This window comes from Ruegeria sp. YTSC003, assembly GCF_059609785.1.
The window spans coordinates 338,201-452,540 of the sequence record NZ_JBXWMK010000001.1; the positions used below are offsets into that span (position 1 = coordinate 338,201).

The window sequence follows — 114,340 nt, forward strand, 5'->3', positions numbered from 1 at the left end:
AAATCTCGGCGCAGACGTCGTCGTGGCTGTCCAATCCGCCAACAACAAAACCGCCACCATGAAAATAGATGACGGTTCGTGTCGGGTGACCAGCATTGTAAACGCGGACAGGCACACCATCGGCCTGCCTGTCCTGTGTTTCGACCCCTTGTGGGCGGGGTTGGCGAAAGTCGCGACACATCGTGTCGTAGACCCGGCGCTGATCCTCGATCGTAAGGTCGACCGCATCATCCGGATAGCTTTCAGCCGTTCGTTTTATGAACGCCCAAGTCTCTTCATCAATCAGACGTTCATAATCCATGTTTCCTCCCGGTCAGGCAGCCCACTCCCACGGCCGGGTGAACGATCCCAGCACTTTGCTGACATCGTCCTCTGCGGAACCCTTCGCGTCAAGCTGCGCAACGAGTCCGCGTTTCTTATCGTCGATGACCGAAATGACCCGTGCCTCAAGACCGGCCTCTTCCAGCGCGCCGTTATAGATACGCGTGATCGCCTGTTTGCGAAGTTCGGGCTTAAAGACCTTACCGACGGCAGTTTTGGGCAGCTCGTCCAGAATGGTCATGTGCTTGGGTTGGGCCGCGCGTTCATGGACATGCACATTGCAATACTCCATCAGCTCTTTCTCGGTGACCGAGGCTCCATCGACCAGTTCGACAAAGGCGCAAGGCACCTCGCCCGAATAGGCGTCAGGCTGCCCGATGGCACCGGCAAACGCGACAGCATCGTGCCCCAGCAGAGCTTCTTCGATCTCGGCCGGGTCAATGTTGTGACCGCCGCGAATGATCAGGTCCTTGGCACGACCTGTGATCCAAAGGTAGCCATCCCCGTCAAAGCGTCCCAGATCACCTGTGCGCAGGTATTTGTCGAAGTGGTACAGATCTACGTTCTTGTCCGCCTCGGTATAGGTGTTACCGGCGAAAACGCCCGGATTCGAAATGCAAATCTCTCCAATTTCATCTGCGGCGCATTCCTTTGGTCCGTCCGGACCATCCTGCAGGATTTTCACATCCGTATAAGGGAACGGAATACCGATCGAGCCGATCTTCTTTTCCCCGTCCACCGGGTTGCAGGACACCAGACAGGTGGCTTCGGTCAGACCATAGCCTTCCACGATGGTCACGCCGGTTGCCTCTTCAAAGCGCCGGAACAATTCGACCGGTAGAGGGGCCGAGCCCGAAAATGCCGTTTTCACGCTTGAGATGTCCGCATCCACTGGGCGCTGCATTTTCGCGGCAATTGCAGTTGGGACGGTGATGATGAAGGTCACTTTCCAGCGTTCGATTAGTTTCCAGAAATTGTCGAACACGCCGTCGCCGCGATATCCAGCAGGCGTCGGGAAAACCACATGCGCGCCAGATGAGACGGCAGCCATCATGATCACATGCACGGCAAAAACGTGGAACATGGGCAGTGGGCACATGATCACGTCTTCTTCGGAAAACAGCAGCGTATTCCCAAGCCAACCGTTGTAGATCAGGCCCGAGTATTTGTGCTGTGCAACCTTCGGCATACCGGTCGTGCCGCCAGTGTGGAAATAGCAGGCAACGCGATCTTCCTTGCTGTCTTCAAAGGTCAGTGTCGTCGGTTGCTTGGACAGTTCCTTGTTGAAGTTCTTATAGTCCGCATGCGCCAATTTTTCCTTGTCGCCCATTTTGGGACGCAGGAACGGCACCAGCCAGGATTTCGGCGGCGTCAGATAACGGTTGAGGTCAATCTCAAGAATGGTCTTGACGTTGGGCGCATGGCGCACCGCCTCTTCGACTTTCTGCGCCACATCCGTTTTGGGGAAGGATTTCAGCGTCACAACCACTTTGGCATCAGTTTCGCGCAGGATTGCTGCGATCTGCTCAGGCTCTAGCAGCGGGTTGATCGGGTTCACGATCCCTGCGACCGCGCCGCCCATCATGGTGACCAGCGTTTCGTTACAGTTGGGCAGCACATAGGCCACCACGTCTTTCTCACCGACGCCCAAAGACCGGAACAGGTTTGCCGCCTGATTGACTTTGCCAAGCAGTTGCGACCACGTCAGTGTCTCGGCCTTGTCTGTCGGGCCGGACATGAGCTGAAAGCTGACCGCATCACTGTTTGGGTATTTGCCTGCCGTGCGCGACAGTAACTGGTGGAACGTGACCGGAACATCCCGATCCTCCCACGACATTTCCTGCTCGATCCTCGCCTTGTCTTCCAAACCCACAAATGCCATGTGGCTCCTCCCTGTTCTTCTCCCACGTCTTGCGCGGCTTTTTTCCATGACAAGATGGAAGCAAAACCACGCGGGTGCAAGCGAGGGGTAGAGAGGCCGCGCCCAAAATTATAGAATTACGCAGCGGCGCAAAATTGATTGCCCTGACGTCAGGCTATTCTGCTGCAACGCCGTCGGTGAATTGCAGGCGCGCCAGACGGGCATACAGGCCATCCTGAACGACCAGATCCGCATGCGTGCCTTGTGCAACGATTTGACCGGCCTCCATCACCACGATCCGATCCGCTTTTTTAACTGTCGCTAGACGGTGGGCCACAATCAGTGTGGTGCGCCCGGCGCGCATCTGGTCAACGGCGCCCTGAACCGCGCGTTCGCTTTCAGCATCCAGGGCCGAGGTCGCCTCGTCCAGCAGCAGAACTGGGGCATCCCGCAGGATCGCACGGGCAATCGCAATGCGCTGTTTCTGACCGCCTGACAGCATAACGCCGCGCTCACCAACAAAGCTGTCATAACCTTCGGGCAGTTTCGAGATGAACTCATGCGCCGCGGCTGCGCGCGCGGCCGCCTCAACCTCGGCATCCGTGGCGTCCAGACGCCCGAACCGAATATTCTCGCGGGCCGAGGCTGCAAAGATGATCGGGTCCTGTGGCACCAAAGCCATGTGCTGCCGGAAATCGGACCGGTCGAGATCACGTAGGTCAACGCCGTCCAGACTGACATGACCTGCGTCCGGATCGTAGAACCGCTGGATCATCTGGATCACTGTGGTTTTGCCTGCACCCGATGGACCAACGAAAGCCACGGTTTCACCCGGTTTGATCGAAAGGGTCAGATGGTCCAGTGCCACCACATCCGGACGGGCCGGGTAGCGGAAGGTGACATCATCGAACCGAAGCTCACCGCGCACAGGTGCTGACAGGGGTTTGGCCTTGGCTGGATCGATCACGGTATCCTGCGCGTTCAGCAATTCCGCCAGACGCTCGGTCGCGCCGGCTGCACGTTGCAGCTCGCTCCAAATCTCAGAGAGGGCGGCGACAGAGCCGGCCATGATGATTGAGTAGATCACGAACTGGATCAGAACACCTTCGGTCATCACGCCGTTGCGAACGTCGTTTGCCCCCATCCACAACACGCCGACGATGCCCGAAAATACAAGGAAGATAACGATTACCGTCATCACGGCGCGCGTTTGTATACGTCGAAGAGAAACCGCATAAGAGGTTTCGGTCATATCGCCGAACTGCTGCCGACTGGCTTTTTCATGCGTAAAGGCCTGAACGGTTTGAACCGCGCTCAGCGCCTCGCCTGCGTTGCCCGACGAGGCCGCGATCCAGTCCTGATTTTCGCGGCTGAGGACCCGCAGACGACGCCCCAGAACAAGTATCGGCACCACCACCACCGGGATCAGCAAAAGCACCAAACCCGTTAGCTTGGCCGAGGTCAGCAGCATCAGGACCAAACCACCCGCGAACAAAAGCATATTGCGCAAGGCAATGGATACGGACGATCCCAGCACAGACTGAATCAGGGTCGTGTCCGTGGTGATACGGCTGAGTACCTCTCCGGTCATGACCCGTTCGTAGAACTCGGGGCTCATTCCTATGACGCGGTTAAATACGGCCTTGCGGATATCGGCCACGACGCGCTCACCCAACCGGGTGACCAGCGCATATCGGATGCCAGTTCCCACCGCCAAAATCGCGGCAATGCCCAGTGCCGCCAGAAAGTACCAATCCAGCAGCTCGCCATCTTCAATTCGGAAATTGTCGACTACGCGGCGTACCGCAAGTGGCAGGGTTAGCGTCATGCTGGCCGTCAACACCAGCGCCAGTACCGCACCCGTCATCAGGGCCCGATACGGCTTCATAAATGGCCAAAGAGACGACAGAACGCCTATCTTCCGCGATCCAGCACGCTCCTCCGTGGCACCGGGTGCAGGTTTGCCCTTGGGCGTGGCTGAGGCAGAGTTTGCCATAATTGGCCCTTACGTCTTTTTCGCACTTAAGTGTTCGCTTCTTGGCGGCCACGGCAAGCCGGGTCAAGAACCACAATATATGACCCAACATAAAAGGGCTATTTGACGCAGAATTTTAGGGCTGATTTGGAGCGGGCGGCGGGAATCGAACCCGCTTCATCAGCTTGGAAGGCAAGCATCTTAATCACTGCTTTAACAACTATTTCAATGCACTATTAGAATAAATATAGTCGTTTTGCAGGTTATATGTCGGAGAAAAATTCTTGGAGCGGGCGGCGGGAATCGAACCCGCTTCATCAGCTTGGAAGGCTGAGGTAATAGCCAGTATACGACGCCCGCTCAGCTCGAGCGGGTCTATTTCATCCCGAATTTGCGGTCAATAGAGGATTTGTTTTTTTTCAGACAACTGATCTTTGTTGAACAAAAAACCTGCAGCTGAATCGCAGGCAAGTTATGGAGTTTGGCCAAAAAGTAAGCTGTCAATTTTTTAATAGAACCAACGGAACAATCAAAGTGTCCCTGTTCCCATCGGAACTGTTCGAATGTCCCCATTGCGTACAGAACGGGCATTCGTCTTATTGGCGGCAAGGACTGCACTGAGCCCATTATGTGATTTTGATTTTTCGCTGCGCACGCTCGCTGCGGATATTTTGCCGCATGGGAATCGGCCGTTGTACCGCGGCGCGGCGAGAAAACCGGGCGTTCACACCTCGGGCGGCATTGTTGACCTGCCCAATTAGGGTTGGAGCTGACATTTAGAATGTTGAACTCCAATATCTGCTGCAACAACCCATAGCGGTATGCGCGGACACAAACGTCACAGGAAAGCCCTTTTTAAAAAGCGACGCATTCACTGGTTTGAGATAAACCGAGCTGTTGCGATGAGACTCATACAGCGCAAAGCAACGCTAAAGACCTTTCGTGAATTTTGTTCACCAACTGAGCCGGTTTATTGAATTCTCAACACAAGACAATTGCGCTTTATTGGTGTCGTTGAGGGGCGTAGATGGTTAGACGCACGCGAAGACAAGAGACATCAGAAACCGGATTGGAACCGGGCGCACTGCCTGCATTTCAGATTGGGGGTGCTTTGAGGCCGCTGTCGTCCTTGGAATTGGCAGCCATCGAAGCGCATGCCTATGACATTCTTTCGACAGTGGGTATGGTCGGCTTGCCGGCAGAGGCAACCGAACGGGCGATTGCTGCAGGGGCGTGGCGTCGCCCTGACGGACGCCTTTGTTTTTCAAATGAGATGATCAGAAATGCACTGTCTCGCGCTCCAAGAAAGATCACGTTACCGGGGTTCACTGCAGACAGGGATTTGCAGATCGGCGGCAGCCGGGTTCACATCGGGACCGGCGGAGCGGCGGTTCAGACTCTGGATGCCGCAACCGGCGCCTACAAGGACAGCTCACTAAGCGACCTCTACGATCTAATGCGCGTATTGGATGCATCGTCGAACATCCACTATGGTGTACGGCCCGTTGTTACCAGGGATTTGACCGACCCGTTCGAGCTGGACATCAACACCGCATTTGCCTGCCTCAAAGCCACTTCGAAACCAATTGGCATCAGCTTTTGCGAGCCTGACCACATCGACCCGATAGTTGAGTTGTTCGATATAGCGCTCGGCCACAAACATGCATTCCGGGAAAGACCGTTTTGTATGGCAGTGATTGTCCATGTGGTTCCCCCGCTGACCTATAGCGCCGAAGGAATACTGATGCTGGAGAAGGCCGTGAGAGCAGGCATGATCCCGCAGATTTGTTCGGCTGGCCAGGCAGGTGCGACAAGTCCGGTCACCTTGGCCGGCGCATTGGCACAGGGCTTGGCAGAGTCGCTCGCTGGCCTAGTGGTGGTTGACGGTATCCAGGCGGGTAGCCCGTGCATTTATGCGCTGATGCCCTTCATTTCCGACTTGCGCACCGGAGCCATGAGCGGTGGCAGCGGTGAAGCAGCGATCGCCAATGCTGCCGCGGCCCAGCTTCTGGCCCATATCGGCCTACCATCCACAGTCTCGGCGGGTATGACGGATTCCAAGATGGTGGATGCCCAAGCGGGCTATGAAAAAGGCTACACCGTCGCCCTGGCCGGACATGGCGGCGCCGACATGATCAACCTTTCCGTGGGGATGCTGGGCTCGATCATGGTGGCCAGCCCCGAAGCGATGGTGATCGACGACGACATGTGCGGGGCAATCCTGCGCAGCATCAGGGGAATTGAAGTGAGTGTGGAGACACTCGATCTGGACGCGGTGGAACGCGTCGTCACCCAGGACGGTCATTATCTGGGGGAACTCGAAACGCTCAAGCGCATGAAGTCAGACTATCACTATCCGGCTCTTGCCAATCGCCAAAGTGTCGATGACTGGGTTGCTGCAGGCCGTCTTTCGATCTGGGATCAGGCACGGACCCGCGTGACCGAGATACTGGCAGCACCGCATTCGGCACATCTTGATGCAGAGGCTGAAGCACGTATTCGAGCCAACTATCCCATCCATCTTCAGCCCTAAAGAGGAGCCGACATGCACGTCTTCAGAAGTATGGTCATCGACAGTGACATAAACAGAGTCTGGGCGGCCGTTCGCGCCTTTGACGGTGTAGTGCATTGGAATCCGGGCGTGGTAGGTGTTGGCCTGGAGAACGGATCACCGACCGCCACCGGCACCATCCGCAAACTGGACATCGCCGATGGCACAGTGTTCCGGGAAACCTTGTTGGCCCATTCTGATACCGATCATTCCTATACCTATGACATCCTCGAAAGTGCGCTTCCCGTGACCGGGTACGTGTCCACGCATCGATTCATTCCGATCACCCATACACGCCAAACTCTGGGCATCTGGGAAAGCCATTTCGACTGTGCCCCCGGGGTCGCTGATGAAATGGAAAAAACCGTCGGCGACGTGATCTATATCGGCGGCATGATCGGACTGAAGCAATTCCTGAAGGAGACTGAGAATGGCTGACACCCTTGCCCCTCGCGCCGTGATTGGCGTCATGACGCCTGCGATGAATACTGTCGTCCAGCCGGAGTTGGAATTGCTTCGACCGAAGGGTGTGACCAACCAGATGCAGCGCTTTCGTTTGGGGGGCGATGCGGTGTCGGATGACCTGCCCGACGAAGCGGCAAAGTTGATGGACTGTGCGCCGTCGGCAATCGCCGTCGGTCTGACAACCGACGCAGGGCTCGGTGGGCCGGACAAACTGAAGGCGCGGTGCGAAGATATCGCACAGCAGGTCGGCGTGCCGGTGATTGGCGCTTCGCAAGCCGATTATGTGGGGTTGCGCGCCCTTGGGGCGACGCGTGTTGGCATTGTCACGCCGTTCAACGCTGAAGTCGATGCTGTGGTGAAAGCAAACACTGAAAACGCCGGGTTCGAGGTGGTCGCGATCAAGGGCACCGAAGCGCCCACGCTTCCTGCCATCTGTGAAACTCCGTTGGAGGATATCCGGTCCGTCTTTGCTGAGGTCGCTTCCTCGGATTGCGACGTTATCCTTCAGGTCGGGACCGCGCTGCCCGTGGTGGCCATGATCGGCGCGTTGGAAGACACCCACGGCAAGCCAATCGTGGCCTGCAATGCGGCGGTCTATTGGCATGCGCTGCGCGCCCTCGGCATAACCGATCCGATCACTGGTTTTGGAAGACTGTTGGAGTCGCACTGAATGCAAAGCCATGCAGAGGTTGTTGTCATTGGCGGAGGCGCAGTTGGTGCTTCCATCCTGTACCATCTGGCTAAGGCAGGCATCACCGATGCCGTTTTGCTTGAAAAGAATGAACTGACTGCGGGGTCGACGTGGCATGCCGCGGGCAATATTCCCACCTACGCTAACTCGTGGTTGGGCATGCGCGCCGGAAACTATGCCTGGCAGCTTTACAAGGAGCTTGCCAAAGACCCGGTCACGCCGATCACCTATCGGCATACATCCGCTATCTGGCCTGCTCACACGCCTGAGCGGATGCAACTATTCCAACACCTGTGCGGTGTGTCTCGATCGGCGGGGTTTGAACTGTCGATGCTGACGCCGTCGCAGATTGAAGAGATGCATCCTTATTGGCAGGCGGATGATACAATCCATGGTGGGATATTTGATCCCTATGAGGGCGACATCGATCCCAGTCAGTTGACCCAGGCACTGGCCAAACACGCCCGTGACTTGGGTGCAAAGGTTTATCGGTTCACGCCGGTCACAGGATTGCGACAGCATGCGTCGGGGGAATGGGTGGTTGAAACATCGACTGGCGCCATTGCCGCGGGAACCGTGATAAATGCGGCGGGTTCAAGCGGCGGACGGATTGCGGCAATGGCAGGGTTGCACGTGCCCGTCGTCACCCTTGAACACCAATATATGGTGACATCGCCTTTGGCGGTTCTCGAGAAGGACACCGACACGTTTCCTTTGATCCGAGACCCCGACATGCGCTTTTACCTCAGGCGCGAACGAAACGCCTTGTTGCTCGGGTCCTATGCCCACGAAGGCCGCCCGGTCTGGCAAGACGGGGTTCCCCAGGACTTTGACCATCAGTTGTTTGCAGATGATATCGACGGGATGATGGCGGTGTTCGAAGCGGCCTCAGCCCATGTGCCTCAGCTTGCCGAAGCGGGTGCCCAGCGTTTCGTTAATGGCCCGATCCCCTATTCGCCTGACGCACTTCCCCTTGTAGGGCCCGCCGCAGGTGTTCGAAACTTCTACCATGCGACCGGCGTTCAGATTGGCATCACGCATTCAGCGGCCATTGGCAAAGCCATGGCCGAATGGCTGACGACAGGCGAAACCGAATGGGATCTGTCCGCCTGGGATCCCCGCCGGTTCGGGTCTTGGGCCACGCAAGACTATGCAGCGGCACGCGCGTCCGAGCATTATGACCTGCAATATGCGATCCCCTATCCTCATCGTCTTATGGATTCTGGGCGACCGCTCAACAAGACCCCGCTCTATAAGCAACTTGTCGAACAGGGCGCGGTCATGGGACAAATCGGCGGCTGGGAACGGGCATTCTGGTTCGATCTGGGCAAGACAAACGATCCAAGCGCTTTGAGCTTCGGACACGAGCCTTGGCAGAATGCCGTGCGGATTGAATGCGAAACGGTTCGTGATCGAGTCGGGATCATGGACCATGGCGGCTTCACAAAATTCACCCTGGATGGGCCCGACGCGGCCAAGGTGCTTGATAAAGTAGTCTGCGGAACGCTGCCGCCCGTCGGTCGGGTGCGTCTGTCCTATATGCTGACACCCAAGGGACACATATGGTCAGAAGCGACAATTGCCCGTTTGGCCGACGACAGATTTCTGCTGTGTGGCCCTACCCTGGCTGTTGATCGAGACTTCGACTGGATTGCGACCGCTTGCGGCGATGCCGACGTTCGTTTGACCAAGGGTTGCACTCGCGATGGCGCGCTTTTGGTGATGGGTCCGAAATCCCGCGATCTGTTGCAGGGCCTCACTGCCGATGACCTGAGCGCGGCCAATGCACCCTGGATGAGCCTGGCCGAAATCGAGATCGCAGGTATGCCGGTCACGGCCATGCGGGTCAGCTTCGTGGGCGAGTTGGGTTGGGAGCTACATGTCGCCTCGTCAGATCTGGTGGCCCTTTACGATGCGATCTGGACGGCGGGCAAGCCGCATGGCATCTGCAATTTCGGTTCTTACGCGCTTAATGCCATGCGCGTCGAAAAGGGGTATCACGGCTGGGGCGCGGACTTTGGCGTTGAATACACGCTGTTCGATGTTGGTCTTTCCAGGTTCGCGAACATGTCCAAGCCTTTCACCGGTCGACAGGCCGTTGAAGAACAGGCAATGCAGGAAGCTGCATGGGCCTTTATCGGGTTGGAGATCACCGATCTCGGGCCAGAGCCATTGCCATCCGACCCGATCATCCGAGAGGGGCGGGTCATCGGTTACTTGACGTCGGTCTCGATGGGCTATCGAACCGGCAAGTTGTTGGCGCTCGGCTATGTTGAAAATGGTTCGCTCGAGATGGGAGAGGACTGTTTGGTTCAGGCTTTCGGCGAGATGCGCGCGGCAACGCGTCATTCTCACCATGTGTACGATCCAAAAAACGAGAGGCTCCGGTCCTAACCGAACCCGCCGTTTGCCGAAGACCACCGCGCAAGAGCTTGGGCGACTTCCAGAATGGGGCCTGTGCCCCTGTCTTCGGATCGTATCATTGCGACCCAAGGCACCTCGATTCCGTCCTTGCCGACGCGCAGGCCGATTATACGTCCAGCTTCGATGGCCGGGCGCACGGCCCAGCCAGCAAGCACGCTGCTGCCCTGACCGGCGGCCACAAGCTCGACGATGGCTTCGGGCATCTCGACCGTTGTGGTCCAGCGTGGATAGCGCCCGGACGGGCGAAACAGCCGGGCAAATTCACGATCCGGCTCAGGGGTCAGGGCGTAAGTGATGAAGTCTTCCCCTTCGATGTCCTTGCCTTCGATATGAGTTTTTGCGGCAAGCGGGTGATCTGGTGCGAAGATGAACAGCAACTCGTCCCTGAACAGTGGAATACAATGCGTTCCAATGGGCGTTGCCTCCTCTGACGTCACAATGATGTCGGCGTGCCTGTTTGCAAGTGCGCCAACAGGTTTGCGCGTCACGCTTGCCATGACCTGAAGCTCAATTCCCGGTAGCCGCGTTTGCAGATATCGGATGAAATCGGGCAACCAATACGACGCGCTGTAGGTTTCGACCGCGATGCGCACGACATGCTCCACACCGCGGTCCATTCGCCGAACATCGCGCTCGGCCCGGTCCATTTCGGTCAGAACGCGATCCGCGACATCGGCAAGATATTCCGCCGCCGGGGTCATGCGCAGGCGCTTGTGGATGCGTGTAAATAGAACCAGATCCAACCGTCGTTCGGCTTCTTTGATGCGATGCGAAAGAGCCGACGAAGTGACCCCTAAAGCCTCGGCCGCATCGTTGACACGCCCGTGTTCGGCAATCGCGCGGATCATCTTCAGATGACGCAAATCAAGAAAGGGGCCTTCTGCCATTTGAACCTGAGCAGATTTCACATAACGGGTGATTTTCTTTATCGCTATTCATCATAGGTCAAGTCGAAACTTTGATCGAGTGAGACCGTCCGTTTTAAGCCTCGGACGAACATTCCAGCATCAACATGCTTGCGCCCTTTTCTCGGGCTGCGTGCGTGGCACAAAGATCCGTGCTACCAGCGTCGATGATGATGGAGCACAGGCGCTTATTCCTCTGCCCCATTCTGCGGTGCCCTGAACAGGTCTTTGCGCAGCGTCATCAGCGCGCCCGGATCGATCTTGGCTTGAATAATTGTTGTTTGTTCCGATGTAATGGCCTCTTGTAGGGCGGGGCCCATACCGCCGGGGCCGTCAACCCAGATGCCTTTGCCACCGCAGAGTTCGGCGAATTTGTCAAAGCGGGGGCTTTCAATTTCCGCGCCCAGAAGACGCCCGTCGTAAAACTCTTGCTGATAGGCTTTCTCAGCGCCCCATGCCTCGTTGTCGAGCACTACGATGGTGATCGGGAGCTTATGCGAAATGGCGGTTTGAATCTCGATCATAGTGTAGCCAACAGCACCGTCGCCCATGATCGCAACAACCGGGCGCTCAGGGGCGGCGGCTTTGGCGCCGATTGCGGCGGCAAGACCAAAGCCAACAAGACCAAAATCCAGCGGTGTGATCAGTGACATTGGTTCGTAATGGGCCAGGCGATCCGCAGCCTGCAGGCAGGTGTTGCCGGTATCAAGTGTAACAATGGCGTCTTCAGGCAAGGCATTGCGCAGCTCTGCCAAAGCGCGGCGGGGGTGCAAGGGCAGCGTTTCGATTACGGCCTCTTTGGCCCGTTCAGCCCAAAGACTGTCCATATCCGCCTTGAAGCTCTCGCGCCATGCGTCGCATTTTGGCTTCCGGCCTGCCTCGGTCAGCGCTTCGGCCGTAAGGCGCGCGTCACCTTGAGCCGCGATTTCAGCAGGGAAATAGCGACCAACGGCAGAGCCTTCGACATCAACATGCGCGATGCGAGTATCTGCACCGACGTAGTCGTTGGAATGGAAGGTGGAATTGAAGCCAAGGCGAGCGCCGATCACGACCATCACATCTGCTTCTCTCGTCAGACGGCTGGCCACGCGGTTGCCGCGCGGTCCGGCTTGTCCGGCAAACCAGGGGTGGCCATGGCGCATCACATCTGCATGGCCCGTCGAGGCCACAACGGGCACTTCAAGTGTTTCTACCAGCGCGGTCAGCGCGTCACGACCCGCGCCCCATTTGAAGCCACCTCCGGCAAAGATCACTGGGCGTTCTGCCCCGGCCAGCAACGCGGCAATGGTGGTGACGTCAGCAGGCGCGGCCGGACCCGGGCGCGCAATCCGTAGCGGTCTGGGATCAATGGCGGGGATTTCTTCAGCAAAAAGGTCGCGTGGGACATGCAGCACAACGGGGCCTCGGCGACCAGTGTTGGCCAGACGAATGGCATCCTCAAGCATCGGAGCCAGCCTCGAAGGATCAGTTACCATCACCGACCGCTTGCAGATCGGCGCAAAGACGGCGACCTGATCGACCTCTTGAAACGTGTCCTTGCATTGATCTGCACGGGTGATCGCACCCGCAATGACAACCATCGGAGAATAGGCTAGATGCGCCTCGGCCACGGCAGTCACGATATTCACCACGCCGGGACCGGCCTGCGCGCCTAAAACCATGCCTGGCTTGCCGGTCATACGCGCCCAAGCATCGGCCATGTGACCCGCCGCGCGTTCATCGCGCGCACCGACATAGGCAATCTCTCCGCCCTGATATATCGCGTCATAAAGTTCCAGCATTGATCCACCCAAGAGGCCGAACACAGTGTCGATCCCATTGGCCTTCAAAACGCGATAGACGGCCTCGCCGCCGGATATATTAGTCATCTCTCAGTCCTCGGCTCTTGGGCGCAGGTTGTCGGCATCAAACAGCGGGGCGTCATGTATCGTCACCGGATAAGCTTCATTCAAAATCTGAATCGTAAGATTTGCGCGCGGCGTCCCTTTCTTTACAAAGAGCCACCCGAGCGATTTGCCCACCGTGTAGCCGTAGCCACCCGACGTGGTCAGACCTACGATCCGGTCTTTCAACAAGACCGGCTCTCCGCCATGAACATCGAGACCGTCAGCATGAAGCTCTGCATAAAGCAGCTCCCATTCCGGATTACGGGCCAGCATCGCGTCCTTGCCGATGAATTCACGATCCTTGGCCACGATGAACCGTTCAAGCCCAACATCCAGCGGTCCGACATCAGTCGTCATTTCACCGCTGGCGCGATAAGCTTTTTCCATCCGCAATCCGTTGAAAGCATAGGACCCCAGATCGGCCAGTCCAAACTTGGCACCTGCCTCGAACAGAGCGTCATAGATGTCTGCAATGCGCTCCAGTGGGGCGTGAAGTTCCCAGCCCAATTCGCCCACGAATGAAACGCGCAACGCATAGCAGGGCGCTTGGGCGACCGTGATTTCCTGCCCTGAAAGCCATGGGAAAGCTGCATTGGACAGATCGGCCTCTGTCAGTTCAGACAAAATGCGCCGCGAAGCAGGGCCTGACATAGCCAGCATTCCCCAATCGGCGCTGTGATCAACAATCTGCACGTCTTCACCCGGCTGGATATGGCTTTGTATCCAGGCGAAATCCGGGTTAGCGCGAGTAATGGGGGAGCCTGTGAAATAGCGATCCTTATCAATACGCCAAATGGTGATCTCAGTCTCGAAACGGCCCTTCTCGGTCAACAAATGGTTGAGGCTCATCCGCCCGTCTTTGCGGGGGATACGGTTGGCAGACAAGCGATCCAGCAGTTTGCCCGCATCCTTGCCGGTGATCTCGAATTGGGCGAATGCGCAAAGGTCGATCACACTAGCGGCTTCTCGGGTAGCTTTTGCCTCGGCCAGCGCATTCTCATGCCAGGGCTGACGGCCCCAACCGATTTGCTCAACTTCACCGAGATCCCCGAAGTAACGCGGACGCTCCCAGCCTGCAATCTCACCAAACACCGCCCCTTTGGCAGCCAGCCGATCATAGAGAGGATGCCGGTTCACCGGGCGCAAGCTATTGAACTGTTTTCCGGGGCACGGCGTGTCATGACGGCGCATGAATTCGTCTTTGGTGCGCTCAACGATGTAATGATCCGATGCAAAATCTCCGTAACGGCGGGGATCAAGGCTGCGTGTGTTGATCGAGGTTTCGCCGTGCACCATCCAGTCGGCCAGTACTTTGCCAGCACCGCCACCCCACGCAAGACCAATGGATGAGCCACAAGACAGCCAGACATTGGGCGCACCAGAAGGCCCGACCAGCATTCCTCCATCCGGCGTATGGGTGATCGCGCCGCGCACAACGCGTTTGATCCCAAGCTCGGCCAGGATCGGCATCTTTTCGAAAGCAACCATCAGGAAATCGCCAATTGAGTCGTAATCCGCAGCAAACAGCTCGTTCTCGGCAGCCCATGGCGCGCCTTCAGGCATTTCCCAAACGGTCGGGCACACATGGCCCTCGTAAATACCAATCAACCCGGATTTCTGTTCCTGCCGGATATAGCCACCATAAGAGTTGTCGCGCATCACCGGCAATTCCGGGCGGCCTTCGAATTCGGGCACTGTGTCGGTGACAAGGTAGTGATGTAGGCAAGAGACCGAAGGTATCTTGAACCCGAACCATTCGCCGACCTGATTGGCGTAGGATCCGGCGGCAATCACGATATGCTCGGCCGATACGTCGCCCTTTTGGGTCTTGAGTAGCCACATATCGCCCCTGCGACTGGCGCCCAGAACCTGATTGTGCCGCTCGATCTTTGCCCCTCGTGCACGGGTAGCAGCGGCCAGTGCCATGGTCACTCCAGACGGGTCTATATGCCCATCCTCATAGGTTTGTACGGCAGCTTTTACATTATCTACATTGTAGAACGGGTTGCCTTTCGCAACCTCATCCGGCCCCACCAAATCCATCGGCAGATCCAGCAATCTGCCGACGCCCATGATCGACTTCATCCAGTCGACTTCATCATCGGTTGTGGCAATGCGGAACCCACCGACCTCATGCCAGCCGATGCTTTGCCCCGTTTCCAGCTCGACACGCTTGTAGGTCTCGATCGATGTCTTGTTGATCCAGCCTGCAACACGGCTGCCCACGGCATGGGCAATTTGCCCTGCTGCGTGCCATGTGGACCCGCTGGTCAGTTCAGCCTTTTCAAACAGGATCGTGTCGGTCCAGCCATTTTCAGCGAGTTGGAACTGAGCCGCAACGCCCATAATACCGCCGCCAATGATCGCAACGCGGGTCGTGCGTGTCGTCTGCGACATCAAAACGCCTCCTTGGCGGGTTGTAGCGAACATTTTGCGGAATAGCGGGTACAGGCGATTTCCACCTCGAACCCCGTCACAACGTCTTGCCCCGCAATCAGGTCCAACGGCGCGTTTATCATCGCCAGCGCAGCAGAGCGGTCAAAACGATAGCTCCACGCCGCAGAAGTTATCTGTCCAACGACGCGGCCATCATAGTAAATCGGTTCATCATGAATCGGGATCGCGTTCGGGTCATCGAACATAAGCGAAACGATCCGACGCTTGGGTTGACCCGCTTTAACCAACGCCTCCTCACCTACGAAGCCGGTGCCAAAAGCACAGAACGCACCCAACCCGGCCTCTTGCGGCGTTGTGCCCGGTGTCAATTCATGGCCGAAGGCACGAAACCCACTTTCGATCCGCAAGCTGCCGCTGGCAAAGAGGCCCGCATGAGAGGCACCTGCTGCGACAAGCGCCTCATGCGCGGCCATGGCCATGTCAGCGGGAACATAAAGTTCATACCCTTCTTCACCGGTAAAGCTCAGGCGACCGGCCCAACCGCTCGCCAACCCGATCTCGACCGGCGCAAAACCAAAGCGTTTGAGGTCAGGTACTTGCGCATTGCTGGTGGCCTGCAATACGTCGCGCGCTTTAGCCCCGGCAAGGCCAATCACGGCATAGCCGCTTGTCACATCGGTAAACTCGACACGGAAGTCACCTTTGGTGTCGCGCATACGTTTCGTGACTCGCACAACTTCGCCCGCGCCGACAATCATCAGATAGGTCTCCGGGCCATGACGTTGCACGGTCAGATCGCTTTCAACACCACCTCGCGTATTCAGGATTTGGGTATATGCGATGCGCCCTTCGGCGATGTCCATCTGCGCGGCACATAGCCGGTTGAGAAAGGCGCAGGCGTCCGGCCCCTGTATCATGATCTTGCTAAAGGCGGATTGATCCAGAATGGTTGCGCCATTGCGGCAGGCGTCTACTTCCCGCTTCACCTGACCGCGCCATTTCGGTGCGGCGAAGGTGAGTGGCAGGTGCGTTGCATCTCCACCAAAATGCACGGCGCGTTCCCAGCCCCCTCGCGCCTCAAAACGCGCGCCCGCGGCCATCAGCCCCTGGTGAATTGGCGAGCGGCGCTGACCGCGCGCAGTGTCCATTGACCGGCCCGGATAGGGATTGTCGTAGTGCCGACCCAGCACCTCGGGAATGCGGGCTTCTAGCGCGCCCAACACGTTCATTTCGGGACTGAAACGGCGTATATCAGCTTCGTTCAGTTCCATCGTCGGCTCACCCGCGATGATCCATTCTGCCATCGCCTTGCCCGCGCCACCAGCCAAAGCGATCCCCGTAGAGTTCATGCCCCCCAACAAGAACAGGCGCGACACCTCTGGGCTTTCTCCCAGCATGAACTGGCTGTCGAGTGTGAAGCTTTCGGGGCCGTTCAGCAGCATCCGCACTTCGGCGGTTTCCAGAGCGGGAATGCGGCGCAGCGCATTCTCCATCATCGGCATGAAGTGGTCCCAATCCTCATTCAGCAGATCGAATGAAAAATCCGCAGGCAGATCACGCGTAGAAATGCCCTTGGCATGGGGCTCAAACGAGCCGACCAGCAAGCCTTCAACATCATCGCGGGCATAAAGATAAGCGTCCTGATCGTTCAGCGTTGGCAGATGCATACCTTTGCCAAGCGCCTGTACCTCGGCCAGCGGCTTCGTCAGAATGTAGAAATGCTCGCAGGCATAAAGCGGCATATGCGCACCAGCCATTTCGGCCACTTCGCGCGACCAGAGACCGCTGGCGATCACGACCTCTTCGGCCTCAATCACGTACTCACCGATTTCGACGCCCGAGATGCGACCATCTTTCTTTTGCAACCCGGTCACACGGGTGTCTTCGAAAAATTTCACACCGCGCGCCTTGGCTCCTTTGGACAACGCAAGCGCCACATCAGACGGGTTCACGCGCCCATCAGCAGGCGACCAAACGGCACCGATCACGTCGTCCACTTCGATCAACGGCCAAAGTTCTTGTGCGCGGACGGCATCGACCACCTCGGCCTTCAGCCCAAAAGCACGACCAAGCGATACCTGCCGTTTGATGTTGGTCAGCCGGTCCTCATTGGTTGCCAGCGTCAGCGATCCCGTTTGTGTCCAGCCAGTGGCTTGTCCGGTCTCAACTTCCAACTCGCCGTAAAGGTCAATCGAGTAGTTGATCAATTTCGTCAGTGTCGCCGACGGGCGCAAACGCCGAACCAGACCGGCGGCATGCCATGTGGTGCCTGACGTCAGTTTCGAACGTTCCAGCACCACGATATCTTTCCGCCCTTCGCGGGCAAGGTGATAGGCGATCGAACATCCTATGACGCCACCGCCGATGATGACGGTGCGGGCGGAGGACGGGAGGGTCATAGCAATGCTCCGTCGCGGATCATGTCCGACAAAGTGTCGTCAAAGGCCAAGAGCGCTTCATCAACCAGTTCGGGTGTATGCGCGGCTGAGGTCAAACCAGAAGTATAGGCCATCATATCCACGCCGCGCGTCAGCATGCCGTCGCGATAGGCTTTGACCAAGGGTTTCGGTAGCCCCCTAATTTCAGCAGGGCTAAGTCCATCTAGACTGCTACGGCCGAAAAACACGTGGAAAACCGAACTGTCGCCATAGGCAGTGCCCGCGATGCCCCGCCTCTTCATGGCGGCATTCATACCATCGCGCATGCGTGCGGCCATTGTATCGGCATGCGCCTGCGCCTCGCCGCTGGCCAAGAGCGAAATCGCGGCACAGGCAGCAGCCGCAATCAGGGGCGAGCCGTTAAAAGTGCCCTTGTGGCTGACCGCAGGCCCAAACCCGCCTCGCACGGTTGCATTGTTCAAAAGCTCCATGATTTCGGCGCGACCACAAATCACGCCACCGGGCAAACCGCCTGTCGCGATTTTTGCCAAAGTGGTGAGGTCAGGTACGATCCCGTCGCGTGCCTGACGCCCACCAGGCGACCAGCGAAATCCGGTGATGATCTCATCAAAGATCAGCACAACACCAGCGGCACGCGCAACGTCGTGCAGCGCCATCAAGGTATCGGTGGCCAAGGGGACGCAGCCATAATTCGCGCCCGAGGCTTCAATGATTACCGTGCCAATACGGTCATCCCGTAGCGCGTCTTCCATAGCCTGAGGATCGGCTGCACAGATATGGATCAGATCGTTGATGGCATCCGGGATACCCAAAGACGGCGCCTGATCGCTGCCCGGCCTTGCCCCTTTCAATGCGTGATCATGCCAGCCATGGAAATGTCCCTCAACACGCAGCACGTGATCCTTGCCCGAATATGCCCTCCCAAGTCGCAGTGCCAGCATCGTGGATTCCGTACCCGATGCGGTGAAACGTGTGCGTTCGGCAGAAGGAATTAGCCGGTTGACCCACTCGGCCCACTCAATCTCCTGGGTGTGGCAGTCCGCGCTGAAAATCGAACGTTCGGCCTGTCTCTGCACCGCTTCGACAATTGCCGGGTGACAATGTCCTAACATCTGACTGGCGCTGCCCATTTTGAAATCAATATAGCGGCGTCCTTCAACGTCCCACTTTTCGGCACCTAGCGCGCGATCAATGAATATTGGGTGCGGATCACGAAATCGTAGCTCATGGCTGACACCACCTGGCAGGCTCGCGCGCGCGCGGGTGCTAAGATCTTGGTTCATCATTCCGGCCGTCCGATTTGTGCCCGTGTCAGGCGGATATCAAAATTCATCCTAAGCGTGCGATCCACTTCGTCCGGCAGGTGGCTGGGAAAATACGTACTCAGGATCTCTCTCGCCTTCTCCCGCGCAACGTCGCCAATCCGCTGAGCACCATCATCTTGCCAGTCGCGAGGCGCGCGCCGATCGCCGATCTCGGGATAGAAGTAATCTGACTTCATTCGGCCGAATGTGTGTTGCTCACCCAAATAATGCCCTTCACCCCGACAGACATCTGCGATGACATCAGCGGCGATATTTTCGGGTGTTGCTTCGACGCCGCGTACAGTGCGCAGGATGTTACCCAAAAGGTCATTGTCGCTGACATAGGCCGCGTGGCTCACCCCCAAAAGGCTCGACATCATACCGGCAGCCTGGGTAATGATATTTGACCCGGCATGCGCCGCCATTGTCACCGCCAGCGATTTTTCGGCCCCGTATTGGGCATCCAGCCGTTTTGCATCTGTGATCCCGGCAATCGAAGAGGTCGGCAAATCCCAACGCCGTCCCATCTGCGCCGCACCAGCCATCAGGATGGCCTGTTCGCCTCCGCCGCCGCTCATCGACCCGGTGCGCAGGTCGGCCACAAGGGGTTTAGGGGCAAAAATCGCCTTGACCTTTGGATCGACCAAACGCGCAAAGACCAGCCCAGCCAGCGTTTCCGCTACCGCCTGCACCAGCGATCCGGCAATCGTTGCCGGGCTGGTGGCCCCGGCCTGTCCGGCGCTGATCAGCTGCACCGTGAACCCGGCCTTGATCGCCAACTCCAGAACCTCACAGGCTTCTTCGGCAAAACGCATGGGCGGAACCACATGGCACACCATGATCGTTAGGAAGGGACGGGCACGAAATGCCTCTTCGCCACCGGCGATTTCATAGCAAAGCTTTGCAATATCGGCGACGTTCTGCGGCTCGGTAACCGAAATCGAAACGTGCTTGGACGTGCCCGTAAGACAGGCGTAAGCGGTGTTCAGATCCATCGACGCGTTGTCTTCGACATCGCGTGCCACAACCGATCGGCTAAAGTGGTGAATATTGTCCATCCGGTCCACGATCCGCGCTGCATCGTAGAGGTCCTGCAATGTCGAATCTCGATATTCATGAGTGTCGAGATCAAACACGCCAGGCGCCGCGCCGCCGGTAGACATATGCACGCGGGCGGCTTCAATCTTCAGGTCGTTCTCGGGACGCTGGCCACATAAGGTGAACCCCCGCTGCGCTCCGTCCATCGCCCATTTCACCAGCGCGCGCGGGAACAACAGCCGACCATCATCCGTCATGGCCCCGCCAGCAGCAGTGACTTTTTCGATCATCGAGGGAATGGCCTGACTAAGCCCCAGATCTTCAAGAAGCTTATATGCGGCTTCCTCGACCATACTTTCTTCGTCAGGCAAGAGCGGTTTAAGACGCCCACCAATCACCCCTGGCCATACCGGTGGCTGCGGGCCAGTCTCCGAGACTTGCTTTAAGCGGTCTTTACGACCGCGCCGACGGTTTGCCATGGTCATCGATTCATGAGCTCAGGTTTATGCAGCCCTATCCTGCACCGGAAATAGCAGAGTTTACAAAAGCAACATTCTCAGCAATGAATGAGAAAAACTCATCTATTGGATTGCCGTGACAGCTTCTCTTACAGCTTTACGTGCCTTTGACGCCGCCGCCCGGAACGGCAGTTTTCGGGCAGCCGCGGCGGACCTAACTGTGACCCCGACTGCGATCAGTCATCATATTCGCGGATTGGAGGATCAGTTTGGCGTCAAGCTATTCAGGCGGGAGGGTCGTGATGTCACCCTGACAGCTGAAGGCAGGCGCTTGGCCCATGCGACCAGTCAGGCCTTTGGCCTGTTGGACAGTGCAGTTCAATCCATGCATCGAAGCGCACTCAAAGCGGTGCGAGTTTCGGCGGGACCGATCTTTATGGCGCGCTGGCTCATGCCACGGATTAGTGATTTTTGGGAAGCCCATCCCGAGATCGAATTGGAAGTGGTGCCAGCCCTTTATCCCGGCGCGCATGAACGCGAGAATGTCGATATCATAATCCGCTGGGACCGCATCGCCGACACGGCAGAAGATGCAATCAAGCTGCTTGAGCTTAGCCCGGTCGCCATAGCATCCGAAGAATTTGTTATTACACGAGGACCTATCGATCACCCAAAGGATCTATTGACCTTGCCCCTTTTGCATCAAAGAAATCACTGGGGATGGCGGGACTGGTTTGAGGCAATGGGCGTTTCAATAGCCGACCTGCTCTATGGGCCGATCTTCGAGGACGCAAACGTGCTGCTGCGCGGCGCTGCCGAAGGCCAGGGAGCAATCATTGGCTGGCTTCCACTGATCGACCAGGATCTGGCGGAAAATAGAGTGGTTCGGATTTTTGATGAGCGTATCAACCCAACCCATGGCTACTTTATCGATGTCCAGCATACCAGCAGAACCCGTTCTGAGGTTCGAGAAGTTGAGGATTGGCTTGTCACACAATCATAATTGACAAATGCATCAGTTGTTGAGTGAGAGGCAAGCTTGTTTTCATGAAGCTGTCGATCTGCACTTGAGCGCGACATCGAATGACAGAATTGGTGATTATGGCCACAACGCAACGATGAGTGTGCTGCCTTTTCGAACAGATGCTGCGCCAGCAAACACCCTGAAGGACAACGGCAACATTGTCTGCAAGGCGGACATTCAGCGGAATTAACCGAATGTCTGCTTCGAGCCCGGCCCGGTCATCGGTTTGGAAGTCTCGCTTGATGGCGCAGCAAATGACCGATTTCAGCCTGAGAAGATCTCTTCCTGATACGCGACTAATGCACTAGCAATACCAAAAAGGGGGCACGTGATTGAAAAAAAGCCGGCGCAAACGCGCCGGCCAGTCCAACAGGGAGAAGGCAGAGTTGACCTCTGCATTGTGCAGTTCACCACAGGGATTTGGCGTTAGTTGGACCCCATTTTGGATTATTGTACGGTTGTGGCTTCTTTGCCGACACATCAAAAAACTAATCTTCAAACGGTTGCAGCTCTGTCCGCAAGCCGGTCGTAGCCACGATCTAGGAGAGCGACCGTTTTTAGTGAGAGCGGTTGTTCCTGTTTGAAACCCCGAGTTTTCGGGGGTGAACGTCCGCTCAAATCCGCTAATCGGTCATCTGAGTAAATCCGTCAGGTGACTGCGTTGAGCCCAAGGTTCCGAATGCGGCAACCAGCACCAATGTCGGCAACGCGCAGAAAGCTGACTTTGCAAAGTTGCCGTTCAACGTTTCGCTTGCCCGACCTGACCGTCCCAGATGGTCGGAGGCTCTTCTTGGAAGTGCGGCACTTTAGATTGTTGTCCTAATTGAGGCAAATTTAGGTACAGAGCATTTTTGGGCTACGTCAGCCAACGTAAACGCCAGGGAATATGGGCAATACGAAATCCAATTATCCAGATGACAATTGACGAACTATTGGTCGACTAATCTCATTGTCCGAGCAAAACCTACCATGCGAGCTTCAGCGCTGCTTTCGTTTGACCGAAATAATGCATCCAGAATGTTTTGGATGCCTTGCAGGCACATCCCGTGCCATTGCGTCCACGTTTCCCAGGTGCCGTAACGCTCCGTTGTTCAGCAACACGCCTCGCCCAGCATCATAACGGCGCTGTCCAAATCCGCTGGCAACGCATTCCCAGTCTTCCTTGGCCGCCGCGTTGCGGAATCTCGGTAGGTCGTGCGGGTCATGTCGTCCAGGTGTTGCTGCGACGTGATCGTGTTTCTTCGCATTGCTTTGGTGCGTTAGATGGTGGGTCACTTGTGTTGTGCCAGGTTGCTGGACAGTACCGGTTGTCGGCCTCGGCTTAGGGCGCATGATTGTCACGACGCCTTGTGGCTTCGGATGCCCTGGGACTGCCACGTGAGTTGCCGTCGGTTTTGGTGTCAACTGTGGAACCTGGCCAGGAACCGCCGTGGGAACCTGATTGGGGGTTGCGGTTGGGACAAGCGGTGGTGTCGCCGTAGTACCGCTGTGTTGCGGAACACGGCCGGGCACTGCGACCGGAATCTGGTTTGGTGTTGCAGTTGGGACGAGCGGTGGCACAGCAGTTTGTCCAGTGGGCTGAGGTGGGACCTGACCAGGAACTGCGACTGGTATTTGGTTTGGTGTTGCGGTGGGCACAAGTGGCGGCACCGCTGTTGGGCCGGTGGGTTGAGGCGGAACCTGGCCAGGGGTAGCGACCGGAACTTGATTGGGAGTTGCAGTCGGAACTTGCGACGGCACCGCGGTAGGACCGGCGACCAATGGTGGAACCTGATTGGGAACGGCTGTCGGAACCCGGTTTGGTGTCGCGTTTGGTGCCAAAGGCGGAGCTAGAGTTGGCGCTACTACCGGCGTGGGAACCTGACCAGGAACCGCTATCGGTGTCGCAATAGGAACCTGACCGGGAATTGCGTTCGGGACCGCGCCCGGCGCAAGGACTGGAACAGTAACGGACGTGGGCGTTTGCTGCGTTCCCTTAGGCGGCAACTGATTTGCCACCGGCTGAGTTGGGCCAGTAACTTGATTACCTGCCCCTTGCCCACCAGCCTGCCCGCACCCTTGGCTCGACTGGTGTGGGTTCCCTACACCTCGGCACCACCCGTAGTGATTTCCGCGGGCAAAGACCTGAGTAACGGCCAGTTCTGTAATTAGACAAGTTGCGGTAAGTACAGCAATTCGGTTCAGTTTCATAACATTCTCACCAACTTGTTGTCAGAGCAAGATACGCGCCAGGATCGCCAGAGTCGGTCAAAGGGCCGTCTCTCAAAGGGACACCGACATATCCGGACAGAAATAGATTTTTCTTAAACTCAATGTCCAAACCCAGACCTGTCGACGCCAGTGTAGCATTATCAACTTCGAAACTCGCAGGGTCATTGTTCGAGATGTAACCCACGTCGAAAAAGGCAAAGGGCGTTAAGCGATGTATGCTCTGGGAACTGGGGAAGTAGGAATGAGACACTTCGAAAATCGCGGAAATCCCGGAATCGCCATCCACTTCGTCAAAACGATATCCGCGCAAAGCATAACGATCACCAAGGAAGTACTCTTCGACCGAGGGCAGCCGGTCTGTTGTGTACTGCCCCCAGATCTCGGTTCGCCAAGCTGTGTTGGGAGACAAGCCCGTTAGCGGGCTTTCGTATCCGACGCCGCCTCGTAGATGCCAGAACGAAGAGTCCCCGTCGTCAAAATTCGCGTCTGTCGTGTCGTTGTCATTGTCACCAAAAGATAAGGTTAGCCCCGCTTCCAGAGCTTGTCCCTTTGGATAGTTTTGCCCGTAAAGATATGTAAGGCCAACGACACTCGCGTCACTGGATAGTGGAACGCCACCACTGACTGAGTCCGCTTTTGAAAGGCGATAGTCCAACAGAAGATACCCATAACGGGCCACATCGCGGATCACGGGGTAACCCATCGCGACTGTGAAGTTCTCGCCGTCAATATCTGTTCTCGCAAAGTCCCCCGAGAGGTCACGTTTTGCGTTTATGTTCCCGTAGAAGATCTCACCGTACAGACCATTGCTGTTCAGCGGCGTGCGATAGGTAAGAGCGCCCCATAAAGAGTGTTCATCGTCTTTGTCCCAATTGTAATTGCCTGATCCCTCAAATCGCAGCAAATCCCCGACGGTCAGCGTTGAATAAAACTCTTGTACGACATAGAAGCTGAGCGCTTCTCCAAGCTCACGCGGAGGGTTGTCGAGTGTCGCACTACCGGCTTGTTTGCGCAGAGGTTCTCCCAATACCCTCAGCCGAGCACCAGCCTGATCCGGGTAATCAAGTTCGGTCGACACGTCCAAATCGGGTATGTCCTCGGCTAGCATAACCGCCCGCTCAAATCGTTTGAGAGTTATTGGATATGCGGTGGTGAGGGGCTGAAAAATCTTCTCTAGTGTTTTGAACGTGCGAGTATCTACGCCTTCAATTTCGATGGTTTGAATGCGCCCTTCATCAACAACTATGCTCTGCCCATCGGGACCAGGCCACGCCTCAGCCAAGAAGTAGCCGTCTTCTCGGTAGATCTGAGTGATCGTTGATGCGACCTCCACCGCTGTAATGCGCCCTGATCGATCAAAGGCCAACTGACCGGCAAAAGTTAACAGCTCATCCGCATCATACACCGTTACGCCGCTGACCGAGTGCTGGGATGCGATGTCCCAGGTTTGGGCAATGCTACTTCTTGGAACTGATGCAGTGGCCACAAGAGTGCAAATGATCGCAAAAACAACTGATCTGAATACGCGCATTTTTGACAACCTTAAAGTGACTGAGCATGTTGAAGTCCAATGTTATTATGTGGTTCGCATGTGTGAACCTGACGCTACTCGAATGTATTGATGGGTGATGTTTTTAAGAAACACAGTGAACAGAACGCAGATTTACTTATTACGCCGCACATACGACGGCGCTGAATTACACAAACCGGCTTTTCAACAAGTTAGAGTAGAGAACTAGTAGGACAGTCCTCACAATTCCGGTTGCTCAAAAACATAAAGCCGCGATTTCTTGGCATCGTCTGTTAGGACATAGAGAAGCCCTTTGGTCTCATCGAGAGCGATTCCTTCGGGATGTTTAACTTCCTTTTGTTTGCCATCTTCTGTGAACGTCAAACTGATAGACTTTACGGACTTGGACTCTGGATTGTAGACGAAGATTTGACGGCCTTTGTCACTTACAATCCAAAGAGAACGTGAGGACGGGGACCATGCTAGGCCGCTCAAATCCAGTTCATCATCATCTACACGCTCGGAGATAAAACCTGCATCGCGGGCTAAAGGAATGATCTCAACAATTTCGTCTAGCGCTGGTGATACGACCATTAACAACCTTGGTTGTCCTTCAATGCCAATGAAGACCCGCCCCGATTCCGGGTCAACAGCGATACCTTCGGGTCCCTTGTTTAATGGGTTGCCAACGAGTAATTCAGCGGCGGCCGAGTAACCTTTAAGAGATGTGAGAGGTATTGTTGTCAATTGAATGGGTTCGGTTGGGTGAACGACTAGAATTGATCGGTCAGTTTCCTGAAGCACCAAAACAGACCCATCCTTTCGAGGTGCAACACCCTCCAAATCTGATCCTGCCAATGCTGGCAACTTGAAAGAGTTTCCTAATACCCCGTCGACTCTGAGTAGGTGCAGTTTAGGTTCGGCATCACTTACAGACCACAAGAAGCCTTCAGCGTTAGACATTGCCAAACCGGAAGGCTCTGAAAATTCCTCTGATTTGTCTGCCACCTTGAATTTATCGACCAGAACCAAACCAGCACTTTCGGCGTAGGCAAAATTGGTCCAAGGCAAGAAGGCTGCCGCAACCGAGCTAGCCGTAAAAGCGAGTCGTCTAAGTTTGCAGAAACACCGTGAAATTTCAGCTTTTGACGAAAACACTCTGTTTTCTGTCATTGGATTCTCTCGCGCTTGGACCACATCCCTGTATCAGCGTTCGTATCACAGTCCGGATACGATGTCCGAAGAATGCACTGTAATCTCTTTACCTGATCCCGCCTGTTGCGATTGAATTGAATAGGGCACGATGTGCCTTTGGTTAAGCGTAAGCCTTTGGCGTGAGCAGGGAGGAAGACAAGTTGAATACGACCCTCACATTTGTGACCGTGTTGTTGATGCTGCTGTTGCCAGGTGCTGCGGTGTCACAAGTCGACCCTGCGACGATGCTGGCCGGGGCTTCGGGGTCGGAAATCGTTATCGAACGCCGGTGGACGCAGTTTCGTGGCAAACAGGAACTGTATTTCTTTACTCTCGATGTGATCGTCACGATCATTCTGGCTGGCTTGATCGTATATCATCCGGTGAGACGTAAAGCCCGTAGAAGCGTCCGCGACATAGTTATGCCAAGGCTTTTCTTCCTGTATGCGCTTATCGGCATGGCGGTTGGTTTCCTGGTGGTTCAGCACGGGTCAATGATCGGTTTCGTTATCTTTGGTATCGGAGCGTTGCTCAGGTTCCGCTCCAATCTCGATGATCCGGTGGACACTGTCGAAATGATAATCGTGACTGTTCTTGGTCTTGCGGTCGGTTTGGGCTTGCCGCTGATGGCCACACTAGTGGCGGTTGTTTGTTGGTGTTTCATTTGGCTCGGAGGGCGAAACAAGGGTGTGGAAATTTCGCTCAAAGCTTCGGACGAAGAGCACTCATTGAAAGTCACCGGAGCCATTGAAGCCATGGCCACAGAGGCTGGCTGGAAGCTGGTCAGAAAACACCACGTCCCCGGAAAATCTCGGGTTTCATTGCTTTTCATCACCTCGGGTGGACTGACGGAAGCCCGGATCGAAGAGATGATAAATGATCTGGTCCCTGAAAAAGTCGAACTGAAACTCAACCTCTAGTCATTTCACAAGGTCTAAGCGTTTCAACACCGCATTCGGGGATCTGATCTCTTTCGGGAGCGACTTGAAGTTTACCGACCTTTCGAAGTCAGGGCCTCGATATACGGCTATCTCAAACTCTCCGTTCGGCTGGAACGTAACATGAGTGAAGCTGTGAGGTGATCTGGCGCTATCGCCAATAAGCCGCCGCGGACCACCTCCCAAACAAGCTTGAGAGACATAAGCCACACCGTCTTTCCAACCGGGGTAGAAGGCATGATGGTGGCCTGAAAGATGCAGAACAACACCGCTTTCCAGATAGATTTTTTCAAGTGTTGGGTCACCGATGATTTCGCGTTCGCGCTGGATCGCGAACGGCCAAAGTGGGAGGTGACTGAAAGTGACAATCGGGTCTCCGTCTGCACCCAATTCCTGTAACCGGTCCTGCTGGTCACCGGATAGGGGTCCTAGGGTCGTTGCATCCAAAGACGCAAACGTAATGCCCTGCATCTCAAATGCGTAGAAGAACGGGTAGTCATCTGAAACCAGGAAGTCGACGCCTGGTTTTCTCGGCGTCCATTCCTCTGCGTATATTTTCCTTTCACGCTCGAACCCTCGGTAGGCGGAGGCATCATGGTTTCCAGGTGTGACCGCAAATGGAATGCCGGCAGCCTCTAATGGATCTGATACGACCTCGTGAAACGCATTCCACATATCCCTGACCTGTTTGTCGGACAAGTTGGGAATGCGCTGTCCCGCAACCATATCTCCGGTCGAAATAACCAGATCTGGATCAAACTCGATTATGCGCTCAATCGCCTTGTCGACGCGGGCATCGTATCTTACCGAACCATAGCTTCCATTCAGATCCGATATGACGATGACATCCAATGCCGCCGCTTTGCAGGCGAGCAGAGCGGTCCAAATACACACCGCAATAAGAGCAGAACACCTACGGTACATAACAGTCCACAGCCTCTACCTCGGTGCCGTTTCTCAAAAAGAATGCGACAGGATCCAAGTCGAACATCAAATCGCCATTTGAGCAATTGCTCTGGAGAATGGACGTTGCCAGCGCAGTATTTTTGACAACTTGTGCAATCTGACTGTCTGACAAACCAAAGCTTTGCGATAGCCAGTCATAGACTGGGCCTTGGGATTGAAGGTCACTATTCAATGCAACCAAGCGCCGATACGTGCTTGGAGAGAAGTGGCGAATTTTCTCCAGCATTTGAGTAGATTTCGCGAAGTTGGCGTATTCGACACGCCCACCAGCATCGTTGTCGTTTAGATTGCTGCGACGGATCAATAATGCGTCGTCGGGAACGTCTCCATCGTTTGGCTCATGGTGCTTGGCTTTCTTATGCTTCAGCTTTCCGTCTTCGACCCAATACCAATAGGGTGTGAAGTCTATGTTTCCTACGCGGTCCTGCTGGCTAAAGATGAAATCGAGGAGTACAATCTCGGTAAGTTCTTGCATCCAAAATGCCATCTGTTGGTCGCTGACATCGGGACCGAGATCCTTGTTGATCATCCGGTCTCTTCGACCTTCTCCAACGCCCTCTACAATGGCCTCTGGCAAGGGTTTTGAAGAACGCAAAGCCAAGAAAGCAGGAGTTTCCTGAAAATCGCGGTTCTGACCTTTCCCCCAACCAGATTTACGGGTGCCGTTGATTTCCGAGCCGTATCGATGCCCAGGGCTATCAAGCAGCGCACCGTATATTTGCGTTCGATCTCCGGTGAACAGATCGTCGGTTGGCTGGTACGAGTTCGGGTCGGCATCCGCAGCCGCGAAGACCCGCCAGCCTTCGTGGTTCATGCGCCCACCATGAGAGCCGCCAGAAATCGCAAGGCCGGGCTCTGCGACCTCGGAAAAGTGCGCCTGGGCGTCCATGCTACGCCAAACGGCGACTGGAACTTTTACAGTCGTGTCGAAATATCTGGAGAAATGATAGTAAAGCAGCGACGAGGTGGAAAAGGTTCCACTGGTGCCCTTTTGGTTCATGGTGGATTTGAATTTGGCCACCCTGTCCTTGGCCAGATCTTTCGCCGCCTTCCCCTCTTTGCAAGCGTTTCTCTCGAACTCAGTACGGTTCCCTGTGTAGGGTCCTTCCGAAATATCGTACACGGCCATTCCTGGGCTGGTACTCCAGGTTTTTGGGCAAATAGCAATTTCGGAGGCATAGAAATCGATCTCGCAATAGGCCGTTTCTTCCTCAAGATCGCTTTTCTTATACTCGCCCGTTGAAACTTTTTCGATCCGAATACAGCGTTCAGTAACGCCGTTGGGACTATCAAATGTCGTGGCTTCACCGAGGACATCGTCGTTCGCCCACAAGACGGTGGGTGCAATGAAAGCAAGTGACCCCAGAAGAATGAACTTCATTTGGATAGTTCTCCCAATATCATTTGGGGCAAATCGCTGCCTGTTGTTCGGTAGAGATCTTCAAATTGGGGTCGACACTGAAGTTGGAGAACTTTGAGTCAATCCACTGGTCACACCCGCCTGAACATGGGGCCCCGTTTCGGGCCTCATTCCAATATTCCTTGGCCCTTTCTTCTGTCCAACCGCAAAACTGAACGAGCGCCATCGCCGACAATGCACCTGAGGAATGAACGCCCCACATGCAGTGCACCAGAACAGGGCCCTTTCCAGGGTTTTGAATCACCTCGTGTATGGACGCCATGACAGCACTGGGTCGGGAGGATCTGGCGCTTTGATAGTCGAAAGATCCGTTTCCGCAACTTGTGCGGCCGTATTCGGTGTTCTTGCCGAAGTCTGCGTAAAACCCGGTTGAAAACCCTTCATCGCAAAGGGTCTCGCGTTGAACTTTACTCAGACCCGTTCGATCCTTGTCGCCGCCTTTGAAACCAGAGCGATACAATACTCCGCTTAAGACTGGGCGAAAGAAAGCGACGCCATCAACACCTCCGTCGCCACCCTTTGAAAGCATTTGACTGTTGCTTGGGCCACCGTTTCGACTGGTTACGTCAGAATTCGCCGCGGTTGCCAGAGCACCAATGAATATGAGGGACGTCAAAAACCGCATGCCAGCTCCTTTCTATTTTTCAGCCTGTTATGCTCAAACTCTTCCTACTTGGTAATCTATTGGAGCGGCTCATTCTCAACAGCCGTATCAAGTGCGGGTTAGACTTTCCGACCTGAAGCTTTAAATCGGCCACACCAGATTGATGATAAAGACGACCACGAAGTAGGCCAGAAAAACTTTCCAGTTCCATTGGTGTTTGCTTTCTTCGTTGATCACGCCGGACGACTTCAATGCCAGGTTTGTGACAATCAGAGCGACAACGATGACCGCCGCATGTGCCAGATCAAAATGCAAACTTAAGCTCCCTTTTGCAGATGTTTGATTTATGAAAAATGTGTCAGCAGTCACCTGATGGCAGCATAGCTACATCTGAGTACCTTCCCTCAGATGTCGTGATCCGAGCACATGTACCAGTATCCGTGTTAAACCAGTACGAGGTGAGCCCTTCGCTTCGGATGAGTTCAAATCCGAGACTCTGGATGCCCATTTCAGCCTGTCCCGCTCTTGCCCCTTCAAATGACGAAAGATCGCTAGAGCTGCCCTCAGTTGGTGCACTTGCATCCACTGATCCGCCACTCTCGTCGCATGCTGCAAGCGCAGTAATACACGTCGTGCCGATCACCAATAGGACCTTGGGATTCATCTGTGTTTCCCTCGCTTTTTTGGACTTGCGTTCCAGGGTTTCTGATTGATCACCTATTCAATTCCGAAAATTACGTTGTAGTCGACGGAAGAGTTGCTGCGATTGATAACTTCCACAACATGATCACCGGATTGCCAAAGCTGTCCTCGATACTCCTTGTCCGCCGACATCAATCCCAACAGTTCAGAACCATCGGGGTTACGAATGACGTAGTCCAAGGAGCCATTTCGCGGAGCAACGCGGACGTAAAGGAACTGTTCGTTCTTTGCACCGAGAAGGTATTGCTGCGACGCTCCGGGCGCGAGTTGGCCGACAAGTTCGGCGCCAGTGGAACCGACATCGAATTTGACACGCTGGCTACCGGTAGAACCGGCGACGCCTGCAATGGCTCCACCGCCATCATCCATCGCCTCGACAACCGACATCTCTCCAATGCTTCCATCCTTGTACGCGATGCAGCGCCAAAGTGTTCCACCTGCATCTCGTAGCATGACGAGCGTACCTGCTTCCGAGAACTCTGAGCTTTCTATCGTACCTGATTGACCGTCTGGTCCTCCAACCTGCCGTAATTGGTCGATACACGCGTCATCGGCTTCTGACATTGCAAAAGCAGCAGTGCCCGCGATTGCGAACATGGGAGTGAGGAGTTTGAGTAAAACGAGTTTCATCAGATGGTTCCCTGTTGGCTTGTCCTTACAGTTTTGTTCCGTACTAAGCGGAACCTCACTTTGCATCCCTCAACTTTGATAGAAACTCATCGCATGCCTGTGCGCTGCCGACGACCTCGTCTGTCGTTTCAATTCCTTGCAGTGATGCCATCTCGGAATTTACGCGATTGAGGATCTGATCCGCTTGCTCGGGGGTGATCAGGTTCTCTGCTTGTGCTCCTTTCAATGTGGTGCAGACACCGGCGGACAAGCCTGTCGCAACGCCGACACCCACTGCGGCCCCGCCACCTAAGGTCATCGCCCCAACCACGCCGAGGACGAGCCCGATCACAATACCCAAGATCACTTTTCCCATGTTTTCCTCCCTTTTGGTGAGAATAAGCGCGGCTTTCACTACCGGCGCAAACCATGTGCCCATCTGCAAATCAAGACCAGCGCTAACAGGTTGAGCACCGGTGCGAGCGCCGCGAACCACGGTTTGGCCGACTCTGAGATCGAGTCCGCTACAAGTATCCAAGGTAGTCCCAACGGCAGAAGGAACACCCCGGACAAAGGGTCTCTTTCCTGTCCCAACCAGCCAAATGTGCCCGTCAAGAATGCAATCAACGCCAACAGGTAAAGGATCGCGAATACAATGATAGTGGTTCTACAAACCAAGTCGAGCCTCAGCAAATCAAGCCAGTGCTACGCAGCCGTTTTCGGCTACGCAGCAGACTGGTCACAATGCGCCTTCGTCGCCCAGGAACTCGATACCAGCTGTCGTGCCATCACTGTAAGCAATGCAATTCCAAGGAGCACGATCCTCGCCAACGCCTACAGTGACCTGTGTCCCCGCCTCGCTAAACGCGGATGAGAGCACCACGACTTGCGAATTGTTCGTTGTGCTGGCTACATCTCGCAAACACGCCTGCTGAGCGGGTGTGAGTTCGGCGGACGCACTGGATGTACTCGTATCGTCGCAGGCCGCAAGCAGTGCGAAACAAGTTGCGCCCGCAATCATCACCATCTTTTTAGACATTTTCTTCTCCCTCTGGTTCCGTTGAAATTGGTGAAATTGGATGGCTTGTTTGAAGTTCTCGCGTCGGAGCAGGCTATGAAACATACTTCGGCCCTGTAACTTCCCTTCCCAACAACTTGTCGCGGGGGGTGGCGGGCGGAGCTATATTACTTTGACAACCGAGACCGCCGACAACGTGTGAAGGCTGAATGACGACAATGGCAGAAGCTCGAGCGAATTCTGGAGGTAGGCCGAGTACACTAAGTATAAGCATCGCGTCCTCCCAACGCTCAATCATTGTAAAGTGCCTTCCGACCGCCAGCACTCACTCCAGCGGCCGGTAGGGCCCGACAAGTCGGGCGACAGCGATCACAACGGAGGTAAAATGAAAGTTGTGTCAAATTCACATGTTTGAATCTAATTTTTAATAAATCAACATTTTTTCCGCGCGTAAACTTCATTACGCTCTCGTACGATAGGCGTCTGCCCTCAAACAAAAAGGTAGGTGGGAGCACCCATGAGGGCGAATGTGTTCTTTTGGGTCGGCGAGGCGTTCTGAGGTCGCGCAGAAACCAAGAAAGGATTGAAAATGGGTTTTGTTGAAGCCGTCAAAACGTGTTTCTCGAAATACTTCCAGTTCTCCGGTCGGGCTATGCGCTCAGAATACTGGTGGTTCTTCTTGTTTGTGGTTCTCGTGAGTGCTGCCTTAGCTGTGGTGGATGCGATCATATTCGGGACCAACCCAGAAACAGGGCAAGGATCTCGAGTTCTGTCCTCTGTTTTCCAACTGGCCGTTATCATCCCTATGCTGGCCGCCGGTTGGCGGAGGTTGCATGATACAGGGCGACCTGGCTGGTACTTGCTGCTGCCGATGGCGCTCAGCATTACAACGCTTTTTGTTATGCTGGGTGGCGTGGCGTTCTTCTCGGCATTGGAGCAAGGGGCCGAAAACCCCGATGCATTGCGAGGACCCGCGGCAGTTTTGGGCGTGACCGGTATTGTTGTTGTCTCAATTCTTCAATTGGTTCTGTCCATCCTGATGATCTGGTGGCTGACGCGACCTTCTCAAGAAGGCGCAAACGAATACGGCGCACCTGTTTCCTGACCTGGTTGCGCAGGCAGCGGGTCAGAATCTCTGCTGAATGACAGTTCGATTCTTAATACCAGAGAGAGAGAAAATGAGTTTCAAGCTGATTCCCATTGGAACGCTACTGATGGCTATGGCGACCACAGCATCAGCAGAATGGTCGTTCAGTTCCGGGCCTAATCCCAATGCATTTATTCAGACTGGAAACATGACATTGGAACTTCAGTGTGACCGTATCCGCTTTGCTCCGGCTGGATACGAGGACAGCCAGGACATTGTGGACAAACAAGGGCTTTCCATTCGTTTTTTGAAGAACGGCACCACCGAAGTTGGGGCATTTCAGGTTGGCGCAGAAAACGCTGCCGTGCAGATCGTCGACAACTATCCCGTCGAGGTCAGTTTCAATAGTCAAGAGGACTATGGTTTTGTACAGGACCAGCTTGCAGCCAATGCATCCGTTAATCTGTCCATGATTGATCAAGATGTTAGCTACGGAATCTTTGACTTGAAAGGTTCCAGCGCGGCAATTCAGTCCCTTCGTTCCGCCTGCGATTCAGGTGCTAGCCAGGGAGCCTCCTACGAACCCCCCGAAGGCATCGTCTATTGTGGTGGCGGAGCGGTGGAGCGAGTCATCGAACCTGTAATTTTGGACAATCCGGAAGGAGAGTGGGACGCGCGAGTAACGGTCAACGGCGAGTCGATCAGAGCCATGACAGCCTACAGCTTTTTCGGAAACTCTGAGCCGCCGACCGGATTTGTTGTCGCCCTGCTTGGGGAAGACAGGTCCGAGTTTCTAATTTTTAGCGAAGGTTCGGCAAACTGGCTGGAATACGGGGACTACAGGTATGATCAGTGCAATTGATGCCACCCTCCAACCGGCTTCCCAATTAGTGGGCCTGTTGAAAGGGTTGGTTTCCGGGATTGTGCTGGTTTCGAGCCCAGTATGGACCTCACCAGCTGTCGCGGCTGATGTTTCGCAACTTCCAACTGGTTTGCGGGCTAAGGTTGATCTGGCAGAACAAGCCTGCGCAGAGTTCAACGACGGTCAGTTTGACTTAGATTGGGGTGCGGTTGAGAGGGTCGATCTCGACGGAGATCTACAACCCGACTGGGTTCTGAATGAATCTGGATTCGCGTGTTCGAGTGCTGCATCTCTTTATTGCGGAACTGGTGGATGCATGTCGCACTTCTTGATTGAAGAGGAAGTTCACTCCTTGCTCAATCGAGGCTGGACGGTCGTCGAATTCGGGCGTCAACGCATTGTCCTTGCAGATGTCCACGGAACTAATTGTGACGGAATAAACCCGACGCCTTGCGCAACAGCCAGTGTTTGGGATGCGGAAGCAAAGACGTGGCGCTCGTCTGCTGGTGATTGGGAGTAAACTGTAATTGGGCACCGCAGATAAGCCTGAGAGCCTGTATGTTCGGGTTCCTCAGTGGCATGCAAACCTGTTGGCAAACTTCCAAGCTTTTCTTTTATGAAATCAATGTCAGAAACGCAGCGTTATGAGCGTACCCACATCCGGTCTCGGAAATTGCAACGTCTTGTTACGAAGGTCCGCTTTGGGCTGCCTGCGGTATTTGATTCCGAACAGGCGAAAGGCGGAAAAGTTCGCACAGCAGACACTTGTCGCGATTTAGCGAACGACGGCTTAGAGCCCAAACTGGACACTGGTTCGCTACGCAGCATTGATCAATTTGGACGGCAACCGGACATTCTCTGCAGGCGCAAATTGGAGAGCCTTCCTATCGCTAAGCGATCATTCGGCTCCAACACGGTGCTGTTTGTCGGATCAACCCCAACATCTTTCTGGCCTAAGCGCTGTCGCCAACAACCTGAAAACCGCTAAAATGAATTTTCCTCACAGTTCATAAAGCGATGTGGTGCTCACCACACCACCCCAGATCATGTTTGGCCAGTTCAAAGATTGGAGACACGTTGCCATCTGCTACGACAGTAACCTAATGGCCTTCCGTTCTGCCCTAGCACTCCAGCAACCGTTATTTATTGGCTATTCGGCCTAAAACTATCTTGGATAGTACTACCCCAAACCCATCGCAACCAAGGGCAATAATACACCCGACATGGCTATCGATACACCCATCGGATAGCTGGCTTTTGGTCGCAATGCGAGCCAGCGGCATTCCGGAAATCCAATTATCGAGCGGCTTGTGATCACAAACAGCATGCCCACGGCCATGGACAGGGTGAAAGTGTAAAAGAACAGCAAAAGAAAGTAGCTGGGCACAAACAATGTCAGCGCGGCGATTGCCTTTACGTCCCCTCCACCCCACAGGCGTAGCGTGAAACCAAGAAAACCAACGACAAAAACGCCAACGCCGAAGACCGCGCGGTACACCGTCTCGTGCAACGATAGAAACACGGGCGCGGAGAGGACAAAAGCGGCGAGCATCATCAGCACCAGCTTATTGGATATCCTGAGGTTCTTCAGGTCATTCCATGCCATTGCGGCCAAAAGCGGAGTAATGACGATCAAAGGGGCGAGCTGCGCGACTTCAGGCGACATTTTCGCTACCTGCAGTCGGCGATTGGCGCTTGACCATCGGGGTCAGCAAATCATGAATCAATTCGGGTTGAGATGACGTTTCTGTTTTCACGTAGATATTGCGAAGATGTGTACGCAGTGTCGAAATTGAAATCGACAACTCGGACAACAAGGCATTGTTGTTTAATCCCCGCGCCAATAACAGGCAAACCCGATATTCCGAGCGACTCAGCCGACAAGGGTTGTCCAAAGACAAAATGCTTTTTGGTTCTTTCTTGATAAGCTTTCGGCGCGTGTTTTTCAGCTTCGCTTCGGAAAACCGACCAAGAGATCTTTTCTTCCAGCAATCCGACAGAACATGGCCCAGAACGCTCAGAATATCTACCACGGCCGAAGAGATGGGGTGGCTGAAATGCAATTCCAGAAAGTCGGCGACACCATTTTGCCTTTCCAGCAAAATGGAAACGGACTCGTAAAATCTGCGGAACGCATAGAACTCTGACAGATGTTCATATTCGGAAAGGTCATCGAGGTCGCCGAACCAAGCCGACCCCAGTTTGGCCCGGCTCATGTTGTTGCCGCAGATGGCAGGCGCGATGCAGAAGTCGAAACCGCTGAAACTGTCCGGCGTCTTGTGATTGGCGTCGTAGCTCACCACTTTTGCCGAATTCTGATTGCCTTGCAGGTCGACCCGGCTGATTGCAACCACTTCCGCGTCAATTGCGCGAGCCGTTTCACGCAGTGCGTTTAGCAGTGGAACTTTCCCCTGAGAGGCCTGGCAAAGGACCGCCACGACCCTAAGAAGTTCTGAAGTCGGTGCCATTGCATCTGGCGCGAAACGATGCGCCGAAAACATACCATTCATACCGTTTAATACTGACCGAAACCCGATCAACCCTTTCGACAAACGCCCCCACCCGTCGATTGTGTCTCGATTTTTTTTGCGTGGCCGGACTCCACTTAACTGCATATAAGCTTAGTCATACTTCCCTAAAGCGGGCAAAAAGGTTCGCAACAAGTATTCTGTTTGTTCTCCTTTTGGAAACACGGCCTGTTTGAACACGTTATTGATGTGGAACCGGGCACAAATTCACGCCCCAAAGCCCCGGAAGTATCGAATCATCGAAGGTGCGGCGGTGATGATGATCAGCGTCGGCAGCATCAGCGCAGCCAGAACGGCGGACATCTTTACCGGTAACTGATTTGCCAGTTCCTGCGCCCTGGTTTCGCGGGAATCCCGCATTTCAGATGCATAGGTGGTCAGGGCTTCGGACATGCTCGTTCCATAACGAATGGATTGCTGGACGACTGTGGCAAATGACTGGATTTCATCAACCCCTGTACGCCGCGCCATGTCAGACAGCGCGGTTGCGCGGGGACGCCCAGCCTGAATCTCGTGTTGTGTGTTCAGAAACTCAAAGGCCAGATCAGGGGAGGCCAGCGCCAGTTCGTTTCCGACCCGGGTCATAGCTGCATCGAAGCCTAAACCGGCGTGAAGCGAAATCTGCAACAGGTCGAGGGCATTTGGAAACGCGTCGCGGATACGTTGCTGACGCTCCTTACGGCGACGCTTCAGCCAGGCTGCGGGTAGAAAATATCCGACGGCCGTCAGCAAACCGATAAGCTGTATGGCGTTGGCTTTGCTGATGGATTCAAAAATGTCCGTAATCGCGCTGGGAACTGGAATGCCAGGAGTTCTTGAGGCAACAATGAGCAGACCCACAATCATCGGCACGAAAATCCCAAACCAAACCCGCGTCAGCGTATAGATCCGCAGGGCATTCCGGCCGGTCAACCCGGCTTGAATAAGCTGATCCTCAATCTTGCGCCGCTCAGACTCTTTGCTGGGTAGCGCTGCTCTAAAAAGGCCTTTTGGTGTAGCAATGGTTTCCCGCAACAGTCCACGGTCGTTGCGGGCCCCATATCTTTGGGCGCGCAGTTTGGCGATGCGGACGGCCGCAGGATGGCGGCGGCTTAACGCCGAGGTTACAGCAACGAACACCAGCAAAACGCCGAGGCCAAAGATGGTCAGCAGAATTGTTTCGGCTGGCAGACCGAAACGAAGCGACATGATTTCCAGCATATATTCCATGAAACTGCCCTCAGATACGGAAATTGACGAGTTTGTGCAGGATGATGACGTTCGAGACCATCAGAACGACAACCAGCACTGCAAGTTTGATGAATGCGGGATCGTCACTGATATCGGTGTAATATCCCGGTGCGTTGATCGACATTACCCCCATGATCACCAGCGGAATGATCGACAAAAGAAACCCGGACAGGCGCCCTTCTGCGGAAATGGCCTTGATCCGCGCACGCAATGCAATGCGCCGTCTGACCACGGTAGCCAGAACGGACACGATCCGCTCCAGATCGCCACCAGTGCCGTGTTGGATTGCCATGCTTGCCGCCAGGTACTGTGCATCTTCCGAACCGACCCGGTCAGCAAAGTCCTGAACCGCGTCGGGCAATTCGTCGCCAAAACTGATCTGGTCGAAAATGATGCCGAACTCGGACCCGATAGGGTCTTGCATCTCGTCCGCGACGGCTTTGATCGAGGTGTTGACCGGGTGGCCAATTTTCAGGCCACGCGCCATCAACTCTAGCGCATCGGGCAACTGGCTGGTCAAAGCTTTTTGGCGTTCAGCCTGCCGCGATTTCACCACCAAAGCCGGCATGACCACACCCAGGACGAGTGCGATCGGGGCCGTCTGCCAAGGCGGCAGAAACATCATACCGGCGGTTGCGATCGCCAAGGTACCAAACAGGCAAAGCAGCACAAAATTCTTCGCTGAAACATGCAGCCCCGCCTGAACTAGCGTATCCGGCAAGTTCCCAAAAAAAGGGATCTTCGCAAAAAAACCTGTCTGGGTCTCGGGAAGCAGCAAGGCGAGCCGATCTTCATCGGTAACGCCTTGCCGGACCATGCGCATTCGGCGGTTGCGGGCCTCGGAGTGGTTTTCACTGCGACGGGCAAAGTGGAACACACCGGTAACCAGCATGAAAATTCCGACGAAGACGCAAGCGAGCGTCAGATAGTTAAGAAGTTCGGCTGTGTTAATACTGGTCATGCCTCAGCCTCCTGATACTCGGAAGGTCTCGGGTTCGAGATCGACGCCAGCGGCTGTGAGCATGTCATAGCATTTCGGGCGAATCCCAGTGGGAACAAACTTACCAAGCACCTCGCCGCTTTCCGCGCGGCCTTTCTTCTGGAACACGAAGATGTCTTGCATGGTGATGATCTCACCTTCCATCCCGGTTATTTCCGAAATGCTGGTGACGCGGCGCGACCCATCCGCCAACCGCGACAGATGCACAATAAAGTGTAGCCCCGACGCGATCTGGGATCGAATGGCTGCGGCGGGAAATTCGATACCCGTCATCGTGACCATCTGCTCCAGACGGCCCAATGAATCGCGCGCCGAGTTTGCATGTACAGTCGTCATCGAGCCATCATGACCCGTATTCATGGCTTGAAGCATGTCGAAGGTCTCCGCTCCGCGAACCTCACCGACAATGATCCTGTCGGGGCGCATACGCAGCGCGTTTCGCACCAGATCACGCTGAATTACCTGGCCGTCGCCGGACGGGGATGGCGGGCGTGTTTCCAGTCGCACAACATGCTCCTGCTGGAGTTGCAGTTCGGCTGCGTCTTCAATGGTGACGACACGCTCGCCATGGTTGATATACGAAGACAGGGCGTTCAACATCGTTGTCTTACCCGACCCCGTCCCGCCTGCAATCAGGACATTCAGGCGCGCAAATACCAGCGATTGCAAGAACCGTGCGGCGGCATCGTTCAGAGCGCCATTTGCAACCAGCTTTTTCATTGTCAGTTTCGACTGGGCGAATTTTCGAATTGAAACACTGGGGCCGTCAATCGAACACGGGCGGATGATTGCGTTTACACGGCTGCCATCTTCCAGCCGGGCATCCACCCAAGGCTGGCGCTCATCCACGCGTCGGCCGATCTTGCTGACGATCTTGTCGATAACACGCAACAGGTGCTTTTCATCCCGGAACCGCACCGGCACGCGTTCCAGCAGGCCAGAGCGTTCGACATAGACCGTCTGATAACCGTTAACCAGAATGTCATTGATAGTTGGATCAGCCAGCAATGGCTCCAACGGGCCAAGCCCCAGAATTTCGTCCAGAAGTTCTTCGACGATGCGGTTGAAGTCTTCGGTATTCAGTGGCTTGCCCGCTTGGGATAAAGCGCTGCCGACAACCCCGGCGACTTCGCGCCGCAGCACGTCTTTTTCAACCTTTTCGATCACTGCAAGGTTCAAGCGTTCCAGCAAAGCCTCGTGCAAAGTGCTTTTGAGCTCAAGCCAATCTGCCAGTTCTGTATCTTCGGCGGCAGTGTCTGGCTGAATGTCCTGGGCCTGCGGTTCGGCACGTTGATTCAGCTGGATAACTTCGGCCTCATTGGTTCGCCCGGCGCGCGTAAACTTTTCAAACATCCCTTAGACTCCAATTAGGCTGCGTTGTTTCTCAGGTCGGCTTTTCCGACCATCGTTTCATTTATGATTTTTCGACCCACCGAGCGGATCGCCTTGGACAGGGCACAACTGCCTGAGGCCTGCGACAGCAACTGACCCCGATCCAGCGCCTGCTTTGCGTGTCGCGCGTCGCTGGGAAGCCAGAACCGCAATTCGCGTTCCAGCACCTTTTGGGCTTCAACATGTTGGCTTGACCGGAATGTCGGTTTCGTTTCTTGGCTGATGACGATCTCAACCGGAGGTTCGAGCCGCTCTTTTGTGAAGAATTCGATCAAACGGCAGGACTGGCGCACTGAAGAAACCGAGCTGTCGCCCACCATGAGCATCCGGTCCGACGCGGTAACAACCGCACCCAGCCAATCGACCAGTACGCGTGGAAGATCAATGACGACAAAGTCGAATTCCAGACGCAGGTTCTCGATCAGCGCGCTGATCTGTTCGCGTGTCAGAACATCCAGAGGAATTAATTCTTCGGGAGCGCTCAGGACTTCCAAGCCGGATGCATGTTGCACCAGAGATTGTTGAAGGAACGTCCGGTCCGGCATGACCCCGTTCTGAGCCATTCTCAGAAGCCCCGAGGAAGGCTGCAAGTCCAAGGACGTTGCCACGGTGCCAAATTGCAAATCCAGATCGACGACAGCGACCTTGTTTTGTGTCTTTTTCCGAAAGATACCGGAATATCCCTGCAACTGGTCGGCCAGATTAATAGACAGCGTTGACGCACCGATGCCACCGCGGGCCGGACATACGCTGATGATCTGTCCCAATCGCTGCGGTTGCGGCGCATAAATGGTGGGCAACAAAGATTTGTCGACCGTCAGACGTTGGATCTGCTCAGCCAGTTCGTCCTGCCCGATGGGATAGGGCAAAATCTCATCGACACCCGAATTGTTCATCGCGCGCACCTCGGTCAATGAGATGTCACGGTCGCTAAGTGCCAGCAGGGTGCCGCGGGGACCGGCGTTACGACGAAGATCGCTGACAGTCTCCAGATCCAATTCACCTGAAAAGCTGAACACCAGCAGGTCATTTTCACTCATCAGATCACAGGCGCGGCCGTTTACCGAAGACAATGTTCCGGAGTGCGTCTCGAGCGAAAGATCGTCGAGCCGGTCGACGGCCTGGGCGACTGAATTCTTAATCGCCTCATTATCAGAGATAAGGGCTAATGATTTTTGAGTCATTTTGCAGCTCCCATGGTTAGAAATTCAACCGTTGACTCCGCTGGCGAGGTCTTCGCCAGGAAGGGTTGCGCTAAAGTCGGAAAATATCTTGAAGCCCGTTGTCGCGGTGGTCAGCGCATCGGTTTGCGGCGTGGAACCGCCCAAAACCAGCGCTGCGATCGAACCCAACGGAGAGACAAACCGGAACGGAAGCTCTTCGATTGTCACTGTGACCATCGGTACATAGGGGCCACCCAGGAAATTCATTTCCGGGTCGAAGTTGTAAGTGAACGTGATGTTGCTTTCGTCAAAAGTTGCGGTGGGATCGTTGGGAACGGCAAACTGAAGCATGTTCCAGATGTCGGTCACGGTGGTCTGGGCAGCTGCATTCGCGGGGGCCGCACCGGTGCATATGGTGGTGGCCGGTTCGACACAGACGCCAGCAGCGAAACTGCAATTGGTTCCGAACCGCGGGCCGGTGATATCGGTATAGGTGCCTCGGCTGTTGGTTGTCGGAACACCGCCACATGCGGGTGGCATCACTGCAGCCATCCGAGCGGCGACCTGTGCTGTTTTTTCAGCAGCCACATAGTGGAAGGCCAATCTGCCGAAATCTATCAAGCCCAGGAAAATCAAAAGGAACAACGGCAGGACAAAGGCAAGCTCAGTGACCGTCGACCCATCTTCCTGACGGCCAAGTCGCGACATTTCGCGGGTTATCTTTTGAATGCGGCGGATCATGGTCCAAACACCCGGCTGCGATCTGTGATCGTGGTTTGGATCTGCGCCGTTGCCGAGCCTCCAACCAATTGGAACACGGGCGTAAATGGCAGATTTGAAATTGTCAGTGACGCGGTCAGTACGGCAACCGGTGTGGGCGAAACGCGGTATTCACCTGCGTTGCCAACGCATTCGAGGGACAGAGAGTCTAGACCAACAGCAATGTCAGTGGTCGAAAGCGACGTCAGTGTATTTGATACAGCGGTTTGAAAATCGCCGATAGCAGCGCTTGGCGAGGCAGTGCACAGGTCCGACGGGGCGATCCGGCCAACATAACGGGCAGTGTCCCGAACCCCCGTGATCGCATTTTGATAGGACCAGAAAATCCGCCCCCCTTCGACGATCAGGGCAAATGTCACCAACAGGATCGGTAAAAGGATCGCGAATTCGACCAACGCCGCGCCGAACTGGTCATTGCGGAACCGGATGAGGGTCTTTCTGATATGACGGGATGCACCAAACATGATCATTACTCGTACAGCTGAACCAGATCGTGAACGATACCGCCGACTCCGGCGCCGCCAATGCCGTCCGAAACGGTCTGAATGACTTCACCGTAGATGACCGCGTTGGCACCGGTGCTGCCGGATTCAGAGGGGCGGATCAGAAACATCTCGATAAAACTGGTGACCGGAATGGTGCCCGATCCGCCGTTAAGCTCGTCCGCAAAAGTTGCGCAATCGATACCGGCGACGGTGATGACACGGCGCGTAGGATCTGCACGACCGGCTGAAGCGGGTTGGCACGAAGGCATGCTGCTTTCAGCTTTACCACCTGCGGTCAGGATAGCTTCCAGAGCGGCCTGGTTGGTGATTTCAGCATTGTAGATGTCGTAGCGGGTGCCACCAGTCGGGAACCATGGCGGAATACCGGTTGGGAGAGGGCCGCTGAAATCTGCGCCATAGTTGATGGTCAGATATTCGGTAAGACCAGCAGTGAATACGCCATTGCCAATACGAGGCGTCGGGCAAGTGCCACTGGCAAAACAATCGTCAAGCGGCAAACCAACGGTCGCGGCCGGATCAAGGGCACCGTTTGAATCATAGCTAGGCGACGGCTGGCTGGTACAGTTGTTTCCATTGCCCGAAGTGATCCAACCGTCCAAGACATGCGGAGAAGAGGCAAAATTGTCGACGTCGTAGCGCGAACCGTTACTGAACTGTTTGGCGCTGGATTCAAACCGGTCGAAGCGTGTGTTAAAGCCCGCGATCATGTTACCCACGCTCAGACCCGGTCTGGTTTCAACGCCTCTTTGGCTGAAGCACATGGAAACAGCGCGCGACGCGGCCAGAGCACAAGAATCTTCCTGACCGTTTGGTGCAGGTTCGCAGGCACCAGACGCGTCGATGGCCAGATTCTGATTAGAAGACAGAAAACCAAAGTTTCCGGGACCCCAATGGCCATTGCCGCCCTGACTTACCATCCTAATCAATTGGCCCTCGGTCAGATCGAGGCTAGGTTGCGGCAGGCAGATGAACATGGGGGTAATGTCGCAGGCCATCAGGGTGAACCCTGCCACAGCCTCGGCATTGACGCTGGAGAAGGGCTGCGCATTGCCCAACAAAGCCGCCGCTGCCGCTGCGAGCGGAGTACCAACCTCGTGCGTATCGACAGTCACCCGAACGAATGCAGCATTCGGTCCGCTGACCGGATCGGTCGAATCCAGCAGTTGCGCGGGTTGAGCTGGATCAGTCGCAGTGGTCGGCGGGTTTTCATAAAACCGCAACTGGTAATCCGTTGCGCCGGACAACAGCTGATCCTTGTTCCGAACGCCAAAGCTTTGACGGTCGCGGATCATTTTTGCAGCCGCATTTGTGGCGCGGGTGATTGAATCCGGACGACCATCAAGCTCCCCCGCAGCCGCAAGGGCAACATTGTCCGCAAAGCTCTGCAATTCCGACTGTGTGGTGGTCACCCGACCAATGTCGAATGCAAGGGCGGCCATACCGACCATGACCGACAGGGCCACCGCAACAAAGACCAGGATCGCGCCGTCTTCGGAGCTGCGGAATGGACGTATGAATTGAGCGAGGGACACGGTCAAAACCTTCATTGGTCGATTCAGTTGATGATGGATTCTGTCACTTCGGTGCCGCGGCGGACCCGAATAATCGTTTTGCGAACCGGTTCTTTGATGTCCCGCGCGACGGCTGGCTCATCAATCAGAAGATCGTTCAGTCGAGTCATGGTCAGCGTCTTGTCCTCGGTGTCATCAATGGACCGCAAGGTCAGGCTCAGCCGACCGGCACGTTGCGCCAGAGCAAGGCGCTGAACTTGATCCGGGGTAACGGCGACGGTGACCGTGCGAGCAACAACGGGTTGGTCGGTCTGTTCATCAGATTCCTGATCAACACCGATGACCCTGATATTTTGCAAAATGGTGACGGCGTGCATGTCTCTTTTTTCGCCAGTGGTCATCACCACATCGACCCGATCACCCGGGGTAACAAAACCCCCAACGGCGGTTTCAGCGTCAACCTCAATGGCCATGGCGCGATGATCTGCGCCCAGCGTCTGAACGATGGTGACCTTTTCACCAAAGTCGGAAACCTTGCTGTTCAGGATCAGTTCACCCTGAGTAATTGCGCGACGAGCGCGACGGGACGGCATGCTAGCCGCCGCAATCAGGTCGTCATAATCTGTAAAGACTCCCACGGGTACAGCACCGCGGGGCCAGTCAATGGTCGTCAGCGCGCCTGGCTCGATTTCTTCGCCAAACGAAATATCGCGCGACGCAACGACCACGCTCACCATCTCGCTCTCGGCCTCGACATTTGCGGACTGAGTATCGAATTGAATGTAATCCCGAGCGACGTAAACCGACCCTCCGGCTACGACCAGGCCCGTCAATGCTGTGAAAATGGCAGAGAGTCTCATCTGGTGCTCCTTCAGCTTTTTTTGGCGTTTATCGAATGAACCGATCTGAGTGGTTGCACTTTGCCAGCGGATCAAGAAAATATTCCGGGACGATAAGCACGCGGGGCTGAGCGCACCGCGTGCTTTGTCTTCCGTCAGGTCATTACATCAGGGTTTCAGCGTCTGTGAACTGACCGTTAACGTCGTTGCCCAACGCTGTCAGGGTAGCAACTGCAATCGCCGTGACGATTGTCAGGGCAACGCCATATTCCACGATGGTCGCGCCGTTTTCGTCACGTGCCATGGTCTTCATCATTACATAAAGCTTCAACATCTTACTCTCCTAGTTAACTCACTAGCTACTCATGGATGCCGCCCAAATTCGCGGCGTTCTAACCCCCTCCATACCGACGGAGCCTTCCACAAGCTTACGTCCCGCCATCAGGGCACCGCATCCTCCAAACCACGGAGAAATACACGCCAGGATTGTAAAATTTGGCAGCTTGGTCGATTCTTTGTCGCAAATTTGACTGATTCCTTACCGGAATCCGAATGGCCAGGTTCCTGATTCTTTCCCAACTGACAGGCCGCCAATTCCGGTGCCAAGCTGCTTTGCTGCACAAATGGACTGAAGGATTCACTTCATGAATCCAGAATGATAGCTGAGAGGTACGACCAGTTGGGCCCGGACGAAGCACAAAGCCGGGAAAAGCCTTCGTACAATACCGCATTGAAAGAACGAGGATCGCTCTCGATCTGGTTTGATCCTGAGATGTATTGGAAATCGCCAACTTCAGGCAAGCGCGGCCGTCACCAGAGTTTCAGCGACTCCGCAATCCAAGCGTGTCTGACCCTGAAGGTTTTGTCGAGATGACGATGAGGCAAACCACGGGCTTCGTAGGCGGTCTCCTGCGGCTGGGTGGCTTGGACAGTGCCGTGCCTGATTTCAGTACCCTGTGCCGCTGTAAAAAGAACGCTGAACGTGAGCCTTCCGTATCGTGGTGGGAAGCGGCCCGCTGCATCTGCTGATCGACATTACCGGCATCAAATCCGAGGACGAAGGAGAATAGAATGCCCGCAAGCATGGTAGCCCCAAGCGGTCCATTTGGCGTAGAATACGCATAGGCATCGACGAGGAAACGCTGGAAGTGTGCGTCGTTGAAGTTACCACAGGCAACGTCGGAGACCCGCCAATGCTGCCGAGTTGCTTGATCATATCCCTCCAGGTCACAACATTGGGGCAGTGACCGCAGACGAGGCATGCGACACGCGCAAATGCCACGACGCGCTTGCCGCCCGCAATGGCCACGCCATCATCCCGCCACGCAAGAACGCCAAGGCATGGAATCCCGCAATTGCCGGTGCCATTGCCCGAAATGAGACGATCAATGCATCTCGATACCTTGGCCGCGCTATCTGGCAACGGTGGAGCGAGTATCACCGCCTAAGCCGCGTTGAGAGAGAGGTGCACTGTAAGAAACTGATGGGCCAATCGCTGATGGCGCGAGACATTGATCGGCAGGTAGCGGAAATCCAATTCCGCGTCGCCGTCCTCAACCGTTACACCGCCCTTTGCATACCTGCCACAGAGCTCGTGGGATAAGTCCGCAGGATAAAGGGGGTCTGTCGACCTCAACCGATTTGTGCTACAAAGCCGTCTGCAATTGGTGTGCCCTTCCGACGGCTATTAAGTTGTGATACAAGCTTGTTTTTTCCATTGAAAGCTAGCGGAAGCATGCATTCGCGTACGTGGAGTAAGCGGTCGGAAAGTCCGCGGCGCGAACGTTCAGCGATAGTTTAATGTCTGTTCTGCTCCCCTTTTCGGAGCTCTATGAACGGTGCAGAAAAAGTCTGTTTACAGCCCTAAGTGCACAATTCGTCGTACCCCCCCTTAAAAGTTTCACGCGAACAAATCTGACTACCCCCACCGGTCCCTAGCTTTTAGCCCTAAGACTTTTGATGCCCCCCAAGGAGACCTTCATCGAGTTGGCGACGGTGCAGTACCAATGCTCTGTCCTTTGCTGAGAACGACTTCGCCAAAGCACCGAACATACCGATCTGCTTCTTCAGATTTTGGAAAACGTGCCGGCAAAGCAATAGAACCATCCTTTCTCAGCAATTGCGCCAACGCCTCAAAATTGAAGGCGGTCTTGGCAGCTACGAACGCTTCCCATTCACGAAGGGCAGATGCGTCACTTTCGTCGAACCAATGATATGCACCACGACCTGTCGCACTGAGCTTGATTTCTATGTTCTTTCCTATGTTCTTATTGTGCGCGACAATGTTGTCGCCTTTCCAGTACAGGTCTGTCGCCCTTTGGCGTATATCAATGTCAGGTTCAGTGTCGCGTTCGGCATCACGTGGCACGCTGATCTGAAATGTGCGACGAACACCGCGCCGACGAACACGCGTGATCCAACCGCACCCTTCGAGTTCCCGAAGATAACGCTGAATGCTGCGCTCATGAACGCCAAACGCGCTGGCGAGCGTTGTATTTCTGGCCCAGAAGCAACCATTCGCTTTTGACACAAACTGATCGCAGACGAACATTGCAAAGTGCTTGGTTCGTGGTGCCAGATAAGCTGAACTTTGAATTCGCCTCTTCCAATGGTAACGAAGTTTCGTAAATGGAGCCGTTCGAGCCATTAGCCCTCTCCCCCGACACCTTCGCTTCGCGAAGTCATCCACGCGTCGAGTTCAGAGCGCTTGTACCGGATGGATCGTAAACCGATCCGAATAAACCTCGGTCCCGCAACGCTACCGATACCCATGCGCAGTTTTGCGAGATAGCTTTGGCTTATTCCGGTGTATCGAGCAGCTTCTTGTGTTGTCAGATAGTGCGCCTGCATCGCCTTGCTCCTTTAAGTATGTCTAGGAACAAAAAAGGCGTAGGTGGCGCTTTCGTCATGGGTCGTCAGAAAGAAAGAACCCTTCTAACGACCCACATGTTTTTTCCAGCCTCTAAATGCCGACGTTGGAAGCTCTTCAATACCAAACACCTCGAACATATCGCACAGGAATCGATAGAACGGACCCGCTTCATTCATCGCTTTAGGAACTCGGATTGTGTCTGGGTGACGCTCACAAAGCCCGACACAAGCCGAGACTAAGCGCCAAGCTTCAATTGCCTTCTTCCCGGCCGGCTCGCCCTGAGCAGCAGCAGTTTCAGCATCTTTAATCAATTCAATATAGTAGCGAAGTCTTTTGAAGAACTCTACTTTGGCCATCATTGCCTTCCAATGTGGTGTTTCTTCAATTGCATCGTTAAACCAGACGTTACGAATATCAGCCACTTTGTTTTGATTGCGCAAACCACTCCTGTTAAATGCGCCGATGCGAAACGCATCACTGACGGGCGCAGGAAGCCGATCTAAGATTTCTCCTGCTTCGTTTAAGCGTGTTTTGAGCCTAGCGAGGTCTTCCAGCACCTCTTTAGATGACCAGAACACGTCTAGTTCATGAGCTTGGTCGAAATTTAGGTAATGGGCCACCCAGCTATAGCTTTCGTCATCAACGCGTTCGTACTTGTCAAAGTGCTTTCTCAGGAGGCGAATTAACTCCATATTGAATTCGCTGGGCCCACTATCAAACTCCTCTGGATCTGGCATATCCAATTCAGGTAAGTCGGAATCGACAGGCCAAATCCAATCCCGCTTAGACATTACAATCCACCGCGTTCCACCTTGTTCTGCGGGCCAATTCCCGACACACAGTATCCATCGCTGGTGTGAGGGCTTTCAGCGACGGCTTCACGTAGCGCTGACCGGTGATTGATAGCGGCGTGTGATTGAGAAGGCGTCCTACAATCTCTTCCAATATTCCAGCCTCCATGGCGACCGTCGCGAATGTCCGACGATGGGATTGAATGGACCATTGCATACGCTGGGGCCCCTTCAAATGGCCACTCGGTGACTTCGGAGAGGGGAAGACCCATTGGCGATGAAGGCCCCGTAAAGGAGCAAGTATCTCGTGATGCACTTGCGATATGGGGAGATCAAAACTGCGCCCGTTCTTGGTCATCGGCAAATGTATGTGATCTTCCTGCACGTTCTTCCATTCGAGCGTCAGTGCCTCAGTTTTGCGAAAGCCTGTGAACAAGAGTAATTTGTAGAATACCCTATGGATCGGGTTGTAGAGCTCATCAACGGCCTCGCGCCATGCGTTCAAATCCTCAATTGTCGAGCCATTTGGTTGTTCCGCATACCACTCTATGGCCATCGTTGGGCTTTCCGGCAGATCATGTACCCGCCGCGCATGGTTCCAGACTGTCCGAAAGTACTTCAAAGTGTGATTTGCGGAGGACGGTGTCGCGGCCATTGACCCATGGCGCTGAACCACCATGGATTTTGTGATCTCATCCAGCGGCAGGCGTAGCCAATCTTTCAAATGAAGCTCGAACTGCTGTCGCAACCCGGACCGGTGGGCCTCAGACCGAAGCTTTGGACGTGCCAGATAAGTCTCCATAGCTGTCTCAAGAGTGGGAGCTCCAATCTGCAGCTGCCTGCCTGCTCCCCTGCCCCAGTCCAACGCAAAACCCAATGCAGTTTGTCGTGCGACGTCCGCAGAGATCAGTGGGCACCGCCCGATCAAAACCCGCCGGGTTTGCCCTCCAACATCTTTCTGGAAGTACCAGGTTTTGGACTGCTTGCCGACGAACAGAACGAGCCCTTTGACCTCGTTATCCCAGTGCTTGGCAGTGCCCTTTTTTGTCTGTGGAACCTTGCGGGCGAAGGTCTCTGTGAGTTTTGGCATTTTGTCAGTTTTTTGTCGGAAATGAATTAAAACTCAGGGAAACTCAAGGAAGGAGCAGAAATCAAATAAATACATATTATGAATAGTTTGGCAGCTGCAGGAATGCCTGGGAAACATATAACATCTGCTTGGAAGGCTGAGGTAATAGCCAGTATACGACGCCCGCTCAGCGCTAGTCGATTTAAGCGATGCGTCAGATGTCGTCAAGCGCAGTTCGAAGCCCGATTTCAAATTCGTCGACAAAAATTGACAGGCGATAGTCTGCATCCAGAAGACAGTCGTTCTGGCAGTTAAAGACAAACTCAAGACTGCGGGGGCAGCCATTCGCAACGGCTGAAATCGGCAGATATCCGGATCACCGAACCGTATTCAAAGACCGTTGGCGGGGCCAATCCGATCAGCTGAGCCGGATAAGAAGTGGCCGCCGCCAATGCGTCCTGCAACGGCACGCCGACTTGCTTGACCAGCACGCCTACGGCGGTGGTCAGGTCCAGGTCTGCGCCAGCCAGCGTTCCGTCCGCCAGTGTCAACCTGCCGTCGGTTCGCGTGATTTTGCGGCCTTCAAGGGTGAATTCCGTTTGATCAGTACCCGCCACAGCCATCGCATCGCTGACCAGAAAGATTTGACCTGGCGCAGTTTTCGCAGCCCAGGCTGCGCGCATCGCGGCGGGGTGCACATGGACACCGTCGGCAATTAGCCCTGCAGACAGCGTTCCGCTGGCCAGCGCTGCGCCGACGAGGCCGGGTTCACGATTGCCCAACTGGCTCATCGCATTGAACAGATGGGTTACGCAACGCGCACCGGCGGCGGTATAGCTCTGGCAGGTCGCAAAATTTGCATCGCTGTGCCCGAGCGAGACAAGGATGCCAGCGTCGCTCATGGCGCGGACCTGCTGCTCGGAAACACCCTCCGGCGCGACAGTTACCTTGAGGCAAGGAAGTGCATTAGCCGCTTCTATCAGCGTGTCCAGATCCGATCGTTCCATCGGCCGTATCAAATTACCGTCGTGCGCCCCTTTCCGCGCGACCGACAAATGCGGTCCTTCCAAATGCAATCCGGTAACGCCCGGCACCTGTGCACGTACCGCGTCGATCGTCGCATCTATTGCCGCACGGGTTTTGGCGGGTTCGTCGGTGATCAGCGTAGGCAGTAGCGAAACCACACCCAATCGGCGATGGGCACCGGCAATTCTGCGGATCGTTTCGACCGACGGATCATCGTTGAACATAACACCATCACCGCCATTGACCTGCAGATCCACGTAACCGGGGCTGAGTATGTCGCCGTTCAGATCGACAACGTCCTTTTCCCGGGCGACCTCGGCGTCGGGCAAAACTTCCCCCGAACGCCCCTCGCGAAAAACAAGCGCGTGGTCGTGTAACAACCGGCTGCCGTCAAAGATTGGCCCGTTTCGAAAGATCACCTTGCGCTCTGTCATACCGTCTCGGTCACTTTCTTAAGGTGCCGCGGTGCGTCCGGGTCGATTCCCCGCGCACTGGCGACGGCCTCTACCATGCTGTAAAAAGACGTAATCGCCGTTATCGGGTCCGTGATCCAATGATCCGTTCGAACCACAGATAGCGCCTGCGCGCGTGATACTTTGTTGGTCGTTGCAAAGACCGCAGCCCCTTTTTCCGCCAAGGCATCAGCCGCATCGGCAGTCGCCTGTTCGGCTGCATCATTGGCCGCGAAGCAAATCACAGGAAATCCTTCTTCGACAATCGAAACCGGACCATGCAGCACTTCGGCCGCTGAATAGCTTTCGGCGTGAATTTGGCAGGTCTCTTTGATCTTCAATGCAGCTTCGTCAGAGATCGCACAAGAAGGACCGCGGCCAAGTGTAAACAACGAGCGCCCGGTGATTGTTTCGGCTGCAGCCGACCAATCACAATGTGCCGCCCGCGCCAGATATTCGGGCAAGGATTGGATCGCCCCGATCAATTCAGCATCCTCTTTGACCTCGGCCAGCAGCCATAGACCGGACACCAACGAAGTCACAAATGTCTTGGTTGCTGCGACGCTCAGTTCCGGTCCCGCGTGCAGTGGCAGAACCGCATCCGCCACTTCGGCCAGGCGCGATTCCGAGTTGTTGGTCACCGCAATTGTCAGTGCGCCAGAGTTTCGCAAAGACCCTGTGAGGCCAACGATATCCGGGCTTTGGCCGGATTGTGAGATGGACAGGCAGACAGATCCTTTTGCGCTAAGGTCCACCCCGTAAATTGAACTGACGGAGGGCCCTACTGAGGCAACCGGCAACCCCAAAAGCAGTTCGCTGGCGTATTTCAAATAGCTGCAGGCATGGTCGGATGATCCTCGCGCGACCGAGATCAAAAACCGCGGATCCGTATCCCTTACACTTTGCGCAGCTGCTCGGATATTGTCTGCCCCCGTGCTGAGCAATCTGTCGACGGCATCAGGGATTTCCAGGATTTCCTGACGCATTTTCGAGTTCTTTTCGGACATTTGATCCCGGTCCTTCCGGCTATAGGCGCAATTCAGCGACAAAGTCATAAGCGTCGCCGCGATAGAGCGACCGCGTCATCTCTGCGACCCGCCCGTTTTTCAAAAATGAGATACGCTCGATGTTCAGCCCCGCCGCACCTTCGGGCACCTCCAGCAGGTCTGCCTCTCGCGCACCAAGATTGAGAGCTGATATCTTTTGCACCGCGCGCACCGGGCGGCGCCCCAGACCTTCAAGAACTTCGTACAGAGACGTGGTGACTTCGATTGGGTTCGGCAGGATATCCAACGGCAGCGCAGCACGTTCCAGCGCCAACGGACGCCCGTCCGCCTCGCGCAAGCGGTAAATACGAGATATCTGCTCACCCTCTGACAGATTCAGCGCAGTGACCTCTTCCGGGGTTGGCGCAAATACTCCGCGCTCCAACCACTTTGAGGTCGTCTCCATTCCTCGGCTCGACATATCTTCGGTGAACGAGGTCAGGTGTTTCAGCGATTGTTCAACCCTTTGAACACGTTCCCGAATGAAGGACCCAGACCCTTGGCGCTGCTCGATCACACCTTCCTGCACCAGCTCCTGAATCGCCTTGCGCACGGTCACGCGGGATAGTTCTGTGATTTCAACCAGTTCCCGCTCCGATGGCAGCGATGAGTTCGGCGCAAGGACGCCCGTATCGATCCCCTCTTGCAACCTGCGCCGCAATTGCACGTAGCGGGGGCCATTTTCAGGGGTCAGCCAAAGATCAGAGCGCAGGAATTCAGCAATACTCATGCGAGACCTCCTTCGCCAAAGCCAACGCCCCGGTCAACGGCTCGCCCGATGGAGGGCGTATCTCTGACTGCAAGGCAGCAGGCAGATAGTCCGCATAATGCGGAGAGATGCCGCCGGTCAGGCAGATCGCGACTTCTGGCTGCCATCCGAGACGTGCCGCCAAATCGGCAATGTAAGTAGCACCGGCCTGCATAATTTTTTTGGCGACCTCGTCTCCGGACACTGCTGCAGTGGTAACCATCGGGGCCAACGCGCCGAACTCTGTCGGCGTCGCCCGTCCGGCAAACTCGACTATTCCGGCGGCACCGCGAAGTTCGTTCAGCAACTGCTGTGTCAGATCGCTAGAGGCCTGAACGCCATCCACGGAATTCAATGCTTCTGCCAATGCAAAACGACCAACCCATTGCGCGGACGCTTCATCCCCCAATATCGGCCCCCAGCCCCCTGCAAACCGCATCACCCGATCCTTCTGCGAAGCAACAAACGACCCCGTACCACAATGCGCGATCAGTCCATCCTGAGACCCAAGCGCACCGCGAAGCGCGGCGGGTCGGTCATCTGAAACGCGCGCCCGCGTTAGGCCCAGCGCGCTCTGCACGCGACTGGCAATATGGTCATCTGTGACGCCAGCCAATCCGACAAAGGCGGGCAACTGGGTCAGGTCCTGAACATCTACAGCAAGCGTTTGCGCAATCTGCGTAATCCCCGATTTCATCTGCTGGACGGACGCATCGAAATCTGTCGAGACATTGGCAGCCCCGGTCTCAACAGAATGGACAATACCAGCGACTTCACATGCAACCCTGCATCGGGTTCCGCCACCATCTATGGCCAGTACAGCGTTGCTCAGAGACTCAGTCATGACAATACCATTATAATACCTATTTGAATTTAGGAAGGCCAAAATAGGCCGATTTCTGCAGCTTTTCTTTGTTTAATACAGAATACGTTGATTTCCGCTGAAAAAATAAATTTATGGACAAGTGGTATTGAATAGGTATTGTATTGGGAACCGCAAAGGGGGATTCTTTTGACGCTGCCGCCGACCGAACAACTGCATCCAGACGCCATCAAGCTGGACCCACAAGACCCTGTCGCTTCTGCTCGGGCGCTGGTTGAGGGTCAGATTGAAGCCGCGACCTCGGCACGGGGCGCATTGGACGCGATCGCGCGGGGCGGCAACGCCATGGCGCAGACCATCCGCGCGGGCGGCGTTTTACACTATGTGGCGGCTGGCTCATCTGGGTTGATGGCTGCTGCCGACGCGCAAGAGCTGGGCGGCACCTTTTCAATCCCCGCGAACCAGCTCCGTATACATATGGCAGGCGGCCTGCCGACCGGTGTCGAAATGCCCGGAGGCGCAGAAGACGAAGCCGACGGATTAGCAGACGCGCTTTCGACATTGCAACCGACGGATACAATCATCGCAGTGTCCGCAAGCGGATCGACGCCATACACCCTGACCGCCAGCAATATCGCACAGTCATTTGGCGCAACCGTTATCGGAATTGCCAATAACGCAGACAGCCCTTTGCTGGAAAGCGCAGATATCCCAATTCTTTTGGCGACGCCGCCGGAATTGATCTCGGGTTCGACGCGTATGGGTGCCGGAACAGCTCAAAAAATCGCTCTGAACATGCTGTCGTCACTTATGGCACTGCAACTTGGCCATGTTCACGGCGGCATGATGGTCAACCTGCGCGCCGACAACGACAAGTTGCGCGCGCGGGCGACGGGGATCGTCGCGCGGATCGCCAATGTTGATACGGAAAAAGCAAAACTCGCGCTGGACGCCGCGAACGGAGACGTGAAGCCGGCGGTGCTAATCGCTGCACGTGGCATATCACCCAAGGATGCCTCTGCTGTTCTTAACGCAAGCAACGGGGTTCTGAAATCCGCACTGGAACAAGATAAATAACTGCTAACCAACTGGGAGAACACGAATGAAACGCAATAGCCTGAAACTGGCCTTACTGGGCACGACCCTGATGGCTTCAAGCGCCTATGCCGAGGACGTCACGCTGATCATCGAAAGCTGGCGCAATGACGACCTGACCTTGTGGCAGAAGCAGATCATCCCGGCCTTCGAAGCCAAACACCCTGGGATCAAACTGCAGTTCACCCCGTCAGCTCCGGCGGAATACAACGCTGTGCTGAACTCGAAACTGGATGCAGGTTCGGCCGGTGATCTTATCACGTGCCGTCCGTTTGATGCGTCGCTGGCACTTTATGAGGCCGGGCACCTGACCGATCTGTCCTCGGTCGACGCTATGAGCAACTTCTCGGACGTGGCAAAATCGGCATGGCAGACGGATGACGGCTCGGCCAGTTTCTGCGTTCCGATGGCGTCGGTGATCCACGGCTTCATCTACAACAAAGATGCATTTGCCGAGCTTGGCATTGAAGTGCCGACCACCGAAGACCAGTTCTTTGCTGCCCTCGACAAGATCAAGGAAGACGGCACTTACATCCCAATGGCGATGGGCACCAACGATCAGTGGGAAGCCGCCACAATGGGCTACAACAACATCGGCCCGAACTATTGGAAAGGTGAAGAAGGTCGCCAGGCTCTGATCGCTGGCGAACAGAAACTGACGGACGAAGCCTGGACCGCCCCCTACGCAACGTTGGCACGTTGGGGACAGTATCTTGGTGACGGGTACGAGGCGCAGACCTATCCCGACAGCCAGAACATCTTCACTCTGGGGCGGGCCGCTATCTACCCTGCCGGATCGTGGGAAATCGCTGGCTTCAACACACAAGCCGACTTTGAAATGGGCGCATTCAAGCCGCCAGTCCAAAGCGCAGGCGACACCTGCTATATCTCTGACCACACAGATATCGGCATCGGCATGAACGCCGCCACCGAACATCCCGAAGCGGCCGAAACATTTCTAGCGTGGGTCGCAAGCCCCGAGTTTGCCGAAATCTTTGGCAACGCCGTTCCGGGCTTCTTCCCGCTGTCCAACACACCAGTCGAACTGCAGGACCCGCTGGCCAAGGAGTTCGTCGGTTGGCGTGATGAGTGTGAATCGACCATCCGTTCGACATACCAGATCCTGTCGCGCGGCACGCCGAACTTAGAGAACGAGACCTGGGGCGCGTCGGTTGCTGCAATCAAAGGCGCAAACAGCCCTGAGGAATTGGGCGCAGACCTGCAAAAAGGCCTGTCCTCCTGGTACGCTCCGCACCAGTAAGCGCTGATCTGACACATACCCGGGCGGCGGTGATCGCCCGGGTATCCCCGACACCCCATTGAAAGCAGTCCCATGAACCGCCCCCGCTTCCGCTGGCATATCCTTGTGTTTCTTGCACCGGCCGTTCTTGTCTACACGGCAGTCATGATCTTCCCGCTGTTCAACACATTGCGACTGGCGCTTTACTCCGAAGTCGATCAGAGCCGCGTCTTCGTTGGATTGCAGAACTTTCAAACCCTGTTCTTTGATCCGATCTGGTCGGAACAGTTTTGGAATGCGTTAGGCAACAACTTCTGGTTCTTCCTGATCCACATGCTGGTTCAAAACCCAATTGGGATTGCTCTGGCCGCCCTGCTCAGCCACCCGCGCCTGCGGTTTGCGGCCTTGTATCGGTCGGCGATCTTCATTCCCACCATCCTGAGCTTTGTGATTGTCGGGTTTGCCTGGAAGCTGATCCTCTCGCCGATCTGGGGCATTGCGCCGTCTATGCTGGATGCCGTCGGGCTCAAGTCGCTGTTCGCCCCGTGGCTGGGAAAAGAGGAATATGCACTGACCACACTGGCGCTGATTTCGGTCTGGCAGTTTGTCGGCATCCCGATGATGTTGATCTACGCCGCCTTGTTGACCATTCCGGAAGAAATCCTTGAGGCTGGAGAGATCGACGGGATCACCGGAACTGCGGCCTTCTGGAAGATCAAACTGCCGCTGATCCTGCCCTCGATCGGGATCATCTCGATCTTGACCTTCGTGGGGAATTTCAACGCTTTCGATCTGATCTACGCGTCACAAGGCGCGCTGGCGGGGCCGGATTTCTCGACCGATATTCTTGGTACCTTCATGTACCGCACATTCTTTGGCTTCCAGCTGCAACTGGGTGACCCGCATATGGGTTCGGCTATCGCCGGGGCGATGTTCGCCATCATCCTTGTGGGTGTCTGTATCTACCTGTTCGGCATCCAGACCCGGATGCGCCGGTATCAATTGTGAGGGCCACGCGATGAACAAAGCACGTCATAACCCCCTCAACATGGTCGCGATGCACGGCGCGCTGATCCTGTACACACTGATCGCGCTGTTTCCGGTCTTTGTGATTCTGATTAACAGCTTCAAATCCCGCCGCGCGATCTTTCGTGAACCACTGGCCCTGCCCAATGCGGACAGCTTCTCGATGATCGGCTATGAGACGGTGATGAAGCAGGGGGATTTCTTCCTCTATTTCCAGAACTCGATGATTGTCACCGTGGCATCTCTGTCCTTTATCTTGTTGTTCGGCGCGATGGCCGCCTATGCGTTGTCGGAATACCAGTTCAAGGGCAACCTGATCATGGGGCTGTATCTGGCGCTGGGGATCATGATCCCAATCCGCATCGGCACCGTGGCAATCCTTGAGATGATGGTGGCGACCGGGCTGGTAAACTCGCTCTGGGCGCTGATCCTAGTATATACGGCTCAAGGGTTACCACTGGCCGTATTCATCCTGTCCGAATTCATGCGACAAGTCAGCGATGACCTGAAGAATGCCGGGCGCATCGACGGTTTGTCCGAATACACGATATTCTTCCGCCTTGTTCTGCCTCTGGTCCGGCCCGCGATGGCGACCGTGGCCGTGTTCAACATGATCCCGATCTGGAACGACCTTTGGTTCCCGTTGATCCTGGCCCCAGCCGAAGAAACCAAGACCCTGACGCTGGGAAGCCAAGTGTTCATCGGCCAGTTCGTGACCGATTGGAACGCAGTTCTGTCGGCCCTGTCGATGGCTATTCTGCCGGTGCTTGTCCTGTACGTAATCTTCTCGCGACAGCTGATCCGCGGCATCACATCCGGAGCAGTCAAATGACCCGCGTTCTGGTTGCAGGTCTCGGCAATATGGGTTTGAGCCACGCGCTGGCGCACCATCACCGCCCCGACGCGCAGATCGTTGGTTTGGTGAACCGGTCTGGCCGTGTGGATCACCCACATCTCACCGATTATCCGGCCTATTCCGATTTCGACACCGCGCTGGCTGAAACGAAACCCGATCTGGTCGTGGTCGCCACCTACTCTGATAGCCACGCGGATTTCGCCTGCGCGGCTATGGAGGCTGGCGCACATGTGTTTGTTGAAAAACCGCTGGCCACTAATGTCGCCGACGCCCGGCGTGTGATCGAAACAGCAACCCGGCTGAATCGTAAGTTGGTGGTTGGATATATCCTGCGCCATCACCCCTCTTGGATGCGGCTGATCGATGAGGCGCGCAATCTTGGCGGGCCCTATGTGTTCCGGTTGAACCTGAACCAGCAGTCGTCGGGCGCGGAATGGGAAACGCATAAGGCATTGATGCAGACCACTTCGCCCATTGTCGATTGCGGCGTGCACTATGTCGACGTGATGTGCCAGATCACCGACGCGCTGCCCGTCCGGGTGCATGGTATGGGCCTGCGCCTGTCGGATGAAATTGCACCGGACATGTACAATTACGGCCAGTTTCAGGTGGTCTTCGACGACGGTTCGGTCGGCTGGTACGAGGCTGGATGGGGCCCGATGATGTCGGAAACCGCGTTCTTTGTGAAAGATATCGTGTCGCCCAACGGGTCGGTCTCGATCACCGACGGAAACAAGGGTGCGTCTGCCGACATCGACGGCCATACCAAAGTCGGCGGCTTGCTGGTCCATACACCGCAAGGCGACCACACGATCGAGATGCCGGACGAACCCGGCCATCAAGACCTTTGTGATGCTGAGCAGGCTTATATGCTGCGCGCCATCGCCGAAGATATCGACCTGACCCGTCATATGAATGACGCCGTCCAATCGCTCGCCATTTGTCTGGCTGCGGATCAAAGTATCCGAACCGGCCAGCCCGTTTCCCTTGAGGAGCCCGCATCATGACCGCCCTGACGCTGAACAATGTGAACAAGTCCTTTGGCAACGTGCATGTCCTGAAAGACATCACCCTGGAGGTCGAAGAAGGCGAATTCGTCGTCTTTGTCGGACCGTCGGGCTGTGGCAAGTCCACCTTGCTGCGCGTGATTGCAGGGCTAGAGGATGCATCGTCAGGTGAGATCAACATTGGCGGGCAGCAAGTCAATCTGGTGCCACCATCCAAGCGTGGGATCGCGATGGTTTTCCAAAGCTATGCGCTCTACCCTCACCTCAGCGTTCGGGGCAATATGACCCTTGCGCTGAAGCAGGAAAAGCAGCCCAAATCGGAAATCGAAGGCCGTGTCGCCAAAGCCAGCCGGATGCTGAACCTTGAACCCTATTTGGACCGTTACCCGTCCGAGCTGTCAGGTGGCCAGCGCCAGCGCGTCGCCATCGGGCGCGCCATTGTGCGTGAACCTAAACTGTTCCTGTTTGATGAGCCGCTGTCCAATCTGGACGCCGCCCTGCGAATGAACACTCGGATCGAGATCGCCAATCTGCACCGTGCTTTGGATGCATCGATGATCTACGTCACCCATGACCAGACCGAAGCCATGACGTTGGCCGACAAGATCGTTGTTTTGCGCGATGGTCGGGTCGAGCAGATCGGTAGCCCGATGGAACTGTACAACAACCCCGCAAATCAATTCGTCGCCGGGTTCCTGGGCTCACCTTCCATGAACTTCCTGCCTGAAGCGTTAGTTCAAGAAAGCGGTCAGAACACGATCGGAATTCGCCCCGAGGACCTGTTCCTGTCAGATGACGGCCCGCTTGCCGCGCGTGTCAGCCATGTGGAAAAGTTGGGCGGGGACACCAATGTGATAGCCAAAGTTCAGGACCACGACGTCACAGCCCGTTTGTTTGGCCAACATGCCATCGCAGAAGGTCAAGAATTGCGATTCGGATATGCATCCGAGAAAGCTTATCGCTTTGATGAAGCAGGGCAGCGGCTGGCTTAAACCGGCATACTGTTGGGATCACACAACCTGATCGTCACAACAACATTTTACCAAGATAACAAGCGCGGCTGGCAGAAAGCTTTGGTATGCTTTCGCCAGCCGATTGCTTTTTCTTGAGGGCCAAATGAAGTCATTAATAATGTTGTTAAGAACATGTCACAAAGTCGCCCTACATGCCTTTCATCGACTACTCTAAGACAGCCAGGAGCCATTCATGAAAGACGTTGATACCACCACCCTGTCCGCCGACGATTGGGACGAGCTGCATTTCCCCCGCCCCGAGGAAAACGATTTTGATCACGTCGTCGAAAACGCCATCTCGCGCCGTGGGTTTCTGGCTGGCGTAGTGGCCTTTGGCTCGGGTGCCGCCGCAATGGGCACGGGCCTGCTGGGCTCAACTGCCGCACACGCTGTTACGGCCTCGCGCTTTGCCTTCACGCCGATCGCTGCCCAGACTGACGGCACCGTTCACGTGCCGGAAGGCTATGAGTGGAAGGTTATGACCCGCTGGGGCGACCCGCTGTTTTCCGATGCCGACGGCTATGACATCACCGATGGTGGCCCGATTGAGAAATCGGATCGCATCTTCGGCGAAAACACCGACGGGATGGAGACCTTCTCGTTCCAGGGTCACGAGCTGATCGCGATCAACCACGAATATCCGAACCGCAAGATCAACATGCCCGCCGCTCAGGAAGGTGTTCCGGCCAGCGCCGAGGACGTTTTGAAACTGCAGAACATTCAGGGCGTGACCGTAATGGAAATCACCGAAAGCCCCGATGGCTGGTCAGTTGTCAAAGACAGCCCATTCAACCGCCGTATCCACCACAATACGCCAATGAAGATCGTAGGCCCCGCCGCTGGTCACGACCTGCTGAAAACTGAAGCTGATCCGACCGGAACTACGTCGCTAGGTACGATGAACAACTGTGGTGCGGGTAAAACTCCGTGGGGTACCTACCTGACCTGCGAAGAAAACTTTAACGGCTACTTTGGGTCCAGCGATGAAAACGCCAGCTACGACCAGACGGTCACGGACGGCTTCAAACGCTATGGCATCAAGGCCGAAAGCTGGAACGGGTACGAACTGTTCGATCCGCGTTTCGATACATCAAAAAACCCGAACGAGCCGCACCGTGCGGGCTGGATCGTTGAAATCGACCCAACCAACCCGGACAGCACGCCGGTCAAGCACACCGGTCTGGGCCGTTTCAAGCACGAGAATGCCGAGGTCACTCTGGCCGCAGATGGTCGTGTTGTTGTCTACATGGGCGACGATGAGCGGGGCGAGTACCTGTACAAGTTTGTGTCGAACGGCACCTACCAACCGGGAGGTGAAACCGAGGGCCTGCTGAACGTCGGCACGCTCTACGTCGCCAAGTTCAACGACGACATGAAGGGCGAATGGCTGGCTCTGACACCGGAAACCACCGGGATGGACGAAGCCGATATCGCAGTCTTTACCCGTATGGCCGCGTCCAAGGCCGGCGGCACGACCATGGACCGCCCTGAATGGGTCGCATCCAGCCCTGTTGCGGTAGAAGCGTATTGCTGTCTGACCAACAACAAGAACCGCGGCGTGAAGGCTAACGCCGGTGGAGATGACACCTCGGTCAACGCCCCCAACCCGCGCGAGGCCAACAAGTACGGTCAGATCGTGCGCTGGCGCCCCGCAAATGACGACCACGCCGCCGAAGGGTTCGATTGGGACCTGTACGTCATGGCGGGCAATCCGACGGTTCACTCGGACGATCGCGCCGGTTCGGCAAACGTGAATGAAGGGAACCTGTTCAACTCGCCCGATGGCATGGTGATAGACTCGACCGGGTTGATCTGGATCCAGACGGACGGCAATGACGACAATGAAGGAGACTTCGCAGGCAACGGCAACAACCAGATGCTGGTTGGGGACCCGATCACCGGCGAGATCGCGCGTTTCATGACCGGCCCGAACGGCTGTGAGGTCACCGGTCTGGCCTGGTCCAGCGATCTGCGCACCATGTTCGTTGGCATTCAGCACCCCGGTAGCAACTGGCCGGACGGCGGCACGCCACGGTCGTCGGTTATCGCGATCAAGCGCACCGATAACGGTCTGGTCGGCTAAAATCTTAATAATCAAAACGCCCCCGACCCTGCGGCTCGGGGGCGTTTTTTTCAGATATCCTCACCCGGCAGGGCCAGCGGTCCTGCCGGAGCCATGAGATGACGTTCCGATAGCCAAGGGTTCAGTTCCAATGCCTGAGACAACGCCTCGCGGGCTTCATCAACGCGTTGAAGCCCCAACAAAGTCAACGCACGGCCACTGATCGCGGCAACATGGTTGGGTGACAACTCGATTGCCCTGTCCAAGTCGGGCAGCGCGGATTGAAAATCCTGACGCAGGTAGTGGGCGAATGCGCGTTGGTTGTACCCTTCGGCGTAGGACGGGCAATACGCAACCAACTTGTCAAAGTCTTCAATCGCGCCCAGCAGGTCCCACGCATTTCGGCGTGTCATGCCACGATCCAGAACAGCCTGCGCGCTTTCGTCCGGGGCATCGGTCCAGAACTCCCATAACTGACCGGACAGTGCACGAGCGGACTGTTCGGTTTCAGCGCTCTGTATCTGTTCCAGAACCGCCGATACATCCGCGGAATGGTCTGGCGCGACAGGGCAGTCCTGAGCATTGGCCGCAAAAACGGTCGCAGCATAGAAAATTGAGGCGTAAGCAAAGCGTTTCATGCGCCAATGGTGACGCGTGCAACGTGTTCGTCAACCCTTCGCATCCAAGGCCCCAGACATCCCGGTCTCTTTCACAGCCTCCATCGCAACAAAGGTTGAGGTGCTGGCGACATGCGGCAATGATGAGATCTTTTCGGCCAAAACCGCGCGGTATTCCGACATAGATCCGGTGCGAATTTTCAGAAGATAGTCAAAATTCGACGCAATCATATGGGCTTGTTCGATCTCAGGCACTTTACGAACGGCCGCGTTGAAATCGGCTAAAGCTCTCTCGCGCGTGTCAGTCAATCGGACTTCGACAAAGGCTACGTGGTCCAAACCAAGGCGAATGGGGTCCAGCAAGGCACGGTACCCGGTAATGATGCCATCAGCCTCAAGTCTCTTCACACGTGCTTGAGTTGGGGATTTCGAAAGCCCGATACGCCGCGCGAGATCGGCGATGGGGATCCGGCCGTCCTCGGCCAGAATCGCCAGAATTGATCTGTCGAACCTATCCAGCCCCGGAAAGTCTTTTTGCATCGCTCAAACCCCTGAAATCAGGCCAATCGCCTAGCCGTAGATAAAACTAAGGCAATCGTCCCGGAAAATCGACACTATATTACTCAAAAGACCGGAGGACACATGTCACACAGCCTGCGCGCACGCATTGATGCCAAAACCTATGCCGATCCGTCGGAAATTCTTGACGCGTTGATCGCAAATGCTGATCTGAGCGAAGCCGACCGCACCGCGATCTGCGCGGCTGCGGCGCAATTGGTGCGTGACATCCGATCCAGCACCTCACCCGGTATGATGGAAGTGTTCCTGGCCGAATACGGCCTGTCCACCGACGAAGGCATCGCGCTGATGTGTCTGGCCGAGGCGCTGCTGCGCGTACCCGATGCCGACACCATCGACGCGCTGATCGAGGACAAGATCGCCCCATCGGATTGGGGCAAGCATCTGGGTCGGTCTTCTTCGTCGCTGGTCAACGCGTCCACGTGGGCCCTGATGTTGACGGGCAAGGTTCTGGACGAAGACAGGACCTCTCCGGTCGGTGTCTTGCGCGGTGCGATAAAACGTCTGGGCGAACCCGTGATCCGCACGGCAGTCGGGCGCGCAATGAAGGAAATGGGCCGCCAGTTTGTGCTGGGCGAGACGATCAAATCCGCCATGGATCGCGCCAGCGGTATGGAGGCAAAACGCTACACCTATTCCTACGACATGCTGGGCGAAGCGGCACGAACCGAGGCCGATGCCGCCCGCTATCACCTGTCCTACTCACGGGCGATTGCTGCAATCGCCGAAGCCTGTATTCACGACGATATCCGGGCCAATCCGGGGATGTCTGTTAAGCTGTCGGCGCTCCATCCACGCTACGAGTTGGCGCAAGAAGCAGAAGTCATGGAAGAACTGGTGCCCCGTTTGCGGGCTTTGGCCCTTTTGGCTAAGGCGGCAGGCATGGGCCTGAATGTGGACGCCGAAGAAGCAGACCGCCTTTCCTTGTCTCTGCAGGTGATCGAGGCGGTGATGGCCGAACCGGCCCTGGATCGTTGGGACGGCCTGGGTATCGTCGTTCAGGCTTATGGCCCGCGCGCCGGGATCGTGCTGGACACACTGTATGACATGGCCGGGCGTCACGAACGAAAGCTGATGGTTCGTTTGGTCAAAGGGGCCTACTGGGATACCGAGGTCAAAAGAGCTCAGGTTGAAGGCATCGATGGCTTTCCCGTGTTCACCCGCAAGGCGGCCACGGACATTTCCTACATCTCAAATGCGCGCAAACTGCTGGGTATGACCGATCGAATTTACCCGCAATTTGCCACCCACAACGCCCATACGGTCAGTGCGATCCTTCATATGGCCGATGACCAGCCATTCGAATTCCAGCGCCTGCATGGGATGGGCGAAACCCTGCACCAGCTTGTCAAAGACCAAAACGACACACGGTGCCGGATCTATGCGCCGGTCGGGGCGCATCGCGATCTGCTGGCCTATCTGGTGCGGCGTCTGCTGGAAAACGGTGCGAACTCGTCATTCGTAAACCAAATCGTGGACGAGAACGTTCCGCCGGAAGAGGTCGCCGCTGATCCGTTCCTGACCATTGTGGATCAGGCACGACCGCTGCCAACCGGACCGAACCTGTTCCAACCGGAACGCGTCAATTCGAAGGGTTTCGACCTTCACCACACCCCGACATTGGACAAGATCGACGCCGCGAGGGATGCTTTCCGGGCGCACCACTGGTATGCCCAGCCGCTGCTGTCCGGCGATGCAAGCCCGGAACAGGATCAACCGGTCACCAATCCGGCCCAACCACAGGATCGCCCCGGAGCAATCGCCCCTGCCAGCGCCGAGGATGTCGAGCTTGCCCTGAATTCCGCGGCACCGTGGCAGGCACCACCAGCAGAACGGTCGCGTATCTTGAATACTGCTGCCGATCTATATGAGGCTCATTTTGGCGAGCTTTTCGCCTTGCTCGCGCGCGAGGCAGGTAAGTCCTTGCCCGATGCCGTTGCCGAACTGCGTGAGGCGGTCGATTTCCTGCGCTACTACGCTGCGAACATTCCCGATGCGGAACCGGCAGGCGTTTTCACCTGCATCAGCCCGTGGAACTTCCCCTTGGCGATCTTCACAGGCCAAATTTCAGCGGCCTTGGCCACTGGCAATGCGGTCCTGGCCAAGCCCGCACCTCAAACGCCGCTGATCTCGCATCGGGCCGTTCAATTGCTGCACGAGGCCGGAGTTCCCCGCGATGTGCTGCAATTATTGCCCGGCGGCCCATCCGTTGGTGCGGCGTTGACTTCTGACCCGCGCGTATCCGGCGTGGCGTTTACCGGATCGACGGCGACCGCGTTGAAAATACGCGCAGCCATGGCCGACAACCTGCGCCCCGGCACGCCTCTGATCGCCGAGACCGGCGGGTTGAACGCGATGATCGTGGACAGTACCGCCCTACCTGAACAGGCCGTTCAGTCTATCATCGAAAGCGCGTTTCAATCCGCCGGGCAGCGGTGTTCTGCCTTGCGGTGCCTCTATGTCCAGGAAGATATCGCCGACGATTTGCTGACAATGCTGTCCGGTGCAATGGAGGTCCTGCAGGTTGGTGATCCGTGGTTAATCTCGACCGATTGCGGACCGGTTATTGACGAGGCGGCGCGCCAGGGCATTTCAGATCACGTCGCCAATGCCCGCACCGAAGGCCGCGTTCTGAAAGAAATGCCCGTACCGCCAGAGGGCACGTTCATCGCACCGACACTGATTGAAATCCCGGATATTGCCGCGCTGAAACGTGAGATCTTTGGCCCTGTCCTTCACGTTGCGCGTTTCAAGGCATCCGAGATCGATCAGGTCATAGCCGACATTAACGCAACCGGATACGGGCTGACTTTTGGCTTGCATACACGCATCGACGACCGCGTACAGCACATCACCGAAGCAGTGCATGCCGGTAATATCTACGTCAACCGCAACCAGATTGGTGCCATCGTTGGATCTCAGCCATTTGGAGGTGAGGGGCTTTCGGGAACAGGCCCCAAGGCGGGTGGGCCGAATTACATGACGCGGTTCTGCGCCCCGGACCGGCAGCAGTCCGTCGAGCAATGGGATAGCCCATTGAGCGAGCTTCCCGATGTTCAGGGTACGCCCGCGTCGGTGCAGACCCAATCCCTGCCCGGCCCGACGGGCGAATCCAACCGGTTAAGCGAATTCCCACGCGCGCCATTGCTGTGCATGGGTCCCGGAGCCGAGGCCGCGCGCGCGCAAGCCGACGCCGTTCAGGCGCTGGGGGGAACGGCCATTCAGGCGACCGGTTCGCTAGACTTGCATCGGTTGGAGAACGTGACCGGGATATCGGGCGTTCTTTGGTGGGGCGATGACGACACAGCGCGTGGGATCGAACGTCACCTCGCCCGCCGGGACGGTCCGATCCTGCCGCTGATCCCCGGTCTTCCGGACCGCGCACGAGTCCTGGCCGAGCGCCACCTGTGCGTTGATACAACAGCCGCGGGCGGCAATGCCGCATTGCTTGGGGGTGCGGCGTAAGCATGCCTTGACGCTGGGCCGGGAAAAGCCCAGCGTCGCCTCATGTTTCCAATCCGCGACCATAACCCTTCGGGGCGAACACCCTATGTCGTCTATCTGCTGATGGCGGCCAATATCCTGATATTCCTCAGCTATGTGGGCATCATGAACGATGCTCGGCTGATCAATCAGCTGTACTACGACTATGCGATTATCCCGGCGCGGATCACTGACGGTTTTGCGTTTGAGACACTGGTGACCTCGATGTTCCTGCACGGAGGTTGGATGCATCTGGCCGGAAACATGCTGTTCCTGTGGATTTTCGGCGACAACCTCGAAGATGAAATGGGCCACCTGCCCTTTCTGTTGTTCTATACTGCAGCCGGGATCGGCGCGGGTCTGATCCATGTCTTCACAGCGCCGGGCTCGGTCGTGCCGACCATTGGGGCATCCGGTGCGATTGCGGGGGTTATGGGCGGTTACCTGCTGCTGTTCCCCAAGGCCCGCGTGGATATCCTGCTGATCCTCATTGTCTATTTCCGCATATTCACGATACCTGCCTTTGTCATGCTGGGGGTCTGGTTGGCTATGCAGTTCTTTGGCAGTCTGGCCAGCAACCCGGATGAAGGCGGGGTGGCCTATTGGGCGCATACGGGTGGGTTTTTCGTGGGTCTGATTTTGTGCATCCCAATCTGGCTGCGGCGCGGTGGCACTGATTTTTGGGGCCGCACGCACGGCCATCCGCCGCATCCTGAACACAAGTACAAGCTAACTCAGTCCCGTATTCCCCGCGTACCACGCAAGTAGCAGGGACATCAGGGTTTCGGTATCTGGCCGCCGCTTAGGTGGGTGATTTCCCGCGCTGCGGCCAGAACCAATTCACCCAGCGCATGCGCTCGATCCACGCCAAACCGAGCGGTCGGACCCGATACCGAGATCCCTGCACATGGCTCTCCCCGGTCATTGAAAATCGCCGAGCCGATACAGGACATGCCCTGATATCTTTCTTCCCGGTCATGCGACCAGCCGCGTGCGCGGGTCTTGGCAAGATCCTGTTGTAGTCCGTCGCCCGGTATCTGCGTGTTCGCGGTGAATTCCACCGGATCAATCGCCCCAAGCGTTTTGGCCAACCCCATTTCGGTCATCGCGGCAAGGATCGCCTTGCCAGTGCCAGAGGCATACATCGGCGTTCGTGCCCCGGGCGGGAAAAAGGCGCGAATGGGGTTCGGAGTTTCGACCTGACCGACAAAGACTACTTCGGACCCATCCGGTACCGCTAGGTTGGCGGTCTCACCGCTGTCCTGCATAAGACGTCTCAGGATTGGCCGCCCGATTTCAAGCACACTGTTGCGGCGCAGGAACGTGGCGCCGGTCCGGTATGCCTCGATCCCGATCATCCATTCCTGACGCTCGTCATCAAAGGAAACAAAGCCGTGTTTCTGCAAGGTTACCAGGATCCGGTGCGTCGTGGCCGTCGGCACATCAATTTCGCGCGACAGATCGCTGAGCGCTGCGCGTTCCAACCGGGCAACCGTGGTCAGAACGCCCAACGCCCGATCCAGCGATTGCATGGTCCCGGCCGAACTTTCCTTGAACAGGGATTTGGGCCTGCCACGCGGTCTTTTCTGATTGTCCATCGCCCTACTCCTTTGCACAACGCCAGATTAATTCTGAACCGTTCATTTTTGAGATCCAAAAATGAAAAACGAAAAACCGCATAAATACAGCGCGTTAAATATTTAATCGCAAAAATGAAAATATTTTTCAAGAAAATTGCACATCGTGAGGTTTTCCCGGACACTTACATCCAAAGCGGAGGAATAACAGATGTCCAACCAAAACCCGGTTTTCATACCCGGCCCAACCAACATCCCAGACCGGTTGCGTCTTGCCATGCAGGTTCAAACGCAGGATCACCGCGCACCGGATTTTGTCGAAACTTTTGCACCCGTTCTTGAGGACACGAAAAAGGTGTTCGGTACTACGACCGGCCAGATCGTGACCTTCCCTGCCAGCGGCACCGGTGGATGGGAAGCGGCCGTTACCAACACACTCAGCCCCGGCGACAAGGTTCTGGTCGCGCGCTACGGCGTGTTCAGCCATCGCTGGATAGACCTGTGCGAGCGTCACGGGCTGGACGTTCAGATCGTCGAATGTCCTTGGGGCACCGGCGCACCCGCTGATCAGTTTCAGGCCGCTTTGGCCGATGACAGCGCGCATGAAATCCGCGCTGTTCTGGTGACCCACAACGAAACAGCCACCGGGGTGCGTTCGGACATCGCAGCGGTTCGCCAAGCGATGGATTCGGAAAACCATCCCGCGATGCTGTTTGTCGACTGCGTCAGCTCTCTGGCTTCGATGCCGTTCGACTTTGACGCTTGGGGCGTCGATATCGCCGTGTCGGGGTCGCAAAAGGGATTCATGCTGGCGACCGGCATGGCAATTCTGTGCGTCAGCCCCAAGGCACAGGACGCGATGAAAAGCGCCAAGCTGCCGCGCACTTTCTTTGACTTCGACGATATGATGGCAGCCAATGCATCGGGCGGGTTTCCCTATACGCCGCCGCTGCAATTGATCTACGGCATGCGCGAAAGCCTCAAGATGCTGTTTGAAGAAGGGCTTGAGAATGTTTATGCCCGGCATTTCCGACTGGCCGAAGGTGTGCGCCGCGCCGTCGACGCCTGGGGGCTGAAACTTGTCGCGCAATCGCCCGATCTGTATTCTGACACTGTCAGCGCGATCTACGTGCCAGACGGGTATGATAGCAACACACTCACTGACCACGCGTTCAACGCTTATGGCGTGTCCTTTGGTATTGGACTGGGTCAACTGAATGGTAAGGCGTTCCGCATCGGCCATCTGGGCAGCCTGACGGATGTGATGGTTCTGTCCGGCCTCAGCACAATCGAGATGGCGATGGCCGATCTGAACTATCCGATCACTTTGGGCAGCGGGGTCGCGGCGGCGCAGGATTATTATCGCACCGGCCCATCTGACCGCGCCCAGGCCGCAGCCTGAGGAGGATGGCAATGCTGGATCACATCCCCGCAGCGGATCTGACGATCGACGATATGCGCGCTGCGCATGAACGGATCAAACCCTTCATCCGGCGCACCCCGATCATGGTGTCGGACTACTTGAACGATCTGACCGGAGCGCAGCTGTTCTTCAAATGCGAGAACTTCCAAGAGGCCGGCGCGTTCAAAGTACGCGGTGCGAGCAACGCCGTGTTTGGCCTGAGTGATGATATGGCGACCAAGGGTGTTTGCACACACTCCAGTGGCAACCACGCTTTGTCCCTGTCTTATGCCGCCGGACGGCGGGGTATTCCCTGCAACGTGGTTATGCCGCGTACCGCGCCGCAAGCCAAGAAGGACGCCGTGCGCCGTTATGGCGGGACGATCACAGAGTGCGAGCCGTCAACCTCATCCCGCGAGGCGACCTTTGCCGAAGTTCAGGCCAGAACGGGCGGAGAGTTCGTGCACCCTTATAATGATCCGCGCGTCATTGCGGGTCAGGCCACTTGCTCGGCCGAAATGTTGGAACAGACAGACGGAATGGATGCAGTCGTCGCCCCGATCGGAGGCGGGGGCATGGTCTCGGGCACGTGCCTGACGGTTTCGAACCTGGCACCCGACACCGCAATCTATGCCGCCGAGCCAGAACAGGCGGACGACGCATACCGGTCCTTCAAAGCAGGTCACATCATCGCCGATGATGCGCCAAAAACCATCGCCGACGGGCTACTCGTGCCGCTGAAAGAGAACACGTGGCACTTCGTGTCCCGAAATGTGACCGACATTTTCACCGCCTCTGACGACGAGATCATTGAAGCGATGAAGCTGACGTGGAAATACCTGCGCGTCGTGATGGAGCCGTCATCGGCCGTGCCTCTGGCAACCATACTCAAGAACCCGGACGTATTCCGCGGCAAGCGCGTCGGTGTGATCATCACCGGCGGCAACGTGGATCTGGACAAACTGCCCTGGCTGAAAGGGTAAGGAGGAACGACATGAACAAACCTGTGAACATCAAAGAACTGGAAGTCGGGTTCGACATCCCCGCTGCAATCGGCATGGATGAAAGCGAAATCCAGACCCCTTGCCTGATCCTGGACCTTGATGCGCTGGAGCGGAACATCAAGAAGATGGGCGATTATGCCAAGGCTCATGGTATGCGCCACCGCGTGCACGGCAAGATGCACAAGTCCGTCGACGTCGCCAAGCTACAGGAACAGCTCGGCGGTGCGGTTGGCGTCTGCTGTCAAAAGGTATCTGAGGCTGAGGTTTTCGCGCGGGGCGGCATCAAGGACGTTCTCGTGTCGAACCAAGTCCGTGATCCGGCCAAGATCGACCGGTTGGCGCAACTGCCCAAATTGGGCGCGCGCATTATTGTGTGCGTAGACGACATCGACAATGTCGCCGACCTGTCCAAAGCCGCTGTCGATCACGGCACGGAACTTGAAGTCTTTGTCGAAATTGACTGCGGTGCAGGTCGGTGCGGCGTGACCACGACCCAAGCTGTTGTCGATATCGCAAAGGCAGTCAACGCAGCACCCAACCTGAAATTTACCGGCATTCAGGCCTATCAGGGCGCGATGCAGCACCTCGACACCTATGAGGCGCGCAAAGAGAAGCTGGATACAGCCATCGCCATGGTCAAAGACGCGGTTGACGGTTTGAAAGCCGAAGGCATCGACTGCGAGCTGGTTTCGGGCGGTGGAACAGGATCATACTACTTCGAGAGCAATTCAGGCGTTTACAACGAGTTGCAGTGCGGATCCTACGCTTTCATGGATGCGGATTATGGGCGCATTCTGGACGAGAACGGCAAACGGATCGATCAGGGCGAATGGGAAAACGCGCTGTTCATTCTGACCAGCGTTATGAGCCATGCCAAGACTGACAAGGCCATCTGCGACGCCGGCCTCAAGGCGCAATCGGTCGATAGCGGCCTGCCTTTCATCTTTGGGCGCGACGATGTGCAATACCTCAAATGTTCGGACGAGCACGGTGTCATCGGCGACCCCGACGGCGTTTTGAAGGTGAACGACAAGCTGAGGCTGGTGCCTGGGCATTGTGATCCCACCTGCAACGTCCACGATTGGTATGTCGGTGTGCGCAACGGCAAGGTCGAGGCTCTGTGGCCCGTGTCGGCCCGCGGAAAGGCTTATTGATGAGGGATGCTATGACCACGCAAGATGGCCTGCTGATAGTAGGCGAAGACCTGTGCGAACAGCTGGTGGGCCGCCAACAGGCCTTTGATGCGGTCCAATCCGTGTTTGGTGCAATGGCCAGCGGTGGGGCGCGGAACTTTCCGGTCGTTCGCGAGGCACTGGGCTACGCTGATGCGCTGTATGGTTTCAAATCCGGTTTTGATCGGGACGGACAGGTGTTGGGCGTTAAGTCCGGCGGCTATTGGCCGGGCAATGCCGAACAAGGATTGACCAATCACCAATCCACGGTGTTTCTGTTCGATCCTGATACCGGGCGGCTATCTGCGCTGGTAGGCGGAAACTACCTGACGGCCGTGCGAACAGCAGCTTCATCAGCGGTTTCGATCGCACATCTTGCTCGGAAAGATGCCAAAGTGCTGGGCATGGTTGGCGCAGGTCACCAATCGACCTTCCAACTGCGTGCGGCAGCAGAACAGCGTGCATTTGAAAAGGTTGTCGCCTGGAATCCGCACCCCGACATGCTGCCCCGTTTGGCGGCTGTCGCCGAGGAAATCGGACTGGAATTCGAAGCCGTCAGTCAACAAGAGCTTGGTGCCCAATCGGATGTGATCATCACAATCACCTCGGCATTCGAGCCGCTATTGATGAAAGACTGGATCAAACCGGGCACGCATCTGGCCTGTATGGGCACAGACACGAAAGGCAAGATGGAGGTCGACCCGGCGCTGGTCGCCTCGGCCACCGTTTTCACCGACGAGGTCGCCCAATCCGCGACGATCGGTGAGGCGCAGCACGCTATAGGAAGCGGTACTTTGACCGAAACACAAATCACCTCAATTGGTGCAGTCATCAACGGCGATCATCCCGGGCGGACCAGTGCTGACGAGATCACCCTGTTCGACGGAACTGGCGTGGGTCTGCAGGACCTCGCTGTTGCATCCGTCGCCGCGCGGCTGGCGGACGAAGCAGGTCTGGCGCAACGCGCGACCCTCTGAAAACAAAAAAAGCGCGCCTCAATCGGGGCGCGCTTACGGAATTGCTATGTGGCTGATTAGCCTCGGATCACCTTGGAAAACTGATCGAAAATCGGCTCGTTCGAACAGATCACTTCACCGTCTTCCAAAACGTTGCCTTCAGGGTTTAGCGCCTGAACAAATCCGCCCGCTTCTTGGACGATGATGATCCCTGCGGCCACATCCCAGGAATTCAGGCGACGCTCCCAAAAGCCTTCGTAACGCCCCGCTGCCACATAAGCCATGTCCAGCGCGGCGGCACCCCAGCGGCGCACACCGGCACAAGCAGGCATTAGACGCGCCAAATCCTGCAGGGTCGCAGGCAGGTCCGAACGGCCACCAAAAGGCAGGCCCGTCGAGAAAATCGACTCGATCATCCGATGACGGCCCGAAACGCGGATACGCATGTCGTTCATCCAAGCGCCTTCGCCTTTTTCGGCAAAGAACATCTCATCCTTGGCGGCGTCATAGATAACACCGGCGACGATCTTGCCCTTATGTTCCAGCGCGATTGAGATCGCCCAGTGCGGCAGGCCGTGCAAGAAGTTCGTGGTGCCGTCCAGCGGGTCGACGATCCAGCGGCGGGTCGGGTCTTCGCCGTCAATGGCGCCACCCTCTTCGGCCAGCCAGCCGTAGGTCGGACGTGCGCCCAGCAGTTCCTCTTTCAGGATCGCCTCGGCAGCAATGTCAGCTTTGGACACAAAGTCGCCAGCGCCTTTCATCGACACCTGAAGGTTCTCGACTTCACGGAAATCCTTGACCAAAGAACGCCCCGCCTTACGCGCGGCTTTGATCATGATGTTTAGGTTTGCGCTGCCAACCATTGTCCAAAGGCTCCTGTCCGGTCAAACCGCGCGTATACTGATGCAAAGCGCCCTTGCCAAGAGGAATGATGCGCATAGCAGACCCTCGTTTTTTGCCTATTGCTCTTGCAGCTTGCGCGCCTCGGTCCCGGCCAGCTTGATCAGCTCTTGAACAAAGGGTTTTTCCAGGTCCTCGCTGCGCACTGCCGCATATAGCCTGCGGGTGATGCCGTCCTTGGTCAGGGGGCGGGTGACGTAGTCGGAATTGTACTTCACTTCGCGCACAACCCAATCAGGCAGCACCGATACACCGCGGTTCGACGCAACGAGCAAAAGGATCACTGCAGTCAATTCGACCTGCCGGATTGCGGCCGGCTCGACCCGCGCGGGTATCAGCAACTGGCTGAACACATCCAGCCGGGTGCGCTCGACCGGATAGGTAATCAGGGTCTGACCACGGAAATCCTCGGCCTCGATGAACTCTTTCTGCGCCAGCGGGTGGGATGAGGCAGCAACAAAAACAGCGTCATAGTCAAACAGTTCAATGAATTCGATGCCTGGCAGGTCCTCTGGATCGGACGAAACGACCAAATCGACTTCTTCTTTTTGCAGCGCAGGCAGGGCGTCAAATGCCAAACCCGGGCGGATATCGACGTCCACGTCACCCCAGGATTTCCGGAAAGATTCAAGCACCGGGAACAGCCATTCGAAACAGGCGTGACATTCGATCGCGATATGCATCCGCCCCGTGCGCCCATCCCGAAGCGACGAGAATTCCTGTTGTGTGGCCTGAACTTGCGGCAAAATCTGTTCGGCCAAACGCAGCAGACGCAGTCCGGCCGCTGACAGTTTCATCGGCTTGGACCGGCGCAGGAACAATTCAACCCCCGCCTGATCTTCCAGCCCTTTGATCTGATGGCTCAACGCCGATTGCGTGATGTTAAGTTGATCCGCCGCACGGGCAAGCCCACCGCATTCGTGGATCGCCTTGATCGTGCGCAGGTGGCGGAATTCGATATGCATTGCAGTGATACTCATGTTGTTCTTGAATAATATGAGTTTGTCTCACATTGCCCAAACTGGCACAAGATCCTTGTACCAATCAAATGAGGCCGTGATGACCAAGCCAGAAATTTCATTCGAGTTCTTTCCGCCCAAGACGCTCGAAGCCTCGTTTCGTCTTTGGGACACGGTTCAGACTCTGGCCCCGTTAGAGCCGCGATTTGTCTCGGTCACCTATGGTGCGGGTGGCACAACGCGGGAACTGACCCGCGATGCGGTGGCGACCCTGCACAAATCCTCGGGGCTGCCTGTTGCTGCGCATTTGACATGTGTTGATGCCTCGCGGCAGGAAACGCTGGAAATCGCGGATACTTTCGCGCGGGCGGGCGTACAGGATATCGTAGCCCTGCGCGGTGATCCGCCAAGCGGTCAGGATCGTTTTGAGCCACACCCCGAAGGTTTTGCAAATTCGGTTGAACTGATTTCGGCCCTGGCTGAGACCGAGATATTCAACATTCGAGTCGGCGCCTACCCCGACATTCACCCCGAGGCACAAAATGCCCGCACCGATATTGAGTGGCTCAAGGCCAAACTGGATGCAGGCGCAGATGAGGCCCTGACCCAGTTCTTTTTTGAGGCCGAGACGTTTTTCCGGTTCCGGGACGCCTGCGAAAAAGCCGGCATCGACAAGCCTATCGTGCCCGGCATCCTGCCGATCGAGAACTGGAAAGGTGCACGCAATTTCGCCAAACGATGCGGCACGCGCATTCCCCAATGGGTCGAACAGGCGTTTGAAAAGGCCGTGCGCGACGATCGTGAGGATTTGCTGGCTACAGCATTGTGCACCGAGCTGTGCTCGGACCTGATCGACGGGGGCGTGGACAAACTGCATTTCTACACGCTGAACCGGCCGGAATTGACGCGTGATGTGTGTTTTGCCCTTGGCATAACGCCGAAAGCAGATCTGCAAAACGTGGCCTGAATGGGGCTCGGGAAAAGGGCGCCTTCACTGGCAGGAATAAAACTGAGAACAATTGCTGCGCACTGCCGCAATTGTTCCTGCAGGCACTTCAATTTTATGTGAAATTTGACAAGTTCGCAGTCCTGTTCAAACTGGGACAGTAACATTTTTTGTAATGAGTATTTTGGGTTATGGAACCTGCTGACAAGATCAATGCCCGCACAGAGGCACTGTATGCGCTAGGGTTAAATCAAAGCGCTACCTCTGATGAAATCAGAAACGCCTGGCGAAACATTGCGTTTCATGGGCACCCTGACCAAGCCGAAGGCGATAGTTCTGGATTTACCCGCGCCAAAGAAGCCTATGACCTTCTGCGCAAGGAAGGGCTGGCCGGGAAAGGCACCGGGCCGAGGAAACCGCTCCGTCCGAAGCTGCGGCGACGCATTGTTACGCTGGAAACAGCCGACATTAACGCATGCCGCGCTTTATTAAACACTGCATTGCCGGACCGATCGGACGAGATCGTAACACCCGAACCCGAGCTTGCCTGCAAATCAGACCATGTTCCGGATGCGGTCGGGTTTTTCGGGCGCCATTTAACGTTCTTTGTCCCGACGCCAGTCTACGAAGGGGCAAATCGCGTTGCTCTGCCAACGTCAGTTCTGGCCGGGTCGCGCCGAACGGAAACAGAGGTTTTGAATTTCCAATCGAACGATTCCGGCGGCGGCGAAGTTGTTGTCCCCGACGCGATCATTGCCCGGACCTTCCCCGGTGCCAAAAGCGTTCGTATTCGGTTCGAGGCCGATCAGCAGATGCGGGACAAATTCTCGTTTGCGCATTGACGAAAAAGCCCGGCTGGAATGAGCCGGGCTTTGGTTTGGCGAGTGGCCACCTAGTTTGAAATCGGGCCTTCCGAAGTGAATTTCGGGATCACGCTGGAGGATGCGCCATCGGGTTCGATCCCCGGCCAGTTGCCTTCGGCGAGGTTGATATTGCCGGGCACGTCTTCTTCCCAGAAACCGACGACGACATCGGTGATGTTCAGATAAAGCTTGTCATCGACGATCCGCCACAGGTTCGGGTTCGCAGGGACTTTGCCGCCCTTCGAAACACCGTATGCGCAATGTCCGTCATATTGCGGTGCGTAGAAGGCTGGATTCTCCTGAAATTTGTCGCGGTTCTCTTCAGACGAAAATGCCCAGGTGGCACCATTGTATTCCGCAGTGATGTCTGCACGGCCGCGTACAGGTGCTGGCTGAGATTGGCCAACCGCAACCTGATCTAGGCCACGGTAGGCGACGACATCGTAGCCGGACACGGCGAACCCGGTGCCGTCAATATACTGGTCACCAGCAAAGGCCGGAGCGGCAAGGGTCAGTGCCGCGGCTACAGTCAGGGCAAAACGTTTCATGGTGGTAAGTCCTTTTGTCCTCGGGGTTGTTGATTTGCCCGAACTTGCGGGTCTGAATATACAATAGGCAATTCAGATCGCTTGCGAAGTCCCCCTCGCGTCGCTGTGACGTTGAATGAGAATTCGTGAGATGTCGGGTGAGGATTGTTACAAAAACGCTGCGCTCTGGGGGGTTGGACTCGGTGCTTTGCAACATTAGCTGTTGTGATGGACGGACAATTCACGTGCACTTTGCGAAGAAAGGCAAGAAATGAGCGAGCAACCGACCTATACGCCCCCAAAGGTCTGGACATGGGACAGCCAGAATGGCGGCCAATTTGCCAACATCAATCGCCCAATCGCTGGCGCCACTCACGACAAGGATCTGCCGGTTGGACGGCACCCGCTGCAACTATATTCGCTGGCCACCCCCAATGGCGTCAAAGTGACCGTGATGCTGGAGGAACTGCTGGCGCTGGGTCACGAAGGTGCCGAATACAACGCATGGCTGGTCAATATCGGCGAAGGCGATCAGTTCAGCTCGGGCTTTGTCGGGGCCAACCCTAATTCGAAAATCCCCGCTCTTTGGGATCGCTCAGGCGACAAGCCGACACGCGTGTTCGAAAGCGCGTCGATCCTGTTTCATCTGGCCGAAAAGTTTGGTGCGTTTTTGCCAGAGTCCGGACCGGAACGTGCGGAAGTCATGAACTGGGTCTTCTGGCAAATGGGCAGTGCACCCTATTTGGGCGGCGGATTTGGCCATTTCTACGCCTACGCGCCGGAAAAGTTCGAATACCCGATTAACCGCTTCACGATGGAAACCAAGCGTCAGTTGGACGTTCTCGATCGTGAACTGGCCAACAAGACGTATATCGCAGGCGAGGATTACACCATCGCGGACATGGCGATCTGGCCCTGGTATGGTCAACTGGTTCTGGGTCGCCTGTACAGCGCCGCGGAATTCCTGGATGTCGAATCGTACAAAAACGTCATGCGGTGGGCCAAGGCCATCGACGCGCGCCCTGCCGTACAGCGTGGCCGCATGGTCAACCGCCCATTCGGTGAGCCACATACCCAGCTGCACGAACGCCACGAGGCCAGCGATTTCGAAACCCGCACCCAGGACAAACTGGAAGCTGCTGCGGAATAATCCCCAAAGCCCCGCAGATCCTTCGTGCGCGGGGCTTTTTTCCTATTTTAGAATGGGTGGCTTATCCGGGTTGCTGCCAGGTATCGTCTGCGCGACAACACGAGCCTCTGGCTGCGGCAGATCGAACCGCAAACCAACCCGCGCCAATGAGGCAGCTGCTTGATCGTGCGCACCGAAGAACCCGACATCCATTGCCCCTGCCTCAATCCCGGAAAACGTCAACGCCTCGGACGTGGCTTTAGCGAGTGCGGGCTCGGCGCCTTCGACAGCACCTATGAACCCAAGCAGGTGCCCGGAACCGCCGCCTTCGGACTTCGTTCCCACCAGATATGCGGCTTCAGCCAATCCAACGGCCGTGGCAAGTTTCGCATCCAGTGCGGTCAACAAATCGTCGGGCAGACCCGCAGGGGGCAAGAACTCTGCCAACCGTTGCTGAACCTCCTCTGGTCCATGCTGCAGAGTTTCCGCCAGCCAACCCAGCGCCTCGGACGGGATCAGCATAGAGGACGGCGCAACTTCGAGGTTGAGGCCCAGCCCGATCCCCTGCCCCGCCAGCATGGAGGACAACACCCGGCCCGACAACGCCACATAAGGAACAGGACGTTCGGCAAACCGCGCTAACCGGTCCTCTCGGTCAAAGGCCAGCACGAAGCGTCCATCAGCGACGTCAAACAACTCGGGCGAGATATTTTCGCCCTTCGCCTCTTCCGTCAGCATCAGAAACAGCTCGCTGTCGGCAAGCCGTTCGAAGAAACGCAATCGCGCTGAATCATCGTTTGGGGCGGCAGCCATTGCGGTGTGGGCAGTGTCCAAAGCGGTGGTTTCAGTCATTCAGAACCTCTTGCACCCGCGCACGCAGAACCGGCAGAAGGTCGGTCTGGAACCACGGGTTTTTCTTCATCCATGCCGTATTCCGCCACGAGGGATGAGGCAAGGCAAAGACGCGCGGCGCATGGTCCCGCCAGTTGCGAACCGTTTCCGTCACCGAGCTGCGCACATTCAGGTGGTATTTATGAGCATGCCCACCCACCAAAATAGTCAGGGGCATCTCCCCCAGCGTTTGCATGACTTTGTTGTGCCAGGTTTTGCCGCACACAGGGGGGGGCGGCAAATCCGCCTTGCGCGCATCATAACCCGGAAAACAAAAAGCCATCGGCACGATTGAAACCCGTGACCGGTCGTAGAACACGGCTTCATCCACCCCAAGCCAATCCCGCAAGCGATCTCCGGACGGATCGGTAAACGGCCGACCCGATTCATGCACCCGTGCACCCGGAGCCTGACCGGCGACCAAAATCGGCGTTCCCGGCTGAAACCAGACCACCGGGCGGGGCTGATGGGCGGTCTCTGTCGCGGCAAATCTATCCGCGCAGATTCGGCAGGCCGAGATTTCTTTCTGTAGCGAATTCATCAGATGGCAAGGTTTCCTGCATCAAATTGGTTGACGGTCATCTTGAAAGATAGTCAACGCAATGCGTGGGTCCAACCGATGGAAAAGTCACAATACTAACAGCACACGTGCCAGTGGATTGATCATTGCCACCAAAACTCGACATAATATGGCCCACATAAAACGTAGGATAACAACCCGATTACCGACACATCCGGTAAGATTAACAAGGTGCAAGCAGCAGGCCCTCAATGCTTGAGTTTGAGAATGTTAGTAAGTCCTTCTGGACCGGGACACGCCGCAAGGTGATCCTGGACAGTGTCTCGTTTCGGGTCCAACTGGGCCGTTCGATTGGCATTCTTGCACCTAACGGAACCGGCAAGACCACCTTGATCAACATGATGGCAGGTCTGGAAAAGCCCGATGAAGGCGTGATTCGAAAGTCCTGCCGGGTATCTTTTCCTATGGGTTTCACCGGAGGTGTCGCAAACAAACTGTCCGCCCTGGAAAACGCGCGCTACGTCGCCAACATCTACGGGATGGACCCCGATTATGTCGAAGCCTACTGCAAATGGCTATGCGGATTGGGGGAGTATTTCGACCAACCCCTGGCCACTTATTCCAGCGGTATGAAGGGGCGCTTTACGTTTGCTTTGATGTTAGCTCTGGATTTCGACATGTACCTGATTGACGAAGGCATGCCGGCGTCGACTGATGTCGAATTCAACAGGAAGGCCGGCGACATCCTTCGGGAAAAACTACGCACGACAACATTGGTGATCGTGTCACACAGTCCCGCCGTGCTGGAGAAATTTGCGCAAGAGGCTGCCGTTTTGATGGATGGCCAGCTTTATATGTTCGACACCTTGGAAGAGGCAAAGCAGCTATATGACTACCAAACCCAAGGCTAGCATCTACAACTGGCGCCGCAAACGCCGCAATGCGGGAACGGAAGAAGACCGCGCTGACGCCATTTCGCGCATTCGCAACGCGACGCGGCCACCCGCTGCGGCCAATGACTCAGAGTCCAATACCGAGATTGACGCCATCAAAAACGAAGGGCTGACCGGGCGTCAATTGCGGATGGCACGCAGACTGGCGCAGAAGAACGGGCTGGAGGCGACTTCGGACTATGATGCGGTGCGTTTGCTGCGCCAAAAGGGCATCGATCCGTTTCATCGCGCCAATTTGCTGGGGATGGCGGGTGAAACGGCACAGACCGAGGATCAGACCAAGGACAAGGTCACGATTCATTTGCCGCAAACGGTCAGCGAAGGTGGAAGGACCCTGCCCGGACCGGAGATGTCCCCTACGCAACGGCGCGAGTTTGAAATTGGCGAGATACAGAAAGACATCGCCCGCCGCCGCCGTCGCAAACTGCTTGCCCTGTTTGCCCGCCTTGCGGTTTTCGTCTTCCTGCCCACCTTTATTGTCGGGTTCTATTTCTACCGAGTGGCGACGCCCATGTATGCCAGCGACTCGGCCTTCTCGATCCTTCAGGCGGACGGCGGCGGGGCATCGTTTGGCGGGTTTTTGGCGGGCACACAATATGCCACCGCGCAGGATTCTGTCGCCACACAGGAATTTCTGGAGTCCAAGGATGCCTTGCTGAGGCTTGAACGTGACATGGGCTTTGAAGAAATTTTCAAGCAGGAGTGGATCGATCCTATTCAACGGCTTTCGCCGGACGCCACGCTGGAAGAGGCCTACAAGCTCTTCCGACGCATGATCACCATCGGGTACGACCCGAGCGACGGCATTATCCGGATGGAAGTCGCGGCCCCTGATCCGCAGATTTCGGTGGCCATCTCTGACCGTCTTCTGTCCTACGCCGAAGAAACCATAAACGGGCTTACAGAACTTAAGCGCGAAGACCAGATGCGCGATGCGCTGGATGGTTTTGAAATGGCCCAGCAGGAACGCAGAAAAGCGCAGGAAGATCTGATCGAACTTCAGATTCAAGGCGCGTTGCTGGACCCTCAGAACGTCATCGCCAGCTTGCGTGGCCGCATAGACGCCATGGAAACGCAGATTCAGGACAAAGAACTACAATTGGCCGCATTGCTGGACAATCGTCGTCCGAACCAGGCCAAGGTGGATGGTGCCCGTGCGGACATCGCGCGATTTGAGGCTGTGTTGGCAGAACTCAACGCGGAAATGCTGGATGTGTCTGCAGGCGAAAATTCGCTTGCCCGGCTCAGTGTACGAATTCAAATGGCGCAGGCCGATCTTGTTGCCAGGGACATGATACTGCAGACAGCTATGCAGCAAATGGAAACCACACGGACTGAAGCAAACCGCAAAGTGCGCTATCTGACGGTGTCCGTAAGGCCGGTGCCAAGTCAGGAACCCACCTATCCGCGCAAGTTCGAAAATACGATTTTGGCTTTTCTGTTGTTTGCTGGTATCTACCTGTTGATCTCGCTTACCGCGTCGGTCCTTCGTGAACAGGTATCCTCGTAAGACACATGAAACATGTAAAAATCTCCGACCTCACGGTCGGCAATGATCTGCCTCTGACGGTCATTGCCGGCCCCTGTCAGCTTGAAAGCGCGGATCATGCGCAGATGATCGCAGGCAAAATGAAAGAAGCCTGTGATGCCGCCGGTGCGCAGTACGTTTTTAAGGCCTCGTATGACAAGGCGAACCGCACCTCAATTTCAGGTGTCCGTGGACCCGGAATTGCCAAAGGTCTGTACATTCTGGATGATGTGAAAAAACAAACTGGGGTGCCTGTCCTGACTGACGTACATACGCCAGAGCAATGCGCGGACGCTGCCAATGTTTGTGATGTTTTGCAGATTCCCGCGTTATTGTGCCGTCAAACCGACTTGGTGTTGGCCGCAGCCCAAACAGGCGCGGCGATCAATGTTAAAAAAGGGCAATTTCTGGCACCATGGGATATGGCGAACATTGTCACCAAGATAGAGAGTGTTGGTAACTCGAATATTCTGCTGACAGAACGTGGCACCTCGTTTGGGTACAACACCTTGGTGACAGATATGCGCTCGCTCCCGCAGATGGCGGCGACAGGCTATCCGGTTGTGATGGACGCAACCCACTCGGTTCAGCAGCCTGCAGGGCTTGGAGGTTCGACCGGTGGTCAGCGTGAATTTGCTCCGGTGATGGCGCGCGCAGCTGCCGCCATAGGCGTCGGTGCTGTGTTTATTGAAACACACGAAGACCCGGACAAGTCTCCGTCAGACGGTCCGAACATGATCTATCTGGACCAAATGCCTCAATTGATTGACACTTTGATGCGCTTTGATGCATTGGCCAAAGCCAATCCTATACAGATTTGAGTAAGAGCAATAGCATGACCAAACCCATCCCCGAGGTGACCCCGAACACCTGGAGTTTTCTGCGCGATCCGATGATCAAGCCAACCGGCTTTCGCGAATATGACGCGCGCTGGAAATACCCGGAAGAGATCAACCTGCCCGGCATGACCGCGCTTGGCTTGGGTCTGGGCACACAGATGCGCAAGCGTGGGATCGAACCGGTGATCGCGGTGGGCAACGACTATCGCGACTACTCGCTGGCGATCAAGAATGCGCTGATCCTGGGGCTGATGCAGGCTGGCATTCAGGTCAAAGATATTGGCCCTGCGCTTAGCCCGATGGCCTATTTCGCGCAATTCCATCTGGATGTGCCCGCCGTAGCCATGGTCACAGCCAGCCACAATCCGAACGGCTGGACCGGGGTGAAGATGGGCTTTGACCGCCCGCTGACCCACGGCCCCGATGAGATGTCAGAATTGCGTGACATTGTCCTGAACGGCGAAGGCGTCACCCACGACGGTGGGTCCTACGAATTCGTCGAGGGCGTAAAAGAAGCCTATATCGACGATCTGGTCGGTGATTTCAAAATGTCCCGTCCCCTGAAAGTCGTATGCGCAACCGGAAACGGAACAGCTGCGGCCTTTGCGCCTGAGATTTTCGAGCGCATTGGCGTCGAAATGGTGCCCAGCCACACCCAATTGGATTACACTTTCCCCCACTATAACCCCAACCCCGAGGCTATGGAGATGTTGCACGACATGTCCGCCTCTGTGAAAGCCAGCGGTGCTGATCTGGCTCTGGGCTTTGACGGCGACGGCGACCGCTGCGGTGTTGTGGATGATGAGGGGGAAGAGATCTTCGCCGACAAGGTCGGTGTGATCATGGCCCGTGATCTGGCCAAATTGTATCCGAACTCGACCTTTGTGGCAGATGTGAAATCCACTGGTCTGTTTGCCAGTGACCCCGAATTGCAGGCCCTTGGTGTCAAAGCGGATTACTGGAAAACCGGCCACAGCCACATGAAGCGTCGGGTCAAAGAGATCAACGCGCTCGCCGGTTTTGAAAAGTCTGGTCACTACTTTCTGGCTGAACCGATCGGGCGCGGCTACGACTGCGGGATGCGGGTTGCCGTTGAAATCTGCAAGCTGATGGATCGCAATCCTGACCAAAGCATGTCGGACCTGCGTAAAGCGCTGCCGAAAACCTGGTCGACGCCGACCATGTCGCCCTATGCCGCCGATACCGAGAAGTATGACATTCTTCAGCGGTTGGTCGACAAGCTGGTTGCCAAGGCAGATGCCGGAGATACCTTTGCCGGTCGCGCGATCAAAGAGGTCGTCACTGTCAATGGCGCTCGTGTCATTCTGGACAATGGCAGCTGGGGTCTGGTGCGCGCATCCTCGAACACTCCGAACCTTGTTGTGGTCTGCGAAAGCAGCCAGAGCGAGGACGAAATGCGCGCAATCTTTGCCGATATCGACGCGGTCATTCGCACCGAACCCGGCGTGGGCGACTACGATCAGACCATCTAAGCACTACTGCGTTTCGGGGCATCTTCTGCCCCGAAACCTTTGCGTATTGGCGCTGATTAGTTACCGCCAAATAGCTTCAGCAGCCCCTTGTTCACTTCGTCTTCCAGTTTGTTCTTGATCGCATCTTCGATCTGATCACTGTCCGTAATCGTCGTGTTCAGCTCGTCCCCGACTTTGTCTAAGACTTTCTGCTTGGCCTCATCTTCAAGCTCTTTGGCTTTTCCTTCAGCAACAGCTTCAATGACTTTGGTCAGATCCGGCTTGATCGACGGGTTGCTCCACGGCCCGACGATTTTCACTGGTACCGCGATGCCGTTTCCCGAATTCGCGCGCAGCGCAACAGGTGTGAAAAGATAGTCGATATCGCGGTTGCCGATTCCGACCCGACCGGAACCGTCGGCTCGGAAGTTATCCAGCGCCATCAATAGGTCGTTGTTCCACAATACCCCTTGATCCATGGTGAAGCTGGCGGACAGGCTGTTGAATACGGTTGTGCCGCCCTCACCCCCGCTGCGGCCCATCAGGCGGTCCAGATCAAACCCCGAGATCACGCCCTTGCCCACGTCCACACGACCCTTGCCGCTGAGTGAGCGCATGATCTGATCCTCGGTCTGTCCAACTCCCAGAAACTCAAACGATCCTGATCCGGTGCCGGACAACCGCTCGATCCCGCCAAGGGCGGACAGAGCTTGCTGTACGTCCATACCATCCGCGGTCAGATTGCCGCCGACCGATAAACCGTTCCGGTTGTTGGCAACCACTTGCCCGTTCAGATGCCCTGAAAACAATGTGGCAGGATTCATCTGAAGAACCGCCCTGGATCGATCAAGGTTAAGCGTCAGATCGCTGGGTCCCAGCGTCAGGCCCGGTACGGCAATGGAATTGGCTTTGAGGCGGATTTTGCCATTCGCCAAGGCCAGCGCAGACGCATCAATCGGGGTGGTCGACCACCCTTGGTCAGGCGACGGCGCCGACCCTCCGCCAGCGCCACCAGGCGTATAATTGAATTGAGTAAGATCCAGGTCACCGCCTTCCAGCCGTGCGGTAATCTGCGGCGGGTCCGAGATAACGATATCTGCCTCGCCGGTCAGGCGATTATTATCCAGCAACGCCACCAAATTGCGCAGTGAAATCCGACCATCGCTGGTATAGGTCATTTGCCCGGCCACGTCAGCCTCGCGCCCAAGACCCAATGGCTCCCCAACACCGGCCTGACCAAAAGCAGCCAGCATACGTTCCGTGTTCGTCGTTTTGGCCAGCAATCTGCCATCCATTTCACCAGCCAGATTGACCCGGCCTGCAAAACCGAACTCTCCTCCGGGCGCGGTCATGGTCAAATCCAGCGGCGTTACCGCGCCGGACGCGTAAGCTGGCAGATCTTGAATCTTGAGGTCGACATCGACCGCCCCCCCGGGCACTGCCATCTGAGCCTGAACCTGCAGAGGCGCCGAAACGTCCGGCCAACTGGCCGCCAGATTGACATTGGCAAAATCGAATTTAGTTGCGCCGTTTTCGATATAGACCAAACGTGCATTCGTCAGCTTCAGATGATCCAGCGTCACCTCGCCCTGCTGCCCTTGCGGTGCCGCGCCGCTTGCAGCCCCCGCCGAGGTTGTGTTTGCGGGTGCCGAAAGTTCCCAATTCCCACGCCCATCCGAAAGTTCCAACCGCAGAACCGGATTGTCGGCAATCACCCGTTTGATGCGTAGGTCTCCGGAGATCAGCGCTGCAGCATCAACCCCCACGGCCAGGCTTTCGGCGCTCAGCATTGGTTCAGGACCGGCCCATTGTGCATTTCCAAAAGTCACCGGACCGGTTTCCAGCCCCAGCACGGGCCAGAAAGACAGGTTCACATCACCCGTAAGCTTCAGGTCACGCCCGGTTTGGGTGCGGACCTGCTCGGCCAATATGGTGGCCAGCTTGTCGCCGGGCATCAGCAGCAAGGCCCCGATGACCAATCCAAAAACCGCCACCAACAGGAAAACTATGCGCAACAGCCACTTCATATTCTGCTCTCCGCCTTTTTTCATGCGTTAAAAAGATCATCCAAAGCCTGCGCCGCATTTGCAAGGGGAAGCGTTCCCCACTATATGCCGCGCAATGACAACGAACCCGCCAAACCTCCGCCCCGACCTGGCGCCTACCGCCCGGATGCCCGAGACGCCACGTTCGAACCAGCCGACCATCGGTATGGTATCCTTGGGCTGCCCCAAGGCCCTGGTCGATAGTGAGCGCATTCTGACGCGCCTGCGTGCCGAAGGATACGGCATCTCGCCCGACTATTCAGGCGCGGATGCCGTGATCGTGAATACCTGCGGGTTTCTCGACAGTGCCAAGGCCGAGTCGCTGGACGCGATCGGCGAGGCGCTGGTCGAGAATGGCAAGGTCATCGTGACCGGCTGTCTGGGCGCGGAACCGGATTACATCCGCGAACATCACCCGCGCATCATGGCTGTTACCGGCCCGCATCAATACGAGCAGGTACTGGATGCGGTGCATTCGGCAGTGCCGCCCGATCCTGATCCGTTTGTGGACCTGCTGCCTGCTGCAAGCGTACAGTTGACCCCCCGACATTACAGCTATCTCAAGATTTCCGAGGGCTGTAACCACAAATGCAAGTTCTGCATCATCCCTGACATGCGCGGCAAGCTCGCCAGCCGCCCGGCCCACGCGGTGCTGCGCGAAGCCGAAAAGCTGGTCGACAATGGCGTGCGTGAATTGCTGGTGATCTCGCAGGACACATCCGCCTATGGGTTGGACCGGAAGTATGACTTAAACCCGTGGAAGGACCGCGAGGTGCGCAGCCACATCACCGATCTGGCGCGTGAGCTGGGGCAGTTGGATGCATGGGTTCGGCTCCACTATGTCTACCCCTACCCGCATGTGCGCGAGTTGATCCCCCTGATGGCCGACGCCGGATGCAACATCCTGCCCTATCTGGACATCCCGTTCCAGCATGCCCATCCGGACGTTCTGAAACGCATGGCACGCCCGGCAGCGGGAGCCAAGACTTTGGATGAGATCGCCGCATGGCGCGCAACCTGCCCGGACATCACGCTGCGGTCGACCTTTATCGTCGGTTATCCGGGCGAGACCGAGGCCGAGTTCCAGACCCTTCTGGATTGGATGGACGAGGCGCAACTGGATCGTGTTGGCTGCTTCCAATACGAAAACGTCGATGGCGCGCGATCAAACGACCTGCCAGATCACGTTCCAGCCGAGGTCAAACAAGAGCGTTGGGAACGCTTCATGGAAAAAGCGCAGGCCATCTCCGAGGCTAAGCTGGCCGCCAAGGTCGGCCAGACCATCGACGTGATCGTGGACGAGGTTGATGACGAAGCCGCCACGTGCCGCACCAAGGCGGACGCGCCCGAGATCGACGGGAACCTGTTCATCGATGAGGGTTTCGATGATCTGAAGCCTGGTGACATCGTATCGGTCGAGATCGATGAGGCCGGCGAATACGATTTATGGGGCAAACGCACCTGACCCTAATATGCCCGTTCACCCCAGATGGGCAGAGCGTGATTTAAGTTTATTGGCTTGAGCCGGGATTTTCCCGGACCATGAATGAAAACCTCAACTTGCTGGAAGGAGGGTTTTCATGGCGTACTTTCGTGCAATCTCATTCAATTGCTTGGCCGCGATACTTGCGTCCCAACTTTTTTCTGGCCCGGCAACTGCAGGCAGCATCACCGTTGGAACGAGCGGCCAAGTTGTTGTTGGGTCAAAATCGCAACATGTTCATAACAGCAATAAAATCCGCATTCACCGGCACTATTACTCTCCGAATGTCTACACACCAAAAGTCTACCACGCAAAACCGGCCCCTAAGAACGCGCCCTACGTTCAGCAAAAGCAAAAAAAGAAATCCTATCGCTACCTTTATGCACCACGGTACGAGTCAAGGCGTCAACACTATCACCGCAAGTCGTTTGGGCACGGATATTGACGGCTGGCGAGGCGATGATTGCCCATTTTCGACGCATTCTGATCTGACCCGCGCCGGCCTAAAGCGGGCACAAAAAAACCGCCCAACAAGGGCGGTCGGATGCGTTGAGTAAGCGGGCGGCCAAAACAAGACCGCCCGCAGAATTCTTACTGAGCGACCGGGTTACAGATGGTCTGTCCCGCTTCAGTCGTGGCCAGCTCGGTTCCAGCCGGGCAGCTCGGTGTGCCGAACTTGTCGTATTCAGGCGTGATGTAAACCGGCGTCGGCTCTTCCTGCTGCGAGCATGCAGCCAGAACCAGGGCAATTGCACTAACGGCAGCAAATTTAAGTTTCATGTCCGTCATTCCTCTAAAAATTTTCTCATATTGCCCTATTATCTGGGGCCAGTCTCAAAATACGACCTCGTTGATATTATTGCAACAAAATCAATCACAGTTTTGTGAGAACGGCAAAACCATGCTGCTTGCATAAAGAAACATAAGCGCTCTACACGCCCCCGCGATGGCCTTATAGTTGTTTCACGACATTAGCCAAAAGCGGAGCAGCCACATGTCAGATGAGCCGAAACCTGCCCAAAAAGCCCCCTACCCGGTCGAAGTGACCGAAGGGAAAACCTATTTCTGGTGTGCCTGTGGCAAGTCAGAGCGTCAGCCCTTCTGCGATGGTTCACACAAGGGAACCCAGTTTGAACCAGTGAAGTTTACTGCCGAAACCAGCAAGAAAGTATTCTTTTGCGGGTGCAAACAAACGGCCAATCCGCCGCTGTGCGACGGTTCGCATTCCAAGCTCTGACTAAGTCTTCAAAGCGTTCAGCGTTTCTGCATTCACGCAGAATTCAGGGGCCGAATCGGCTTTGACCTGTTGTTTCGACAACCACAATTCGCATTGGTCGCTGCATTCAGAGGCACGACAGCGTGTCACGATCTCCGCATAACCATTGGTGGTCAACCGCCCCTCGGCCATCGCTTCGGTCAACGAAACATCCATACATCTGGCTACCGACCGGGTTAGCCAAAAGTGTTTCTCCACGTCGCCCAGAGTATCTCGGGTCATTGGCAGATCTGCCTTTTGTTTACACAAAGCGCCGTCAAACACAGCAATGGCGCGGCATGATTTTTCTTATCCGTCGCGCTTGCTTTCCGACAGCGAAGTGAGGCGGTCAAACAGGGACGTATTCCTGCAGTATTCCGGGGTTTTCTGGCCTTGGGTAGATTGTGCCAGAAATTGCGCACAATGATCTGGGTTCGAACAATTACTGCAACGCAGGACCGCATCAGAGATCTGGTCAATCGAGACGTCACCGCCTATGGCCGCATCTTCCAGATCGACCCCGACGTGGGTTGCCATCTGGTCGACCAGTTCCGCATGTCGTTTCAGAGTATTTTTGCCAAGCATTGCGCTGTCTCCCTGTCGCACGGTTCTGACAGGATAGCGCAGCGGCCCGAACAGGCATTTGACTCAGGTCAAGACCCGGCACCGATATGGTCCAGATAGGCGCGGGTCGCATCCTGCACCCTGCGAAACCGGTCACCGCCCAGTTTTTTGCCCCCGTACCAGCGGGTGACAATGATGACGTGGCCCTCCAGTCCGGCCCTTTCGAGCATGCGCAGGATGACCATTCCGGCACCGCTTTCTCCATCGTCCGCCTTGAGAGCCCCTGTCGGCAAGATCGCCGCCCAGGTATTGTGCGTTGCCTTGGCATAGGCTTTGTCGGACTTGAGGTCTTGCAGAACGGCATCCACGCCCTCGCGCGTTTGCACCGCAGCTCCCGACACCGCGTATTTTGACCCACGATCCGTCAGGATTACACCCAGCCTTGTTATTTGGGTCATTGCGTCAGCCCAAGTTTTCGGGCCGTGTTCTGAACCATCTGCACACGCTGCGCATTCGGCGGGTGTGACGCCAGAAAACTGTCCTCCGGGTCCGGGATGCGGTCGAAGTACTTTGCACCGATCAACGGGTTATATCCGGCATTGTGGGTAATAATTGTGCCCAACTGGTCAGCCTCAAGCTCGAAGGCCTTGACGTTCAATTGAACACCCACTTCCGCCCCAATTTTTTGTGTGCGCTCCAGGTCTTCGCCCTCTTCTCCAAAGAGCTTGCCCAGATTGTTGAATATTGCAGCGCTTTCTTGCGCGTTTTCCGACTGACGAGGGATATGGCGCAGAAGGTGATGGGCCGCTTCATGCCCAAGGACAAAAGCCAGTTCATTTGGGTTTTGTGCTGACTGAATCATGGAACGGGTCATAATGATCACCGGCTGACCCCGGTTATCCAAGGTCTGAAACGCATTCGCTTCCGCTTGTGGATTGAGATCAACAAGAACCGTGAAATCGCAATTTTTGACTTTGGCCCGCTTCAGACACTCAGCCCGGGCTTCTTTGCCGATAGAGCGGCTGACATCTCGAACTGCGGCCGCCTCTACCTGATACTCGCCCAAGGTCCCCGACCATTGGGTCGCGGGTTGCAATCGCATCTCGCCAGCACTACAGGCCGCCAGAAAAAGAGGAAGAAACAAACAGATCAGACGATACATTCATAATCCTTTGAAACGGTCGGCCCGTTTTCACGACCATAGCGCGGAGCTGCGCCAATCACCACAGCCCGATTGGTAAGGTACGGGTTGCATTGCACTCGGCTGACCTGCACTCTGCTTTCATGTTTTCGATTGAGCATGAATTCGACTCGACAGTCATTACTCTGGTGGACGAAGGCCCAAAGCCTTTGCAAGAGGATGTCGTCATCAACAGCTTCGCCGAATGTGTGACGCTTGAACAATTGGACCCGCGCACGGATCAGATTCAGAGGATCACGTTGTCCCCTGAACAGGTGCGCGATCTGGCGGCGGCTTTGGACTTGCCGGAAGGCGTGTACCAAGTCCGGGAAACACCGGATCAGGGTGAATAGACAAACACCTCGTCGCGCGACGTCTGCCCCGCTTTAGGATCAGAGTGGACGGTGCCACCCCCATGGCCACGGCCAAAATGTTGCGCACCGCCTCGTTTGCCTTGCCATTTTCGGGCGGCGCGGTGACGGTGATGCGAATGTTTCCCTGATCGGTTAAAATCCCATCCTTCGCAGCTTTCGGCGTGACCCGGACCTCGATCCCTTCATCGGGTACGGCGTGCGCGCTCAGATCCGGTACATTTCGCAGCTTTGGTTTGGCCATCTTCCCTCTCTTCTTCTTGAACATCCTTGCACGAACGCTCAGGGAGTGAAATTGATCTCCTGCATCCAGCCACTTGCCCTTGAAACCCGCCAGATGTTCAACCACATACACAACCGCCTATGTAAAGAAAGTTAACATATGTCCTTGAAGAATCCGGCCGCCCTGGAGTTTCTGCAATCGCGCCGGTCGCGCCCTGCAAAAACGCTGGTTGAACCCGCACCGACGCGGGAACAGCTGTTGCCCCTGCTGACAGCCGCCGCACGCAGCCCGGATCATGGCAAGCTGGAACCCTGGCGTTTCATCGTGCTTGAGAAAGGTGCCATGCCGCGTCTGGCGCAGCTGACCGAAGATTGTGGCGCGGCCCTGGGCAAGTCTGCTGAGGATATCGCCAAAGCCCGCAGTCAGTTCGACATGGGCCATCTGGCGGTCGCCGTGATCGAGGTTCAAAAACCCTCCGCGAAAATCCCTGCAATCGAACAGACCTATTCCGCTGGCGCAGTGTGCCTGGCTTTGCTGAACGCGGCGCTTGCTGCGGGTTGGGGCGCGAACTGGCTGTCCGGTTGGCAGACCCACAACCGGGACTTTTGCAAAAAGGCGTTCGGGCTACAAGATAATGAACGCGTCGCGGGTCTGGTCCATATCGCGACCGAGGGCAAAGCACCGCCCGAAAGACCCCGCCCTGACGTGGATGGGTTGACGCAGTGGGTTTCGGAATGACCATTCTCAACGCCTTTTTTGCAGCGCTGGGACAGATCGGCGACCCAAAGTTCCGGGCTGTCCTGTTGCGCGGCGTTGGTCTGACGATTGTTTTGCTGATCGCCGCATGTGCTTTGGCGATCTGGCTGATAAACAGGCTGTCGGGGAACGAGATCTCTCTGCCCTTTATCGGTGCCGTGCCGTGGTTGAACGACGTGCTGAATTATTCCGGCATCTTTGTCGTCCTGATCCTGCCCGTATTTCTGATGGTCCCGGTGGCCTCGGCGATTACGTCGATGTTTCTGGAAGACGTCGCGCAAGCGGTCGAAGACAAGCATTACCCGTCTTTGCCTGCTGTACCAGCCATTCCATTCAGCGAAAGCCTGCGCGACGGGCTGAGCTTCATGGGAGTTCTGATCGTTGCCAACCTGCTGGCCCTGATTCTCTATGCAATCTTTACCCCACTCGCTCCCTTAATCTTCTGGGGCATGAACGGTTTCTTGTTGGGGCGGGAATACTTTACGCTGGCGGCCATGCGCAGGTTGGGTCGCGAAGGTGCACGTAAGCTGCGCGCCAAACACGCAACGACCATCTGGATGGCAGGCATTTTGATGGCGATCCCGCTATCCGTGCCCCTGGTGAACCTTGTGATCCCAATCCTTGGGGTCGCAACGTTCACCCATATCTACCACAAGCTATCAGGGTCTATGGCTTAAAGATCAGCGCTGCGGCTCCAGCTGGTTCAGCCAGTCGAAGTCTCGCACGGAAATCATGCCGGACAGGATGATGCCTGCGATAATGGCCCAGATCACCACCGTGATACCGGTGGTGATCCACATCTTTTTCTTCAGGTGATGCTCTTCAGGTGCGCCCGCGTGGGTGCCCGGAACGATATCACCCAGATCGCCCTGTGTCTTGATGCGAATTGGCAGCACCACCAGCAAGGTCATGAACCAGATCACAGCGAACAGAACGGCCGCACCAGTAATCGACATCTTATCCCCTCCGCGGTTAGGTTACACCTGTTCCAGCTCGACCAGGCAGCCGTTAAAATCTTTGGGGTGCAGGAACAGCACCGGTTTACCATGCGCACCGATCTTGGGCTCACCCGAACCCAGCACGCGCGCGCCGGTTTCTTTCAGGTGATCGCGGGCAGCGATGATATCCTCGACCTCATAGCAGACATGGTGGATGCCGCCAGCGGGGTTCTTTTCCAGAAACCCGTTGATCGGGCTGTCATCGCCCATCGGATAAAGCAGTTCGATCTTGGTATTGGGCAGTTCGATGAACACAACTGTGACGCCGTGATCCGGCTCATCCTGCGGCGCGCCGACTTTCGCGCCCAGCGCGTTGCGATACTGCTCCGAGGCGGCCTCAAGATCGGGTACGGCAATGGCTACGTGGTTCAGGCGACCAATCATGGAACTCTCCTCTGTTCTGCGTTGCAGCGGTTATGGGGGCTGATTGAACAAAGAACAAGTGCGCCAAATTGCCGTTAACGCCCTGTTAGCCAGAAGTTCCTAGCGTGAGGTATCTGCTGATTAGGAGTTCCGCCATGGACGATTCGAGCCCCTTCGCCTCTCCCGCGCAGCCGACGGCCACGCGGCCCCTGCTGGGACAAACTATTTTGGTTGTGGAAGACAGCCGCTATGCCTGCGACGCCATTCGGCTGATGTGCCTGCACAGCGGCGCACGCATCAGGCGGGCGGATTGCCTGCAATCGGCACGGCGTCACCTGCAGATCTACCGCCCGTCTGTCATCATCGTAGACATGGGTCTGCCGGACGGGTCCGGCGCGGATCTAATCGCTGATCTGTCTGAGGCTGCGCCCCGCATTGGGGCCATTCTTGGCATGTCCGGGGATGACCACATGAAACGCACCGCAATGCGGGCCGGTGCTGATGGGTTTCTGGCGAAACCCTTAAAATCGCTGGCTTATTTTCAGACATCCGTTCTGGAACGTTTGCCCGAAGATCGCCGCCCCAGCAGCCTGCATGCCGTCCGGGATGAGATCATTAACGCCGATCCGTTGGCCTATCAGGATGACATGGCCCATATCGCCGACGTTCTGGCCGGTCCGAATGATCAGCGCACGCTAGATTACGCGGCACAGTTTCTGCGCGGGGTCGCCCGCGATGCCGACGATACAGTTCTGGCGGACGCGGCGCAGCGGCTTGCCGAGTCCCGGGCAGGCGGGACCCCAATAACGGCCGTGGCCGCTCAGGTCGCCGGGATTGTGCAGACCCGTTTGAAACAGCGTGAGGCGATTTGAGATGATGACCGCTTACTTCATAACCGCAACGATCTTGTGTCTTTGGGTCTACTGGCAAGCCCGCGCTACCGCCCGCGATATTCGCTCCAGCAGGAAGTCCTTTAGGGACCCATGGGAATAGGTCGCCAACAAACAGGCCACGCAGACCTGTGACCAAGCTATGAATACCGGTCCATGGCCATGACCTTTGCACAAGCGCAAGCCATGAGAAAACCCGCTGCAGGGTAAGCAGCGGGTTTTGTTATTCTCAGTCCTGAGGGATGATCCGCAAGCCCAGCTCCATCATCTGATCCGAGGTCGGATCGGATGGTGCGTCCATCATCAGGTCCTCGGCACGCTGGTTCATGGGGAACATCATGACCTCGCGGATGTTGGCTTCATCGGCCAGCAGCATCACGATACGGTCGATACCAGCGGCGCAGCCACCGTGCGGCGGGGCACCATAATGGAAGGCGTTGAACAGCGCACCAAAGCGGCTTTTGACTTCATCCTCGCCATAGCCTGCCAGCTCAAAGGCCTTAAGCATGATCTCGGGCTTGTGGTTTCGGATTGCACCCGACACCAGCTCATACCCATTGCAAGCCAAGTCGTATTGATAGCCTCGCACATCCAGAGGATTGCCTTCCAGAGCCTCCATTCCGCCCTGCGGCATCGAGAACGGGTTGTGTTCAAAGTCAATGGCACCGGATTCTTCGTCCTGTTCGTAGATCGGAAAATCCACGATCCAGGCAAAGGCGAAGCGGTCTTTCTCGGTCAGGTTCAGTTCCTCACCGATAACATCACGCGCTTTACCAGCGACCTTTTCAAAGGCTTTGGGCTTGCCACCCAGGAAGAATGCCGCATCACCGACACCCAGACCCAGTTGCTGACGGATGGCCTCGGTGCGTTCGGGGCCGATGTTTTTAGCCAGCGGACCTGCGGCCTCCATCCCTTCGCCCTGATCGCGCCAGAAAATGTAGCCCATACCGGGCAGACCCTCTTTCTGAGCGAATGCGTTCATGCGGTCACAGAACTTGCGGCTACCACCGGTAGGCGCGGGGATGGCGCGGATTTCGGTGCCTTCCTGCTCCAGCAGCTTCGCGAAAATCGCGAAGCCAGACCCGCGGAAGTGGTCAGAGACCACTTGCATTTTGATAGGGTTCCGCAGATCGGGCTTGTCGGAACCGTACCACAATGCAGCATCCTTGTAGGAAATCTGCGGCCAGTCCTGATCGACTTTACGGCCACCGCCGAACTCTTCAAACACGCCGGTCAGAACGGGCTGGATCGTGTCGAACACGTCCTGCTGTTCGACAAACGACATCTCAAGGTCAAGCTGGTAGAAATCGGTGGGCGAGCGGTCGGCACGCGGGTCTTCGTCACGGAAGCACGGCGCGATCTGAAAATACTTGTCGAAGCCCGACACCATGATCAGCTGTTTGAACTGCTGCGGGGCCTGCGGCAGCGCGTAGAACTTGCCCGGGTGCAAACGCGACGGCACAAGGAAGTCGCGCGCGCCTTCAGGCGAAGATGCGGTGATGATCGGCGTCTGATACTCGCGGAAGCCCTGATCCCACATGCGTTTGCGCATCGAGGCGACAACGTCCGAGCGCAGGGTCATGTTCTGCTGCATCGCCTCGCGGCGCAGGTCCAGGTAACGGTAACGCAGACGCGTTTCCTCGGGGTATTCCTGATCTCCGAACACCATCAGCGGCAGTTCGTCAGCCGCGCCCAGAACCTCAAGCTCCCGCACGTAAACTTCAATCTCACCAGTCGGCAGTTTCGAGTTCACCAGCTCCGGGTCACGTGCTTTGACGGTGCCGTCGATGCGGATACACCATTCCGAACGTACTTTCTCAAGCTCGGCAAAAGCTGCACTGTCACCATCACACAGAACCTGTGTCACACCGAAATGATCGCGCAGATCGATGAACAGCACGCCGCCGTGATCTCGTACCCGATGCACCCAACCGGACAGGCGGACGGTTTCACCGACATTGGCGGCGGTCAGTGCGGCGCAGGTGTGGCTGCGGTAGGCGTGCATGGATTTATCCCTTCGGGCGTAGAATTCGTCGCGCCGGTACACCCTGTCAGGCTTGGAAAGTCAAGGCAGGTCGCGCCGTCAAAACGGCCTTTGCACGTTGCCGGAATAGAAATAGATGCCCAGACCCGCCGCAAAGATAACATTCCCCGCAATAGCATGCAGCAGGACCGCGTAGAAAAACGACCCGCGTTGGCGGTAGGCCCAAGTGAACAACAGCCCTCCGCCAAAGGTCATGATGGCGACAATCCAGCTCCAGTACATCAGGTGGGCCAGCGAAAACAAGGACGCGTTCAGTAGGTAAGCCGCCTTCCCGTTTGGCAGGATCGCCTGGTAGCGGCGGAAGAACAGCGACCGGAACAAAAGCTCTTGCGGAAGGGCCGAAGCAATCGGGTAAGCCAGCCAGATCACTGCCAGGAATTCGGGCCGGTAGAGAAGCATGCGAAATGCAACATCCGGTCGCATCGCCATGACGACCGCCGAGCAAAACGCCGCCATGGCAACAGTGAAGAGAGCGAGCTCGCGCCACGTCCAATTGCGCCAGTTGTACCGAAGTTCGGCCCAGGCAAAACCCGGCGTGTAATGGAGCAGGATGATACCGATGGCCGTGAAGGTGAACAGCGACGGAAACATCCAATTCGGAGGAAAAAAGACTGCAATCAGAACTGGCACTGCGATAAAGAACAGGCCGAACTCCAGCCGTAGCCGCAGGTGATGCGTCCCGTCATGCGCCCAATCGCTTTGTTTGCTCACAATACCGCCAATTCCGCCCGGATCAGGCCACGTAAGGAATTCCCTACGAAAACTTTTTCCGCGTTTTTCAGATCGGTCAAGGACAAGACGCTTTCGGTAACCTGTTTATTATCAATCAGTTCTTCTCGCAGAATCCCCGGAAGCAAACCACAGGTCAGCTTTGGCGTCAGACGACGGCCGTCCGGCATATGCAGGAACAGGTTGGTGATGGTCCCTTCGCACAGTTCTTCACGTTCATTCAGAAAAAGAAATTCGTCTATTCCGTCCGGCAGCGATGCGCGAGCCGTATCATAAACAGAGCGTTGTGTCGTCTTGTGCTGCAACCAAACATCCGACGCGGAAAGCCGCATTTTGGTGACCGCGACCCGCCATAATGGTGGGTTGTCGGCCAAAGCTCCGGTTGTCACATCGTATGTTCCATCAACTGCCAGTGTAAGCCGGCACCGCAGAGGAGATTGCCCTCCGACAGTGTCCAGTGCCTGGATGGCTGCGCCCACATCGATAGGCATGCCCATGGCCGCAGCTGACCGGGCCATACGGGATAGATGTCGATCCCGGCGAACGAACCCTTGGCCGGGTCGAAAGGCCAGTGTTTCGATCAGGCGGAAGTCAGGGTCAGCTGGTGGGCAAAGCGAGCTTTCCATAGCGCTTCCTCATATTCCGATGGGGCCGTGCTGTCCCAGATCACTCCACCGCCGACATTGAGGGTGGCCGCGCCATCCTCGACCATCAGGGTTCGGATGGCCACGTTGAATTCGGAACGCCCGTCCGGCGCAGCCCACCCGATTGCACCGCAATAAACATCGCGAGGCCAGGGTTCGAGATCGGACAGAATCTCCATGGCTCGAATTTTGGGGGCACCGGTGATGGAACCGCAGGGAAACAGAGCAGTCAGGATATCGGACAGCTCGGCGCCCATATGCAGCTGCGCCTGCACCAGCGAGATCATCTGATGCACGGTCGCATAAGTTTCGACTTTGAACAGTTCGGGCACCTTGACGGATCCGGGCATCGCGACGCGGCTGATATCGTTGCGCAACAGATCGACGATCATCAGGTTTTCAGCCCGGTTCTTTTCGTCGACCGCCAGGAACGCGCGACGCCGGGCGTCTTCAGCCATATCCTCGCTGCGGGGTTGGGTCCCCTTCATTGGGCGGGTTTCGATCCCGCGGTCCGCGTTCGTGCGAAAGAACAGTTCGGGAGACCGGCTGAGCAGATCGGGCAACCCATCCTGCTGGATCAGCGCGCCGTGACCTACGGGCTGTCCGGCCGTGAGCGCGGCATAAAGCGCGGCGCTATCGCCCTCTACAGTCATATCAATCGGGAATGTCAGGTTGGCCTGATAAATATCCCCTGCCCCAATGGCGTCGTGCACGTGTTGAAACGCCTGCGTGTACCGCGCCTCGTCCCAGCGCGGCTCAAACTGGGTCACGCCACCGGATGCAACCGGCAATTCCCGCTGAATGGGGCGATCATAAACGCCGAAGCATAGTAAAGGCAGCCGGCGGCCTTCTGGCAAACGCTCAGACAGGCGCGGTTCCAGCACGTACCCTAGCTCATAGCTGGCATAGCCGGCCAACCAAGCCCCTTGCGCGCGCGCCGCGTCCAGCGCCTCCAACGCTTGGGGCACGTCCTCCGCATTGTCCGCGCGGATCATATCGGCTGGCCGGTCAAAACTGGTTCCTGACCCGGCTGGCCCCTGATCAAAACGAATACGCAATTGCATCCTCATTTGTCGTGCTGCGCGGTATAGAGAATACGCCGCCAAGGGAAAGGGGGGAAAGCGGCAATTTCGCCCCTGTTTCCGATCCCCCTTGCACCTTTTCACGCGGTCCCTATAACGCAGGACAATTTGGGCGCTTGGGGGTGCCCTGAATCGCGGACAATCGAAGGAACGTGGCCATGCCGAGAAGAACCGACATTCAGTCGATCATGATCATCGGGGCGGGCCCCATTGTTATTGGTCAGGCTTGCGAGTTCGACTATTCCGGCGCTCAGGCCTGCAAGGCACTACGGGAAGAAGGGTACCGGGTCATCCTGGTGAACTCAAACCCCGCCACGATCATGACCGACCCCGAATTGGCCGACGCGACTTATATCGAACCGATCACGCCAGAAGTTGTCGCCAAGATCATTGAAAAAGAACGCCCCGACGCGCTGCTGCCCACCATGGGCGGGCAGACCGGCCTGAACACCTCGCTCGCGCTGGAAGAGATGGGCGTGCTGGACAAGTTTGGCGTCGAGATGATCGGTGCCAAGCGCGACGCCATTGAAATGGCCGAAGACCGCGCCTTGTTCCGCGAGGCGATGGACCGGCTGGGCATCGAAAACCCCAAGGCCGAGATCGTGACTGCCCCCAAGAACGAAAGCGGCAAGAAAGACCTGGACGCCGGTGTGGCGCTGGCCCTCGAAACCCTTGAAAATGTAGGCTTACCCGCCATCATCCGCCCCGCCTTTACGCTGGGCGGCACAGGCGGCGGCGTGGCGTATAACCGCGAAGACTATATCCATATTTGTCGCACCGGCATGGATGCCTCGCCAGTGGGCCAGATCCTAATCGACGAAAGCCTTTTGGGATGGAAAGAATACGAGATGGAGGTGGTGCGCGACACCGCCGACAACGCCATCATCGTCTGCTCCATCGAAAACATCGACCCGATGGGCGTGCACACGGGTGACTCGATCACCGTCGCCCCGGCCCTGACGCTGACTGACAAAGAATACCAGGTCATGCGCAATCACTCGATTGCCGTGCTGCGCGAGATCGGCGTCGAGACCGGCGGATCGAACGTACAATGGGCGATCAACCCGGTCGACGGACGGATGGTCGTGATCGAGATGAACCCGCGCGTATCGCGTTCTTCGGCGCTGGCGTCAAAGGCAACCGGTTTCCCGATTGCCAAGATCGCCGCCAAGCTGGCCGTCGGTTATACGCTGGATGAGCTGGACAACGACATCACCAAAGTCACCCCGGCCAGCTTTGAGCCGACCATCGACTATGTTGTCACCAAGATTCCGAAATTCGCGTTCGAGAAATTCCCCGGCTCCGAGCCCTACCTGACCACCGCCATGAAATCGGTGGGTGAGGCCATGTCTATCGGCCGTACTATCCACGAATCGATGCAAAAGGCGCTGGCTTCGATGGAATCGGGTCTGACCGGGTTTGATGAGGTGGAAATCCCCGGCCTGAATGTCGGTGTCTGGGACGAAGCCGACGACAAGGCCGCCGTCATCAAAGCAATCAGCCAGCAGACGCCCGACCGTCTGCGCACCATCGCGCAAGCAATGCGCCACGGGCTGACCGACGATGAGATCTTTGGCGTCACCAAGTTCGACCCTTGGTTCCTTGCCCGTATCCGCGAGATAATCGAAGCCGAACGCCAAGTGCGCAAAGACGGCCTGCCCGTGACCGAGGAAGGCATCCGTAAGCTCAAGATGCTGGGCTTTACTGACGCGCGTTTGGGAAATCTGACTGGTCGTGACGAAGACAACGTCCGCCGGGCGCGCCGCAATCTGGGCGTTACAGCCGTGTTCAAACGCATCGACACCTGCGCCGCCGAGTTCGAGGCGCAGACGCCCTATATGTATTCGACCTACGAAGCCCCCATGATGGGTGACGTAGAATGCGAGGCGCGTCCGTCTGACCGCAAGAAAGTCGTCATCCTTGGCGGTGGCCCGAACCGGATTGGTCAAGGCATCGAGTTCGACTATTGCTGCTGCCACGCCTGTTTCGCGCTGACCGACGCTGGTTATGAAACCATCATGATCAACTGCAACCCCGAGACCGTGTCGACCGACTACGACACCTCGGATCGTCTTTATTTTGAACCTCTGACTTTCGAACACGTCATGGAAATCCTGACGAAGGAACAGGAAAACGGCACGCTGCACGGTGTGATTGTTCAATACGGCGGTCAGACCCCGCTAAAACTGGCCAACGCGCTGGAATCAGAAGGCATTCCGATCCTCGGCACCACGCCGGACGCCATCGACCTGGCCGAAGACCGTGAACGGTTCCAGGCACTGGTCAATGATCTGGGCTTGAAACAGCCTAAGAATGGCATCGCATCTACCGACGAACAAGCGCTGGAAATTGCTGAAGATATCGGTTTCCCGCTGGTGATCCGCCCCTCATACGTTCTGGGTGGTCGCGCTATGGAAATCGTGCGCGATATGGATCAGCTGAAACGCTACATCAACGAGGCGGTGGTCGTCTCGGGTGACAGCCCTGTACTGCTGGATAGCTATCTGGCTGGTGCGGTTGAGCTGGACGTCGACGCCCTTTGTGATGGCACAGACGTTCACGTTGCAGGCATCATGCAGCACATCGAAGAAGCCGGCGTCCACTCGGGTGACTCGGCCTGTTCGCTGCCGCCCTATTCGCTGTCAAAAGAAATCATCGTGCAAATCAAGGACCAGGCATACAAATTGGCCAAGGCACTGAACGTTGTCGGCCTGATGAATGTGCAGTTCGCGATCAAGGACGATGAAATCTACCTGATCGAAGTAAACCCACGCGCCTCGCGGACCGTACCGTTTGTGGCCAAGGCGACCGACAGTGCGATTGCTTCGATTGCAGCACGCGTCATGGCCGGTGAGAAACTTTCGAACTTCCCTATGCGCCCCGCATACAAGGATGGTCAGGATACCAAGATTGCCGACCAGATGACGCTGGCCGATCCGGACATGCCGTGGTTCTCGGTGAAAGAGGCTGTTTTGCCTTTTGCCCGCTTCCCCGGCGTTGACACCATTCTGGGCCCGGAAATGCGTTCCACTGGCGAGGTCATGGGCTGGGACCGCGACTTCCCGCGCGCCTTCCTCAAGGCGCAGATGGGCGCAGGCATGGTTCTGCCCTCTTCGGGTCGTGCGTTTATCTCGATCAAGGACGCCGATAAAGGTGCCGCTATGCTTGAAGCCGCTCAAGTTCTGACGGAACAGGGCTTTTCGCTTGTCGCGACCCGTGGCACACAAAGCTGGTTGGCCGAGCAAGGCGTTGCCTGTGAGATCGTCAACAAGGTCTATGAGGGCCGCCCGGACGTGGTCGATATGTTGAAAGACGGCCAGGTTCAGCTGTTGATGAACACCACCGAAGGCGCGCAAGCGGTTGAGGACAGCAAAGCCATCCGATCCATCGCACTGTATGACAAGATCCCATACTACACGACAGCTGCCGCAAGCCACGCCGCCGCGCTGGCGATTAAGGCGCAGACCGAAGGCGATGTCGAGGTTAGATCGCTGCAGGGCTGATCGGCCTTAACCTGCTTACACGACCGAACGTTTCGCGCGCCCGTTGACCTTGTGTCCCCGGGCGCGCATCTTTTCTATGATTGAGCAGAAGGAAAAAAACAAATGCGCAGGTTTATTGTTTTCGCCGCAATGATGACGCTTGCAGCGTGTGATGTGCCCTTTGTCCCGCTGATCTAAAACAGCTTTCAGTGCCGTTTTTCTGTAACCCTCCGATATAAAGGCCGTGTGATACCGTCCCTAAATCGGGGGAAGCCGTGCGCCTTTACGTCACTTATGGAACAAATGACCTGTCGCGGGCCATTAAGTTCTATGACGCGATCTTTTCTGTCTTGGAACTGCCACGCCTTCCGGGATGGACCAAAGATCGTGCGGGTTGGGGAACCGAACCAGACGATGGGACCGGGTTCTGGATAAACACACCCTTTGACGGGAACCCTGCCGATGTGGGCAACGGGACGATGATCGCGTTTCCCACCCAAAGCGCCGCAACGGTCCGACAGTTTCACACTGCAGGGCTGGAGCATGGTGGCACAGACGCTGGTGCCCCGGGTACAAGAGACTATTACGCACCTGATTTCTATGTCACTTATCTGCGCGACCCTGACGGGAACAAACTGTCCTGTTTTTATTATCACTATGACCCGGCGAGGGATCCGGGCGACTGAACCCGGCGCTAGAAATACCGATGAGCTGGCTATCTAAGCGCATGTAAGTTGGCGGCAACAATTCGAAATTGCCAGCAAGTTTAAGGCAACGACATTGACACAAGAGCACTATCCGATTTTTGCCTCCAGCAGCCTTACGGAACTCGGGCTACGCCGCGAAATGAAACCGGGCCATGTTGGCCCAGACTATACCGAGCACGTGTACGACTATGACACGTTCTGGTACGATGCATTTTGGGACCGGGGCAGCCTGGTGGTTTTCTGCCCAAAACTGTTCGGCCTGTACCACGTGATCCGAGAAGGCCAGTTTTATCTGGATGAAGACAAAGTCGGGAAACCCCGCCTGAAGTCCCATGAGTTCTATGATCTATTGATCATCCGGACGTCAAAGAAGCCACAAACCCTAAGGTTTGAATGGCGCGGTTCTGGTGTCGAGTCGCCCGTGAATTCGGTCCAGCAGGATTCGGCCCCTCACACTGGGAAAAACGTGGCCGTAACCTTGTCGCGTGACAACGACCTGACCTGGATTGAAGATTTTGCCCGTTACCATTGTCAGATGCATGGGCTGGAGCAGATGCTGTTCTTCGACAATGCCTCAACCCGGTATGGGCTGGACGACATCCGCGAAGCGCTGAGGCGGGGTGGGATCCATAACCCAACGGTGCTGTCCGCGCCTTTCAGGTACGGCGTTGTTTCGCAAGACAGAAAGGGCAAAAACCGTCACAATACGATGTTTCTGCAGACTTCGCTGCTGAACATCGCGCGCTTGCGTTTTCTTTCGGGCGCTCGCGCGGTTCTTCAATGTGATATTGATGAACTGGTCTGGTGCAAAAGCGGTACAATTTTTGACCTCACCCAAAAACGGCCAACCGGGTTTGTCCGCCTGGGTGTGGAATGGCGGTATCCGGATGCAGGCTGCACCGAAAATTTTCGACATTCCGATCACATCCGCAAAAAGGCGGACGACAAACTGTGCAGAGCCAAATACTGCATCGCGCCCTCTGGTCCTCTTTGGTTTACGTCATGGCACGTCCACACAATCGGGCTGTTGAAGTCACGAGGCAGTCTGATCACCCCAAAATCCAATGGCGTCTGGCATTGCAAGGCAATCACGTCGAGCGCTTGGCGAAGTTATGACACTAATGCCCGATCCAACTATGACATTGCCCCTGAAACGCAGGCGGCCTTAGACCGAGTCAATTGGTCGAAAAACCCGGCTGGATAGGACACCAGCCGGGTTTGAGAAATTCGACAAAAATCTGAGCTGTTACGCAGCGGCTTCTTTAATCTCACGCTTTTCATCTCGCGCGAAGAAGATCATGTAGAAGACGGGCGCTGCGACCATCGTCAGGATTGTCGCGAAGGCCAGGCCGCCCATAATCGTCACCGCCATGGACTTGAAGAACGCATCTGTCAGCAACGGCGCCATGCCCAGAATAGTGGTGATCGCGGCCAGCATCACTGGGCGCAGACGTGAGACCGAGGCCTCGATGATCGACTCGCGCAAGCCTTTGCCGGTTTCGCGGACCAGATCGATTTCCTCGACCAAAACAATGCCGTTCTTGATTAGCATCCCCGACAGGCTGAGCAGACCCAGCAGCGCCGTGAAGGTGAACGGAAGACCAGTACCCAACAACCCGATAACCACGCCATTTACGGACATCGGCACCAGCAACCAGATGATAATCGGCTGACGGATGGCGTTAAAAATCAACACCGAAATCAGCACCATGATCAACAGGCTGACCGGCAACTGACGGCCCAGGCTTTCGTTGGCGTCACCGGCGTTTTCGAACTCGCCACCCCACTCCATGCGATACCCTGCGGGCAGTTCCATCTCTTCGATGGCAGCGCGAACTTCCGAGTGGACCTGAGCCGCCGTCAGACCCGCCGGAATTTCGGCGCCGACGGTAATGGTCAGCACCCGGTCACGACGATGAACCAGCGTGTTGAGCGATTTGTACTCGAACCCGTCGACCATCTGTTCGATTGGCACAAACTTTTCGGACTGATCCGAGTACACGACCTGATCGACGATCGAGTAATCTCCGTCCGCAGGGCGGCGGATGATGATCGGGATCAAACGGTCGCGTTCCCGGAATACACCCGCCCTGATACCATCGGTCGAAAATTGCAGCGTTCCGGCGATATCTTCACGGGTGACACCGGCAGTCTGCGCTCGTTCTGTCGCATAGATAGGCTGAACCGCCAGTTCCTTCTCACGCCAGTCCTGATAGACATGCAAAGCGTTCTCGGACGCACCGCGCATCCGCTGAATCGCTTCGTCCGCAAGCTGCCGCAGAACAGCCGGATCACTACCCGAGAACCGGGCCTGGATCGGATCACCGCCGCCAGGGCCAAAGATCAGACGCTTGGTGCGGAACTCACCTTCGGGGAATTGAGCGGAGCCAAACGCCTCTAGATCAGCCTGCAATGCGGGAATGTCATCCAGAGTTTCTGTACGGATGATCATGTGGCCATAGCTGGGGTTCGGTTTCTCTGCCGAATAGGTCAGCAGAAACCGGGTTGCCCCCTGCCCAACAAATGTGGTGACGGCAACGACATCGTCGCGTTTGTCCAGCCATTCTTCGAATACAGCCATATCCTCGGCCGTTCGCGCGATGGGCGTACCTTGCGGCAGTTTGTAGTGCACGAAGAACAGCGGCGTGTTCGAATCGGGGAAGAACTGCTGTTTGACCAGTCCAAACCCGGCGAAACAGGCAACAGTGACGCTTATCAAACCGGCAACAACCAGCCAGCGGAACCGGAGCGCCCAGCGCAGGATGCTGCCGTAGACACGGAACATGATCCCGCCATAGGCATCCACAGCGCCTGCCTCACCCTGCTTGAAGAAATAGTGGCCCAGCATTGGTGTCACCGTCAGAGCCAGCACCCAACTCAGCAGCAGTGAAATACCGATCACCGCAAACAGAGAGAACAGGAACTCGCCCGTCGCATCCGGGCTAAGACCGATCCCTGCAAAGGCCATGATCCCGATGACGGTCGCGCCCAACAACGGGATTTGCGTCTTGGAAGCAGCTTCATCCGCAGCATCGCGCGAGTTTTTCCCGCGCAGCATCGCGATCTGCATGCCCTCAGCCACAACGATGGCGTTATCCACCAACATACCCATCGCGATAATCAGCGCACCCAACGAGATCCTCTCCATCTCGATTGAGAACATCGACATGAACAGCAGCGTTCCCACCACGGTCAGCAACAGGGTTGAGCCGACAACAACCGCCGCGCGCCATCCCATGAACACCGCGAGTACGATAACCACAATGGTCACGGACATGGCCAGATTTACCAGAAAGTCATTCGAGGCCTGCTCGACCACCACGTGCTGTTGGTAGATCGGCAGGATTTCGACGCCAAACGGGATTTGCGAGTCCAGCTCGGCGAATTTTGCATCAGCGCGTTTGCCGACCTCGACAATGTTTTCGGTGGACAGACCCGCAATGCCCAATGTGAAAGCTTCGGTCCCGTTGAACCGGATCATCACCTCGGGGTCGGTCTGGCGACCACGATACACGTCGGACATATCAAACAAGTTGATCACCTGCCCTTGCGAGCCTACCGACAATCCCGCAATCGCTGAGACACTGTCCGACCCTTCGGCAGTCAGGATGGTCGTGCGGTCATTCTCTGAGCGGACCGAGCCCGAAGCGTTCACCGAATCCGCATTGGCAATAGCTTCATTGATGGACTGCAGCGGCACATTCTGGTTCACCGAGATGGCCAGATCGGGTTCTACAAAGATAGCCTCTTGCGGCAGGCCCATCACTTCTACGTCTGCGACGCCTTCGACGGTCAGCAATTCGCGCCGCAAGAAGGTGGACAGCTCGTGTTTTTCAGCGTCCGAAAACCCATCAGCCGTTACCGCATAGAACAGCCCGAACACGTCGCCGAACCTGTCATTGACCAGCGGCGCCTGCACTCCGGACGGCAGGCTGCGGGCCGTATCACGCACCTTGGCGCGCAGCTTGGTCCAGATTTCGGGCAATTCGGTTCCGTCATATGTCGATTGGATCTCAACTTCGATCAGCGAAAGCCCGGGCTGATTCACGGATGTGATCGTATCAACCTCACCCATTTGCTGGATGGCGGATTCCAGTGGCTCGGATACCTCCAGCGCCACCTGTTCAGCCGTTGCACCGGGATACTGGGTCACGATGACCGCGTTTTTAATAGTGAAGGCCGGATCTTCCAGACGTCCCAACGACAGAAACCCCCAGACGCCACCAAACAGGGCGATCAGGATTATCAGCCACGTATAGATCGGGCGATCAATGGATGCGCGCGCAATGTTCATCGATCCGCCCTTCAGTTTGCAAAGCCGACAAAGCGGCGAACGGCTTGGCCATCTGTCAACGTGCTGCCACCCGCGACGACGATCTCGTCACCATCGTTCAACCCTGTCAGAACACGGACTTCGCCGGTCTGCGTGGGTTCGATGGTAACCGGCACAAGCTGGACGGCGCCTTCATCGGCCCCAACCGGTGAAAACACCATGACGCCCAGACCGCCCTCAGCGTCCGAAATGATGGCCGTTGCGGGCACAACGATACCTGTCCGGGCGTCCTGGACTTTCACATTCACGGTCACTGACGAACCCGGCAAAATCTGCAATCCTTCAGGTGGCGTGAGGCCAAACTGGATGCGGAAAGTCTGACCCACGCTCGAGGTTTCGGCGTCAAATTCCCGGATCTGCAGGGGGAAGACCTCGTCGCTGGTTGGAAACTTCGCCGTAATCGCAATGTCATCTTCCTGACCCGATCGTTGGAACAGGATTTCCGGAACATCTACTTCGATCCGCAATTCGGACATATCGTGGATACGCACGATGGGCGCCCCTGCGTTTACAGTGGTAAAAGACTCGACCGTTCGGCGTGAGACCAGCGCGTCAAACGGCGCGGTCAGTGTGGCGTGTTCCAGATCATATTCGGCATCGCGGACGGCGATATCCGCCAGTTGCGCTTCGGTTTCCGCGTCGTCCACCGCCACCTGGCTGGCTGTGGTTCCGCGCAAACGAGAAAGACGGGCCACGGTACGATCCGCCTGATCCTTTTGCAGGACAGCGCGGTCATAGCGGCGCTGGAATGGTTCCTGATCCAGTTGCGCGATCAGCTCGCCCTTGGGTATCACGAACCCCTCGGTCACCGGCATTTCGACGATTTGCCCGGAAACCTGAAAGGCCAGATCGACTGTTTGCCGCGCAGCGACGCGACCAAAAAACTGGCGCGAGAAGCCGGGCGAAGTCTCTTGGACCATCATTAGTTTTACGGGCTTGGCGCTATCCTGCGCCAAAACGGAGGTGGCGAACACGGTCAGAGCGACGCTCAGTACAGTGAAGAGTTTCATTTCTTCAATCCCTCAGGAATTCCTGTTTTCATTATGTTTTCCCGGATCTTCCGGGCCAGTCGTGCAAATTCGGCAGTTTCGTCAGCATCCAGCCCAGAAGCTCTGCGGAACAGGTCTCCCGCCTCGGACATCAGAACCTGTCGCATCTCAAGCCCCTTGTCGGTCAGAACCAACAACCAAGCCCGACGGTCTTCTGGATCGCGCTGGCGGGTCAGGTACCCTGCCTCTTCCAGCGCGTCAGCGGTTGACGTGATGGTGGACGGCACCGTCAGCATGTCTGCAGCCAAAACGCCCATGCGTTTGGGTCGCTCAAGCTTGACCATCATATGGCATTCCTGATGACTCAGCCCGACCTCTAATGCGTCCAGGCTTTCTTCCAGTTTCCAGTAGAGCGCATAGACCCCCATCATCGCCTGCACTTCAGGACTGAGGCAGCGGACCAGCGCACTGTCGTCATGGGTCATCGGTGAATCCGTTTGTAACTTTGGCCTCGCATATACTTCGAAATATGAACTATTCAAGAAGCGAAGCGGATTTCAGCCGAAACTTTGACATTCCCTTGGGTCAACGTCTCTTGATCTAACCCTTGTATGCCTGCATTTTGGGCGAATCCGAAACATTCAGGTCTTATCATGTACACGCCCGCGATCACCGGCTCAGGTGTTTTCACCCCCGAAAACGTCATCACCAACGCCGAACTTGTCACGGCCTTCAACGCCTATGCCGACAAGATGAACGCCCAAAACGCAGACGCAATCGCGGCGGGTGAGATTGAGCCGATGCAGCATTCGTCGGAAGAGTTCATCTTCAAGGCCTCGGGTATCGAGAAACGCTACGTGATGGACAAGGACGGTGTTCTGGACCCTGACGTGATGCATCCTTTGTTGCGTCAACGTAGCGATGACGAACCGGGCATCATGACCGAGATGGCCGTGGATGCGTGTAAAAAGGCGCTGGAACAGGCCGGGCGCAGCGCTGAGGACGTTGATCTGGTGATCTGTGCCGCGTCTAACCACGAACGCGCCTATCCCGCCGTCGCGATCGAAATCCAGCAAGCGCTTGGGATCAGCGGGTTCGGGTTTGATATGAATGTCGCCTGTTCTTCGGCCACTTTCGGGATTCAGGCCGCCGCGGACATGGTCCGCTCCGGCTCGGTCCGCGCCGCATTGGTGGTAAACCCCGAGATTTGTTCAGGGCATCTGGAATGGCGCGACCGCGATTGTCATTTCATCTTTGGCGACGTGGCCACCGCCACTTTGATCGAGCGGGTCGAAGACGCGAAGGGTCCGAATTTCGAAATTCTGTCAACACGCTGCGCGACCGAATTCTCGAACAATATCCGCAACAACAACGGCTTCCTGCGTCGTTCACGCCCTGACGGGGTGGTCGACCGCCGTGACATGCAGTTCATGCAGAACGGACGCAAAGTCTTCAAAGAAGTGCTGCCAATGGTCAGCAAGCACATCTCGGATCACATGGACGCGGAAGGCGTGAACAGCGATGACCTGAAACGCCTGTGGCTGCATCAGGCCAACAAGACCATGAATGACTTCATCGGCAAGAAGGTTCTGGGACGCGAACCCGAGGTAGGCGAACAGCCCAACATCCTGCAAGATTATGCCAACACCTCCTCGGCCGGGTCCATCATCGCGTTTTCCAAGTATTCGGATGATCTGTCAGATGGAGATGTCGGCCTGATCTGTTCCTTCGGCGCGGGGTATTCAGTTGGATCGGTGATCGTCAAACGGCACAGTTGACTTCTTGGCATCGCGACACACCGATCTCAATCCAGGATACGCCGCACCACAGCGCGCAAGACGACATTAGGAACGCTTGATTGGGACGCAAAAGGTATAATACCCGCTTAACTTACACTGCGGTGTAGAATCGTGGAAAGGCGTTCGGTTCCATCCCAATGGACAGCCTTCCATCCTGCGGATCGGGCTGCCTCAATATTCGGCAGGGTATCATCGACCAGCAAAAGTTCACCCGGTTGGCGCCCGACCTCCCGCGCTGCGAAAGCGAAGAACTCAGGTTTTGGCTTTCTGCACCCTGCTTTTGCTGAGTACACGATGCCGTCAACTTCATCGCCGAGCGCCATTGTCTGCATGAGATAGATTGCTCTCATGTGATCCTGGTTGGTTGCAAGATAAACAGGTATGCCTTTGCGTCTCGCCTCTTGCACATCCGCAACAGTGGTTTCGACTATACTTGAATCCCCTCTAAACCAATAGTCTATCAAATCAGGAGCTTTGATGGTCGGTGCAACACGCTTCAGAACAGCCTCTAGTATCGGTAAGAGTTCAGCCCGTCCCTCGACAATGGCAGTCCATTCAGTTTTGAAAAACTCTTCCGCAAGCAGATTAGGATCTAGTCCCAGATCCTTCGATAAATCAGTGTCCCATCGCAGACCATCGCCGGGACGACCGTCGACGAGGACACCATCAACATCAAGCATCAGGCATTTTGCCATTACCGAACCATTTAGTGACGCAACTGTAGTGGTGCACTTGTCGCTTGTAGGACAATTGAAACGAAACACACCTGTTCAAATCCAATTCAATATAAGGACTGCTAAAAAGGTTGCGGGTTGTTCACAGGAACATCGTCCTAATCCCTGAGCGGCGCACACCGAAACTTCAGCTTACGCTTTCCTCTTCCAGATGCAGCTTCATATCCAGCAGAACTTGTTGCAGCTGGCTGGTTTCCCTCAGAAGACGCTTGGCTTCGTTTACCGTGATGATGCCATCCTCGATTGCTGACTGGTATTCGGTCATCAGCATTGCAAACCGCTGGCTCAGCGCGATGACGTCGGAATTCACTCCGCCAGTACGGGGGCTGTCGTCATTGCGCCCGTCATAGGACAGGGTGATATTTTTCAGATCGGCCAGCGCCGAGGTGACGTGGGGGAAGTTTGCCACTGCTTCAAGCCGCGCCACCGCATCGACCGGCATGAACCGATCAGTATGTTCGACATTGTCAGAATAATAACGGCCCAACGTGGCTTTGGATTTGCCTGTAATCTCACACGCGGATTCGATTCCCACGTCTTTAACCAGCGCTTCAGTGTGTTTTTTCAGGTAGGCCCCGATATCTGCCATGTTTTTACCTTTACTGCCTGCACGCCCCACTAAATCTGCCATTGCGGGGGAAAGGGAAAAGAAAATTCCCATACTCGATTCATAATTGAAATGTCATATGTTGGCTATCCCTCAGATATGCGGGGGTTTTGTGAGTGAGTGGAGGCATTTAATGCCAGTAATGAGTGATTGCGGGTCGGTATTCTTGTCCTGCTACGGTTAGGCCGCATGTTGGCCGACGGCGTCGCTGTTGTTGAGGCGGGGGAATCCATCCCCAATGGGCTTACGCTCGACCTCTGCAACAATAACGGCGACGTCGCTTATTAAAGCTCTTGATGGCTTGCCCGATCAAAGCAGGCGTTTTAGACCCGACCCATGGCAAAACTATACTTTAATTATTCGACGATGAACGCGGGAAAATCGACCGTGTTACTGCAAGCCTCGCACAATTACCGTGAGAGGGGGATGGACACCTATTTGATGACCGCGGCCCTTGATGGCCGGGCCGGTGTTGGCAGGATTGCGTCGCGGATCGGCATATCGGCTGATGCGGACACGTTCGCCGCTGGAACCGACGTGTTCGCGATGATTGAACAGCGCCTGAAAAAAGGGAACGTCACCTGCGTTTTTGTCGATGAGGCGCAATTTCTGACCGAAGAGCAAGTCTGGCAATTGGCCCGGGCGGTCGATGATTTGCGGGTGCCTGTCCTTGCCTATGGCTTGCGCGTGGACTTTCAGGGCCGCCTGTTTCCCGGTTCAGCTGCCCTGCTGGCGCTGGCCGACGAGATGCGCGAAGTGCGGACTATTTGCGAATGCGGACGAAAGGCGACGATGGTCATCCGTCAGGACGAAAACGGCAACGCCATTACCGAAGGCGCGCAGGTGCAGATCGGCGGCAATGAAACCTATGTTTCGCTCTGCCGCAAACACTGGCGCGAGGCCGTCGGGCGCTAGACCGGGTTCGGCAAAGATCGCCCCGCGACGAAAGCTGCAACGTTGTCCAGCGCTATATGCCCCATATCGGTGCGCACCTCTTCGGTCGCTGTGCCAAGATGGGGCAGTATCGTCACATTCTCCATATCGCGCAGGGCCTGCGGAACGGTGGGTTCGAACTCATAAACATCAAGGCCCGCGCCTGCGATCTGACCTGATTGCAGGACGTTGACCAGTGCGGATTCGTCCACAACTTCTCCGCGCGCGATGTTGATCAAGATGCCCGAAGGTTTCATCGCCTCCAGCACCGGCGCATTGATCAGGTGGCGCGTTTGCGCACCGCCTGGAACGGCGAGCACCAGGAAATCGACCGCAGCCGCCAGTTCTTTCAGGTCCGGTATGTTTTCTGCGGGAAACTCCACCTCTTTCGGGCTGCGCGACTGGTACGCCACGTCCATCCCAAAACCGAAATGACAACGCCACGAAATGGCCTGACCAATTCTGCCCATCCCGACGATCCCAACGCGTTTTCCGGTCACATGATGCCCCAGCATTTGCGTCGGATGCCAGCCTTGCCATTTGCCCGAACGAACCAGCCGTTCCCCCTCGCCCGCGCGGCGCGCGGTCGACAACAGCAACGTCATCGCGATGTCTGCCGTGGCATCGGTAACCGCACCGGGGGTGTTTGAGACCTGAATCCCTGCAGCCCGCGCGGCTACGACGTCGATATGATTGTACCCTACGCCGAAATTTGCCAGCAGTTTGCAGCGCGGCTGCGGCACTTCCGCGAAAATTGTGGCCGAAAACTGATCGCCCAGGGTGGGCACGACCACATCAAATTCGGCCAATGCGTGCCGCATTTCGTCGGGCGACATTGGCAACGTGCTGCTGCGGATCTCGACGTCGAACTCGGCGCGAGCGCGCGCCTCGACGGCGGCCGTCATGGGGCGTGCGAT

At 56.3% G+C, this 114,340-nt stretch carries 103 protein-coding genes, 1 tRNA gene and 3 pseudogenes (2 of these 107 cut by a window edge); 43 read left to right on the forward strand and 64 right to left on the reverse strand.

Annotation, left to right across the window (positions count from 1 at the left end; all coding sequences use genetic code 11):
• From AC2FFH_RS01710 to AC2FFH_RS01725, 4 genes are all read right to left on the reverse strand, one after another.
• Positions 1–301, reverse strand: the 5' end (the start) of a protein-coding gene (locus tag AC2FFH_RS01710) for an alpha/beta hydrolase (protein ID WP_496843589.1). The gene continues 623 nt to the left of window position 1, outside the view; 301 of the gene's 924 nt are visible here — the first part of the coding sequence; the start codon lies at positions 299–301; its stop codon lies off the left edge, out of view.
• A 12-nt stretch (positions 302–313) separates the two neighbouring features.
• On the reverse strand, positions 314–2,203 hold the full coding sequence (locus AC2FFH_RS01715; protein WP_496843590.1) for an acyl-CoA synthetase: 1,890 nt from the start codon (positions 2,201–2,203) through the stop codon (positions 314–316).
• A gap of 154 nt (positions 2,204–2,357) precedes the next feature.
• Positions 2,358–4,178: an ABC transporter transmembrane domain-containing protein gene (locus tag AC2FFH_RS01720; RefSeq protein ID WP_496843591.1), complete on the reverse strand. Its 1,821-nt coding sequence runs from the start codon at positions 4,176–4,178 to the stop codon at positions 2,358–2,360.
• Positions 4,179–4,442: 264 nt separating this feature from the next.
• Positions 4,443–4,517 (reverse strand) — tRNA-Gly (locus AC2FFH_RS01725).
• Positions 4,518–5,184: 667 nt separating this feature from the next.
• Between AC2FFH_RS01725 and AC2FFH_RS01730 the strand changes: the two genes are divergently transcribed.
• The 4 genes from AC2FFH_RS01730 to AC2FFH_RS01745 are packed head-to-tail and all read left to right on the forward strand — an operon-like array spanning position 5,185 to position 10,258.
• On the forward strand, positions 5,185–6,690 hold the full coding sequence (locus AC2FFH_RS01730; RefSeq protein WP_496777849.1) for a trimethylamine methyltransferase family protein: 1,506 nt from the start codon (positions 5,185–5,187) through the stop codon (positions 6,688–6,690).
• A 12-nt stretch (positions 6,691–6,702) separates the two neighbouring features.
• Positions 6,703–7,146 carry an SRPBCC family protein gene (locus AC2FFH_RS01735; RefSeq protein WP_496777846.1) on the forward strand — a complete coding sequence of 148 codons (444 nt, stop codon included), beginning with the start codon at positions 6,703–6,705 and terminating at the stop codon, positions 7,144–7,146.
• Positions 7,139–7,843 carry a maleate cis-trans isomerase family protein gene (locus tag AC2FFH_RS01740; protein ID WP_496843592.1) on the forward strand — a complete coding sequence of 235 codons (705 nt, stop codon included), beginning with the start codon at positions 7,139–7,141 and terminating at the stop codon, positions 7,841–7,843. Before AC2FFH_RS01735 ends, AC2FFH_RS01740 begins: the two co-directional genes overlap by 8 nt.
• Positions 7,844–10,258 (forward strand): GcvT family protein, encoded by a 2,415-nt coding sequence (locus AC2FFH_RS01745; protein ID WP_496843593.1) that lies wholly within the window; start codon positions 7,844–7,846, stop codon positions 10,256–10,258.
• Here the strand turns inward: AC2FFH_RS01745 and AC2FFH_RS01750 are convergent.
• The 6 genes from AC2FFH_RS01750 to AC2FFH_RS01775 all read right to left on the reverse strand — a co-directional run bounded on the left by AC2FFH_RS01750 (position 10,255) and on the right by AC2FFH_RS01775 (position 20,702).
• Positions 10,255–11,175, reverse strand: coding sequence for a LysR family transcriptional regulator (locus AC2FFH_RS01750; RefSeq protein ID WP_496724186.1), 921 nt, complete (start codon positions 11,173–11,175; stop codon positions 10,255–10,257). The genes AC2FFH_RS01745 and AC2FFH_RS01750 overlap by 4 nt on opposite strands.
• 206 nt (positions 11,176–11,381) lie before the next feature.
• A complete protein-coding gene (locus tag AC2FFH_RS01755; RefSeq protein WP_496843594.1) occupies positions 11,382–13,061 on the reverse strand; it encodes a thiamine pyrophosphate-binding protein in 1,680 nt (559 codons plus the stop codon).
• Positions 13,062–13,064: 3 nt separating this feature from the next.
• Positions 13,065–15,476, reverse strand: coding sequence for an FAD-dependent oxidoreductase (locus tag AC2FFH_RS01760; RefSeq protein ID WP_496843596.1), 2,412 nt, complete (start codon positions 15,474–15,476; stop codon positions 13,065–13,067).
• On the reverse strand, positions 15,476–17,875 hold the full coding sequence (locus tag AC2FFH_RS01765; protein ID WP_496843597.1) for a GcvT family protein: 2,400 nt from the start codon (positions 17,873–17,875) through the stop codon (positions 15,476–15,478). Before AC2FFH_RS01765 ends, AC2FFH_RS01760 begins: the two co-directional genes overlap by 1 nt.
• Entirely contained in the window at positions 17,872–19,161 is a 1,290-nt protein-coding gene (locus AC2FFH_RS01770) for an aspartate aminotransferase family protein (RefSeq protein ID WP_496843598.1), read from the reverse strand. Before AC2FFH_RS01770 ends, AC2FFH_RS01765 begins: the two co-directional genes overlap by 4 nt.
• Complete coding sequence (locus AC2FFH_RS01775; protein ID WP_496843599.1) at positions 19,158–20,702, reverse strand: trimethylamine methyltransferase family protein; 1,545 nt, start codon at positions 20,700–20,702, stop codon at positions 19,158–19,160. Before AC2FFH_RS01775 ends, AC2FFH_RS01770 begins: the two co-directional genes overlap by 4 nt.
• Positions 20,703–20,811: 109 nt before the next feature.
• On the opposite strand from AC2FFH_RS01775, the gene AC2FFH_RS01780 reads away from it, so the two are divergent.
• Both AC2FFH_RS01780 and AC2FFH_RS01785 read left to right on the forward strand, forming a co-directional pair.
• The gene (locus tag AC2FFH_RS01780) at positions 20,812–21,678 is read left to right on the forward strand and encodes a LysR family transcriptional regulator (protein WP_496843600.1); all 867 of its coding nucleotides are present in this window, start codon (positions 20,812–20,814) and stop codon (positions 21,676–21,678) included.
• A gap of 7 nt (positions 21,679–21,685) precedes the next feature.
• On the forward strand, positions 21,686–21,889 hold the full coding sequence (locus AC2FFH_RS01785) for a hypothetical protein (RefSeq protein WP_496843601.1): 204 nt from the start codon (positions 21,686–21,688) through the stop codon (positions 21,887–21,889).
• Positions 21,890–23,896: 2,007 nt separating this feature from the next.
• Here the strand turns inward: AC2FFH_RS01785 and AC2FFH_RS01790 are convergent.
• Together AC2FFH_RS01790 and AC2FFH_RS01795 are read right to left on the reverse strand one after the other, a co-directional pair.
• On the reverse strand, positions 23,897–25,441 hold the full coding sequence (locus tag AC2FFH_RS01790; protein WP_171712220.1) for a ShlB/FhaC/HecB family hemolysin secretion/activation protein: 1,545 nt from the start codon (positions 25,439–25,441) through the stop codon (positions 23,897–23,899).
• Between the two features lie 219 nt (positions 25,442–25,660).
• Positions 25,661–26,593: an SdiA-regulated domain-containing protein gene (locus AC2FFH_RS01795; protein WP_496843602.1), complete on the reverse strand. Its 933-nt coding sequence runs from the start codon at positions 26,591–26,593 to the stop codon at positions 25,661–25,663.
• A gap of 182 nt (positions 26,594–26,775) precedes the next feature.
• On the opposite strand from AC2FFH_RS01795, the gene AC2FFH_RS01800 reads away from it, so the two are divergent.
• A complete protein-coding gene (locus AC2FFH_RS01800) occupies positions 26,776–27,534 on the forward strand; it encodes a DUF4956 domain-containing protein (RefSeq protein WP_170493949.1) in 759 nt (252 codons plus the stop codon).
• On the opposite strand, the gene AC2FFH_RS01805 is transcribed toward AC2FFH_RS01800, so the two are convergent.
• From AC2FFH_RS01805 to AC2FFH_RS01830, 6 genes are all read right to left on the reverse strand, one after another.
• The gene (locus tag AC2FFH_RS01805; RefSeq protein WP_496843603.1) at positions 27,535–28,476 is read right to left on the reverse strand and encodes a metallophosphoesterase family protein; all 942 of its coding nucleotides are present in this window, start codon (positions 28,474–28,476) and stop codon (positions 27,535–27,537) included.
• A complete protein-coding gene (locus AC2FFH_RS01810) occupies positions 28,466–29,899 on the reverse strand; it encodes a hypothetical protein (protein ID WP_496843604.1) in 1,434 nt (477 codons plus the stop codon). The genes AC2FFH_RS01805 and AC2FFH_RS01810 overlap by 11 nt, the downstream gene beginning before the upstream one ends.
• Positions 29,900–30,683: 784 nt before the next feature.
• Complete coding sequence (locus tag AC2FFH_RS01815; RefSeq protein ID WP_170493938.1) at positions 30,684–30,857, reverse strand: hypothetical protein; 174 nt, start codon at positions 30,855–30,857, stop codon at positions 30,684–30,686.
• Between the two features lie 402 nt (positions 30,858–31,259).
• Positions 31,260–31,874: a hypothetical protein gene (locus AC2FFH_RS01820; RefSeq protein WP_171728198.1), complete on the reverse strand. Its 615-nt coding sequence runs from the start codon at positions 31,872–31,874 to the stop codon at positions 31,260–31,262.
• 55 nt (positions 31,875–31,929) lie between these two features.
• A complete protein-coding gene (locus tag AC2FFH_RS01825; RefSeq protein WP_480850152.1) occupies positions 31,930–32,268 on the reverse strand; it encodes a hypothetical protein in 339 nt (112 codons plus the stop codon).
• A gap of 324 nt (positions 32,269–32,592) precedes the next feature.
• Positions 32,593–32,892: a hypothetical protein gene (locus tag AC2FFH_RS01830; RefSeq protein WP_170790054.1), complete on the reverse strand. Its 300-nt coding sequence runs from the start codon at positions 32,890–32,892 to the stop codon at positions 32,593–32,595.
• A gap of 568 nt (positions 32,893–33,460) precedes the next feature.
• Between AC2FFH_RS01830 and AC2FFH_RS01835 the strand changes: the two genes are divergently transcribed.
• The 4 genes and pseudogenes from AC2FFH_RS01835 to AC2FFH_RS01850 all read left to right on the forward strand — a co-directional run.
• Entirely contained in the window at positions 33,461–33,976 is a 516-nt protein-coding gene (locus AC2FFH_RS01835) for a DUF805 domain-containing protein (RefSeq protein ID WP_171711797.1), read from the forward strand.
• 73 nt (positions 33,977–34,049) lie between these two features.
• Positions 34,050–34,820 (forward strand): hypothetical protein, encoded by a 771-nt coding sequence (locus AC2FFH_RS01840; RefSeq protein WP_480617518.1) that lies wholly within the window; start codon positions 34,050–34,052, stop codon positions 34,818–34,820.
• A complete protein-coding gene (locus AC2FFH_RS01845) occupies positions 34,804–35,340 on the forward strand; it encodes a hypothetical protein (RefSeq protein ID WP_281996014.1) in 537 nt (178 codons plus the stop codon). The genes AC2FFH_RS01840 and AC2FFH_RS01845 overlap by 17 nt, the downstream gene beginning before the upstream one ends.
• Positions 35,341–35,860: 520 nt before the next feature.
• Positions 35,861–35,973 (forward strand): annotated as a pseudogene (locus tag AC2FFH_RS01850) (IS5/IS1182 family transposase); the annotation flags it as partial.
• A 27-nt stretch (positions 35,974–36,000) separates the two neighbouring features.
• Here the strand turns inward: AC2FFH_RS01850 and AC2FFH_RS01855 are convergent.
• The 11 genes from AC2FFH_RS01855 to AC2FFH_RS01905 form a co-directional block, all read right to left on the reverse strand.
• Entirely contained in the window at positions 36,001–36,486 is a 486-nt protein-coding gene (locus AC2FFH_RS01855) for a prepilin peptidase (protein ID WP_496724163.1), read from the reverse strand.
• The gene (locus AC2FFH_RS01860) at positions 36,476–37,288 is read right to left on the reverse strand and encodes a helix-turn-helix transcriptional regulator (protein ID WP_496768970.1); all 813 of its coding nucleotides are present in this window, start codon (positions 37,286–37,288) and stop codon (positions 36,476–36,478) included. Before AC2FFH_RS01860 ends, AC2FFH_RS01855 begins: the two co-directional genes overlap by 11 nt.
• A 267-nt stretch (positions 37,289–37,555) precedes the next feature.
• Complete coding sequence (locus AC2FFH_RS01865) at positions 37,556–38,557, reverse strand: type II secretion system F family protein (protein WP_496768972.1); 1,002 nt, start codon at positions 38,555–38,557, stop codon at positions 37,556–37,558.
• Between the two features lie 10 nt (positions 38,558–38,567).
• Complete coding sequence (locus AC2FFH_RS01870; protein ID WP_496768974.1) at positions 38,568–39,539, reverse strand: type II secretion system F family protein; 972 nt, start codon at positions 39,537–39,539, stop codon at positions 38,568–38,570.
• Positions 39,540–39,542: 3 nt separating this feature from the next.
• Positions 39,543–40,931, reverse strand: a complete 1,389-nt coding sequence (locus AC2FFH_RS01875) for a TadA family conjugal transfer-associated ATPase (RefSeq protein ID WP_496738143.1) — start codon at positions 40,929–40,931, stop codon at positions 39,543–39,545.
• 14 nt (positions 40,932–40,945) lie between these two features.
• Positions 40,946–42,154, reverse strand: a complete 1,209-nt coding sequence (locus AC2FFH_RS01880) for a CpaE/TadZ family protein (protein ID WP_496724153.1) — start codon at positions 42,152–42,154, stop codon at positions 40,946–40,948.
• Positions 42,155–42,178: 24 nt separating this feature from the next.
• Positions 42,179–42,874 (reverse strand): TadE/TadG family type IV pilus assembly protein, encoded by a 696-nt coding sequence (locus AC2FFH_RS01885; RefSeq protein WP_496724152.1) that lies wholly within the window; start codon positions 42,872–42,874, stop codon positions 42,179–42,181.
• The gene (locus AC2FFH_RS01890) at positions 42,871–43,377 is read right to left on the reverse strand and encodes a TadE/TadG family type IV pilus assembly protein (RefSeq protein WP_496768977.1); all 507 of its coding nucleotides are present in this window, start codon (positions 43,375–43,377) and stop codon (positions 42,871–42,873) included. The genes AC2FFH_RS01885 and AC2FFH_RS01890 overlap by 4 nt, the downstream gene beginning before the upstream one ends.
• Positions 43,378–43,382: 5 nt before the next feature.
• Positions 43,383–44,966, reverse strand: coding sequence for a pilus assembly protein TadG-related protein (locus AC2FFH_RS01895; protein ID WP_496843605.1), 1,584 nt, complete (start codon positions 44,964–44,966; stop codon positions 43,383–43,385).
• Between the two features lie 8 nt (positions 44,967–44,974).
• The gene (gene cpaB, locus AC2FFH_RS01900) at positions 44,975–45,790 is read right to left on the reverse strand and encodes a Flp pilus assembly protein CpaB (RefSeq protein ID WP_170558864.1); all 816 of its coding nucleotides are present in this window, start codon (positions 45,788–45,790) and stop codon (positions 44,975–44,977) included.
• A 142-nt stretch (positions 45,791–45,932) separates the two neighbouring features.
• Positions 45,933–46,103, reverse strand: coding sequence for a Flp family type IVb pilin (locus AC2FFH_RS01905; RefSeq protein ID WP_170558866.1), 171 nt, complete (start codon positions 46,101–46,103; stop codon positions 45,933–45,935).
• A 328-nt stretch (positions 46,104–46,431) separates the two neighbouring features.
• Here AC2FFH_RS01905 and AC2FFH_RS01910 point away from each other — a divergent pair.
• Positions 46,432–47,372 (forward strand): annotated as a pseudogene (locus AC2FFH_RS01910) (IS5 family transposase).
• Positions 47,373–47,747: 375 nt separating this feature from the next.
• On the opposite strand, the gene AC2FFH_RS01915 reads toward AC2FFH_RS01910, so the two are convergent.
• The 8 genes from AC2FFH_RS01915 to AC2FFH_RS01950 all read right to left on the reverse strand — a co-directional run bounded on the left by AC2FFH_RS01915 (position 47,748) and on the right by AC2FFH_RS01950 (position 54,617).
• Positions 47,748–48,416: a helix-turn-helix domain-containing protein gene (locus AC2FFH_RS01915; protein ID WP_496768981.1), complete on the reverse strand. Its 669-nt coding sequence runs from the start codon at positions 48,414–48,416 to the stop codon at positions 47,748–47,750.
• Positions 48,416–48,619, reverse strand: a complete 204-nt coding sequence (locus tag AC2FFH_RS01920; protein ID WP_496768983.1) for a helix-turn-helix transcriptional regulator — start codon at positions 48,617–48,619, stop codon at positions 48,416–48,418. Before AC2FFH_RS01920 ends, AC2FFH_RS01915 begins: the two co-directional genes overlap by 1 nt.
• 84 nt (positions 48,620–48,703) lie before the next feature.
• On the reverse strand, positions 48,704–49,432 hold the full coding sequence (locus AC2FFH_RS01925) for a hypothetical protein (protein WP_496768986.1): 729 nt from the start codon (positions 49,430–49,432) through the stop codon (positions 48,704–48,706).
• The gene (locus tag AC2FFH_RS01930) at positions 49,425–50,522 is read right to left on the reverse strand and encodes a tyrosine-type recombinase/integrase (protein ID WP_496768989.1); all 1,098 of its coding nucleotides are present in this window, start codon (positions 50,520–50,522) and stop codon (positions 49,425–49,427) included. The genes AC2FFH_RS01925 and AC2FFH_RS01930 overlap by 8 nt, the downstream gene beginning before the upstream one ends.
• A 302-nt stretch (positions 50,523–50,824) precedes the next feature.
• Positions 50,825–51,961, reverse strand: coding sequence for an N-acetylglucosamine-6-phosphate deacetylase (nagA, locus tag AC2FFH_RS01935; RefSeq protein ID WP_496843606.1), 1,137 nt, complete (start codon positions 51,959–51,961; stop codon positions 50,825–50,827).
• Complete coding sequence (locus AC2FFH_RS01940) at positions 51,958–52,986, reverse strand: SIS domain-containing protein (protein WP_496843607.1); 1,029 nt, start codon at positions 52,984–52,986, stop codon at positions 51,958–51,960. Before AC2FFH_RS01940 ends, nagA begins: the two co-directional genes overlap by 4 nt.
• Positions 52,987–53,005: 19 nt before the next feature.
• Entirely contained in the window at positions 53,006–53,755 is a 750-nt protein-coding gene (locus AC2FFH_RS01945; RefSeq protein WP_496843608.1) for a GntR family transcriptional regulator, read from the reverse strand.
• Positions 53,742–54,617, reverse strand: a complete 876-nt coding sequence (locus AC2FFH_RS01950; protein WP_496724130.1) for a glucosamine kinase nucleotide-binding domain-containing protein — start codon at positions 54,615–54,617, stop codon at positions 53,742–53,744. Before AC2FFH_RS01950 ends, AC2FFH_RS01945 begins: the two co-directional genes overlap by 14 nt.
• Before the next feature lie 168 nt (positions 54,618–54,785).
• Here AC2FFH_RS01950 and AC2FFH_RS01955 point away from each other — a divergent pair, with 168 nt between their 5' ends.
• From AC2FFH_RS01955 to AC2FFH_RS01985, 7 genes are all read left to right on the forward strand, one after another.
• Positions 54,786–55,673, forward strand: coding sequence for an N-acetylmuramic acid 6-phosphate etherase (locus AC2FFH_RS01955; RefSeq protein ID WP_496733988.1), 888 nt, complete (start codon positions 54,786–54,788; stop codon positions 55,671–55,673).
• 25 nt (positions 55,674–55,698) lie between these two features.
• Positions 55,699–56,952 carry an ABC transporter substrate-binding protein gene (locus tag AC2FFH_RS01960; RefSeq protein WP_496843609.1) on the forward strand — a complete coding sequence of 418 codons (1,254 nt, stop codon included), beginning with the start codon at positions 55,699–55,701 and terminating at the stop codon, positions 56,950–56,952.
• A gap of 72 nt (positions 56,953–57,024) precedes the next feature.
• Positions 57,025–57,939 carry a carbohydrate ABC transporter permease gene (locus tag AC2FFH_RS01965; RefSeq protein ID WP_496768996.1) on the forward strand — a complete coding sequence of 305 codons (915 nt, stop codon included), beginning with the start codon at positions 57,025–57,027 and terminating at the stop codon, positions 57,937–57,939.
• Between the two features lie 10 nt (positions 57,940–57,949).
• A complete protein-coding gene (locus tag AC2FFH_RS01970) occupies positions 57,950–58,789 on the forward strand; it encodes a carbohydrate ABC transporter permease (RefSeq protein WP_058275926.1) in 840 nt (279 codons plus the stop codon).
• Entirely contained in the window at positions 58,786–59,820 is a 1,035-nt protein-coding gene (locus AC2FFH_RS01975; protein WP_496843610.1) for a Gfo/Idh/MocA family protein, read from the forward strand. Before AC2FFH_RS01970 ends, AC2FFH_RS01975 begins: the two co-directional genes overlap by 4 nt.
• On the forward strand, positions 59,817–60,812 hold the full coding sequence (locus AC2FFH_RS01980; protein WP_058275591.1) for an ABC transporter ATP-binding protein: 996 nt from the start codon (positions 59,817–59,819) through the stop codon (positions 60,810–60,812). Before AC2FFH_RS01975 ends, AC2FFH_RS01980 begins: the two co-directional genes overlap by 4 nt.
• Positions 60,813–61,026: 214 nt before the next feature.
• Positions 61,027–62,916, forward strand: coding sequence for a PhoX family protein (locus AC2FFH_RS01985; RefSeq protein ID WP_496843611.1), 1,890 nt, complete (start codon positions 61,027–61,029; stop codon positions 62,914–62,916).
• Between the two features lie 50 nt (positions 62,917–62,966).
• Here AC2FFH_RS01985 and AC2FFH_RS01990 read toward each other — a convergent pair whose 3' ends face one another.
• Both AC2FFH_RS01990 and AC2FFH_RS01995 read right to left on the reverse strand, forming a co-directional pair.
• On the reverse strand, positions 62,967–63,533 hold the full coding sequence (locus AC2FFH_RS01990; protein ID WP_496843612.1) for a tetratricopeptide repeat protein: 567 nt from the start codon (positions 63,531–63,533) through the stop codon (positions 62,967–62,969).
• 30 nt (positions 63,534–63,563) lie between these two features.
• Entirely contained in the window at positions 63,564–64,052 is a 489-nt protein-coding gene (locus tag AC2FFH_RS01995; RefSeq protein ID WP_496843613.1) for an Lrp/AsnC family transcriptional regulator, read from the reverse strand.
• Positions 64,053–64,154: 102 nt separating this feature from the next.
• Here AC2FFH_RS01995 and putA point away from each other — a divergent pair, with 102 nt between their 5' ends.
• The gene (putA, locus tag AC2FFH_RS02000) at positions 64,155–67,556 is read left to right on the forward strand and encodes a bifunctional proline dehydrogenase/L-glutamate gamma-semialdehyde dehydrogenase PutA (protein WP_496843614.1); all 3,402 of its coding nucleotides are present in this window, start codon (positions 64,155–64,157) and stop codon (positions 67,554–67,556) included.
• A 42-nt stretch (positions 67,557–67,598) separates the two neighbouring features.
• The gene (locus AC2FFH_RS02005) at positions 67,599–68,342 is read left to right on the forward strand and encodes a rhomboid family intramembrane serine protease (RefSeq protein ID WP_496843615.1); all 744 of its coding nucleotides are present in this window, start codon (positions 67,599–67,601) and stop codon (positions 68,340–68,342) included.
• 8 nt (positions 68,343–68,350) lie between these two features.
• On the opposite strand, the gene AC2FFH_RS02010 is transcribed toward AC2FFH_RS02005, so the two are convergent.
• On the reverse strand, positions 68,351–69,172 hold the full coding sequence (locus tag AC2FFH_RS02010; RefSeq protein WP_496843616.1) for an IclR family transcriptional regulator: 822 nt from the start codon (positions 69,170–69,172) through the stop codon (positions 68,351–68,353).
• 190 nt (positions 69,173–69,362) lie between these two features.
• Between AC2FFH_RS02010 and bhcA the strand changes: the two genes are divergently transcribed.
• From bhcA to bhcD, 4 genes are read left to right on the forward strand one after another with little or no spacing between them, the layout of a single operon-like run.
• Positions 69,363–70,553, forward strand: coding sequence for an L-aspartate--glyoxylate aminotransferase BhcA (gene bhcA / locus AC2FFH_RS02015; RefSeq protein ID WP_496724108.1), 1,191 nt, complete (start codon positions 69,363–69,365; stop codon positions 70,551–70,553).
• An 11-nt stretch (positions 70,554–70,564) separates the two neighbouring features.
• Positions 70,565–71,536, forward strand: a complete 972-nt coding sequence (gene bhcB, locus AC2FFH_RS02020) for a beta-hydroxyaspartate dehydratase BhcB (RefSeq protein WP_496769008.1) — start codon at positions 70,565–70,567, stop codon at positions 71,534–71,536.
• An 11-nt stretch (positions 71,537–71,547) separates the two neighbouring features.
• Positions 71,548–72,711, forward strand: a complete 1,164-nt coding sequence (bhcC, locus tag AC2FFH_RS02025; RefSeq protein ID WP_496843617.1) for a 3-hydroxy-D-aspartate aldolase BhcC — start codon at positions 71,548–71,550, stop codon at positions 72,709–72,711.
• A gap of 11 nt (positions 72,712–72,722) precedes the next feature.
• Positions 72,723–73,706 carry an iminosuccinate reductase BhcD gene (gene bhcD, locus AC2FFH_RS02030; protein WP_496769011.1) on the forward strand — a complete coding sequence of 328 codons (984 nt, stop codon included), beginning with the start codon at positions 72,723–72,725 and terminating at the stop codon, positions 73,704–73,706.
• A 56-nt stretch (positions 73,707–73,762) separates the two neighbouring features.
• Here the strand turns inward: bhcD and AC2FFH_RS02035 are convergent, their stop codons facing one another.
• Positions 73,763–74,548, reverse strand: a complete 786-nt coding sequence (locus AC2FFH_RS02035; RefSeq protein ID WP_496724101.1) for an inositol monophosphatase family protein — start codon at positions 74,546–74,548, stop codon at positions 73,763–73,765.
• Positions 74,549–74,644: 96 nt separating this feature from the next.
• On the reverse strand, positions 74,645–75,550 hold the full coding sequence (locus tag AC2FFH_RS02040; protein ID WP_496843779.1) for a LysR family transcriptional regulator: 906 nt from the start codon (positions 75,548–75,550) through the stop codon (positions 74,645–74,647).
• Between the two features lie 94 nt (positions 75,551–75,644).
• Here AC2FFH_RS02040 and metF point away from each other — a divergent pair, with 94 nt between their 5' ends.
• Both metF and AC2FFH_RS02050 read left to right on the forward strand, forming a co-directional pair.
• On the forward strand, positions 75,645–76,511 hold the full coding sequence (metF, locus tag AC2FFH_RS02045; RefSeq protein WP_496843618.1) for a methylenetetrahydrofolate reductase [NAD(P)H]: 867 nt from the start codon (positions 75,645–75,647) through the stop codon (positions 76,509–76,511).
• A gap of 170 nt (positions 76,512–76,681) precedes the next feature.
• Positions 76,682–77,332, forward strand: coding sequence for a J domain-containing protein (locus tag AC2FFH_RS02050; RefSeq protein ID WP_496843620.1), 651 nt, complete (start codon positions 76,682–76,684; stop codon positions 77,330–77,332).
• 50 nt (positions 77,333–77,382) lie between these two features.
• Here AC2FFH_RS02050 and AC2FFH_RS02055 read toward each other — a convergent pair whose 3' ends face one another.
• Positions 77,383–77,901, reverse strand: a complete 519-nt coding sequence (locus tag AC2FFH_RS02055) for a YHS domain-containing (seleno)protein (protein WP_058275938.1) — start codon at positions 77,899–77,901, stop codon at positions 77,383–77,385.
• A gap of 250 nt (positions 77,902–78,151) precedes the next feature.
• Here AC2FFH_RS02055 and yghU point away from each other — a divergent pair, with 250 nt between their 5' ends.
• Positions 78,152–79,030: a glutathione-dependent disulfide-bond oxidoreductase gene (yghU, locus tag AC2FFH_RS02060; RefSeq protein ID WP_496769015.1), complete on the forward strand. Its 879-nt coding sequence runs from the start codon at positions 78,152–78,154 to the stop codon at positions 79,028–79,030.
• A gap of 42 nt (positions 79,031–79,072) precedes the next feature.
• Here the strand turns inward: yghU and AC2FFH_RS02065 are convergent, their stop codons facing one another.
• Together AC2FFH_RS02065 and AC2FFH_RS02070 are read right to left on the reverse strand one after the other, a co-directional pair.
• Positions 79,073–79,861, reverse strand: coding sequence for an SseB family protein (locus AC2FFH_RS02065; RefSeq protein ID WP_496769017.1), 789 nt, complete (start codon positions 79,859–79,861; stop codon positions 79,073–79,075).
• Positions 79,854–80,441, reverse strand: coding sequence for a uracil-DNA glycosylase family protein (locus AC2FFH_RS02070; RefSeq protein WP_496781606.1), 588 nt, complete (start codon positions 80,439–80,441; stop codon positions 79,854–79,856). Before AC2FFH_RS02070 ends, AC2FFH_RS02065 begins: the two co-directional genes overlap by 8 nt.
• 230 nt (positions 80,442–80,671) lie before the next feature.
• On the opposite strand from AC2FFH_RS02070, the gene AC2FFH_RS02075 reads away from it, so the two are divergent.
• The 4 genes from AC2FFH_RS02075 to AC2FFH_RS02090 are packed head-to-tail and all read left to right on the forward strand — an operon-like array spanning position 80,672 to position 85,233.
• Positions 80,672–81,331 (forward strand): ABC transporter ATP-binding protein, encoded by a 660-nt coding sequence (locus AC2FFH_RS02075; protein ID WP_282151737.1) that lies wholly within the window; start codon positions 80,672–80,674, stop codon positions 81,329–81,331.
• Entirely contained in the window at positions 81,309–82,883 is a 1,575-nt protein-coding gene (locus AC2FFH_RS02080; protein WP_496769020.1) for a KpsE/RkpR family capsule polysaccharide export protein, read from the forward strand. Before AC2FFH_RS02075 ends, AC2FFH_RS02080 begins: the two co-directional genes overlap by 23 nt.
• Positions 82,884–82,888: 5 nt before the next feature.
• Positions 82,889–83,722, forward strand: a complete 834-nt coding sequence (gene kdsA / locus AC2FFH_RS02085; protein ID WP_496843621.1) for a 3-deoxy-8-phosphooctulonate synthase — start codon at positions 82,889–82,891, stop codon at positions 83,720–83,722.
• Between the two features lie 14 nt (positions 83,723–83,736).
• Positions 83,737–85,233, forward strand: coding sequence for a phosphomannomutase/phosphoglucomutase (locus tag AC2FFH_RS02090; RefSeq protein ID WP_496843622.1), 1,497 nt, complete (start codon positions 83,737–83,739; stop codon positions 85,231–85,233).
• A 56-nt stretch (positions 85,234–85,289) separates the two neighbouring features.
• Here AC2FFH_RS02090 and AC2FFH_RS02095 read toward each other — a convergent pair whose 3' ends face one another.
• Positions 85,290–87,239, reverse strand: coding sequence for an AsmA family protein (locus AC2FFH_RS02095; protein WP_496843623.1), 1,950 nt, complete (start codon positions 87,237–87,239; stop codon positions 85,290–85,292).
• A gap of 94 nt (positions 87,240–87,333) precedes the next feature.
• Here AC2FFH_RS02095 and rimO point away from each other — a divergent pair, with 94 nt between their 5' ends.
• Positions 87,334–88,722: a 30S ribosomal protein S12 methylthiotransferase RimO gene (gene rimO, locus AC2FFH_RS02100; RefSeq protein ID WP_496769027.1), complete on the forward strand. Its 1,389-nt coding sequence runs from the start codon at positions 87,334–87,336 to the stop codon at positions 88,720–88,722.
• A gap of 609 nt (positions 88,723–89,331) precedes the next feature.
• Here rimO and AC2FFH_RS02105 read toward each other — a convergent pair.
• Complete coding sequence (locus AC2FFH_RS02105) at positions 89,332–89,520, reverse strand: hypothetical protein (protein WP_058275732.1); 189 nt, start codon at positions 89,518–89,520, stop codon at positions 89,332–89,334.
• Positions 89,521–89,734: 214 nt separating this feature from the next.
• On the opposite strand from AC2FFH_RS02105, the gene AC2FFH_RS02110 reads away from it, so the two are divergent.
• Positions 89,735–89,977, forward strand: a complete 243-nt coding sequence (locus tag AC2FFH_RS02110) for a CDGSH iron-sulfur domain-containing protein (protein WP_496724077.1) — start codon at positions 89,735–89,737, stop codon at positions 89,975–89,977.
• Here the strand turns inward: AC2FFH_RS02110 and AC2FFH_RS02115 are convergent, their stop codons facing one another.
• The 4 genes from AC2FFH_RS02115 to AC2FFH_RS02130 form a co-directional block, all read right to left on the reverse strand.
• The gene (locus AC2FFH_RS02115) at positions 89,978–90,238 is read right to left on the reverse strand and encodes a DUF6455 family protein (RefSeq protein WP_496843624.1); all 261 of its coding nucleotides are present in this window, start codon (positions 90,236–90,238) and stop codon (positions 89,978–89,980) included. It abuts the gene before it with no gap.
• A gap of 66 nt (positions 90,239–90,304) precedes the next feature.
• A complete protein-coding gene (locus AC2FFH_RS02120) occupies positions 90,305–90,580 on the reverse strand; it encodes a DUF6455 family protein (RefSeq protein WP_496843625.1) in 276 nt (91 codons plus the stop codon).
• Positions 90,581–90,648: 68 nt separating this feature from the next.
• Positions 90,649–91,017, reverse strand: a complete 369-nt coding sequence (locus AC2FFH_RS02125; RefSeq protein WP_496843626.1) for a YigZ family protein — start codon at positions 91,015–91,017, stop codon at positions 90,649–90,651.
• A complete protein-coding gene (locus AC2FFH_RS02130; RefSeq protein WP_496843627.1) occupies positions 91,014–91,721 on the reverse strand; it encodes a M48 family metallopeptidase in 708 nt (235 codons plus the stop codon). The genes AC2FFH_RS02125 and AC2FFH_RS02130 overlap by 4 nt, the downstream gene beginning before the upstream one ends.
• Positions 91,722–91,843: 122 nt before the next feature.
• Here AC2FFH_RS02130 and AC2FFH_RS02135 point away from each other — a divergent pair, with 122 nt between their 5' ends.
• Positions 91,844–92,092 carry a DUF8831 family protein gene (locus tag AC2FFH_RS02135; protein WP_496738177.1) on the forward strand — a complete coding sequence of 83 codons (249 nt, stop codon included), beginning with the start codon at positions 91,844–91,846 and terminating at the stop codon, positions 92,090–92,092.
• On the opposite strand, the pseudogene AC2FFH_RS02140 reads toward AC2FFH_RS02135, so the two are convergent.
• Positions 92,080–92,354, reverse strand: a pseudogene (locus AC2FFH_RS02140) (DUF167 domain-containing protein). The gene AC2FFH_RS02135 and the pseudogene AC2FFH_RS02140 overlap by 13 nt on opposite strands.
• 138 nt (positions 92,355–92,492) lie before the next feature.
• On the opposite strand from AC2FFH_RS02140, the gene AC2FFH_RS02145 reads away from it, so the two are divergent.
• Together AC2FFH_RS02145 and AC2FFH_RS02150 are read left to right on the forward strand one after the other, a co-directional pair.
• Positions 92,493–93,071, forward strand: coding sequence for a nitroreductase family protein (locus AC2FFH_RS02145; protein ID WP_496769034.1), 579 nt, complete (start codon positions 92,493–92,495; stop codon positions 93,069–93,071).
• On the forward strand, positions 93,068–93,766 hold the full coding sequence (locus AC2FFH_RS02150) for an EI24 domain-containing protein (RefSeq protein WP_496843628.1): 699 nt from the start codon (positions 93,068–93,070) through the stop codon (positions 93,764–93,766). Before AC2FFH_RS02145 ends, AC2FFH_RS02150 begins: the two co-directional genes overlap by 4 nt.
• 3 nt (positions 93,767–93,769) lie before the next feature.
• On the opposite strand, the gene AC2FFH_RS02155 is transcribed toward AC2FFH_RS02150, so the two are convergent.
• Positions 93,770–94,045, reverse strand: coding sequence for a DUF1467 family protein (locus AC2FFH_RS02155; protein WP_496769039.1), 276 nt, complete (start codon positions 94,043–94,045; stop codon positions 93,770–93,772).
• A gap of 21 nt (positions 94,046–94,066) precedes the next feature.
• Positions 94,067–94,471, reverse strand: coding sequence for a methylmalonyl-CoA epimerase (gene mce / locus AC2FFH_RS02160; protein ID WP_058275955.1), 405 nt, complete (start codon positions 94,469–94,471; stop codon positions 94,067–94,069).
• A 134-nt stretch (positions 94,472–94,605) separates the two neighbouring features.
• On the opposite strand from mce, the gene AC2FFH_RS02165 reads away from it, so the two are divergent.
• Complete coding sequence (locus tag AC2FFH_RS02165; protein WP_496843629.1) at positions 94,606–95,322, forward strand: response regulator; 717 nt, start codon at positions 94,606–94,608, stop codon at positions 95,320–95,322.
• Positions 95,323–95,569: 247 nt separating this feature from the next.
• On the opposite strand, the gene aspS is transcribed toward AC2FFH_RS02165, so the two are convergent.
• The 4 genes from aspS to AC2FFH_RS02185 form a co-directional block, all read right to left on the reverse strand.
• A complete protein-coding gene (aspS, locus tag AC2FFH_RS02170; protein ID WP_496843630.1) occupies positions 95,570–97,345 on the reverse strand; it encodes an aspartate--tRNA ligase in 1,776 nt (591 codons plus the stop codon).
• Between the two features lie 78 nt (positions 97,346–97,423).
• Entirely contained in the window at positions 97,424–98,095 is a 672-nt protein-coding gene (locus AC2FFH_RS02175; protein ID WP_496769044.1) for a CPBP family intramembrane glutamic endopeptidase, read from the reverse strand.
• On the reverse strand, positions 98,092–98,739 hold the full coding sequence (locus AC2FFH_RS02180) for an aminotransferase class IV family protein (protein ID WP_496769046.1): 648 nt from the start codon (positions 98,737–98,739) through the stop codon (positions 98,092–98,094). Before AC2FFH_RS02180 ends, AC2FFH_RS02175 begins: the two co-directional genes overlap by 4 nt.
• Positions 98,694–99,821 (reverse strand): aminodeoxychorismate synthase component I, encoded by a 1,128-nt coding sequence (locus tag AC2FFH_RS02185; RefSeq protein WP_496769154.1) that lies wholly within the window; start codon positions 99,819–99,821, stop codon positions 98,694–98,696. The genes AC2FFH_RS02180 and AC2FFH_RS02185 overlap by 46 nt, the downstream gene beginning before the upstream one ends.
• A 176-nt stretch (positions 99,822–99,997) precedes the next feature.
• Between AC2FFH_RS02185 and carB the strand changes: the two genes are divergently transcribed.
• The 3 genes from carB to AC2FFH_RS02200 all read left to right on the forward strand — a co-directional run bounded on the left by carB (position 99,998) and on the right by AC2FFH_RS02200 (position 105,232).
• A complete protein-coding gene (gene carB, locus AC2FFH_RS02190) occupies positions 99,998–103,342 on the forward strand; it encodes a carbamoyl-phosphate synthase large subunit (RefSeq protein WP_496843631.1) in 3,345 nt (1,114 codons plus the stop codon).
• Between the two features lie 254 nt (positions 103,343–103,596).
• The gene (locus AC2FFH_RS02195) at positions 103,597–104,007 is read left to right on the forward strand and encodes a VOC family protein (RefSeq protein ID WP_496843632.1); all 411 of its coding nucleotides are present in this window, start codon (positions 103,597–103,599) and stop codon (positions 104,005–104,007) included.
• 94 nt (positions 104,008–104,101) lie between these two features.
• Positions 104,102–105,232 (forward strand): hypothetical protein, encoded by a 1,131-nt coding sequence (locus tag AC2FFH_RS02200; protein ID WP_496843633.1) that lies wholly within the window; start codon positions 104,102–104,104, stop codon positions 105,230–105,232.
• A gap of 42 nt (positions 105,233–105,274) precedes the next feature.
• Here AC2FFH_RS02200 and AC2FFH_RS02205 read toward each other — a convergent pair whose 3' ends face one another.
• The 3 genes from AC2FFH_RS02205 to AC2FFH_RS02215 are packed head-to-tail and all read right to left on the reverse strand — an operon-like array spanning position 105,275 to position 109,835.
• On the reverse strand, positions 105,275–108,322 hold the full coding sequence (locus AC2FFH_RS02205) for an efflux RND transporter permease subunit (protein ID WP_496769055.1): 3,048 nt from the start codon (positions 108,320–108,322) through the stop codon (positions 105,275–105,277).
• 11 nt (positions 108,323–108,333) lie between these two features.
• Positions 108,334–109,371, reverse strand: a complete 1,038-nt coding sequence (locus AC2FFH_RS02210) for an efflux RND transporter periplasmic adaptor subunit (RefSeq protein ID WP_496769057.1) — start codon at positions 109,369–109,371, stop codon at positions 108,334–108,336.
• Positions 109,368–109,835, reverse strand: a complete 468-nt coding sequence (locus AC2FFH_RS02215; RefSeq protein WP_282151756.1) for a MarR family winged helix-turn-helix transcriptional regulator — start codon at positions 109,833–109,835, stop codon at positions 109,368–109,370. Before AC2FFH_RS02215 ends, AC2FFH_RS02210 begins: the two co-directional genes overlap by 4 nt.
• 168 nt (positions 109,836–110,003) lie before the next feature.
• On the opposite strand from AC2FFH_RS02215, the gene AC2FFH_RS02220 reads away from it, so the two are divergent.
• Positions 110,004–111,128, forward strand: coding sequence for a beta-ketoacyl-ACP synthase III (locus AC2FFH_RS02220; protein ID WP_496843634.1), 1,125 nt, complete (start codon positions 110,004–110,006; stop codon positions 111,126–111,128).
• Between the two features lie 107 nt (positions 111,129–111,235).
• Here the strand turns inward: AC2FFH_RS02220 and AC2FFH_RS02225 are convergent, their stop codons facing one another.
• Both AC2FFH_RS02225 and AC2FFH_RS02230 read right to left on the reverse strand, forming a co-directional pair.
• Positions 111,236–111,829: an HAD-IA family hydrolase gene (locus tag AC2FFH_RS02225; protein WP_496755234.1), complete on the reverse strand. Its 594-nt coding sequence runs from the start codon at positions 111,827–111,829 to the stop codon at positions 111,236–111,238.
• A gap of 181 nt (positions 111,830–112,010) precedes the next feature.
• Positions 112,011–112,472: a hypothetical protein gene (locus tag AC2FFH_RS02230; RefSeq protein WP_058275729.1), complete on the reverse strand. Its 462-nt coding sequence runs from the start codon at positions 112,470–112,472 to the stop codon at positions 112,011–112,013.
• A gap of 354 nt (positions 112,473–112,826) precedes the next feature.
• Here AC2FFH_RS02230 and AC2FFH_RS02235 point away from each other — a divergent pair, with 354 nt between their 5' ends.
• On the forward strand, positions 112,827–113,405 hold the full coding sequence (locus AC2FFH_RS02235) for a thymidine kinase (protein WP_496769063.1): 579 nt from the start codon (positions 112,827–112,829) through the stop codon (positions 113,403–113,405).
• Here the strand turns inward: AC2FFH_RS02235 and AC2FFH_RS02240 are convergent.
• On the reverse strand, positions 113,402–114,340 hold the 3' portion of the coding sequence (locus tag AC2FFH_RS02240; protein ID WP_496843635.1) for a 2-hydroxyacid dehydrogenase. The gene runs 12 nt beyond the window's last position; 939 of the gene's 951 nt are visible here — the last part of the coding sequence; its start codon lies beyond the right edge, outside the window; its stop codon occupies positions 113,402–113,404. The genes AC2FFH_RS02235 and AC2FFH_RS02240 overlap by 4 nt on opposite strands.

Excerpts from the sequence above, each read along its gene's own strand:
- AC2FFH_RS01715 (WP_496843590.1), bottom strand. The coding sequence starts at position 2,203 with ATGGCATTTGTGGGTTTGGAAGACAAGGCGAGGATCGAGCAGGAAATG.
- AC2FFH_RS01720 (WP_496843591.1), bottom strand. The coding sequence starts at position 4,178 with ATGGCAAACTCTGCCTCAGCCACGCCCAAGGGCAAACCTGCACCCGGT.
- AC2FFH_RS01730 (WP_496777849.1), top strand. The coding sequence starts at position 5,185 with ATGGTTAGACGCACGCGAAGACAAGAGACATCAGAAACCGGATTGGAA.
- AC2FFH_RS01735 (WP_496777846.1), top strand. The coding sequence starts at position 6,703 with ATGCACGTCTTCAGAAGTATGGTCATCGACAGTGACATAAACAGAGTC.
- AC2FFH_RS01740 (WP_496843592.1), top strand. The coding sequence starts at position 7,139 with ATGGCTGACACCCTTGCCCCTCGCGCCGTGATTGGCGTCATGACGCCT.
- AC2FFH_RS01745 (WP_496843593.1), top strand. The coding sequence starts at position 7,844 with ATGCAAAGCCATGCAGAGGTTGTTGTCATTGGCGGAGGCGCAGTTGGT.
- AC2FFH_RS01750 (WP_496724186.1), bottom strand. The coding sequence starts at position 11,175 with ATGGCAGAAGGCCCCTTTCTTGATTTGCGTCATCTGAAGATGATCCGC.
- AC2FFH_RS01755 (WP_496843594.1), bottom strand. The coding sequence starts at position 13,061 with ATGACTAATATATCCGGCGGCGAGGCCGTCTATCGCGTTTTGAAGGCC.
- AC2FFH_RS01760 (WP_496843596.1), bottom strand. The coding sequence starts at position 15,476 with ATGTCGCAGACGACACGCACGACCCGCGTTGCGATCATTGGCGGCGGT.
- AC2FFH_RS01765 (WP_496843597.1), bottom strand. The coding sequence starts at position 17,875 with ATGACCCTCCCGTCCTCCGCCCGCACCGTCATCATCGGCGGTGGCGTC.
- AC2FFH_RS01770 (WP_496843598.1), bottom strand. The coding sequence starts at position 19,161 with ATGATGAACCAAGATCTTAGCACCCGCGCGCGCGCGAGCCTGCCAGGT.
- AC2FFH_RS01775 (WP_496843599.1), bottom strand. The coding sequence starts at position 20,702 with ATGACCATGGCAAACCGTCGGCGCGGTCGTAAAGACCGCTTAAAGCAA.
- AC2FFH_RS01785 (WP_496843601.1), top strand. The coding sequence starts at position 21,686 with ATGCATCAGTTGTTGAGTGAGAGGCAAGCTTGTTTTCATGAAGCTGTC.
- AC2FFH_RS01790 (WP_171712220.1), bottom strand. The coding sequence starts at position 25,441 with ATGCGCGTATTCAGATCAGTTGTTTTTGCGATCATTTGCACTCTTGTG.
- AC2FFH_RS01795 (WP_496843602.1), bottom strand. The coding sequence starts at position 26,593 with ATGACAGAAAACAGAGTGTTTTCGTCAAAAGCTGAAATTTCACGGTGT.
- AC2FFH_RS01805 (WP_496843603.1), bottom strand. The coding sequence starts at position 28,476 with ATGTACCGTAGGTGTTCTGCTCTTATTGCGGTGTGTATTTGGACCGCT.
- AC2FFH_RS01810 (WP_496843604.1), bottom strand. The coding sequence starts at position 29,899 with ATGAAGTTCATTCTTCTGGGGTCACTTGCTTTCATTGCACCCACCGTC.
- AC2FFH_RS01820 (WP_171728198.1), bottom strand. The coding sequence starts at position 31,874 with ATGAAACTCGTTTTACTCAAACTCCTCACTCCCATGTTCGCAATCGCG.
- AC2FFH_RS01830 (WP_170790054.1), bottom strand. The coding sequence starts at position 32,892 with ATGTCTAAAAAGATGGTGATGATTGCGGGCGCAACTTGTTTCGCACTG.
- AC2FFH_RS01835 (WP_171711797.1), top strand. The coding sequence starts at position 33,461 with ATGGGTTTTGTTGAAGCCGTCAAAACGTGTTTCTCGAAATACTTCCAG.
- AC2FFH_RS01840 (WP_480617518.1), top strand. The coding sequence starts at position 34,050 with ATGAGTTTCAAGCTGATTCCCATTGGAACGCTACTGATGGCTATGGCG.
- AC2FFH_RS01845 (WP_281996014.1), top strand. The coding sequence starts at position 34,804 with ATGATCAGTGCAATTGATGCCACCCTCCAACCGGCTTCCCAATTAGTG.
- AC2FFH_RS01855 (WP_496724163.1), bottom strand. The coding sequence starts at position 36,486 with ATGTCGCCTGAAGTCGCGCAGCTCGCCCCTTTGATCGTCATTACTCCG.
- AC2FFH_RS01860 (WP_496768970.1), bottom strand. The coding sequence starts at position 37,288 with ATGGCACCGACTTCAGAACTTCTTAGGGTCGTGGCGGTCCTTTGCCAG.
- AC2FFH_RS01865 (WP_496768972.1), bottom strand. The coding sequence starts at position 38,557 with ATGGAATATATGCTGGAAATCATGTCGCTTCGTTTCGGTCTGCCAGCC.
- AC2FFH_RS01870 (WP_496768974.1), bottom strand. The coding sequence starts at position 39,539 with ATGACCAGTATTAACACAGCCGAACTTCTTAACTATCTGACGCTCGCT.
- AC2FFH_RS01875 (WP_496738143.1), bottom strand. The coding sequence starts at position 40,931 with ATGTTTGAAAAGTTTACGCGCGCCGGGCGAACCAATGAGGCCGAAGTT.
- AC2FFH_RS01880 (WP_496724153.1), bottom strand. The coding sequence starts at position 42,154 with ATGACTCAAAAATCATTAGCCCTTATCTCTGATAATGAGGCGATTAAG.
- AC2FFH_RS01885 (WP_496724152.1), bottom strand. The coding sequence starts at position 42,874 with ATGATCCGCCGCATTCAAAAGATAACCCGCGAAATGTCGCGACTTGGC.
- AC2FFH_RS01890 (WP_496768977.1), bottom strand. The coding sequence starts at position 43,377 with ATGTTTGGTGCATCCCGTCATATCAGAAAGACCCTCATCCGGTTCCGC.
- AC2FFH_RS01895 (WP_496843605.1), bottom strand. The coding sequence starts at position 44,966 with ATGAAGGTTTTGACCGTGTCCCTCGCTCAATTCATACGTCCATTCCGC.
- cpaB (WP_170558864.1), bottom strand. The coding sequence starts at position 45,790 with ATGAGACTCTCTGCCATTTTCACAGCATTGACGGGCCTGGTCGTAGCC.
- AC2FFH_RS01905 (WP_170558866.1), bottom strand. The coding sequence starts at position 46,103 with ATGTTGAAGCTTTATGTAATGATGAAGACCATGGCACGTGACGAAAAC.
- AC2FFH_RS01915 (WP_496768981.1), bottom strand. The coding sequence starts at position 48,416 with ATGGCTCGAACGGCTCCATTTACGAAACTTCGTTACCATTGGAAGAGG.
- AC2FFH_RS01920 (WP_496768983.1), bottom strand. The coding sequence starts at position 48,619 with ATGCAGGCGCACTATCTGACAACACAAGAAGCTGCTCGATACACCGGA.
- AC2FFH_RS01925 (WP_496768986.1), bottom strand. The coding sequence starts at position 49,432 with ATGTCTAAGCGGGATTGGATTTGGCCTGTCGATTCCGACTTACCTGAA.
- AC2FFH_RS01930 (WP_496768989.1), bottom strand. The coding sequence starts at position 50,522 with ATGCCAAAACTCACAGAGACCTTCGCCCGCAAGGTTCCACAGACAAAA.
- nagA (WP_496843606.1), bottom strand. The coding sequence starts at position 51,961 with ATGACAGAGCGCAAGGTGATCTTTCGAAACGGGCCAATCTTTGACGGC.
- AC2FFH_RS01940 (WP_496843607.1), bottom strand. The coding sequence starts at position 52,986 with ATGTCCGAAAAGAACTCGAAAATGCGTCAGGAAATCCTGGAAATCCCT.
- AC2FFH_RS01945 (WP_496843608.1), bottom strand. The coding sequence starts at position 53,755 with ATGAGTATTGCTGAATTCCTGCGCTCTGATCTTTGGCTGACCCCTGAA.
- AC2FFH_RS01950 (WP_496724130.1), bottom strand. The coding sequence starts at position 54,617 with ATGACTGAGTCTCTGAGCAACGCTGTACTGGCCATAGATGGTGGCGGA.
- AC2FFH_RS01960 (WP_496843609.1), top strand. The coding sequence starts at position 55,699 with ATGAAACGCAATAGCCTGAAACTGGCCTTACTGGGCACGACCCTGATG.
- AC2FFH_RS01965 (WP_496768996.1), top strand. The coding sequence starts at position 57,025 with ATGAACCGCCCCCGCTTCCGCTGGCATATCCTTGTGTTTCTTGCACCG.
- AC2FFH_RS01970 (WP_058275926.1), top strand. The coding sequence starts at position 57,950 with ATGAACAAAGCACGTCATAACCCCCTCAACATGGTCGCGATGCACGGC.
- AC2FFH_RS01975 (WP_496843610.1), top strand. The coding sequence starts at position 58,786 with ATGACCCGCGTTCTGGTTGCAGGTCTCGGCAATATGGGTTTGAGCCAC.
- AC2FFH_RS01980 (WP_058275591.1), top strand. The coding sequence starts at position 59,817 with ATGACCGCCCTGACGCTGAACAATGTGAACAAGTCCTTTGGCAACGTG.
- AC2FFH_RS01985 (WP_496843611.1), top strand. The coding sequence starts at position 61,027 with ATGAAAGACGTTGATACCACCACCCTGTCCGCCGACGATTGGGACGAG.
- AC2FFH_RS01990 (WP_496843612.1), bottom strand. The coding sequence starts at position 63,533 with ATGAAACGCTTTGCTTACGCCTCAATTTTCTATGCTGCGACCGTTTTT.
- AC2FFH_RS01995 (WP_496843613.1), bottom strand. The coding sequence starts at position 64,052 with ATGCAAAAAGACTTTCCGGGGCTGGATAGGTTCGACAGATCAATTCTG.
- putA (WP_496843614.1), top strand. The coding sequence starts at position 64,155 with ATGTCACACAGCCTGCGCGCACGCATTGATGCCAAAACCTATGCCGAT.
- AC2FFH_RS02005 (WP_496843615.1), top strand. The coding sequence starts at position 67,599 with ATGTTTCCAATCCGCGACCATAACCCTTCGGGGCGAACACCCTATGTC.
- AC2FFH_RS02010 (WP_496843616.1), bottom strand. The coding sequence starts at position 69,172 with ATGGACAATCAGAAAAGACCGCGTGGCAGGCCCAAATCCCTGTTCAAG.
- bhcA (WP_496724108.1), top strand. The coding sequence starts at position 69,363 with ATGTCCAACCAAAACCCGGTTTTCATACCCGGCCCAACCAACATCCCA.
- bhcB (WP_496769008.1), top strand. The coding sequence starts at position 70,565 with ATGCTGGATCACATCCCCGCAGCGGATCTGACGATCGACGATATGCGC.
- bhcC (WP_496843617.1), top strand. The coding sequence starts at position 71,548 with ATGAACAAACCTGTGAACATCAAAGAACTGGAAGTCGGGTTCGACATC.
- bhcD (WP_496769011.1), top strand. The coding sequence starts at position 72,723 with ATGACCACGCAAGATGGCCTGCTGATAGTAGGCGAAGACCTGTGCGAA.
- AC2FFH_RS02035 (WP_496724101.1), bottom strand. The coding sequence starts at position 74,548 with ATGGTTGGCAGCGCAAACCTAAACATCATGATCAAAGCCGCGCGTAAG.
- AC2FFH_RS02040 (WP_496843779.1), bottom strand. The coding sequence starts at position 75,550 with ATGCATATCGAATTCCGCCACCTGCGCACGATCAAGGCGATCCACGAA.
- metF (WP_496843618.1), top strand. The coding sequence starts at position 75,645 with ATGACCAAGCCAGAAATTTCATTCGAGTTCTTTCCGCCCAAGACGCTC.
- AC2FFH_RS02050 (WP_496843620.1), top strand. The coding sequence starts at position 76,682 with ATGGAACCTGCTGACAAGATCAATGCCCGCACAGAGGCACTGTATGCG.
- AC2FFH_RS02055 (WP_058275938.1), bottom strand. The coding sequence starts at position 77,901 with ATGAAACGTTTTGCCCTGACTGTAGCCGCGGCACTGACCCTTGCCGCT.
- yghU (WP_496769015.1), top strand. The coding sequence starts at position 78,152 with ATGAGCGAGCAACCGACCTATACGCCCCCAAAGGTCTGGACATGGGAC.
- AC2FFH_RS02065 (WP_496769017.1), bottom strand. The coding sequence starts at position 79,861 with ATGACTGAAACCACCGCTTTGGACACTGCCCACACCGCAATGGCTGCC.
- AC2FFH_RS02070 (WP_496781606.1), bottom strand. The coding sequence starts at position 80,441 with ATGAATTCGCTACAGAAAGAAATCTCGGCCTGCCGAATCTGCGCGGAT.
- AC2FFH_RS02075 (WP_282151737.1), top strand. The coding sequence starts at position 80,672 with ATGCTTGAGTTTGAGAATGTTAGTAAGTCCTTCTGGACCGGGACACGC.
- AC2FFH_RS02080 (WP_496769020.1), top strand. The coding sequence starts at position 81,309 with ATGACTACCAAACCCAAGGCTAGCATCTACAACTGGCGCCGCAAACGC.
- kdsA (WP_496843621.1), top strand. The coding sequence starts at position 82,889 with ATGAAACATGTAAAAATCTCCGACCTCACGGTCGGCAATGATCTGCCT.
- AC2FFH_RS02090 (WP_496843622.1), top strand. The coding sequence starts at position 83,737 with ATGACCAAACCCATCCCCGAGGTGACCCCGAACACCTGGAGTTTTCTG.
- AC2FFH_RS02095 (WP_496843623.1), bottom strand. The coding sequence starts at position 87,239 with ATGAAGTGGCTGTTGCGCATAGTTTTCCTGTTGGTGGCGGTTTTTGGA.
- rimO (WP_496769027.1), top strand. The coding sequence starts at position 87,334 with ATGACAACGAACCCGCCAAACCTCCGCCCCGACCTGGCGCCTACCGCC.
- AC2FFH_RS02105 (WP_058275732.1), bottom strand. The coding sequence starts at position 89,520 with ATGAAACTTAAATTTGCTGCCGTTAGTGCAATTGCCCTGGTTCTGGCT.
- AC2FFH_RS02110 (WP_496724077.1), top strand. The coding sequence starts at position 89,735 with ATGTCAGATGAGCCGAAACCTGCCCAAAAAGCCCCCTACCCGGTCGAA.
- AC2FFH_RS02115 (WP_496843624.1), bottom strand. The coding sequence starts at position 90,238 with ATGACCCGAGATACTCTGGGCGACGTGGAGAAACACTTTTGGCTAACC.
- AC2FFH_RS02120 (WP_496843625.1), bottom strand. The coding sequence starts at position 90,580 with ATGCTTGGCAAAAATACTCTGAAACGACATGCGGAACTGGTCGACCAG.
- AC2FFH_RS02125 (WP_496843626.1), bottom strand. The coding sequence starts at position 91,017 with ATGACCCAAATAACAAGGCTGGGTGTAATCCTGACGGATCGTGGGTCA.
- AC2FFH_RS02130 (WP_496843627.1), bottom strand. The coding sequence starts at position 91,721 with ATGTATCGTCTGATCTGTTTGTTTCTTCCTCTTTTTCTGGCGGCCTGT.
- AC2FFH_RS02135 (WP_496738177.1), top strand. The coding sequence starts at position 91,844 with ATGTTTTCGATTGAGCATGAATTCGACTCGACAGTCATTACTCTGGTG.
- AC2FFH_RS02145 (WP_496769034.1), top strand. The coding sequence starts at position 92,493 with ATGTCCTTGAAGAATCCGGCCGCCCTGGAGTTTCTGCAATCGCGCCGG.
- AC2FFH_RS02150 (WP_496843628.1), top strand. The coding sequence starts at position 93,068 with ATGACCATTCTCAACGCCTTTTTTGCAGCGCTGGGACAGATCGGCGAC.
- AC2FFH_RS02155 (WP_496769039.1), bottom strand. The coding sequence starts at position 94,045 with ATGTCGATTACTGGTGCGGCCGTTCTGTTCGCTGTGATCTGGTTCATG.
- mce (WP_058275955.1), bottom strand. The coding sequence starts at position 94,471 with ATGATTGGTCGCCTGAACCACGTAGCCATTGCCGTACCCGATCTTGAG.
- AC2FFH_RS02165 (WP_496843629.1), top strand. The coding sequence starts at position 94,606 with ATGGACGATTCGAGCCCCTTCGCCTCTCCCGCGCAGCCGACGGCCACG.
- aspS (WP_496843630.1), bottom strand. The coding sequence starts at position 97,345 with ATGCACGCCTACCGCAGCCACACCTGCGCCGCACTGACCGCCGCCAAT.
- AC2FFH_RS02180 (WP_496769046.1), bottom strand. The coding sequence starts at position 98,739 with ATGGAAAGCTCGCTTTGCCCACCAGCTGACCCTGACTTCCGCCTGATC.
- AC2FFH_RS02185 (WP_496769154.1), bottom strand. The coding sequence starts at position 99,821 with ATGCAATTGCGTATTCGTTTTGATCAGGGGCCAGCCGGGTCAGGAACC.
- carB (WP_496843631.1), top strand. The coding sequence starts at position 99,998 with ATGCCGAGAAGAACCGACATTCAGTCGATCATGATCATCGGGGCGGGC.
- AC2FFH_RS02205 (WP_496769055.1), bottom strand. The coding sequence starts at position 108,322 with ATGAACATTGCGCGCGCATCCATTGATCGCCCGATCTATACGTGGCTG.
- AC2FFH_RS02210 (WP_496769057.1), bottom strand. The coding sequence starts at position 109,371 with ATGAAACTCTTCACTGTACTGAGCGTCGCTCTGACCGTGTTCGCCACC.
- AC2FFH_RS02215 (WP_282151756.1), bottom strand. The coding sequence starts at position 109,835 with ATGACCCATGACGACAGTGCGCTGGTCCGCTGCCTCAGTCCTGAAGTG.
- AC2FFH_RS02220 (WP_496843634.1), top strand. The coding sequence starts at position 110,004 with ATGTACACGCCCGCGATCACCGGCTCAGGTGTTTTCACCCCCGAAAAC.
- AC2FFH_RS02225 (WP_496755234.1), bottom strand. The coding sequence starts at position 111,829 with ATGCTTGATGTTGATGGTGTCCTCGTCGACGGTCGTCCCGGCGATGGT.
- AC2FFH_RS02230 (WP_058275729.1), bottom strand. The coding sequence starts at position 112,472 with ATGGCAGATATCGGGGCCTACCTGAAAAAACACACTGAAGCGCTGGTT.
- AC2FFH_RS02235 (WP_496769063.1), top strand. The coding sequence starts at position 112,827 with ATGGCAAAACTATACTTTAATTATTCGACGATGAACGCGGGAAAATCG.